Source organism: Bradyrhizobium sp. SZCCHNRI20481 (assembly GCF_032485055.1).
Taxonomy (GTDB): Bacteria; Pseudomonadota; Alphaproteobacteria; order Rhizobiales; family Xanthobacteraceae; genus Bradyrhizobium.
Genome location: NZ_JAUEUE010000009.1, coordinates 228,975 through 323,488, shown reverse-complemented (window position 1 = coordinate 323,488; position 94,514 = coordinate 228,975). Strand labels below are relative to the sequence as shown.

Below are 94,514 nucleotides of genomic sequence, written 5' to 3'. Positions count from 1 at the left end.
GGTTTGATGAGCGGGGAAGAGAAACGGGGCAGTTGCAAACGCTCAAGCCACCGCGCTCTTCCTCGACTCTACTCCTGATACTCCGATGCCGGTATCAAGCCTGCGCCGGCGCTGACAGCGCCGCGTGGGTGACGGTGACCAACAAGCCCGGCGCACCGGGGAGAACGCGAAGCAGCCGTGAAAACCACCGCGCAGGGAGGGCCGGATCGTTCCGGCTGGACCTGTGGTACCTGCCGCCTGCGTTTTTTGAGCAGGCGGGCCACGGGCCTCAGTCGAGGTCCGGCCTTCCCTGCACCCTCTCGTTTGAAGAGGGGGAGACCACTGTATCACTCGGACGCCTGGGCGCCGCGAGGCTAAGGACGCACATCCCCATATGTCGCTCAGAATTGTTGATCACGACGGCGCCACAGGCGCGGTGCCCACCCTTCCCTGGAGGGGGCCTGGAGGGGGGATGCAGGGGGAGCGCCTCGGCGTCCCCCGCATCCGGTCTCGAGTCTTACTTGTTCGCCGCGCGGGCGCGCGACTTGGCGGCCGCCTTGGCGCGGATCCGCGAGATCTGGCCGCGTGGCAGGGTGACGAAGATCTCGCCGATCCAGTCCAGCTTGACCCCCACGATCGGCTTGGCGTTGAAGCTCTTCAGATTGACCACGGACGGCGATTTGCCGCGTTCGATCGTCTTCAGGTAACGCTCGCCGGACTTGAGGCGTACCACCGCCTCCTCGCCGTAGAAGCTCGACAGCGGGTGGCGCTGCTCGCGGTAGACCACGATCACGTCGCCATTCTCATATTTCGGCAGCATCGAATCACCGGAGACCTCGAAGGCGATGGTCTCCTCGGAGATCGGGAAGGGCAGGGCGACCTCGCCGAGGCCCTCGACCGGCACCTGCTCGTAATCCGGCTCGATCACCGAGCCGGCGCCGACCCGTCCCATGACGGGGACCGAATTGAGCTCGAGATACTCCGTAATGAGCGGAATCTCGGCCGCCTTGATCAGGCGCTGGCCGCCGAGGATCTCGGAGACCGCGCCCGGCCGCACGCCCATGGCGCGGGCCAACCCTCCTTTCGTCTTTCCTGGCTTCTCGAGTGCACGCTCGATCATGGCGACGTCCAACATGGCTTTGACCTCTTTTGCGAATCTCGGAAGGGATTATATGTTTCGAATAATCAGAACTCAAGCTTGACTTTTTGTTCGGAATATCGGAAGATTTGGCCGTCGGGTGGAGCCGGCGGGTCCGGCGGCCCCGACCCAGAAGGAAGAGCGAGAATGCAATCCACCGATTGGCCAGACCAACACTCCAAAATGCTGTGCGAGCTTCATGCCCAGGGGCGGTCCTATGCCGAGATCGCGCGCGCCCTCAATGCGCAGTTCGGAACCGCCTATACGCGGAACGCGACGCTTGGCCGCGGCAAGCGGATCGGGCTGGTGGCGCCGTGCGGGCCGAAAGCCGCTCGATCCGAGCCCCGGCCGATGTCCGCGGCGACCCGAACCCGGCGGCGAAGCCCGGACGCGGCGGCGTGGCCGATGCCGTCCCCGCCGAAGCCTGCCGCGCCGGTCAGGCTGCGCTGCGTCGGCCTCAGCCCGCGCCTGCTGTCCCTCGATCAGCTCGAACGCAACGATTGCCGCTACCCCTATGGAGGCGACCGGGACGACGATCCCATCACTTTCTGCGGTCATCCGCGCCAGCCCGGCTCCTGCTACTGCACGCCGCATTACCATCTCACGCGGCTTCCGCCCGAGGAGACCGCCGTGCGCTCCGCCGGCCCTTTGATCCTGCGGCTGGTCGCCGCCGCGTAGAGCGCGGCAAACCCGACCCAAACTGACCCCATCCATTTTCCGGAGACGAGACATGGCGCGCCCCAGACGCAGCAAGCCCCATCGCATGTCCAAGACCCACGACCGGAGAGGTCACGACCTGCCGCGAAATGCAGACGTGATTCCCGTAGAGATCGACGATCCGCTGGCGCTTGAGCCCGGCGATAAGATCGTCGCATTGCGATCGGTCCGCAGCGACCCGCTCGGCCGGCTGCACGCGCACAAGCAGCTGGATGACGCCCAATACCGGGCCGGACGGGCGTTCCAGAATGATTGGGAGCGGGCCGAGCGGGGCCCGCAGGCGATCGATCCCTCGCGCGAGCACGTCGACGGCGCACGTGGGCGCGAGCCGGTCACCGAAAGCCAGAGGCAGGCGGTGCTGCGGCTCAACCGCGCCGAGCGCGAGCTCGGCGCCGACGGGGCGGCGATCACCCATGACGTCCTGGTGCACGGCCTGACCATGGAGCAGATCGGACGCAAGCGGGGGCTCGCCAGCCAGCGCTGGAATGATTATTTCGCCCGGCGCTTCAAGGAGTGCCTGGACCGGCTGGCCGTGGTCTACGGGTTTTCCACCGACAGGATCGCCAGGAAATGCGATGGGGCCGTGCGATCGGGCCGTCGGGGCGAGAGCTAACGGCCGGCACGACCGGCGCTCGTACCGTCGTCGACGGGTACGAGCGCCGGTCGGACAATCGTTTTCCCTCAGGGATGCGGCGTCACGACATAAGTGGTGCTGTAGGGCTCGACGCGCAGCGAGGCATGCGACAGCAAACCGATCTTGGCCGAAGGCGTCATCTGCAGCTCGCCGTTCGGGCCGCGATGAACGTTGTACTGCCAGGCCGCGAGGTCGCCTTTCTGCGCCAGTGCGCGCGCAACGGCGCTGGCATCGCTGCCGCCGATCGTCGCCAACTCGTCGCTATTGAGACCGATGACGATCTCGTCCTTGACGGTCACCACCTTGAACAGCGAGGTCGCGCTGTCGCCGGCCTTCGCCATCGAGGCAGCGAGCGACAGTGTGGCGAGGGTGATGAAGATCGGGCGTGTCAGTCTGGAAGGCATGAGGACTCCTGTTGCCGATGGCATGATGGACGGCGTCGGTGTGCAGCCATTGGTTCCCGACGGGCGGCCATCGGTTCGCAGAAATCGATGCGGCGGTGGGTTGAACCAGGGGGCGTGACGTCGCGCCTAAGCGCGATTGCGGGATGCGTACGTGCCGCCGGATGGCCGGGTTGGTCCTGAGTTGACACAGGTCAAGCTGCACGCCCGGGCATGTTGTATCTGGGAACGAGTGAAGTGAAGGGTGATGCCATGTTCAGCGGGAAATATCGATCTCCTTCGGCCGGTGGAAAAATCGCGATTGCGGCCGTCGCGGCCATCGCTGTGGTGGCGAGCGCGCCGGCGCCAGCCCATGCGCGGCCGGCGGGTCCGGCCAACAAGTCGGCGGTCGCGACGGCGACAGCCGGCGATTTGACCGATCTCAGCGCTCGCCGGCGCTATCGCCGCGTCTACAGGGGCAATCCAGCCGCCGGCTTGGCCATCATGGGTGCAATGATCGGCACCATCGGCGCAATCGCCGCGCATCAGCACGACGACTACTATTACTATGGGCCCGGCTATTATCCCGGACCCGGCTATTACGGGCCGCCGCGGGTGTACTACGCACCGCGGCCATATTATGTTCGCCCGTATTACGGCCCGCCCGGTTACTACTACAGTCCGTACTGACGTGACGCGGCGCTCCGTCGATGTTGCGCTGTCGGCTCAGAAGCCGCCGGCGCTGAAACGGAGCGGCTGCACGACGTCGTACGCCGCCTTGCTGATCGGGACCGCATAGTCGACCGTGAGCGGTCCGAATGGCGATGCCCAGGTCATGCCGACGCCGACCGAGGAGCGCAGCACGTTCCTGTTTGCCACCTGGACATTCTGGGTCGGGCCGCGATAGCCGAACACGGTTCCTGCGTCGACGAAGGCCGATGCACGCAGGCCGTATTCCTGCGGCAATCCAGGAATGTTGCCCTGCAGCTCCGCCGTGGTCGCCCAAAACAGGCTGCCGCCGACATTGTCCATCGTCGATCCCGGCGTCAGATCGCGCGGCCCAAAGCCGCCCGGCGCGAAGCCGCGCACCATGGTGGGACCGCCGAAGAAGCTGTTGAGCAGCGGCGCCTGCTGGCCGCCCCATCCGGTGATATAGCCGCCTTGCGCGCGCACCATGCCGGTCAGGTCGCTGTTGATGGACCGATAATAGCGGACGTCGCCCGTGGTCCGCAAAAAGCGAACGTCGCCGCCGAGACCGGCGAGATCCTGCGTCAACTGTGAACGAATGCCGCTGGTCGGCACCTTGTTGTTGTCGAGCGAGCTGTAGGTGACGGTATTGCCGAGCGAGGACACCGTCTGCCGTCCGGCTGCGACCGCCTGGCGGACCGGGAGGGACACCGCTGCCGGCGAGATCCCCGGCGCGAGCACCACCCTTTGGTCGTACAGCGAATAGCGCCACAGCATGGCGGTCTGCTCGCTGACCGGCATGCCCAGGGTGAGGGCACCGCCATAGGTGTTGCTGCCGAACGATTGGAATGTGCTGACCATGCTCTGTCGAGCGAACAGCTCCATGCCAAGTGTCGTTCGACCGAGGGCGTAGGGCGAGGTGAAGGACAGGCTGGCGCCGCGCGCGAACTGGCCGTAGGTGAAGGTGGCCTGCGCAGTGTTGCCGGTGCCGAGCACGTTGCGGTCGCCGATCTTCACCTCGGCGAGCAATCCGTCCGTGGACGAATAGCCGCCCGAGACGTTGAAGTCGCCGGTCGCCTGATCGACTGCCTCGACATCCAGCACCACGCGATCCCTGGCCGAGCCCGGCCGCGTCGAGATCTTGACGGTCTTGAAGTAGTTGAGGTTGCGCAGGCGACGTTCGGCGCGGTCGATCAGCGTCCTGTTGTAGGCATCGCCTTCGCTGACGTCGAACTCGCGCCGGATCACGTCGTCGTGCGTGCGCGTGTTGCCGTGGATCTCGATGCGCTCGACATAGCTGCGTCGTCCCTGCTCGATCTGGAAGTTGACGTCGGCCAGCCGATCCGGCGCATGCCGATTGATCCTGGGCTCGACCTGCGCAAACGGAGAGCCGAGCTTGCCAAGTTCAGCCGCCAGGAGTTCGGAGGTCTTGTCGATCTTGCTCTGGTCGAACGTGTCGCCCTGCTGCACCAGCAAGGATGTGCGCAGGCGGTCGCAGGCCAGCCCCTGCACGTTGCAGGAGACGTCGACTGCGGCGAATTTATAGAGTCCGCCTTCCTCGATCGCAAAGGTGAGGTTGTAGCCGCTATTTGCCGCGTCATAGTCGACGCTCACATTGGAAACCTCGGCATCGGCGTAGCCGTGGTTACGATAATATTGTCGCAGCAGCTCGCGGTCCTCGTTGACGCGATCTGCGTCGTAGACGTTGCCGCCGGTCACGAAGCTCAGCACGTTGGTGGCCGAGGTCTTGATCACCGCGTGCAATTGTCGGGCGCCATAGGCGCGATTGCCTGTGAAGTTGATCGCCCTGACCGGCGTCTTCTTGCCTTCGGTGATGGTGAAGACGAGATCGACGCGGTCGTTGCCGCGATCGATGATCTCCGGGACGACGCGGATGTCGTCGCGTCCAGCGCGATGGTACGCCTGGATGATGCGGGCGACGTCGCCCTGGACGGTTGCGCGCTGCAGGCCGGCTCGCGGCTTTGATAGCACCGCGCTCGTGAGCTCCGCATCCTTCACCTTCTTGTTACCTTCGAAGGCGACGCGATCGAGCACTTTTGCTTCGGAGACGCGGACCACCGTGCGTCCGTCGGCGCGGCTGATCTTCACGTCGTCGAACAGCCCGGTCGCAACCAGCGCCTTCAGGCCGGCGTCGAGCGCGGCGGCGTCGTAGCGCCCGTTGGCGTCAGTGTGGAAATAGGATCGCACGGTGTCGGCATCGACGCGCCGATTGCCCTGTACTGCAAGGGCTTCGGCCGCCACTGCCGGCGGCGCGGACGTCACCACCAACAGCGTCGCAACGATCAATGCGACATGTCGCGATCTGCTGTCTCGGGCGGTCAACATGCGCGCATCTGCCTGCTCGTCATGCCGGGATGCAAGAGCCGGTGGGCGGCCAAATCATGTCGAAGCCGTGGAGACTTGGCGGTCTGCGATCACGCCTGCGAAGGGTGACCGGCAGGGAATCGAGCGCGGCCGCAGAATTGACGCAGAGTCGATTCAAACGGCGTACAGCATCGTCCTCATCCGTACGCGCCAGCAGATGCTGATGCGGCGAACGTTTGTCGGGAGCTGACCATGCGCGCGATCGCCTTGGCCCTCATCGCTTGCACCTTCGTTCAATCAGCCCTTGCTGCTGCGGTCGTCCCAGAGATCGACCCGCGCGCGTCGCTCGGTGTCGTCCAGAACTGGATATACAACTATCGCACCAAACCTGACTACGCCCATGTGCCGGCGGCGGTGCGGGTGCTGTTCCACTCGCAGACGTTCAAGGAGCCGGAGAACGCGGGCATCTATCTCGGCTTCATCGCGGGGGCGATCGGCTCCAATCCCGCCAAGGCCGAACAACTCGTCAACAGCTTCTTTCCCGTGCCTCCCGAGGAGGAGTGGGTGGTCGTGCGTGCCATCGCTTATTCAGGTCTGCCGGATTGGCGCAATCTCATGCGCAGGGTCGCGCCGAAGATGCCGGGCCGCCGCGTGATGATCGACGGCTATCTCAGCGGCGCACAGCCGACCTTGATGGACGTCCCATTGGAGGAAACGAAGCCTGGCGTGATGGACAAGCTGCGTGCCGCATTGACGCAGAATCCGTTCAAGAAGGAGGAGCGCAAGCTCGACACGCGGCTCAGCTACGCGACCCACCAGGATCTGCTCGACATCCTCTGGGGTTATTACTTCGCGACCGGCTCGCGCGTGCCGATCCAGCGCATCGTGCAGATGCTGCCATGGTCGAAGAGCCGCGACACGGTCGACAAGCTGACCATCGGTAGCATGGCGCGCTATACGCTTGCCAGCTACTCGGTGCGCGATGCCAGCCTGCGCGACTATCTCCGGGAGGAGCTGGCGCGGCAGTCGGGACCGGTCAAGGAGCCGCTCAGGGAGGTGGTTGAGGCCGCCGATACGGTGCAGCTCGGCGCCGTCCGCAAGGATGCCGTCGCCGCGGTCGAGGAGCTGAAGACCAAGGGCTCTGACGCCCGGCGCAACATGGATTTCTGGGGACAGCTCGGCGTCGGTGCCCTTGCGCTCGGCTGCGTCTCGGCTGCGGCGCTGGGGCAGGTCGCCGTCGGCATCCCCTGCGTGATCGGCGGCTCGGCCTCGCAGGGCCTGCTCTCGTTCTGGGAGAAGCAGCAATAGGCCGTCGGTGACGCAGCGGTGGCGTTCGTTGGCGGCCGGGGGAAGGGGAGAGCCGGTCGAGCGGAGCGGCGGGGGCTGACACTCAGGGCGCTCTTGATGCCGAAGCGGCCTGATCGCGCGCCCAACATACACACTCAAGGGTTGTTCGGCTTTTCGTTTCCTCTACGAAAAGTAGAAAAAGTAGTCAACGCGCAGTCTCTGCTGGCACGCCTATGAAAAAATCAGGACAGGCTGGCCTTCACTGCAGCCGGATAAACCGGCTCACGGTGAACCTCCGCGCCAGATTCGTCGACGACGACGATGGACAGCCTGCGGTCGGTGATGCGCGGGTCGTGCCGGAGTCGCCGGGCCAAGTCCCGGCTGTGCTCGATCGCCCCCGCACTCGTCGCAAATTCCAGGCCGGTCCGGTCTCTGGTCGGAATGCCATCCTTCATATCGAAATAATAAGTGCGCATGGTCTTCCTGCAGCCGCTGTGTGGCGGGAGTGGGCGCGGAGCCCGAGCGGGATCCGCAACCCATTCTTCCCCCAAAGCAAACTATAGAAGACCTCTAATGTGGAGGACAAGCTTACCGCTGCCGTAATCCCCTCGCATTGTTCGGTGAACGACCGTTTCCACTGGTATCGTCAGCCAGAAACTGCCAGAAGACCCAAATTGTGACGCCGAAATCAACCCACCGGTCAGTTCGGCTTGCTGCGAGAGTTGTTCCCTGGCATACTTTCAACCTCATCGGGTTCCGCACGGTCGATTTCCAGGCGGGCCATCCTGAGGATCAGGGTCGCAGTCGTCAGACCGAGACTTTCAGCCTCGATTGCTGCAGTATCTACCTTGCGTGCAAGGCCTTCACGTTTGCTAAGGACTGGCATTACCGTTTCCTGCCAAAGGTGCGAGATGAAGAATTCAACATTCATCGCGGAGCTGCACACGAAGCTCGGAGCCCCATCGAGCGAAGCCGTGGAAAGCCTTCGTTTGCTGAAGGCGTTCCTGAAGCTGGCTCCGGGCCAGCGCATCGAGGTGATCGAGATAGTCGAGCGGTTGACCGCAGACGCCCTTTCGGAGACCGACCGCCCTCTGTCCTGACCTCATCCCTCCCGATTGCACGCAATGGTTGCTGGTGGTCGCGTGGCGATCGCGTAGATTGCATCATCCAGCGCTTCCGATTCGTGCAGCGTCCCGGCCGGCAACAGGATCTTGTCGCCGGCGGTACAGATGCGCTCGCCGCCTTCCCAACGAAACGTGAGCCGTCCCTTGATCACGACGAGGATTTCGTCGACGGGGTGGGTATGGAAGGCGTGAACCTTGCCGGCTGCATCGTGCTGCAGCTCGATGCAGCCCTGCGCCGGCAACAGCGCCAGGATGTCGGGATCGATCGCGAAGCTGGTCTTGGTTCCAGCGATGATCTGGGTCATGCAGCCTGCTCCTTGTCTGTAATGGACGATGGCTTGGTCTGCGCCAGCTTGTGGAAGGGACAGGCCGGCGGCGGCTGGTTGTCGTCGTAGAGGAAGTACTGTTTGAACTCCCGGCCCTCCGGATTGCCGTAGCGTCCGAGCTGGGGCGAAGGCGCCGTCGTGTCGAACGGGACCAGCCGTTTGCGCACCTCGCCGAAGGCCTTGGCCGCCGCCTCGTCCGTGCCGAGCATCCGTTCGAACACCCAGCGCGGCTGGAAGGTCAGCATGAATGCGCTCGATCGGCGGCTTTGCCGCATCACATGTGCGGGCGTGCTGCAGACGACGAAGATCGGCTCCCCGGCGAACGAGAACTCCCACATCGGATGATCGACGGTCTCGGGAATTTCGGCGGGCCACGGCTGGCTGTCGACGCGCGCCAGCTGATCGAGGATGTGCCAGAATTTCTTGTAGTAGGAGTCGATGGTCTGGACCGGGCGCGGGCGCGTGAACAGCACCAGCGAGGTGTTGGGCCCGTGCGAGCGGCTCTCCGAGACGAACAAGGCGAGCTGCTGGCCGAGCACGTCGATGTCGATGGGGTCGAGAAACAGATAACGAAGCTGATCGTGACGATAGCCCGCGACGCCGAATACGCACGGAAAGGGTCTTGCTTCGCTGCTCATCTGAGCCTCGAATTCCGAAAACAGGACGCTCTGCCAGGTGCCGGCCTGATGGCCGGATCGGACTTCGTCCCTTCTCAAATACAAACGCGACATACTGACCCTCTCTGTTCTTATGCTTAAGTACGAAGTATCAATTCGCGCCTCATCATCAGCGGCCCAAGGAGTCCAGGAAGCGACATCAGGAGAAGAATCTCGATCAGGGCTGCGTAGCCGGAATCGCTGGCGGCACTGCGCAGGCTTGATCCGATGTCGGGGTCGAGGCCGCTTGCAGTCACCATGGCAAAGGCGATCGCCGGTTGAGCCAGCCCGGCAAAAATGCCGGCGGCTGTCGTATTGATCGATGCGCCGACGCCGATGCGCTCCGCCGTATAGAGATGCTTGGTGCTTTTCAGGATCAGCGGCACGGTGCCCCCGGCCACCAGACCGAGCACGGCGAACACCGCGCCGACATAGAAGAAGCCGAAGCTGTGCGCCATTGCCGGCAACAGCATCACGACGAGCATCATGCGCAGCAGGGTGATGGAAATCAGGGCTGCATTGAGCGACTGCATCCGGTCGGCGGCATGGCCGAGAAAGATCGATCCGATGGCGTTGCCGACCATGAAGGCGAGCAGAGGGCCGCCGGCCGCTGACGGCGAGATGCCGAAATAATGCGCGACCATCGGGATGCCCCACACCCCCGCGAGCGTGGTCACGACCGCGAAATGCGCAGCGAAGCTCATGGCGCAGCCCCACGTCGCGGCCGATCCGAGCGCATGCCAGCTTGTGACCAGGACGCTCTTCAGCGTCCGGCTGGTGTAGTTCGCAGGTGCGGATTTCAAGGTCGCGGACGCGCAGGCAAAGTTTGCGACGCCGACGCAGGCGATGAAGAGAAAACAGGCGCGCCAGCCGAAGCCGCTGACCGCAGCGGCGAGCGGGGTCGTGGCGAGGACGCCGCCGACATAGCCCGACACCTGGGAGATGCCGGACATCAGGCCGAAACGCTGGTCGGAAAAGTTCTGCGCGACGAGCTTCAGCAGCGCCGTGAACACCAGCGCGTCGCCGCACGCCACGACCACGCGTGCGACGAAGACGTCGAACAGGGTAGGCGACAGCGCGAAGGCGGCGCTGCCGAGCGCCGACGCCGTCATGCTGCACAGGACGACGCGCTTCACACCGTAGCGGTCGACCAGAACGCCCGCGGGGATCTGCATCAAGGTGTAGCCCCAGAAGTAGCTGGAGGCGAGCATCGCGACGCCGGAGGCGTCGGTGCCGAAGTCGCGCATGAAGTCGAGGCCCACGGTCTGCGGCGACATCCGCTGCAGGAAGGCTACGGCGTAGGCAAACGCGACCGTTCCCCACGCAACATAGGCGCGATCGAAGAACCGGAGCGAAGAGGACGCGACCGCTTGTTGTCCGAGCGCCGCCATCACACCCTCGCATAGCCGACGGAGAACAGGGCGTCGGCGGAATCCGGGATGATCCGCGACATCGCGGTCTCGACCAGCGAGGCCCTGCCGTGATAGTCTTGCCTGATGTGCTGGATGTGTCCGTAGGCGCCGCGCATGATCATGCGGGGCACCTCGAGCGGCTTGCCCGGATAGATCGTCGCGCACATCTCGACGCAGGCGGCCTGCAACTCCGCATCCGCCGCCTCATCGAGCAGCGACGGCGCGACCCTCTCGCAGATCTTGGCGTTGGCAGCCCACACGATCGGGTTGCGCGTACGCCATCCGTAAAGAATTTCTTCGCCGGGCGTGGCCGACCCAGGATGCTTGAGGATCTGCGACGTAAAGAACCCATACAGGCCACGACCCTGATGTGCGGGTAGTACTTCGGTCCCACTGCGATAGATGGCCAGCCGCTGCGCGATGGTCATCACGCGATAGACTGAGAACGCGACCAGTCCGATGTGATCGTAGACTAGAACGAGGCCGTATTTGCTGTTGAACGGCGATGAGGCCGCGGTCCAATGGGGTTCGATTGCTTTCCAGTTAATGGCAATGATCGAATTCATCGCATCCATGATCGGCTGCCGATCAGGCAGCTCGATCTCCGACGCGTCGGAAAAGCTGTAGACGGTGTAGTCGTCCCATGGCGAGGCGATCGTCTTGTATCGGCCGTCCAGGTTGCGCGACATCACGTGAACTCCAGCACTGCAAGGTCGAGCTATACAGGCGGTCCTCCGATGGCTTAAAGGACAATATGCCCTCGAATCCTGCCAACTCTCCCCGGCGTGCTGCGGTGCGTCGAGATGGTGCCGAAAGGCGGCTCGCCATCTTTGCCTTTCCCGGAGTGACGCTGCTCGACGTTTCCGGCCCGGCGCAGGTGTTCGCCGAGCTCAGCGAGATCGAGCTGCCGGGGCCGGGCTATGCGCTCAGCTACGTGTCCAAGGAGGGCGGACTGGTGCCGACCGATGTCGGCCTGATGATCGACACCGCGCCGCTCTCGTCCGTGAAGCCGGAGGAGGTCGACACGCTGCTGATCCCTGGGGGGCCAGGCATCTGGAAGCTGCGGCAGGACGAGACGGTGATGCAGTGGATCGGCGAGGTGCTCCCGGGCGCCCGGCGGATCGCATCCGTCTGCCTCGGCGCCTTTGCGCTGGCCTGGGTCGGCGCGCTGGAGGGCAGGCGGGCCGCGACGCATTGGCGCTACTGCCCCCGCCTGCAGGACAGTTTTCCGAACGTGAAGGTCGAGCCCGACGCGATCTTCGTGCAGGACGGCCGGGTCTGGTCATCCGCAGGCGTGAGCGCCGGCATCGATCTGGCGCTGGCGATGATCGAGGAGGATTTCGGTCATACGATCGCGCTCGACGTGGCGCGCCGGCTCGTCGTCTTCCTGAAGCGTCCTGGCGGCCAGAGTCAGTTTTCGACCGTCCTGGCGGCGCAGGCGTCCGACGTCGAGGGTCGGTTCAGTGCGCTGCATGCCTGGATCATCGAGAACATCGCCAGCGACCTGCGCGTCGAGGCGCTGGCCGCGAGAGCCGGCATGACGCCGCGCACCTTTGCCCGCACCTATGTCAGCCGCACCGGGATGACCCCGGCACAGGGAGTCGAGGCGCTCAGGGTCGAGACGGCGCGCCTCCTACTCGAAAGCCGCCAGGTCGAAAACGTGGTCGAAGTCGCCAAACGGGCGGGCTTTGGCGACGACGAGCGCATGCGGCGGGCGTTCCTGCGGCATCTCGGCGTGTCGCCATCGGAGTATCGGCGCCGCTTCTCGGGTTGAGCGGCGCTTGCCGCAACCGGGGCTGACAAGATTCGCCGGGGTCGACGCCTTTTTCCTTTGCTTTCGGGTTAGTCTCGCCGTTCGCGTTGAGGCCAGAGCGGCCATGCCTTATGCGATCGCTCAAAGGCTTCCGTAAAAAGCCATGTGTATAACGCTGAAAATTTAATGCAGATCCGCCTCCGCGGACGGGAAAGGCCAATGACCAACATCGTTCCCTTTCGCACGAGGACACTCCTCAGGCCGCCTTTGCGACGGCCGAAGAGAAGGCCGCGGTTGTGGTGGCCGGTGCCGGCCACATGGACACCGTGTGAGCCGGTGCATTCGGCGCCAGGGAGGATGCGAGAAAAACTGTCCTCCTCCTCGATCTTGCCCTGCAGCATGCGCGAGAGCTCTCAGGCCTCGTTACGGACCGAGCGCGCGCGGCGGACCTATGATCGTCACCTCGCTTCGATCGAATACGCGCTGCAGATTACGCGCCAACGTATGGCCGCACTCTGACAGGCGCGCAGCTTTCTTCCGCATCTATTTGTACGGCGACGCAGGGAGTCGGATGTGGTAGTTGGATCTGTCGTGGAGGACGCAACGATGACCCAAACCAAACTGGAAGTGCCCGCTGAACTGCGGGACCTGGCCGAAAAGACCATCTCGCAGGCGGAAAAGGCGTTCGAGATGTTCTTCGACGCAGCCGGAAAATCGATCGGCACGGTTCCCGGACCTGCCGCCGACATGTCCAAGCAGGCGCTCACTCTCACCGAGCAGAACATCAAGACGGCTTTCGAACACGCTCGAAAGCTCGTTCACGCCACCGAGCTCGAGGAGGCGATGCGGATCCAGTCCGAGTTCCTGCGCAGCCAGTTCACCAACGCCGGTGAGCACATGAAGACGATCACGTCGAGCATCATGTCCGCCGCGAGCAAGGCTACCGAACCCAAGAGCTGAAGCGCGAGCCTCGCCGTCGCAGGAGCGACGGTCTGCATGGACGAACTCGGCGGCAGCGCTGCCGCCGAATGGACGCGGGCGGACGAGACGGGCGAAAGAGCCCAGCCCTATTTTCGCAGGCTGCCGATATAGGCGGCGATGTCGGCCGCCTCCAGCCGGTTGAGCGGAAAGCTTGGCATCTTCGGATGCGGGTCGAGCAGGAAAAACGCGACCTTCTCTGGCGTGAAATCCGTTTTCTGAGCAATCTGAGCGAAGGTGGGAACGTCCGCGCTCGCCTGCTTCTGCGTCCCTTCGATGAGGTGGCATGAGGCGCACCAGCGACGGGCCAGATCTCCGCCGTGATCCGGATCGGCGGCCCATGCCGGTGTCGACGCCGCAGCCGCGATCGCGATCGCCATAACTCTCATCACCGAGGCGTGCATCAAGGAACTCCTGATCATTGTCTGTTGAGTGGTGGCATACCTCGCCGGAGTGACGGCGGGTGGCTCACGAAGGAATGTTTCGCCCCTGGAGAGGAGCGATCTTGGCGGCTCCGCCTCGCAGGCACGCGCGGCGCGTCGATGAATCTCGACGTCAATTACAGCATGATTTGGGAAAATGGGACAGGTCGATCCGGCTGACGATTGCCTTCAGGAGCGCGCTGGCGCGGCGCAGCCAAGACATATCGGCCGAGCGAGACACATCGGTCGAGGCGGTGATCGTCAGCTCTTCCGCAACGTAGGACATGTCGAGCCCTCCCTGTCGCTCAGCATCTTTCCGCTCAGCCTGTTGACGAGGTGCGTACCGCCGCATGCTGGGCATGCGGCGGCCTCATAGGCATCGAACTGGTCGGCAAGAGCCGGTGCGGCCAAGCCGATCTGAACGTTCGATCCCGTCTGGGAGCAGCGAAAAATGAGAGTTTCCATCGCCTGAACATGACAAATGCCGGCATCGATGCCTTGATCTGTCTCAACAGGCGATGACCGGTCCGGCGCGCCGGACCGCCGGAGAGAGAGAAAGTCAGGTCAGGCCATGCGATGCGGCCTTCGCCATCTCGATCCGTTCGGCGACATTCACCGTGGACACGGAACCCGTTTGGGCCGCACGGAGCGCCGCATCGATCTTCGACTTCACGCGCCGGGCCGCGAGCGCGGCGAGTCTGGTCTGGGTGCGTCCGGTCTTGATCTGATCGCCGAACTCGTACCGCCATTCCCACATGTCCGGTTCAGCAGTCGCCACGACCGTATATTGGACACCTCGGTGGATCACGGAACCCCCCTGTCAACATTTCCACTGCAAGTCAACGTCTAAGCAATCTACAATCAATCCGGGCAAATACGGGACTGGAACAATTGCCAGTCCGGCGGTGGTGAGATGCTTAACACCACCATGCCGACAATGTTCCACAGGCACCCGGTTTCCGTGCACACTTTTCGAGTACGGATATCGGCCGTGCACAATCGGCTGAAATGACGGGGGGGCAGCCTGAAGACGCAGACGGGGGGCTGCGCTCAATGGCCAACCTCGAAATCTGCCGGAAGGATGGACGACGCGTGCGGCGGATTCGAGTTCCGATCGATGACCGGCAGGAGATATTAAGGCACAACATGCATGCCGGAGTCGATGTTGGTCGGCCATCCCGAGACGAGGTCCATCTTGTTTGCCGATGATCAAGAGCTGGCGAGGACGGATAGCGTGGCAGCCGGCAACGGCAACGGAGCTCGTGACCTCCGGGTCGACGCGTTCCGGGGGCTCGCCCTCTGGTTCATCTTCATCGATCATGTTCCGGACAATTCGCTGGCGTGGCTGACGCTGCGCAACTACGGCTTCAGCGACACCTCCGAGGTGTTCGTCTTCGTCTCCGGCTACACCTGCATGCTCGCCTATGGCGGAGCGCTGCCGAAGCAGGGCTGGGCGACCACGGTGGTGCGGGCGCTGCGGCGCGCCTGGGAGATCTATGCGGCGTTCCTGGTGCTGCTGCTCGCCTATGCGGCGCTGGTCTGGGTGATCGGCGGCGGCACGCGCTTCGTCGACGAGACCAACACCGGCTTCTTCTTTCGCGAGCCGGGGCCCACGCTGGTGCATGTGGCGCTGCTGCAATTCGCGCCCGTCAACACCGACATCCTGCTGACGTTTGCAATCCTGCACATCTGCTTTCCCGTCATCCTGTGGCTGATGATCACCAGCGCGACGTTGACGCTGGCGCTTTCATTCCTGCTCTACATGATGGTTCAGCTGTTCAGCTGGCAGGCGCCGGCGTGGCCGAGCGGCGAGCTGTATTTCAATCCGTTCGCCTGGCAGTTCCTGTTCGTGATCGGCGCCTGGTACGGCTGTGCCGGCGCCACACGCCTGCGTCCGCTCCTCGACTCGCGAACGCTGTTGATCGTGGCGATCGGCTATCTCGCGTTCAGCCTGTTGATGGCGCTCAGCTGGGAGTTCAAGAGTCTCGAGAACCTGATCCCGTCGGCCATCAGCGGCCTGATCTATCCGATCTACAAGAGCCACCTGGCGCCGGTGCGGTTGTTGCACTTCCTGGCGCTTGCCTTCGTGGTGTCGCGGCTGGCTCCGCGGGACTGGAAGGGGCCAATCCGTCCGCTGATGACGGCCATGATCAGGTGCGGCGAGAACTCGCTCCCGATCTATTGCCAGGGTGTGCTGCTGGCCTTCCTCGGCCAGGTCGTGCTGACCGACGTGGCGAGCGGGTTGGCGATGCAGCTGCTGATCAGTGTCGCCGGGATTGCGATCATGACCATCGCGGCCACGCTGCTGACATGGGAATCGCAGCTCGACCGGCGCGGACCGCGGCTGTTCTGACCGCCGTTCCTCAACGCCGGCGTGCGACGGTGACCCCGAGCAGGAAGGCGACGAACAGGCTCGTGAGCGGGGCCTCGCGGGTGATCGCGCTGATGGTCGACAGGGCGGTCCCGGGCCGCCGCGCGTCCCTTGCCGCTTCGCTCAGCCGGTCCACGGCCGCACTCAGGGTACCCACCACTTCGCCGAGTGCATGCGACATGTCCGTCGCGGTGTCGAGCGCGCGTTCGGCGACGCCCGGCTGCGGAGGTGTTTCGAACGTTTCGCTGCTCACTGTCGTTGCCTTCTTGCCGCGGCTCGTCGGATTGGCACCCTCGTGCCGACGCGATTCGGCCGAGGGGCGCATGTAACGCTCGTGGGAAATGCCGGCTGATGCGATTGGTTCCCTGGGACCGAGACGCATCGCCGGCGAAGCGCGCGGTGCAAAATCGCGCTACGCTGGGCGCCCGGCCGTCGATGAAAGGATTCCGTCTTGGCTTCTCCAGACCTTAAGGCGCCACATCGCATCGCCGTCCTTGGTGCTCCGATCGATCTCGGCGCGTCGGTCCGCGGCACGCTGATGGGGCCTGCTGCGCTGCGCACCGCGGGTCTCATCACCGTGCTGGAAAGCCTCGGGCTCGACGTCACCGACTACGGCGATGTCGGCATCGCCGACATGACGGAGCCCGGTGACGAGCCGCCGGTGAAGGCCAAGCACTATCGCCAGATCCAGCGCTGGTCGCGGGTGCTGGCGCGTCGCAGTCACGAGCTGGCGCAGACCGGCGCCATCCCGATGTTTCTCGGCGGCGACCATTCGCTGTCGATGGGGTCGGTGAACGGGATCGCGCGCCATTGCCGCGAGATCGGGCGGGAGCTGTTCGTGCTCTGGCTCGACGCACATGCCGACTACAACACGCCCGAAACCACCATCACAGCGAACATGCACGGCATGTCCGCCGCGTTCCTGTGTGGCGAGCCGGGTCTCGACGGCCTGCTCGGCGACGAGGCGCGCACGCCCATCACCCCAGATCAGTTGCAGCTGTTCGGCATCCGCTCGATCGACAGGGCGGAAAAGGAGCTGCTGCGTCTCCGTCGTATCAGCATCGCCGACATGCGCGCCATCGACGAGTTCGGCGTCGGCGTACTGACGCGCCGGATCCTCGACAAGGTTCGTGCGCGGAACGGCGTCCTGCATGTGAGCTTCGATGTCGACTTCCTCGATCCCGAGGTGGCCCCCGGCGTCGGCACGACCGTACCTGGCGGCGCGACCTATCGCGAGGCTCATCTCATCATGGAGATGCTGCACGATTCCGGGCTGGTGCGTTCGGTCGATATCGTCGAGCTCAACCCGTTCCTGGACGAGCGCGGCAAGACCGCGCGGGTCGCAGTCGAACTGATCGCCAGCCTGTTCGGCCAGCAGATTACCGATCGGCCAACGCCCACCAACGCGATCGTGCCGGACCAATAGGCGGATGCCTCCTCGCTCGCCGCTGGTGAGTCCGAGGCATCCGAGGGCGTCGAGCTCAGTAGCGGGCGTCGTACATCTTCGACTCGACGAAGCCGAGCAGATCGTTCGGCGCCGGCCCCGTGGCGAGCCCGTTCTGATAGGCAACGCCGGCCACCGCGGCGCCGATCTGGGCAGACACCTCGCGGATGCGCGGCAGCGCCGGGTACAGGCTGCCCTGCTCGAGATCGGCGCCGGTGACGCAGTTCGCCAGGGTGTGCGCGGCAGCCATGAACATCTCGTCCGTCACCAGCCGCGCGCCGCTGGCGATGACGCCAAGGCCGACACCGGGGAAGATGTAGGAGTTGTTGCCCTGGCGCGGCACGAAGGTCTTGCCGTCGAGCTTGACCGGATCGTAGGGGCTGCCGCAGGCGAACAGCGCGCGGCCCTGGGTGTAGCGATAGGCCGACTCCGCCGAGCATTCCGCCTTCGAGGTCGGATTTGAGAGCGCAAAGATGATGGGGCGCTCGTTCAGCTCGGCCATGGCCTGCAGCACTTCCGGCGTGAAGGCGCCGCCGACCGCTGCCACGCCGATGATCGCCGTCGGCTTGAGCGTCCTGATCGCGGTCAGGAAGTCTGCGATCGGGGCCTGGTCGTGCGCATAGCGCAGCTTGTGGCCGTGCAGGTTCTCTCGCCCCTTGATGACGAGGCCGCGCGAGTCCGTCAGCCAGTTGCGCCGCAGCGCCTCGGCTTCGGACAGGCCTTCGGCCATCATGGCGGAGACGACGAGATCCGCGATGCCGGTGGCCGCCTCGCCGGCGCCGAGGAACAGCACGGTCTGGTCGCGCAGCTTGCCGCCAGTGATACGCTGCGCCGAGAACAGGCCGGCGAGCGCCACGGCTGCGGTGCCCTGGATGTCGTCGTTGAAGACGCAGGTGTCGTCGCGATATTTGTGCAGCAGCTTGAACGCGGCGTGGTTGGCGAAATCCTCGAACTGGATCAGCACGCCCGGGAAGGCGGCGCGCGCGGCCTTCATGAACTCGTCGACGAACGTGTCATAAGCTTCGCCCGTAAGGCGCTTCTGGCGCAGCCCAATGTAGTAGGGGTCGGCCAGAAGCTCTTCGTTGTTGGTGCCGACATCGAGCATGACCGGCAGGCACTCCTCCGGATGAATGCCGGCGCACGCCGAGTACAGCGACAGCTTGCCGACCGGAATGCCCATGCCGTTGGCGCCGAGATCGCCGAGACCGAGAATGCGCTCACCGTCGGTGACGACGATCAGCTTGGCGCGATACGGCCAGTTGGCGAGGATCTCCGCGATCCGGCCGCGGTCATTGGCCGAGATGAACAGGCCGCGCGGACGCTGGAAGATCAGGCCGAATTTCTGGCAGGCGAGGCCGACGGTCGGCGTGTAGATCAGCGGCTGGATCTCGTCGATGTTGTCGCAGACCACCCGGAAGAACAGCGCTTCGTTGCGGTCGTGCAGTGCATTCAGTGCCACGTACTTCTCGAGGTCGCTGGACAGGCTGCGAAGATTGACCAGGATCCGCTCGGCCTGGGCCTGCATCGACATCACGCCGGCGGGCAGGAAGCCGCGCAGGCCGAGCGCATCGCGCTCCTGCTCGGTGAAGCCGGTGCCCTTGTTGAGCAGCGGATCGCGCAGCAGCGCGAGTCCGCGCGGGGAATAGGGGGATAGCGTCGGTGCGCTCATGCGTTGCGGTTGGGTCAAGGCAGTCTCCGAGGTCCTTTGTTCGAGCACCGCCATACCGGAGCGCGCCCAGCGTTGATCGGCATCAATCGCGGCGGGATGGCGGGAACGGACTGTTAACACAGTTTACGTCCCGCGTTGCACCAATGACATTGTGCAACTGCGTTGCAGCCGACGCAGAGGGAAACGCGATGGTCGCTAGGCGCGGCCCGTGACGAATGACCACAGCAGGGCCAGCACGGCGATGGCCATGATACCTGTCCCGATCCATCCCAGGGCGATCAGCCAGGACCGTCCGCGGAAGCGGCCCATCAGCCCGGCATTGGACACGATCACCATCATCATCGCCATGATCGGCACGGCGGCGATGCCGTTGAGCACGGCGCTCCACACCAGCATGTGGATCGGGTCGATGCCGGTGAAGCCGAGCCCGAAGCCGATGATCGTGGCGGCAGCAATGATGCTGTAGAAGCCGACCGCCTCGTCCGGCTTGGCCTCCAGGGTCGCGTGCCAGCCGAAGGTCTCGGCGACGGCGTATGCCGCCGAGCCCGCCAGCACCGGGATCGCCAGCATGCCGGTCCCGATGATGCCGAGCGCGAACAACAGGAAGGTGAGGTCGCCCGCGAGCGGGCGCAGGGCTTCGGCCGCCTGCGTCGCCGAGTCGATCCTGGTGATGCCATGCGCGTGCAGCACCGTGGCGGTCGTCACGATGATGAAGAACGCGATTGCGTTCGAGAAGATCATGCCGATCGTGGTGTCGATCCTGATCCGTCGGAGGTCGGGGTGGTCCTTCTTCGACAGCTCGCGCAAGGGACGGTCGACCTTGCCCTGGTTCATCTCCTCGACCTCCTGCGAGGCCTGCCAGAAGAACAGGTAAGGGCTGATGGTGGTGCCGAGGACGGCCACCACCGTCAGCAGATAGTCGGCCTCCGTCGAGGGGCTGGGCCATACCGCCGCGAGCAGCGCCGTGCTCCAGGGCACTTCGACCATCAAGGCGGTCGCGACGTAGGCGAACAGGCTGAGGGTCAGCACCTTGATGAAAGGTGCGTAGCGGCGATAGGGCAGGAATACCTGGAGCAGCGTCGACCCGGCGGCGAAGATCAGCGCGTGCTCATGGTTGAGACCGCCGATCACCAGCGACAGCGCCTCCGCCATCGCCGCGATGTCGGCTGCGATGTTGAAGGTGTTGGCGCCGACCAGGAGGGCGACGAGGCCGAAGACGATCCCGCGTGGCGCAAGCGCAGTGATGTTGGCCGCCAGCCCTTTGCCGGTGACACGGCCGATGCGCGCGCTCACCAGCTGGATCGCGATCATGAAAGGCGCGGTCAGAAAGACCGTCCACAACAGCCCGTAACCGAACTGCGCGCCAGCCTGGGAGTACGTCGCTATTCCCGACGGATCGTCGTCGGCGGCACCGGTCACGAGACCTGGACCCAAAACCCGGAATACGCTCCAGGGCGACCGTTTCGGTTTGTTCGGTTCGGATGCAACGGTCATGGCCATGGCAGTGCTCCCCCGGCGGTGTATGTCTCTCGAAGTCGCACGCCCTCTTTTCGTTCCCGGCTCCGGAACCGGAGGGGAGTACCAGCGTTCCAGATCACGTCGGATTTCGACCAAGGGGGACGCGTGCCGGACCAGCGGCAAACAGGGCATGATCAGGAGCTCGGCATGGCCGAGCGCGAGAGGCTTTTCGCCGGAGGCAGTGAGCTGGCCGGACTGATGTTGCGGTTCGATTGGGAGAGCACCTCGATCGGAACGCCGGAGCATTGGCCGCAGAGCCTGAAGACGGCCGTCAGGCTCATGCTGACATCCCAACAGCCGATCTGGATCGGTTGGGGAAGGGAGCTGATCTATCTCTACAATGATGCTTACAAGACCATCATCGGCGGTAAGCATCCCTGGGCTCTCGGTCGCCCGACGTCCGCGGTCTGGCACGAGATCTGGGAGGACATCGGTCCGCTGCTGGCAAAGGCCGGCGGCGGTGACCAGGGCACCTATGTCGAGGCGCAGCTCCTGATCATGGAGCGCAACGGCTTTCCCGAGGAGACCTACTACACGTTCTCCTACAGTCCCATACCGGACGACGATGGATCGCCCGGAGGAATCTTCTGCGCCAACACCGATGACACCCAGCGCGTGATCAGCGAGCGCCAGCTCTCGCTGCTGCGCGAGCTCGCAAATGCCGGGGCCGGGGCCCGCAGCATCGACCAGGCCTGCGCAAGCTGCGCGGACGCCTTGGCGCGGGAGTCGCGCGACCTTCCTTTCGCGATGATCTACATGACCGACCCGGACGGCGAGGCGGCGCGGCTGGAGGCCTTGACCGGCATCGACCGCGATCATCCCGCCGTTCAGCCGAGGCTGAGAATTCAGCCGGAAGGAACGTGGCCTCTGGCTGAAGCGCTGAGGCTGCAGGATGCGGTGCTGGTTCGCGATCTTCCGCGGCGGTTCGGCCTCAGCTTTCCGACCGGCGGATGGCGTCAGCCGCCACAGCACGCCGTTGTGCTTCCGCTGCCCGCGTCGGGGGAGGCCGGATGGGGCGGCTTCGTCATCGCAGGTCTCAATCCGTTCCGCCTCTACGACGAGAGCTATGCGCGCTTCCTGAACCTCGTCGCGGGGCAGATTGCAGCGGCCGTCAGCAATGGCGGGGCCTATCAGGCAGAGCGGCGCCGCGCGGAAGCGCTGGCCGAAATCGACCGCGCCAAGACGACGTTCTTTTCCAACATCAGCCACGAGTTTCGTACGCCGCTGACGCTGATGTTGAGCCCGCTGGAAGACCTGCTCGGCCGCGACGAGGCCCAACTCACCTCCGAAGCGCGATCCGTCCTCAGCCTGATCCACCGCAACGGCATTCGCCTGCTGAAGCTCGTGAACACGCTGCTCGACTTTTCGCGCATCGAGGCCGGCCGCATGACCGCGCACTTCGAGCCGATCGATCTTGCGGTCTTCACTGCCGAGCTCGTGTCCAACTTCCGCTCGGCGACGGATCCTGCCGGCCTGCGTCTCATCATCGACCCCAAGCCCCTGTCCGAGCCGGTGTATGTCGACCGCGACATGTGGGAGAAGATCGTTCTCAATCTGGTGTCGAACGCGTTCAAGTTCACCTTCGAAGGTGAAATCGCGGTGTCGATCGGCTTGTCCACCGACCGCAATCATGCCGAGCTCAAGGTTCGCGACACCGGCACCGGCATCCCGCCCAGTGAGCTGCCGCACCTGTTCGAACGGTTTCGTCGCATCGAAGGCGCGCGCGGCCGATCCTTCGAGGGCAGCGGCATCGGTCTCGCTCTCGTTCAGGAACTGGTGAGGCTTCACGGCGGGGAGATCGCTGTAGACAGCGCGCTCGGCCGCGGCTCGGTCTTCACCGTGCGAATTCCGCTTGGCTCGGCGCATCTGCCAGCGGGCCAGATCGGACCTTCCCATGTCCTGACCGTTACCAACGTGCGGGCCGAGGCCTACATCGAGGAGGCGCTCGGGTGGCTGAACGGCGGTGTGTCGTTCGAGCTTCCTCACCCGTCATCATCCGACGACCTCGGAGTCCGCTCCGCGACGGCATCGGCCCGTGATCGCGTGGTGCTCGCGGACGACAATCCCGACATGCGCGACTACGTCCGCCGTCTGCTCGGCGAGGATTATGACGTGGAGGCGGTCAGCGACGGCATGGCGGCCCTCGAGGCGGTCCGACGGCGCCGCCCCGATCTCGTGCTGACCGACGTCATGATGCCGGGGCTCGACGGCTTCGGCCTGCTGAAAGCGCTACGTAGCGATGCGCAGCTTCGCGACATTCCTGTGGTCATGCTGTCGGCGCGCGCCGGCGAGGAGGCCAAGGTCGAGGGGCTTGATGCCGGGGCGAGCGACTATCTCACCAAGCCGTTCAGCGCGCGCGAGCTGCTGGCGCGGGTGCGTGCCAATATCGATCTGTCGCGGGTGCGGCACGAGGCCGAGACCACGCTGCGTGAGCTGAACGAGCGCCTGGAGACGCAGGTCTCCGAGCGTACCGCGGAGCTGCAGGCCAAGGAGGCGCGGTTGCGGACGATCTTCGAGGCGAGCTACACGTTCCAAGCTCTGCTCTCGTCCGATGGGACGCTTCTGGATGCCAATGCGACCTCGCTCGAAGCGATCGCTGCGCCCCTGCACGAGGTCGCAGGGCTGCCATTCTGGGAGACGCCGTGGTTTGCGGGGACGCCCGGCACGCCCGAGCTGATCAGATCCCTGGTCGACGCCGTCGCTCGCGGCGACGGGGCCCGCCAGGAGTTGCAGCTCGAGCTGCCGGTCGGCGGCTCACGGTGGTTCGACTTCCAGATGCGGCCGGTGCGGGACGAGACCGGACAGGTGGTCGCCATCGTGCCCGAGGCGGTCGAGTTGACCGAACGGCGCAAGGCGGAGGAGGCGTTCCGCCAGGCCCAGAAGATGGAGGCGATCGGCCAGCTCACCGGCGGCGTCGCGCACGACTTCAACAATCTCCTGACCGTGATCCGGTCCTCGGCCGACCTGTTGCGCCGGCGCCAGCTGTCCCCGGAGCGCATGCGGCGCTACGTGGATGCGATCTCGGACACGGCGGATCGCGCCGCCAAGCTCACCGGACAGTTGCTCGCCTTCGCGCGGCGGACGCCGATGGAGCGCCGCGTCTTCGATGCCGCGGGGCATATCGAGCAGATCGAAGAGATGCTGCAGACCGTGCTCGGTGCGCCGGCCGCGATCGAGCTCGACCTGCAAGCGCGGCCGCTTCCGGTCGATGTCGACATCAACCAGTTCGACACGGCCCTCGTCAATCTCGTTGCCAATGCGCGGGACGCGATGGAAGGCCGGGGCGTCCTGACCATTCGCGGTCAGCTGCTGCCGCAGGACGGCCAGCCCGGGCGGCCGCAATTCGTCTCGATCGCCGTCAGCGACACTGGATGCGGCATTGCGCCCGATCAGATCGACCGCATCTTCGAGCCGTTCTTCACGACCAAGGGAGTCGGGCGCGGCACGGGTCTCGGCCTGTCCCAGGTCTACGGCTTCGTGCACCAGTCCGGCGGACGGGTGTTGGCGGAGAGCGAGGTCGGCAAGGGGACGACGCTGACCCTGCTGCTGCCGCGCACGCACAAGCCGTTGGAGCTGCGCGAGCGGACCGAGCACACTCCGGACATGGTCGTCGCGCGCTGGAACGTGCTGGTCGTCGAGGACAACCCGGAGATCGGCGAATTCTCGACCCAGCTGCTCGAAGATCTCGGCTATCGAACCGTGCTGGCGCGCAGCGCAAACGATGCGCTGCGCTTGATCGACGCGAATCCCGATGGCTTCGATCTCGTGCTCAGCGACGTCGTGATGCCCGGAATGGACGGAGTCACGCTCGGCCGGGAAATCCGTCGCCGGCTCCCGATGATTCCGATCGTGCTCAACAGCGGCTACAGCCACGCCCTCGCCGACGGCGACCGCCACGGTTTCAGTCTCATCCAGAAGCCCTACTCGGTCGATGAGCTCTCGCGCGTGCTGCGTCAGGTCATGGCCGCACGCGAGGAAGGCGCCAAGTCGGCGTCGTCCTGACGACGCGCGCCGCGGCTTTCCCCTGACGTCGGCATCGCGCTCGTGATCCGCACTTGAAGGATGGTGCCGGGCCGGCGTATTTTCGGGCGCTGGGGGAGGTCTCATGGCAGACGTGGAATCGTTGCCGCGCGGGCGTTGCGCGCCGCGGCGCTCATTTGCTCTGGCCGCGTGTGCGGCGCTGGTCGTCTGCAGCAGCGCGTTTGCCAAGGACGATGATGCGGACGAGCCCGCAACTGGTCTCGCTAATGTCTACATCGACTTTCGGACGAACTATGCCTACGTGCCGGGCGGCACGTTGTCGACCGGCCTGGGCGACACGTCCGTGTTCGGAACCCTGTCGCAGCTCGCGACCTTGCGCAAGCTGCTTGACCGGCCGGCTTTGCCCGGACGGCCGCAACTTTCGGCTCCGACCAACCAGGGCCTTGGCGTCGACGTTCCGCTCACCGTCGATCTCGGCGACGCCTTGTCGCTTTGGGCCGGGTTCACCGGAAGCACCTCCTACAACGGCCTGTCCGGCTGGGCCGACGTGGCCATCACCAGCTGGTTCCTCGGCTTCCAGGCCGACGTCTATCAGCAGAACGGCGGCACGCTTCCGACGCTGACCTTGCAGTCGACGCTGACACGGTCGGTGCCGGACTCGCCATTGGCGACCACCTCGTTCAACACCGTCGTCGAGGCCAAATACGCGCTCGATCCGGATGAGACGCGCGGCTGGCTCGCGGGCGTTCAATACACCCATGTCGAGGTCGATTCCGCGCTCGCGCATGTCGGGAGCACGACCGCCGGCTATATCGGCGGCTTCTACCAGTGGGAGAACAACTGGAAGGTCTCCGCGCGCGTCGGCATCCAGTCGTTCGGCGGCGCGCAGCTGCTCGCCATCACGCCGATCGCGTCCTACACGCAGCCGCTGGTCAGGCTCGATCTCGATCGCATGGATGACGATGACAACCGGCTGTTCGGCATCACCGCGCAAATCGCCTGGGCGCCGAAGCCGGTCTATCAGCTGACGGTGAGAACGCCACTCTATGCGATCAAGAACTGACGGGGTGATCGAAGCTGCGCGCCGGCTCGTCTCAGCGCATGCTCACGAACTTGGCCCAGAGGCCGGCGAGCAACGCGCCGGTCATCATGTAGTGCGGCTTGTCGCAGAACAGGCTGCCATATTGACAGACATCGGCGCCGACCGATCCCAGCTGGTGCTGACTCGCCGCGTAGAACAGGGCGGACAAGCCGGCCAGTACGACCGCAACGACATACATCGGAAGACCTCCTCCACCGGCCGCGCCCGACGGGCTGAAGTAGCATTGCCGATCGGCGCAACTATCTGCGCTTGACACGTCGGGCAAATCAGGCGCATTTTGACATCGTCGAAGAAACCATAAAGCCCGCGCCGCGAACTCGGCAGCGGGCTTTTTATTGGCTCGGCCCGGATTTGGAGCGGCGGTTATCGAAATCGCAAAGCCTGACCGCCGCATTTCGATCAAATTTGACATGTCGGGCAAATCACCGGCATAGTGTCATTATCGAATTTTCCGAACAAGATGATGATGCCGCGTTGTCCGCGGGCATTTGACTTGAGCAGCGCAGGCCGGCATCGGCTGTCGACCACGATCGTCGGCTATTCATCGCGCAGCGCGCAGACAACTTCGAACATCCGGATACTCGCCGGCCCGCGCGAACGGGCCGGTGCGTGGGCGTGGCGACCGTCGCTTCGCCCGCAGCGGTCCCTTGCTTGAGCCGAGGGATAGGGTTCGCGCCTGAAACGATCGCGCTTTCGGCTGCGATCTGCCGCGCTTTTCCTTCGCCCAGGAGAGAGGAAGATGACCGCCTACCTCATTGCGCTCGCCCTGATCGGCCTGGTGATGGTCGCAGCCGCCGATGCGATCTCGTGACGATCACCACCCTCGCATTCATCACCCATGATACCAGGGACGTGACCATGTCGAAGACGATCACCGAAATTCGCTCGATGGCCCGCAGCCACACCAAGACGGCGATCAACACGCTGGTTGGCGTGATGCGCTCACCGAAGGCGACACATGCCGCGCGTGTGTCCGCCGCCAACGCCATCCTCGACCGCGGTTGGGGGAAGGCGCCTCAGGCGCTGCAGAACGGCGAGGACGGCGCCCTCGAGCTGATCCACCGCATCGAACGTGTCATCGTGCATCCGGATGAGCACGATGGGGAGCAGGTGGATGAGTGATCCCGGTGGTGGGTGAGGCGTGAGCGCCTCGCAGGATCGGGAGATCGGCTTTCAATTGGCGTGGCAGCTTGGTGTTCTCTCCCCGGCTCCTGGGACGGTGGCGAAATCAGATCGAGACATGCCGGCCGGAGACAATGAGCCGAGACGGACTCAGCGCCCAAACAGCCGCAAAAAATCAGAGCCGGCGGACTTGACGTCGACGCTCGTTTGTTCGATCTTTGTTCTCGGTCTGAACGTCGTTCCGTGGGCAATCGCAATCTGGATATCTTCGGGTCATCAACATGATTGCATCAGCACGGTCACGGCCGGCGCGAGTCGTGAGTGTCTTGAAGCGGCTGCTTGCTCTCTGGCTGTTGCTCTTCGGATTATCGTGCCGCGCGGCTGTCGCAAGCGATGTCCTCATCAGCTATGCGGTTGAAGCCAAGGGAGAGACGGATAGCGGCAATCTCAACGATTGCGACGAGGTCGGCGTATGCCGCTTCCACGCTGCCGGTCTAGACGTTGAAGTCGTCCTCTATACAGAAGCAGGCGTTGCCATGCTGGAGATGATTGTCAAAGGACCGCCTGGCTGCTGTTATACCTTCGAGGCCAAAGAGCAATTTCGAGCGACCATTAAACCCGGCCTGACGCGGTTGGAGATCTACCAGCGCATGTGGTCACCGCACGATGATTTCGTCAGGACCCCGTTCTCCTGGAATCGACGGATTGGAACCATCTATCTCGCGTTCTCACAAAAGCGCTCCGCGAAGTAATCGGGCGCGTCATGATTAGGAAGGATTGGACATGGCCAGCGGACGAGATTTCGTAGAGCGGGCGCCACTGCCTCCGCCGGGGGCTCCGAAAATCGAGGAGGGTGACCGATCTCGTGTGTTCGGAGCAATTGGAAAACAGATCGACGACATCGTGAACGGACCCGGGTCCTATTATCCTGAGGGGCACAAGAAGAGCCCAGATGCGCTGCTGGAAGACCTGACCAATTTTTATGGTTCTGTTGAACGTCTGAGCAAACAGCTGGATGACCCCTCCAACATCATGGGTGACGTGCTGGACCAGATCAAGAAGTTCAATGACGCGTTTGCCCCGTCAGCAAGGTGGAGTACGCCGAGCTCCCAGAAAGACAAGGCCATCGAGCTGCCATTTAAGCTCGTTCCGGAGACGAGAGATCGTAACGTTATCGATGTACCGGATGACGGACCATATACGCCGCCCATGCCATGGAGAGCGCCGAGAAAGGATCGCAACGTGTTGTTGGGAGGACCGCAGCGCGTTGCCGGTGGCGTAGATCCGCGGGTCTCTCGGCGTCTCGCAACGCGGCTGGTCTATCCCTCCTGACCGTCCGTCGCATCCAGCCAAACGCAATTGCAGGCCGGGCTGCAAGTGCGCAGGCATCCGCATTCGGTCGTGTCTCCAAATAAGACGCTGAGCGAGGGGCATCATGAGGTTGAACAGGGGTGGGTTGATAGTCTGCGCAATCTATCTGATCTGGTTTGCGATATTGACTTGGCTCTCATGGGAAGCGAAGGATCCAAAGGGAGCTTATTTATTAGGTCAATTGTCAATCATGCCGGCGCAGGTTTTTTTGTGGACCTCCGGGGTCGGTGAGGTCTTGGAAGCTCACGTTGCCTCGGAGTCCCAAATCAACGGACCTCTGTTGACTGTGCCCCTGAGTTTCGCCGTGGTGTATTTGTTTGGCTGGGGAATGAGCGCATTTGGGAAAGTCTGGTCGCAGGCCACGCGCGACGCTGAGCGGGCCGACCGGGAGTAGGTCCGTCGCTTCTGTGTGTGCCTGATTGGATAATCGTGCGCTTACGCTGCTGAAGCGGCTCCAACCGAATGCAAGGCTCCGGCTGCATTTCGCGGCGTGTTGGGTCCGTCCTCCTTCGCCGCCGATCAAGTCGACGGAACACCTTTGGTCTGATCACTCACCTTGCCCCGCTGCTGGAGAAATCCGATGGCATCACGCTATTCTCAGCTGGCCGAGCCGTCGACTGGTACCCAAGATGGGTCAAGTCTCTGGGAACGCCTTAGATGGCCGGAGCATGGCCAAGGATTGCGCCTGCAGTAATAGTTCGAAAGCTCATCCGGAGGTAGACATGAGGCTGAATAGAGGTGGTCTTATCGCGTGCGCCGTCTACACGCTGTGCGCTGCCGGCCTTGTCGGCTCGGCATCCGTCACCGATGTTAAGACGAGCGTGATGCTGTCCTCTCTTGCGGTGTTTCCTGCCGGGATTTTCTGGTCCGTCTGGGCCGCGGTGTCCGGCTCGGAGCGTTTTCCTTTTTCCGTCGAGTCCTGGTTGAATAGTTTACTCGCCTATTACCTCGAGTCGCTCTTGCTCATCTACCTGATCGGTTGGGCTGCGAGTGCGCGGACAGCGGCAGGAGAGCGCCTCCGCAACAAGGAAGTCCGGTTGCCTGATCGTCCTGACGTCGATTGATCGGTTTCGCCTGGACGGCCGCAGCCATTGATCTGGCTCCAAGCGGAAAGCTGTAGTTCATTCGCACCATCTGGGCACGGGCGACACTCGTTGCGCGGGGGTAAGCCCGCGCGAAGGAGAAGCTCATACAAGGTCAACGCATATGGCATCTCGATACTCGCTGACCGTTCAAATCAATCCTGGTTTTCCGGGACATGCTGCAGTCGTCGTCAACGAGCCTGGGCGACAGACGTTTGCCGGGTTCGGACCCAGCACCCATGGGGTTCCGTTGAGCCACGGGAAATTTGACGTTCATACGCTCCGTCCGGGCGAAACTCCTCCGCCTGATTTCTCCAGCGTCGTCGACGATGGTCAGTACCGCTCGTTTACCGTTCCCATCACGCCAGAACAGGCGGCAAGCGCGCTGAACGAAATCGGTCGGATCCGAAACGCGGGCGAAACTTACAACGGTCTCAAAAGTTACAGCCCGAACGTTTGCACAACGATCGTGAATCGGATTATGGGGGCTGCCGGTCTGGGCGGGAACAGTCTCCCACGCGTGCTGCCGTCGCAAAGCGGCGAGTACCTCGCGAATATCGAGAGAGAGCTGTCCTCCAGCAGGAAAGCGAATGTGACCTTCGATGGCGGCGGTTTCGCCAATCGGATTCCCGACGCTCTTCGTGACATCCAGAGCGATTATGCATTTGTCGGTGGTGGCTACGATACACCGTCGGAGCGAACCGGCCGCCTCCCTAGGCAAGCGTCGAACCTGTACGAGACAGTGCCGCCACCCGACGATGCGGTGGGAATGGACCGCGGGTCCGGCCGATATCTGCGGAGTCGTCGGGCGGACTCGGCGACTGCAACGATGTTCGACAGCGGCACGAATCCCATACCGTACATCCCGCGAGTCCTGCTGGGACCACAGGCGACGTGGTCAGGAAGTATCTCTGGATCGCCGGACGAATCCGGGCCGGCCGAGCTGGGCTCTTCATATCGGCAGCTGTGGCCGCAGCCCGACGAAGGGGACACCACGCCGAGTGATTTCAACGATTGGTACACGCGCTGGGTCAAGCCGCTCCGGGAGCCATAGCTGGCAACCGAGACGGGGCCGCGGACGCGAGGTGAACGGCCGGTAAGAGCAGGTGATCATTGTCCACCCTCAAGATCCCCACCGCGAAAGTGTTTGAGCCGCTGCTCGCGCCCGCCCGCTACAAGGGCGCGTTCGGCGGGCGCGGCTCGGGCAAGTCGCACTTTTTTGGCGAGCTTCTGGTCGAGACCTGCCAAGCCGAGCGCGGCACGCTCGCCGTCTGCATTCGCGAGGCACAGCGCACGCTGGCGCAATCATCCAAGCGGCTGATCGAGGACAAGATCGCGGCGCTCGGCCTCGGCCAGGGCTTCCGGTCGTTCAGCGACCGCATCGCGGCTCCCGGCGACGGGCTCATCATCTTTCGGGGCATGCAGGATCACACCGCAGAGTCGATCAAGTCGCTGGAGGGATTTCGCATCGCCTGGATCGACGAGGCACAGACCTTGAGCGCGCGTTCGCTGTCGCTGCTGCGGCCCACCATCCGAGCGCCTCGCTCGGAGCTGTGGGCGAGTTGGAATCCGCGCCGCAAGTCGGATGCCGTGGACGATTTTCTGCGCAGTCGAAAACCGGAAGGCGCCGCCGTGGTCAAGGCGAGCTGGCGCGACAATCCGTGGTTTCCGGCGGTGCTGGAGGAAGAGCGGCAGCTCGACCTCGCGCTCTATCCGGACCGCTACGAGCATATCTGGGAGGGGGACTACGTGCGCGCGTTCGAAGGAGCCTATTTCGCCGACCTGCTGGCGCAGGCGAAACGCGAGGGACGGATCGGCAAGGTGTCCGCGGACCCGCTGTTGCCGTTGCGGGCGTTCGTCGACATCGGCGGCGCCGGCGCCACGGCGGACGCCTTCACGATCTGGATCGCGCAATGGGTCGGCAACGAGCTGAGAGCCGATTTCCAGCACCTGCGGCGCTGGCGCAAGAGCGTGGAGCAGGCCCAGAGCTATACGTTCAAGGCCGTCATCACGGTCATCGCGACCGGTCTGATCGGTGCGATCTGGCTCGGCATCAAAGTCGTGCTCGGAAGGTGATGCCGTGCCAGCCTGGATCTCGCGGCGAGGCCGCCGCTTCCGCATCAGAGAGGTCGACGCTTGCGAGCCTGACGTCCTCGACACCTTGAAGGAGCTCCATGCGCGCACATTCCTCGATTGCGCACCTCTGCCCGATTTCGAGAGCGGACAATGGTGGATATCGACCGAGCTCGGACGGCCCGTCGCCTTTGCCGGAATGATGCCGTCATCCCTCGGCAAGGGCATAGCCTATCTTTCGAGGGTTGGCGTTCTTCAAGAGCGGTGTGGTTACGGCCTGCAGCGACGGCTGATGCGTGTGATCGAGCAGCGCGCGCGTCGCTCGGGCCTGGATTGCATCGTTTCGGATACGACTTGCAACATCGTCTCCGCGAACAATTTCATTCGGTGCGGATATGTGCTGTTCCAACCGGTCCGGCCCTGGGCCTGGGTGAACTCGCTCTATTGGCGCAAGATGATCGGGTGGTGAGCTGTCGATCGATGCCTTATGCAGATTGCATTGCGCTGCAGCAGAATTGGGCCAGCTCGACAGCTCCGACCCGGGCTTTTTTTGCGGCTGCCGTTGAGCTAACCATGCATTGTCGGGCGTTGGAGACAATGCCACGCCGGGCAGTCAATGGAAGATCGCTTCAGACGATCAAAGCAGCGGGAAGGACTCTGGGATGCCGGCTGAGGTCACCCTGCCAGAGCGTGCGCCACGGCCGCCTGACGCGCCAACCGCGCTGGCTGGTATGTTGGTGATCGATTTCACGCGTGTCGTCGCAGGGCCGGCGTGCACACAGACGCTGGCCGATTTCGGCGCCGAGGTGATCAAGATCGAGCAGCCGCTCACGGGAGACGATACCCGCGCATACGAGCACGCCGAGCTCGGCGGAGAGAGCGCAGCGTTCCTCAGTCTCAATCGGAACAAGCGCGGCATGGTGTTGGATCTCACGATACCGCAGGCCAGAGACGTCGCGCGTGCGCTGATCGCCAAGGCCGACATCGTCGTGGAGAATTTCTCGTCGTCCGTCATGGAGAGGTTCGGGCTGGACTATCAGACACTGTCCAGCACCAATCCCGGGCTGATCTATTGCTCGATCTCGGCCTACGGACGCTCTGGTCCATTTGCGTGGCGATCAGGGTTCGATCCAATCACCCAGGCGGAAAGCGGGTTCATGTCCCTCAACGGTTTCGCCGATGGTCCGCCGGTGCGGACCGGTCCTCCGATCGTTGATCTGGCCACCGGCATGTCCGCCTGCAATGCCATCCTATTGGCACTCGCCGCCCGGCAGCGGCTCGGTCGCGGGCAGCACGTCGAGGTGGCGCTGTTTGACATCGCCTTGGCGATGACCGGCTTCTCCGGAATGGCGTATTTGATGAACGGCGTGAACCCCACGCGGACGGGCAATTCGCCGAACGACTCTCCGACGGTCGGCGTCTTTGAAGCGTCAGATGGTCCGCTCTACATCGCATGTGCCAACGATCGGCTCTACCGCCGGCTGGCTACGGAGGTGCTTGGTCGTCCGGATCTCCTGAGCGATCCCCGCTTCGCCACGCGAAGGGCGAGATGGGTCAACCGTACGCAACTGCGCGGCCTCATCGCCGACATCCTCGCCACGGAACGGATGGATGTCTGGACCTCTCGGATGAACCAGGCTGGAGTTCCGGTTGGACACGTTCGTACGGTCGAGCAGGCGTTCAACGCGGCCGAGGTCCGGATGCGCGGCCGCACCTGTCGTATTCCGCACCCCACCGCAGGCTCGATACCCAACATCGAGCCGGCAATCGCCATGAAGCTCACGCCGACCGTCGAGCCGACGGCGGCGCCGCGGCTCGGTGAGCACACGGCCGCGATCCTGCGCCACAGGCTTGGGCACACTGAGCAGGAGATCGAAGCCCTGCGTCGGGCGGGGGCGTTCGGACGCAACAATCCGGGAGCTTAAGGCATCGTCACTGGTGCCGGACACGAGGCAGGAAGAGCGGCAGCGTCCTCAGCAGCCATCAGCCGGCTTTGGCCATCTCGTCGTCTTCCGGTGAGTTCAGGTACATGCCCGACATGGTGTCAACCCAGCACAGATGATCATGCACCTTCTTGACACCAGAGATGTTCTCGGTGGCAACAATTGCCGCCTGCCGCGAGCGCTCTTCGGTAATGACGCCGCTCAGATGAACGATGCCGTCCTTGACGATGACGGACAATCCGAACGGGCACCAGTCGTTCTTCTCGAGAGCGTCGATCACACGGTTGCGGATGTGATCGTCATCCGCCGTCGGATCCGGGACCTGCCGCCCGAGCGCGGCGACCGCTTGCAGCAGGTTCGCCCGTGACACGATGCCGATGACCCGGTCTCCCTTGACCACGGGCAACCGCTTCACGTGGTTCTTTTCCATCAGTTCCACGATCTCCGCCAGCGCGGCGTCTTCGGTGATCGTCAGGGGAGACTTGGTCATTACCTCTGACACTTTGCGACCATGCTCGTGGACGAAGTCGGCGGCCGACTTCCCGGGCCCGAGAATGAAGCGCAGCCAACGGCCGCGCTTACGCCCTGTGCCGATCTCGGATCGGCGGATGAAATCGCCTTCCGAGACGACGCCCACGAGTTTTCCGTCGGAATCGACCACGGGAAGGCCGCTGACGTGCCGTTGAAGCATGATATTTGCCGCATCCACGATGGAAGTGTCAGGGGTGACGGTGATGACGGGACGGGTCATGATCTGGTGGGCGCGCATGGCGAACTCCAATGTCAAAGGCTAAGAAAACGTAATCCGCCGCCACGGTCTTGAATTGACGCAGGTCAAAGGAGGTGCCGCCGCGTCATTGACGCAGCTCAAGGTCCTGGCATTGAATTGCAGCTATAAGGCATCTTGATCTAGCGAGAGGAGAAGTGCCCATGTCCGAGTTCTCCGGGACCAAGGTCCTGGCCGACGAAACGGCCGAACTGTCCGAACGTGTCGCTCTCTCCAACAAGCACGCACTCGAGCTGCTCGTTGGTTCCCAGCAGATCGTCATGGAGGAGGTTCTGTTTGCCAGCAACGAAGTGCTGGATCGCGCGCGTACGGAGACGCATCTGCTGGCCGAGTTCGTGTCGAAGCTGGCTGGCGTGCATTCCGTGAAGGGAATCCAGGCGATGGTCCAGGAATGTGGACGGCATCAGATTGATTTCGTCAGGCGGGATTGCGATCGACTCTTCAAGCACGGGCAGCGCCTGATTGATGCTAGCGTGAATCTCATGGGGCAACGGTGGCGAAACTGAAGAGTGCGGGGGCGTCGCGTCCCGATCGACGGGAACGCGAGGGAACGACCGTTAACGACCGGAGCAGTGCCGTTGTCTCTGCAGAGACCTCTTTGAAGCCGGAGGGTGCGCTCGCCGCACCCGACGCAAAGTTGCTCTCCCGAGAAGCCGACGCGGCCTCCGGGGAGCTTCGACGCGAGGATCACGAGCTGGACAGGGCCTTCAGCGCGATGCTGGCTCGGCTCACCGGTGGAATTTCCCCGGCCGCTCTATCAATGGCGTATCTGGATTGGGCTTGTCATCTGGCCGCTGCACCTCAGCGTCAGATCGAAATCGTCCGAGATGCCTGGCACGGCGCTAAGCAGGTCGCGGAACGGTCATTGCGGTTTGCAGACCCGAATCGCAGTCCTTGGGACCTGATCAAGCCGCAGGCCAACGATCATCGCTTTTCCAAGCCGCAATGGGCGACGCACCCGTTCAACTTGTTCGCCCAGGCGTTCCTGCTCGGGGAAGATTGGTGGCACAAGGCGACGACCGGCATTCGTGGTGTCGACCCTGCCAACGAAGCCGTCGTCGACTTTTCAATTCGTCAACTGCTCGACATCTTCGCGCCATCGAACTTTGCAGCGACCAACCCGGAAGTGTTGGAGAAGACGTTTCAAAGCGGTGGCGAGAACCTGATCTTCGGCTGGCAGAACTGGCTCGCCGATCTCATGCAGGTGATGCAGCCGGGGAAGATACCGATCAATGGCGAGTTCGTCGTCGGCAAGACCGTCGCGGCCGCGCCGGGCAAGGTTGTGCTTCGCAATCAGTTGATTGAGCTGATTCAATACGCGCCGACGACCGAGAAGGTGAGACCAGAGCCGGTCCTGATCGTACCGGCTTGGATCATGAAATATTACATCCTGGATCTGTCGCCGCACAATTCGCTGGTCCGATACCTGACCGACCAGGGCTTTTCGGTTTTCATGATCTCCTGGCGAAACCCCAGAGCGGAAGACCGGGATCTTGCGTTTGACGACTACCGCTCGCTGGGCGTCATGGCTGCCCTGGACATGATCGGAAGGATCATTCCGAATACGCTGGTCCATGCCGCAGGCTATTGTCTCGGGGGAACGCTTCTTTCGATCACGGCGGCAGCCATGGCACGCGATGGCGACCAGCGCCTGAAGACAATCACGCTGTTTGCGGCCCAGACCGATTTCACGGAAGCGGGAGAGCTGACGCTCTTCATCAATGAAAGCCAGGTCGCCTTTCTGGAAGACATGATGTGGGAGCGTGGATATCTCGACACCACCCAGATGGCGGGCGCATTTCAATTGCTGCGCTCCAACGATCTGATCTGGTCTCGTGTCTCGCGCGACTATCTTCTCGGCGAGCGCGCAAATCCGAGCGACTTGATGGCATGGAACGCAGATGCGACGCGGCTGCCGTATCGGATGCACTCCGAATATCTGCGCAAGCTGTTCCTGAACAACGATCTCGCCGAGGGGCGGTATCAGGTCGAGGGGAAGCCTGTTTCGCTCTCGGATATCCACACGCCGATGTTCGTCGTCGGGACGCTGCGTGATCACGTTGCGCCTTGGAAATCGACGTACAAGGTCCATTACGAGGTTGATGCTGACGTCACTTTCGTGCTCGCGAGCGGCGGCCACAATGCCGGCATCGTATCGCCGCCGGGCGAGCAGGGGCGCTCCCATCAGATGCGGACCAAGGCTGCCGACGCTCCTTATCTCGGGCCGGACGAGTGGCAGGGCACATCGCCAAAGCTGGAGGGATCGTGGTGGCCGGCCTGGACAGCGTGGCTCGGACAGCAGTCGGGAGCGCCGGGTGTGCCGCCGCAACTCGGGACAGATCGTTCGAATGATCTCGGAGACGCGCCGGGCGACTACGTGCACACGTGATCGCCGCATGTTGCGGCCAAGGAGCACCATCCCGTCGGACTTAGGCGCTGGTCCGGAGCAATGAAAGGCTTCGGTCCAATGTCGTCTCAGCCGTGCCTGACGCATCGACCTGGAGCCAATCGAGACCGCCGATATCGTAGTGTTCCTGATCCTCGGCAACCCCGACCGTTGCATCGGACGCATCGGCGACTCGATGGTGAATTCGCTCCTGCCGGCTGCGCAAATCTGTGACGAGGAAGAGGCCGGCAAAGGGCGCCTTCAGCCGCTTCGCGAGATCATGGATCTCCTGTCGTTCATCCGGACGTGCAAACACGGCGTCGACGATCACCGTGAAACCTTGTGAGAGCACGCGGCCGGCCTGCGCCGTCAACTCTCGATAGACCCGAGAACTCGATTCCGGCGTATAGGCCGCAGCTGGGAGGCGTTCGGTTTCCTTCACGCCAGACAGTTGCTTGCGCAGCACGTCGCTGCGCAACACGATTGCTCCCGGTGGAGGCACCAAGAGAGGAGCGAGAGCCCGGGCGAGCGCAGATTTTCCCGTTCCCGACAGGCCTCCGACCGCGATCATCCTCGGCTCTGCCGGCCGGATCAGGCTGCGTGCAAGTTGAAAGTAGCTCTCTGCGGTCTCGATCGTTGCGGAGCGATCTGCGTCCGAGTGTTCGGCATCACCGCGGTCGCGCCTTGCAACAAAGACTTGTGCACGGATGGCGGCCCGGATCGCCATGAACAGAGGCAGAGCAGCCAATCCTCCGGTCTGGTCGGGCACTGCGGTCGAGAGGTAGCGGTTCAAGAGACGGTTGGCGGCGACCGGCTGCTCGAAGTGCAAGAGGTCCATCAGTGGAAAGGCGAGATCGTAGAGGACGTCGATCGTGGCGATCCGGTCGTCGAACTCGATGGCGTCGAACAGCACCGGCTTGTCGTCAATGAGGACGATGTTGGCCAGATGGAGGTCGCCATGGCAGCGTTTCACGTGCCCCTCATTTGCACGTTGCTCGAGCAGGGGGCGGAGACGTGCGAAGGCCGAGTGGCAAAGGACGCGGAGTTCTTCGACCTCCGTTTCGCCAAATCGCGAGACTGTCCGAAAGCTGGCGACGAATGCGTCGATCCAAATCGGAATGGACTCCGTCCACCCATTGGAGGAGCTCCGAACGGCGACTGCATGCGACGCTGCGATCGTCTCTGCCAGACGCTCGCCCAATCCGGCGTCCAGCTGCTGGCGGCGAGAAAGATGATCAAGCGTCTGGCTGTCATCGAAGCGACGCATCTCGACGGCATATTCGACCGGAGCGCCCGATCCATCGACATCGAATGATCCGTCAGGCGCCTTGGTGATGGCGACGACACGAAGATAGATGTCCGGAGCAAACGGGTGATTGATCTCGATTTCCTTTGCGCACGCGGCCTTGCGCTGATCGAGCGTCGAATAGTCCAAAAATGGCAGCCGAACGGCGCGCTTGATCTTCAGGGCGCGGTCACCGATCAGAAACACGGAAGCCGCGTGCGTGTCGATCCGGCGGACACCTGGATGTCGGGTGGTATTGCCCAAGAAGGAGAAGACCAGTTCCTGATCGGATGGTGATGCCATGGGCGGTGTTGCCACGTTCACTTCAAAAGTCCGGGATAAGCACCGCCGCGCCGACGACGTCACCCCGCCTCAGGCGGGCCAGAACGTCATTTGCGTCGGACAGCGGATAGGGCGTCGTATGGGTCCGTATTTGAGCCTGCTGCGCGACCCGCAGGAAATCGAGACCGTCTTGTCGCGTCAGGTTGGCGACGGACACCACCTGGCGTTCTCCCCAGAGGAGGGAATATGGGAACGTCGGAATGTCGCTCATATGAATACCTGCGCAGACCACCCGGCCACCCTTCCGAACAGCCCGCAGAGCGGCCGGAACAAGCTCGCCAGCCGGCGCGTAGATGATGGCCGCGTCCAGAGCAACATCCGGACGCTGGCCCGCCGCTCCGGCCCATGTGGCGCCAAGTTGGCGCGCGAAATCCCGCGCAGCTTGGTCGTGCTCGCGGGTGAACGCATAGATCTGGCGCCCCTGCCAGCGGGCCACCTGGGCAACGATGTGACCGGCCGCGCCGAATCCGTAGATGCCAAGCCTCTCGGCTTTCCCTGCCATGACCAGAGACCGCCAGCCGATCAGGCCGGCGCACAGCAACGGCGCGATGGCAATGTCATCCTCCAAACCGTCGAGCGGGAATGCGAAATTTGCGTCCACGACGGCGTGGGTTGCATAGCCGCCGTTGCGTGTGTAGCCGGTAAACGTGGGCTGGTCACAGAGATTTTCCATACCTCGTGCGCAGAACATGCAATGGCCGCACGTATGCCCCAGCCATGGAATTCCGACGCGCGCGCCGAGCTTGTGCGTCGTCACACCAGGACCAATCTGGTCGACATGACCGACGATCTCGTGTCCGGGGACGATCGGATACCGAATGTCGGGAAGCTCACCGTCGTACACATGCAGGTCAGTGCGACACACGCCGCATGCCCTGACCTTGACGCGGATCTCACCGGGACCAGGATCGGGGTCCGCGAGCGTCTCGGGCTGCAGCGGCGCTCCAGGCTTTCGCAGAACCATCGCTCGCATCGGAGAGCCTCCCGGACGAAGTTGCAGGGTAATAAGATAATCAGCCCGGCAATCGTTTGATGCTCATCAAGGACTTGGTACGAATACTGCGGCCTACCGAGCAGAGCCTGCAGGTGCAGTCAGGGAACGGAGCGGTATCGCCTCCGTGACTATGCTGGGATGATAAGTCGCGCTAGACCCGCTGCGGATTGAAACTAAGATCAATCCTCGGGATTCACCCGCCTTTCACCAACTGATGTTGGACGTGCAAATGTCGACCTACCGATTGCGGAACCTGCTTTTGCCACGCTCCATCGCTCTGATCGGAGGGAGTCCGCGACCGAACTCGGTAGGGAAGGCCATTCTCGACAATATCGTCAAGGCGCGGTTCGAGGGCAAGCTTGGCCTGGTCAATTCTCGCTATCGGGAGATATCCAATATCGCAGCCGTTGGCAGTCTCGCCGAACTGGCGTTCGTGCCGGAACTGGTGGTGATCACGACGCCACCCCCTTCGATCCCGGATCTCATCGATCGCGCAGGCGCGTTGGGGACGGCAGGAGCTCTGATCATTACCTCGGGTCTGGGACACGGAGAGGGGTCGCTTGCCGACCAGACCGAGAAGGCAGCGCAGAAATACGGCATGCGCCTCATTGGACCGAACTGTCTCGGCATCATGATGCCGACCATCAAGCTCAATGCGAGCTTTTCGGCGCACATGCCGGTTGTAGGCAGCCTGGCGCTCATTTCACAGTCCGGCGCTATCGCGGCGGGGATGGTAGATTGGGCTGCTCAGCGCGGTGTTGGGTTTTCCGGAATCGTCTCGATCGGCGACCAGTTGGACGTCGATCTCTCAGATCTTCTGGACCATTTCGCGTTGGACGGTGGGACCCGCGCGATCCTGCTCTACATCGAAGCCGTCAAGGACGCTCGAAAGTTCATGTCCGCGGCGCGAGCGGCGGCAAGGGTCAAGCCGGTTGTGGTCGTGAAATCGGGCCGCGGTGCCGTCGGTGCGCGAGCTGCGGCGACACATACGGGCGCGCTGGCGGGAGCGGATGCCGTCTACGATGCGGCTTTTCGCCGGGCCGGCGTTCTACGGGTCTCCGATCTGCGCGAGCTGTTCGACTGCGCCGAAACGCTGGGGCGGGTGGAGTCGCCCATGGGCAAGAGGCTCGCCATTCTCACGAATGGCGGCGGGATCGGCGTGCTCGCCGTGGATCGACTGGTCGAGCTCGGAGGCGTGCCTGCCGCACTTTCGCCGGTCGTCCACGACAAACTCGATGCCATCCTGCCGCCGACCTGGTCCGGATCCAACCCGGTCGACATCGTCGGCGATGCCGATGCCGCACGCTACACGCTCGCGCTCGAGGCGCTGCTCGCCGATCAAGCCAACGATGCAGTTCTCGTCATGAACGTTCAGACCGCGATTGCATCCGCGAGCGCCATTGCCACGGCTGTCACCGAGTTCGTCAGTACCTATCGAAAGCAGCACCAGCGCTGGGCAAAGCCGGTTCTGGCGGCATGGGTCGGTGCGGAGCAGCCGGTCATCGAAACCTTGAGCGGGGCAGGAATTCCGAACTACCCAACCGAGGATGATGCCGTTCGTGGCTTCATGCATCTCGTTCGTCATCGGGAGGTGGTCGAATCGCTTGCCGCTGTCCCGCCGGCCATGCCGAGCTCTTTTGCGCCCGACGTCGAGGCAGCCCGCAAAATTGTGGCGACGGCCCTCGCCGACGGGAGGACTTGGCTCGATCCGGTCGAGATCAGTCGCCTGCTGGAGGCCTACGATATTGCGATGGTGCCGACGTTCGCGGCGTCTTCGGTCGACGAGGCGGTCGGGTATGCGGAGCAGTTGTTCGCTCAGGGCACAACTGTCGTGCTCAAGATTTTGTCGAGAGACATCATTCACAAGTCCGACGTCGGCGGTGTCGTGCTCAATCTGACCACGGCCGAGGCCGTGCGTAACGCGGCGAACGAGATCATGGCCCGCGCGAGGGCCGTTCGGCCCGACGCACGGATTTCCGGCGTGATCGTGCAAGCCATGATCGTCCGCGCCAAGGCGCGGGAGCTGATCATGGGCATTGCCGACGATCCAACCTTCGGAACCGTGATCGTGTTCGGCAGGGGCGGTACCGCCGTCGAGATCATCAACGACAAAGCGCTCGGTCTGCCTCCGCTCGATCTCCATCTGGCGCGCAACCTCATCGAGCGGACGCGCGTCTCACGATTGCTGCACGCCTATCGTGATGTCCCGGCGGTCAAGCCCGATGCAGTCGCACTGGTGCTGGTCAAGCTTGCGCAGCTTGCAGCAGACGTTCCCGAGATTCGCGAGCTCGATATCAATCCGCTGCTCGCGGACGAGAGCGGCGTCATGGCCGTCGATGCGCGCGTCGCCGTCGGCAGGGTTCCGCCGAAATTCAAAGGCTCCGGTCCGTCGAATTTCGCCGTTCGGCCGTATCCGAGCCAATGGGAACGGCATCTCCAGGTCAAGGACGGCTGGCGAATCCTTGCGCGACCGATCCGACCCGAGGATGAGCCAACCATTCATGAGTTCCTCAAGCATGTCACCGCGGAAGACCTGCGTCTTCGATTCTTTGCCCCCATGAAGGAGTTCACGCACGAGTTCATCGCGCGCCTGACGCAGCTCGACTATGCGCGCGCGATGGCTTTTGTGGCTCTCGATGAAGCGACCAACGAGCTGGTCGGCGTCGTGAGGATTCACTCCGACTCGGTTTACGAGAGCGGGGAGTACGCGATCCTGTTGCGGTCGGATCTCAAGGGACGCGGACTCGGCTGGGCGTTGATGCAGCTGATCATCGAATACGCCAAGGCCGAAGGCCTGAAGATGATTTCCGGCGACGTGCTGCAGGAGAATGTCGTCATGCTGGAGATGTGCAGGAACCTCGGTTTCGAGGTCAAAACCGATCCGACCGAACGCGACCTCTGCAACGTAAAGCTCAGGCTTTGAGCTCAGGCTTCGATTGCCTCTCACCTGATTCAGCAGGATGGGTTCAAGTCGCACGGCGGTCGTTGGGCGGCGGGCTCGCCGCCTCGCCTTCGGAGCCGCCATGCGAGCGGAGAGTTCTGATGATCATCGTCGCAATGGGAACGATGAGCAGCGGAATGAGGCTGTTGAGCGGATGGTTGACCACGCTCGAGATCTGGGCCTGCAGAGCTCGTGCTTCCAATTGCAGCGAGTCCATGGACGAGGAGTGAATCTCGTTGGCTAGTTCGAGTTCCCTGCCGGACGGTGCACGGGATGCGATGATCAGCAGGATCGCCGCAATCGCGACATTGCAGGCTCCGAGTGCTGCGGCTGCCACCACCGCGGAGGTGATCTGGACCAATGCAAGATAGGCCGCCAGCTCGAACATCAGGAGGCCAAAGACGGCAATCAGCGCCGCAAAGGCCCGGAGGCCGAGCCCGACGAGCAGGTGCCGGAGCCTGATGTCGGCAATGACCCGGTCCGTCCGCCAGAGAAGGCGCAAATGTTTAACGACATTCTCGGTATCCACTTAAGTTCTCCGCAGTAGGAGGCCAACGGCAAGACCGAGGGCGAAGGCCGAAGCTGTCGCCACGATCGGACGGTCCCTGATCATCCGCTCCACCTGAACGTCTGTCTCACTTAGACGCATGTCCAGCGCCTCGATCGCTGCAGCGAGCATTCCGGCGGCTGGTTGCGCGTCCGGGTTGCCAAGCGGCGCCCCCGCGCCCCGCAGCAGCTGGCTTAGCTCACGCGTCAGGCTGTCCAACTCGGTCCTGAGCGTCGTCGGGTCGATAGCCATGTTTTGTCCTCGCACCAAAATCACTGTAGAACGCAGTCCGGCGGGATGCTTGATTTCGCTCAACCCGTTGCGCTGACGGCATTGACGCAGATCAAGCGAGGCAGATCGGCCGGATCTAGGAACGGGTGTGCCTCGGCGCGCCGACTGAGGGAGACATCCAATTGCGTGCTCATCCGGGACTGACGGCCGCGACGACGGAGGATGTGCTTGAGCTTCGTCCGAGCGGATCATGGGTGTCCCTCAACGTGGCGGAGCTCGAGAGTTTGACCAGCTCTGCCGGCACCAGGGTCAACAGTGCGAAAGCCGTGAAGCTTGATCTGGGTGCCGTGAGCGAGATCGATACCGTCGGTGCCTGGTTGCTCGAGAAGCTCAGCCGCCGTGCCGCCGCTGGCGGTCGTCGGGTCGAGATGACCGGGGTGGCAGAAAACTACATCGGCCTGGTCGAGGAGGTCCGGCAGGTCAATCGACGAGAGGTCGAGCCGGCACCGAGACTGAATCCGGTCCTCGCCAAACTCACGGACCTCGGTCGTTCGAGTCTGGGGGCAGCCCAGGACGTCAAAGTGTTCCTGGACATGTTGGCCGCGCTGTCCTTTGCTCTGCTGCGGACGCTACGTCGGCCGCGATCTCTGCGCGTGACCTCCCTCGTCTATCAGATGTACCGCATCGGATGGCAGGCTATTCCAATCGTGGCGTTGATCACTTTCCTGATCGGCGCCATCATCGCCCAGCAGGGGATTTTCCATTTTCGACGTTTTGGTGCCGAATCCTACGTGGTCGATATGGTGGGAATTCTGGTCCTGCGCGAGCTTGGCGTTCTGATCGTCGCGATCATGGTGGCAGGGCGATCGGGAAGCGCCTACACGGCGGAACTTGGATCGATGAAGATGCGCGAGGAGATCGATGCGCTGGTGACGATGGGGCTGGATCCCGTCGAGGTGCTGATCCTGCCCCGCATCGTTGCGTTGATCTTGACCTTGCCAATTCTCGCCTTCATCGGCTCGATGGCTGGCCTGTATGGGGGAGGGCTGGTGGCCCAGCTCTATGGTGGCATGGGACCGGCAATCTTCATCGCCCGGCTACACGATGCCATCTCGGTCACCCATTTCGAAGTGGGAATATTGAAGGCCCCGTTCATGGCCTTGGTGATCGGCATTGTTGCCTGCAGTGAAGGACTTCGTGTGAAAGGTAGTGCCGAATCGCTGGGGCAGCAAACCACGACATCCGTGGTGAAATCCATTTTCCTGGTCATCGTGCTCGATGGTCTATTCGCCGTGTTTTTTGCGTCCATTGGAATGTAGCAATGGATGATCTTGGAGTGTCCAGCGCGATCCGCGTGACCGATCTCGTCGTCGGGTTCGGCCGGCAGCTCGTTCTGAACGATCTTTCGCTCGACGTTCGTCGCGGTGAGATTCTCGGTTTGGTTGGCGCGTCAGGCGGCGGGAAGTCCGTCCTGATGCGGACGATCATCGGCCTCATTCCTCGGCGCAGCGGGACCATCGAGGTCATGGGGACACCCCTTGGTGGCGCCGAAGAGCGGACGACGCAGGCTGCGGCGAGGCGTTGGGGAATTCTGTTCCAGCAGGGAGCCCTGTTCTCGTCACTGACGGTCAAACAGAACGTTCAATTTCCGCTGCGCGAGAGCCTGCAGATGTCGCAGGGCTTGATGGATGAGATCGCGATAGCCAAGCTCGAAATGGTCGGCCTTCGCGCAGAGGACGGTGATAAATTCCCAGCCGAACTATCCGGCGGCATGACGAAGCGCGCCGCGCTGGCGCGGGCGCTCGCTCTCGATCCGGCGATCGTATTTCTTGACGAGCCGACCTCCGGCCTCGATCCGATTTCCGCCGGCGATTTCGACGCCCTGATCAAGACGCTCCAACTGACGTTGGGATTGACGGTGTTCATGGTGACGCACGATCTCGCCAGTCTGAACACGGTCTGCGACCGGGTCGCTGCTTTGGCCGACGGCAAGATCGTGGCAATTGGCCCTATGAGCGATCTCCTTCGATCAGAACACCCTTGGGTCAGAGCCTATTTTCACGGCAAGCGATCCCAGATGCTGCAACCAAAAGCGAGTTGAGAGATGGAAACCCGTGCGCCTTTCGCTGTCATCGGCGGCTTCGTGCTGGCGGCCATCGTCGCGATCTTTGGCTTCGTTTACTGGCTCAACAACACTGGAGGACTCGGGCCTCGCACGACCTATCACGTGCAGTTCGAGGGCTCAGTGCCCGGCCTGCTGGTCGGGGCTGCCGTTCTGTTCAACGGAATTCGGGTCGGCGAGGTGACTGAGCTGGGCCTGGCGCCGAACGATCCGCGTCGGGTCAACGCAACGATTTCCGTGGCGTCGACGACTCCCGTGCGCGCCGACACCAAGGTGGGTCTGGAATTCCAGGGGCTGACAGGAGTGCCGGTGATCGCGCTGGAGGGCGGCTCGTCGGCAGGAGCGGCGAGTGTCATATCGACACTGATTGCAGAACCGGGCGCCGGACAGAGCATGACGCAGGCCGCCCGGGACGCCCTGCGGCGCGTCGACGCAGTGCTTGCGGAGAATGCCGGGCCGCTCAAAGACACGATCGCCAACCTCAAGACATTCTCGGACGGCCTTGCGCGGAATACCGGCAAGCTCGATGGAATCGTCTCGGGTCTGGAAAAAATGACGGGAGGCGGCGCTCCAGCACAGAAGGTCACCTATGATCTGAGCGCGCCGCGAGAACTGGGGCCGGTCAACAAGACCATCAAGGGTCAGCTCGCGATTCCTGAGCCCACGGCCGTGGCGATGCTGCAGACTCAGCGCATGTTGTTCACGCCGACAAAGGACTACCCGGGGTTCGGTGATTTCCTCTGGGCTGACAGCATCCCCAAGTTATTGCAGTCACGTCTGATCGATGCCTTCGAGAATTACGATGTGGCCCACGCTCCGCTGCGGACATCCGATCTCGGCCAGCCCGATTTTCAGCTGCTGGTCGATGTCCGCCGTTTCCGGATCAATGGCGATACCGCCGCTGCGGAGATTGGTCTGTCGGCTCGCCTCGTCGACAAGAACGGCAAGGTCATCGCGTCACGGCTGTTTGACGAAAACCAGCCCGTTGCGCGGCTTGATCCCGCTGGTGCCGTGTCCGCCTTCAACGAGGCCTTCGGCCGGGTTGCCAAATCGATTCTGACCTGGACGATACAGGCGCTCTGAATCGACGGGGCTATTCCAAGCTCTTCAAATACGAGAGCAGATCGTGGATCTGCGGCGGCGCAAGCTGGAATTGGGGCATGGCCGGGTGACCAGTCACGATCCCCTCCGCGAGCGCTTCGCCCAATGATTCGATCGGGTAGCGGAGATGCAGGTTTCGGAACGGGGGTGCCGGTTCGAAGGGACTCTCTCCCGTTCGACCGATGGCATGACATCGTGCGCAGTGGGCCTTCGCGAAGGCCTGCCCACGTTGCTGCGACGTCGACGCCGCGTAGGAGGGTGTCACCAACGCTATCGCGGCGAGAAGGTGGCACAGAACAAGCCGCTGCATTCACAATGTCCGTTGGCGCTGGCAATGGCGGCCACGATAGGGCCCGGATTGTTGGTTCGTTTGATTTGAATCAATCGGAACTTCGAGCGTCCGTTAGAATGCAATCATTATATCCTTGCGCTTGGCCCAGCGGAGCCCCGTATGAAGACGTCTCTTGTTGCAGTCGATTTCCATGGGCAGGCCTGTGCCGATTGTGCCGTGCGGGGATTCAGTGTCTGTGCGTCGCTCGACCAGTTCGAAATGCGTGAATTCGAGCAGCTCAGCCGCCGGGCCCATTTTACGACCTGCGAGACGGTTTTCGCGCAAGAAGATACGTCGTCCTGCTTCTACAATTTATTGGATGGGGTCATGAGGCTCTACAAGCTTCTCCCCGACGGACGCAGGCAGATCGTCGGATTTGCGCTGCCTGGCGACTTCGTCGGCATGACGACGGAGGAACGGCATGGATTTTCGGCCGACGCAATCGGTCCCGTCACCGTCTGCCAGTTCGCAAAGGGACCGTTCGGACGCTTTGCCGAGGACAAGCCGAACCTGCTGCGGCGGATGAACGAACTGGCCGTGCAGGAGCTGAATCAGGCGCGTGATCACATGGTACTTCTCGGGCGCCGATCAGCCGAGGAGAAGGTTGCGACATTCCTCGTTGGCTGGAGGGACCGGCTGGTGGAGCTTCGGGGACCCTCTAACATGGTACCGTTGCCGATGAGTCGGCAGGATATCGCCGACTATCTCGGGCTCACCATCGAGACCGTCAGTCGAACGTTCACGAAGCTCGAACGGGAGGGCATCATCGCGATCCTGCCCGGGGGCGTCTCGCTTCGAGATTCGGCGCGAGCTGAAGCTATGGCTGCTGCCTGACGTCGCTGGCGAAACCCGCATTGCATTGATCTGGATCAAGGACTGTCGCGCAGCCGATAGGGAACTGTGTCTCAAACTCGAACAGGGGAGAGAGACATGCCGCTCGACGCTATGATGGTCAGCTTTGCAGTTGTGGGGGTTTTTGTCGGGTTCGCTGCGGTCCTGCTTTGGGCTGATTCACAGACAAGACATCGGGTGTGAGGTACAGGCTGCCCTTGGGCTGCGGCATCTTGCGCTCAGAAGAGTAGCGCTGCTGGTCCGACGGGCGGCTGGACGACTCTCACGCGCTGCACAATGTATGCCGGGCCCGCCTCTCGGGGGCGGAAACGCCTCCGGCGTCGATTGGCAGATGGCTTCGCCTTGAGCGTTCGCCGCATTTTCCTGGACAATCCGCCGATCTGCCGTATTCCGAAGTGCAATGAAATCGAGGATCGGTGGTCGCAAGTCCGAGGGATCGTCTTTGCTGGTGGCTGTAGGCGTGTCCATAGTCCCCTGACATCCGCGGGGGCCTTGGCCACCGGCTTTGGACAGCTCCCTTGGCGGCGGTATTCGGACGCCTGGGAGATGCGGTGTGACTGAGGAAAAGCGGGCGAGCGTCCGACCTACCAACAACGGCAAACTGTCGGTGCTGCGTCAGCATCCGATTTTTCGTGAACTCGAGGCCGATGCGGTCGATCAGCTCTGCCGCTACGCCAAGCCGACATCGCTCAAGCGCGGTTCAACCATCTTCTCAAAAGGCGATCCTGGCTCAAGCTTGTATGCCGTGATCAGTGGCACCGTCAAAATCAGTGTCTCATCGCCCGACGGCCGCAATGCCATCCTGAACCTGATCAGCGCGGGTGAGATATTCGGCGAAGTCGCCGTGCTCGACGGCCGAGAACGCACAGCCGACGCAACGGCCAATACGAACTGCGAGATCCTGGTCATCGATCGGCGCGAATTCCTGCCGTTCGTGAAGAGCCAGCCGGTGCTGGCAATGAAATTCATCGAGCTGCTTTGCGATCGGCTGCGCTGGACCAGCGACCAGGTCGAGCAGGTCATCCTTCAGGATCTCCCCCGCCGCCTTGCCAGTGCGCTGCTCGGCCTGACCGACAAGCGCAAGCTGGATACCGCAAGCCGCACCATCGCCATCACTCAGCAGGAGATCAGCGAAATGGTCGGCATGACGCGGGAGAGCATCAACAAGCAGTTGCGTGCATGGGCCGCGCGGGACTGGGTCCGCCTCGAGCACGGGGCGATCGTGCTTCTGAATCCCGAGCCGTTACGCGGATTGGCGGAGGCCGGTCAAGACGAAGACGAGTAGGGGCGGCGAGGCATTTTCCGACGTCCTGCTGCGCCGGTGATGGCCGCAGCCCGCCGGCGGCGAGCTGGATTTTCCGGGGGGCGGACATGAACAGTGCGCTGATCGAGATCGTCCCGCCGGCCGCGAGCGCGTGAAGGACGGCGTTATGGTTTGGTGGCACCAGCACAACAGGACGGCCATCGCTTCGGGTCAGGAAGCCGCGCTGTTCAGGACGTAGCGGGTGAAGACCGCCCAAGTGATGACGGCTGAGATCAGCGCGAGCGCCGTTACGCCCACGATGACGCAAGCGGGATACAGCGCATCCATCGCCCGGCGATAGAGTCCGGCCATCGTAAGCCTCTTGATCGTCCGAACCGAGCGTGCGGTCTATGCGATGTCCTGAATGCGCTTGATCATTTCTTGGTACTTCGGACCGTATTTGTCCCAGACCGGCTTCACGGCCTTCTGGAACGGCGCCTTGTTGGCGATTTCGACGATCTCGGAGCCACCGGCCTTGGCCTTCTCAATCGCTTCCCGCTCGTAGGCCTTCCAGAGTTCGCGCTCCTCCATCTGCGCTTCGCGCGCGAACTTCTTGATCAAGGTCTGGTCGTCGGTCGACAGGTTTGCCCAGGACCGCTTCGAAAACACGAGGATTTCCGGAATGACGAGATGCTGGGTGAGCGAATAGTACTTCGCGGCCGTGTAATGATTGCTGAAGACGTAGCTCGGCGGATTGTTTTCGGCCCCGTCGATCACGCCGGTCTGCAGCGCGCTGAAGACCTGATCGTAGCCCATCGCCACGCCGTTGCCGCCAAGCGCGTTCATCATGTCGATGAAGATGGGATTGCCGATCACACGGATCTTCAGCCCCTTGACGTCCTCGACCGTCCTGATGGGCTTCCTGGTGTTGTAGATGCTGCGCGCGCCCGAATTCATCCAGCAGAGTGCGACGAGATTTGCGCTGGCATTGGCGCTGACGCGGTCCAGAAGGTCCTGACCGATCGGACCGTCCATCATCTTTTCAGAATGTTCGATGCTCTTGAACAGGAAAGGCATGTTGACGACGTTGACGTCGTCGACGATCGGGCCGAGCGCGCCGGCGCTGACCCGCAGCATCTGGATCGCCCCGATCTGGGTCTGCTCGATGGTCTCCTTCTCGCCGCCGAGCTGAGCGGAGGGATACATCTGGATCGACAGCCTGCCGTTGGTTGCCGTTGCAAGCTTTTTGCCGAGGTTTTCTGTTGCTGCAACCGTCGGATAACCCGGCGGCTGAACGTCGGATGCCTTGAACACCGCCTTCGATTGCCCAAGGGCGGCCGAGATCGGCGGCAGCGTTGCAACGCCCGCAAAGCCCACGCTCAATCTGATGAAATCGCGTCTTTTCATGGCGTCTCTCCGACGGAATGATCGTGTCGCCGCAAGGTTCGATGCGATCATCTCGTTAGCTTGGTTGATCGAAATACTCTGGATTCTTGGTCTGAATTTCAGAGATGTCGTCGAGCAGGCGTTCCAGATGACTCGCCATGGCAGCCCGGGCACGATCCGGATCGCGCCGCTCGATGGCCTGAAGGATTGGTTCGTGCTCTGCGATCACTTCGGCCATCCGTCCGATCTGCGGCAGGGTCAGTCGACGATAGCGGTCGACGTGAACCTTGACCTGAACGATCAGTTTCCAGATCCCGGGATAGCCCGCGACCTCGGCGATGCCAGCGTGAAACATCTCGTCCGCCTGGTGGAAGGCTTCGCGATCCTTTGCGGCGCAGGCCTCGCGCTGACGTTCGAGGGTCGCATGCAGGTTGAGCAACTGGCTCGATGTCGCATGCTCGGCGGCCATCCGAGCGGTGGTCTCTTCGAGAGACTTTCGGATGATGATGGTCTCGGGGAGTGCTGCGACCGGAATGCGCGAGACTAAGATGCCGGACTGCGGAAAGATCTCGACCAACCCTTCATCCGAGAGTTTCAGAATGGCCTCGCGGACCGGCGTCCTGCTGACACCATAGGTCGTCGCAATCTGCGCTTCCGAGATAGGCTCCCCCGGCAGGCGCACGAGCGACACGAGTTCGGACCTGAGATCGGTGTAGATGCGTGACGCTGCTGTCGCGCCGCGGGGCCGACCATTGCGGCGCATGCGGGCAACCACAGGCCGTGGCGCTGGGGCCATTTTCCTCGGGGCTCGACTGGACATGTGCGTTTCCTCAACTGATATATTAATATATGAAGCTGGCTTTGCAATCGAAATTGCCGGTCAGCTGAGGGCTGGGCATGGTGCGCTGCGACGTAGATCGTTCGCAGGAGAGCGACCCCGAGCGCGCAACAGAAGCCTATCGTCTTTTGATGCAGTCTTCACCTTGCCCCTGGCGGCGGATCGGTTGTTGTCGATGGTGACTTGCCGCGTCTAGAAGCAGGCCCAACGTTTGCGGTGGAGCAGACACGCACGAATCTTGTTCATGCGAATGCCTCGCGAATGCTCTCGGCGGACGCATTCTTTGGTGCTACGAATCGGGCATGAACCAGCAAACTCGGGTCGACATCCGCCATTCCACCTGCCCGCACGATTGTCCGTCGGCCTGCGCGCTCGACGTCGAGGTGCTCGATCGAAAGACGATCGGCCGCGTTCGCGGCTCGAAACGGCAGACCTATACGGCTGGCGTGGTTTGCGCCAAGGTCGCGAGATATGCCGAGCGGATTCATCATCCTGAGAGGCTGATGCATCCGATGCGTCGCGTCGGCCCGAAAGGCTCAGGGCAATTTGCACGCATCTCCTGGGACGAGGCGTTGGACGTGATCGCCGAGCGGTTTCTCCAGGTGGAGCGCGACTTTGGCGCTCAGTCGGTCTGGCCGTATTATTACGCGGGCACGATGGGTCTCGTGATGCGCGATGGCCTCAACCGTCTCACCCATGTGAAGAAGTACTCGCGGTTCTACTCCACGATCTGCGCCAATGTCGCGCGCATCGGCTTTGCCATCGGCACCGGGAAGATTGCCGGCGTCGATCCGCGGGAGATGGCGCTCTCGGATCTGGTCGTGATCTGGGGCACGAACCCGGTGAACACGCAGGTCAATGTCATGACTCATGCGGCGCGCGCCCGGAAGGAACGAGGCGCCAAGATCGCGGCGATCGATGTCTACGACAATGAGACCATGAAGCAGGCCGACATCAAGGTCATCCTGCGACCTGGGACCGACGGCGCATTTGCCTGCGGCGTGATGCACGTGCTGTTTCGCGATGGCTATGCCGACCGCGCCTATATGGAGAAGTACACGGATTGTCCTGCCGAACTCGAAGCGCATCTGGAGACCCGGACGCCGCAATGGGCATCGCAAATCTCTGGCGTTCCCGTGGCCGAAATCGAGGCGTTCGCCCGTCTGGTCGGAGAGACGAAGCGGACCTTCTTCCGACTGGGTTATGGTTTCACCCGCAGCAGGAACGGCGCGACGCAGATGCATGCGGCATCGTGCATTCCCGCCGTGACCGGCGCCTGGCAGTATGAGGGAGGCGGAGCCTTCTTCAACAACGCGGCGCTGTGGCATTTCGATGAATCGATCATCGAGGGCCATGATGCCGTCGATCATTCCACCCGCTTTCTCGATCAGTCGCAGATTGGGCGTATCCTCACCGGGGATCGAGCAGCGTTGTGCGGCGGTCCGCCGGTCAAGGCGATGCTGATCCAGAACACCAATCCGATGACGGTGGCGCCCGAGCAGGAGCTGGTTCGCAACGGATTTGCGCGCGAGGATCTTTTCGTCGCGGTCCACGAGCAGTTCATGACCGAGACGGCGCAGATGGCGGACATCGTGCTGCCCGCCACGATGTTCATGGAGCATGACGATCTCTATTACGGCGGCGGCCATCAGCACATTTCAGTTGGACCGAAGCTGATCGACCCGCCCGGCGAGTGCCGGTCCAATCATGAGGTTCTGCAAGGCCTGGCGCGCCGGTTGCGGGCGGTGCATCGGGGCTTCGAGATGTCGCCGCGCGAGCTGATCGATGTGACGTTGAAGAAGAGTGGCCATGGCGATATCGCCGGGCTCGAGGCAGACGTCTGGCGCGATCTTCAGCCGGACTTCCGCACCTCGCACTATCTCGACGGCTTCGCGCACAGCGACGGGAAATTTCACTTCAAGGCCGACTGGGCTCATCCGCCATTCGGCCGCGTCATGGGCAATCCGGAGCGCATGCCGTCGCTGCCCGACCATTGGGCGGTGACCGAAGAGGTCGATCAACAGCATCCGTTTCGGCTTGCGACCAGCCCCGCGCGCTCGTTCCTCAACACCTCCTTCAACGAGACGCCATCGTCGCAGGCGCGGGAAGGGGGACCCTCCGTCATGATCCATCCGCTCGATGCAGCCCCGCTCGGCATTGTCGACGGCGAAATCGTCACGCTCGGCAATGAGCGTGGCCAGACCTCGCTTGCGGCCCGGCTGTTCGACGGAGTCCGGCGCGGGGTGCTGATCGCCGAATCCATCCATCCCAATCGCGCCCATGTCGGGGGGCGGGGCATCAACGTGCTCACTGCTGCCGACACCGTCGCGCCGATCGGGGGCGCGGCCTTTCACGACAACAAGGTCTGGCTGCGCAAATCGGCCGGGTGACGCCGACCTAGACGGGTCATCGAAAATATTTTTTAGAATCAATGGCTTGATGTCATACCTTAGTGTACTGGCCGCGGCCGGGAAGACTTCGTTTACCCAATCGCTCCGCATTATCGAATCTTCTTGAGCGTCGCTCATTTTCGCGATATCTATTTTGAGCATTGCTCAAAATAGAAGGAGTGATCCCATGCCGGCTCTCAGCTTTCGCGGTCCGCAGCTTTTTCCCGTCGTCGATCTCCAGCCGTTGCTGAACGGTTTGGCTCGGGCTGCGTCTCACCTTGTGGCGGCACGCGTTGAGCGCATCGCCAACGCCTGTGACGTTGCCGGCCTGCTGGCCGCGCGGCGCGCAAGGCGGGTGCCCGGAGACCGGCTTTTTCGCGCAGCTGCTCGCGAGGGACGCCGGCCTCGCCGCGGTGGCCTGTGCGGCTGCTTCCACTACCTGAGTGAGCTGAGTTGATCACGGCTCAAATCCCCGGCTCATACGCAAGGAAGCGGTCACCATGTTCTCGCGTCCCATAACCTCCGTCCAGCTGCCCTCGGTCTGGATAAGCCTTTTGCACACGACCTTCGGGCTACTCTTCGTGCTGGTCGGCGGCCAACAACAGAACGGCAGACCGCATGACCGCGTCTAACAGGGTGCATCACCGGCACCACCTCATTTCATCACCAACCTTCAAGACTCTTGCCATCCTTGCGGCCGAGCCGCCGCAGCACACCAGGAAACGACCATGATCAAGCAGTTGATGTCGTCGCGCCGTTTTGCCCCGCTGTTCTGGGCGCAATTCTCCTCGGCGCTGAACGACAACGTCCTGAAGAATGCGCTCGTCATCATGCTGCTCTATGGCGCCATGGCCGTGCATGGCGATGCGCTGGTGACCGTGGCCGGTGCGGTGTTCATCTTCCCATTCTTCATTCTTTCGGGACTCGGCGGCGAGTTGGCCGACAGGTACGTCAAGGGCATCGTCGCGCGCAGGCTGAAGTTCGCCGAGATATTCGCTGCCGGCTTCGCGGCGCTGGGTTTCTTCATGCATTCGATCCCGCTGCTGTTCGTCGCCCTCGGCATGTTCGGTGTCATCGCCGCGCTGTTCGGCCCCGTGAAATACGCCATGCTGCCGGACCAACTGACGGTCGGCGAGCTCGCCACCGGCAATGCGCTAGTGGAAGGTGCGACCTTCATGGCCATCCTGATTGGCACCATCGCCGGCGGCCAGCTTGTCTCCGGCTCCTCGCACATGGGCTGGGTCGCTCTCGCGGTGATCGGCCTTGCCGTCATCTCCTGGGCCTCCGCCTCGCGCATCCCGCACACGGTGCCGTCCGCGCCGGATCTGCGGATCACGGCCAACCCCTGGACCTCGACCTTGCACCTTCTGAAGTCGTTACATGCCGCGCCTCGGCTGTGGGATGGCATGGTGATCGTGTCCTGGTTCTGGCTTGTGGGTGCCGTCGTGCTGTCGCTGCTGCCGGCCCTGGTCAAGGACGTCGTCGGCGGTACCGAGGGCGTCGTCACCCTGTGCCTCGCCATCTTTGCGGTCGGCATCGCGATCGGCTCGCTGTTCGCCGCGCATCTCAGCCACGTCAGGCCGAACCTCGCGCTGGTGCCGATCGGCGCCATCATCATGGGCGTGCTCGGCCTCGACTTGTCCTGGGCGATCGGCACGACGGAGATCGCGAAGGGAATCACGCCGCTGGGATTCATCGGCTCCTGGTCAGGCTCGCGCATGCTGTTCGATTTCGCCTTGTTCGCCTTCGGCGGCGGCCTCTTCGTGGTTCCTGCGTTCGCCGCTGTGCAGGCGTGGTCGGAGCCCACCGAGCGCGCCCGGGTCATCGCCGCCGGCAACGTGCTGCAGGCCGCTTTCATGGTGGTCGGCTCGCTGGGCGTGGCTGGCCTGCAGGCTGCAGGCGTCTCGATCGCCTGGATCTTCTTCGGTCTGGCCTTGGCGAGCTTCGGCGCCGTCTGGTTCGTGCTCACCAAATGGGGCAGGGAGGGCGTGCGCGACTTCGGCGCGATGCTGTTCCGCGCCTTGTTCCGCACCGAGGTGCGCGGGCTGGAGAACCTGCCGCCGGCCGGCACTCGCATGCTGATCGCGCCGAACCATGTCAGCCTGATCGATGGCCCGCTGCTCCACGCGGTGCTGCCGATCGATGCGACCTTCGCCGTCGATACTGGAATCTCCAAGGCCTGGTGGGCGAAGATCTTCCTGAAACTGGTGAGCCACATCACGATCGACCCGACCAAGCCGCTCGGCGCGCGCGATCTGATCAAGCTGGTCGCCAGCCAGGAACCGGTGGTGATCTTCCCGGAGGGCCGCATCACGGTGTCGGGCTCGCTGATGAAGGTCTATGACGGCACCGCGATGATCGCCGACAAGGCCGACGCCGTCGTGGTGCCGGTCCGCATCGAGGGCGCGCAGCGCTCGCATCTCAGCTATCTCAAGGATGGCCAGATCAAGCGCTCGTGGTTTCCCAAGGTGACGGTGACGATCCTGCCGCCGGTGAAGCTCACCATCGATGCAGCTCTCAAGGGCAAGACCCGCCGCAACGCGGCTGGCGCTGCGCTGCAGGACGTGATGATCGAAGCCATGGTCAAGAACGCCATGCTGGATCGGACACTGTTCGAGGCGCTCGCCCATGCCCATCGCGACCACGACACCGGCAAGGTGATGATCGAGGATCCACTCGGCACCAAGCTGACCTATCGCAAGCTGCTGCTTGGCTCGCAGGTGCTCAGCCGTAAGCTCGAGCAGGGGACGATGGTGGGCGAGAACATCGGCCTGTTGCTGCCGAACTCCGCCGGCGTCGCCGTGGTGTTCATGGCACTGCAGTCGATCGGCCGCGTGCCGGCAATGCTGAACTTCTCCGCCGGCCCGGTGAACGTGCTGGCGGCGATGAAGGCGGCGCAGGTCACGACCGTTCTGACGTCGCGGGCCTTCATCGAGAAGGGCAAGCTCGACAAGCTGATCGCGGCGATCGAGGGGCAGGCCCGTCTGGTCTATCTCGAGGACGTCAAGGCCTCGGTCAGCCTGGCCGACAAGATCAAGGGGATGATCGACGGCACCAAGCCGCGCGTCGCCCGCAATGCCGACCACCCCGCCGTGATTCTGTTCACGTCCGGCTCCGAAGGCACGCCAAAGGGCGTCGTCCTGTCCCATCGCAACATTCTCGCGAACGCCGCCCAGGCATTGGCGAGGGTCGATGCCAACGCTAACGATCTTGTGTTCAATGTTTTGCCGGTGTTCCACTCCTTCGGCCTCACCGGCGGCATGATGATGCCCATGTTGGCGGGCATCCCCATCTATATGTACCCGTCGCCGCTGCACTACCGGATCGTGCCCGAACTGATCTACCAGACCGGCGCCACCATCTTGTTCGGCACCGACACCTTCCTGACTGGTTACGCGCGCTCCGCCCACGCCTATGATTTCCGCACCCTGCGGCTGGTCATCGCCGGCGCCGAGCCGGTCAAGGACCGGACACGGCAGATCTACATGGAGCGTTATGGCATCCGCGTTCTCGAAGGCTATGGCGTCACGGAGACCGCGCCGGTGCTGGCGATGAACACGCCGATGGCCAACCGTGTCGGCACCGTCGGCCGCCTGTCGCCGCTGATGGAGTACCGGCTCGACAAGGTGCCGGGCATCGAGGAGGGCGGACGCCTCTCGGTCCGTGGCCCCAACGTCATGCTCGGCTATGTCAGAGCCGAAAATCCGGGTGTGCTGGAGGCACTGCCGGAGGGCTGGCACGACACCGGCGACATCGTCACCATCGACGCGCAAGGCTTCATCACGATCAAGGGCCGCGCCAAGCGCTTTGCCAAGATCGCCGGCGAGATGGTGTCGCTGACGGTGGTTGAGCAGATTGCCGCGACGCTATGGCCGCAAGCGGCATCGGTCGCGGTCTCGATTCCCGACCAGCGCAAGGGCGAGCGCATCGTGCTGATCACGACGCACAAGGATGCCGAGCGCTCCGCGATGCAGCGCCAGGCCAAGGCGCAAGGCGCGCCGGAGCTGGCGGTGCCGGCCGTCGTGATGGTGGTCGACAATATCCCGCTGCTCGGTTCCGGCAAGACCGACTATGTCGGCGCCAAGGCGCTCGCCGAGGCGAGTGCGGCAACAGCCACGGTCGAGCGTGAGCCGGAAGAGCGGGAAGTCGCGTGATTGCATCGCTGCGCCGGCGTTCTCAGCACATTGGCCCCCGCGACGCGGGGGTCGTCCTGCTGCATGGTATCGCCGGCCGATCATTGATGCTGCGTCCGCTGGAAAAGCGGCTGCAGCGAGCTGGTTTTGCGACGTTGAACCTCGACTATGAAAGCCGCAAGAAGCCGCTCGAGTTTCTTGCCGAGGACATCCGCCCGGCCATCGCCGATTTTGCCGCCGGGATCGACGGCCCGATCCACTTCGTCACCCATTCGATGGGCGGGCTGCTGGCACGGGTCGCGATCGCGAAGCATCGTCCGGCACGGCTCGGCCGTGTCGTCATGCTGGGAACGCCCAATGGCGGCAGCGAGCTCGCCGACCGGCTGCAGAACGTCGGGCTCTATCGCGCCTATTTCGGCCCAGCCGGCCTGCAGCTGGTGACGACGAAAGACGTCACGCTCGCCTCTCTGCCGCCCGCCGATTACGAGATCGGCGTGATCGCCGGCAACCGTTTCCTTGATCCGATCGCCGGCCTGTTCCTGCTGCCGTGGCCGAATGACGGCCGCGTCTCGGTCGAGAGCTGCAAGCTCGCCGGGATGACGGACTACACAACGGTCAAGGCGTCGCATATGGGCCTGCTGGTGCATCCGACGTCGTTCCGGCAGACCATCGCCTTCCTGCACGCCGGACAGTTCGATCCAGCGCGTCCGCGGCTGCACGGTGTCATCGCCGAGATCGGCCGCCGCGCGGCCAGCTGACGCAAGTTTTCCTTGCCCGCGGCGGCTATCCCGCGACAATCTCGCATCCGACATCAAGCAACAGGCAAGGCGATGACCGACGACAGCGTGATTCTCGACAAGCGCGGCCAGGCCCTCTGGATCACCATCAATCGTCCGGAGAAGCGCAACGCCCTCAATGGCGACGTCATCGCGGGGATCTCGCGCGGCTATCGCCAAGCCCATGACGATCCGCAGGTGCGCGTGATCGTGCTGACCGGCGCGGGGGACAAGGCGTTCTGTGCGGGCGCCGACCTGCAGAACTCCGGCGCCGCCTTCGCGATGGATTTCTCCCGGCCCAATGTCGACTATGCCGATCTGCTGAGGCTGTCGCAGAATGCCACCAAGCCTGCGATCGCACGCGTCGGCGGCGTCTGCATGGCCGGCGGCATGGGTCTGTTGTGCATGACCGACATGGCGGTCGCGGCCGATCACGTCATCTTCGGCCTGCCGGAGGTCAAGGTCGGCGTGTTCCCGATGCAGGTGCTGAGCCTCTTGCAGAGCATCGCGCCGCCGCGTCTCGTCAACGAATGGGCGCTGACGGGCGAGCCGTTCGACGCCAAGGCTGCACAGGCTGCGGGGTTGCTCAACCATGTCGTTCCCGCCGCCGAGCTCGATGCCAAGATCGAGTGGCTGATCGGCCGCATCGTCGACAAGTCGCCGACCGCCATCCGCCGCGGCAAATACGCCATGCGCGCCATCGCGTCGATGTCGTTCGACGAGGCGATCGCCTATCTCGAAAGCCAGATCGCGCTCTTGGCGATGACCGAGGACGCCAAGGAAGGCCTGAAGGCGTTCGCCGAGAAGCGCAAGCCGGTGTGGCCGGGGAAGTAGCGCGCGGCAGGTGGATCGCTTGACGGCGGCTCTGTTGTTCCAGCTGTCATGCTCCGCGAAGGCGGAGCATCGCTCGTTCCTCGGCTAGCGCGCAGCTTTACGCGCGCCTCGGGGACCCAATTCCCGGCGCTCGTTCATGCACAGGCCAAGCGCTCTGAGCGGGATCCATCGGATCGTGGGTGACGAGATCAAGGATCTCGTTGTTGGCGAAGCCGATCGCCATTGGTCGTATCACGTCTGGCACCACGCCCAGATCGTAGAATTCGGCTACCGCCCCATCAATCCGAAACCAGTTTTCGCAGGCACCGGTGTCGAGATTGATCAATTGGATTCCGCACCACGGTTCAGAATCGGTTTCGGCCAACCTGCGATCCAGTGCGAGACCCTCGAAACGCTCATAGCGAGGTTTCGACAAGCCAACGAAGGCATAGTTGCCGAAAAACGCGAGCCCGCGCACGAAGCCGGGACAGAATGCCAGAACGTGGAACGTCGCGCCGGCTGCTGAACGCTCGATCCATCCGATCTCCCCCGTGCCCGAGTTGAGCACCCACAATCTCCCGCGATAGAGCCGGGGGGAATGAGGCATCGAGAGACCATCGATCACTATCTCATTGGAGTGCACGTCGATGACGATGCCGCCATCGGAACGACGGTCGCGCCAGCCGTCGACGGTGTCCGATCTGCTGATCGCCGTAACGTAGCGCGGGGCGCCGTCTTCGATGGCAAGTCCGTTCAGATGACATCGGTCCTCCTTGACGATCTTCGAAATGAAGGAAGGCTTCCACAGCGGCGTGAAGCTGTGCCGTTCCGATGTGGAGGCAAGACAATTGTAAAGCGTGTTGACGAAGACGATGCGGCCGTCGCTCAGCATCCCCACGTCATGAACATCGAGCTCGCCAGTGGTGAAGATCTGGCGCGGGACATAACAGGCATCGTGCAGATCGTTGATCCGCTGCCCGGGCGCAAGTACGTTCCTGAATCTCAAGATCTGGAACATCGTGGCGAGCAGGAGCGTATCGCTGTCCACGACGCAGATTCCCATGGCCTTGTGAAAGAGGCGCTCGTGGACCAAGAGCCCGCCGTCGGCATTCTGACCCAGGAAATAGAATTTGCCGGATTGATAGGACGAACCCGCGATGGCGATGCGCTGAGAACCAAGAAAGTCGGGCAGTCCGGGTGACATGGAATACCGAACCGCTTCACTGCCGGCCTGGCCAACCTGTTCCGCGGGAAGGCGTACGCAAGTTCGATCGGCTGGCAGAATTTCGTTTGATTCGAATGTCGGTACGTCGTCACGACGGCCCATGGATGCTTCTCCAAACGGCGGTGAACCCGACAAGAGGCAGGCCTCTTCAGCGCGGCCTAGGAGAGTGCCTCGAAAGACGGGAACGGCTTAAGACTTTTTGGTCGATGTGCGATCATCTTCTGGTTGTCCAATAACTTTTGACATATAAAGGTTGAGTTTCCCAGCCCAAAGGAGGAGGGCGGCGCTTGTCCGACAGGTTTCCATGCCGGCAGTTGGTGCTGTCGTCTTCGATGCTGGTGGGCGCAGTTTTCGGCTATAGCCGCCGGGTCTACGCTGCTTGCGCCAATGTGGGCGGTTCCAATTGGGAATGCTCGGCGGCCAGCACCGCCCAGACGATTTCGGGCGCCAACGCTCACGTGACTGCGCTATCGGGATTCCGCATTACGACCGTCTCCTCGAATGCTCTGACGATCACCGGCGCCGGCAACCTTTCATACACCGATACGAACTTCTCTCCGTTTACTGCGACCGCCGGCAACGGACTCAATATGACGACGACAGCCGGCGTTCCGGGCAGCATCACAGTGAATACCAACGGTGATATCACCGCCCTCAACTACGGCATTCGGGGCCGCAACCAGGGCACCGGCGCGCTCAGCATCACGACCAACGGCGATGTCGTAAGCACGGGCACAACCTCGGTATCGCGGGGAATCGTGGCGATCAATTTCGGCACTGATCTGACCGTGACAACCGGCGCAGGCTCCAACGTCCGCGGCGCGCGCTACGGAATTCTGAGCCGCAACTACGGCACTGGATCGACGACCGTGACGGTCAACGGTGACGTCACGGCCGCCGGCACGACCGGCAGCGATTTCGCTCTTCTCGCGAGAGGGAACGCAGATGTCACGGTGACCACAGCCGCCGGAACTACCGTGAGCGGCCAGGAGAGCGGCATCTTCGCGCGGAGCGATGGCAATGGCGCGGTAAAGATCGCCGTCGCTGGCGACGTCACAGGAACCAATACGACGGGCATATATGCGAGAAGCGGAACGAGCGGATCAATTGCGATTACGATCGGCGCCGGAAGCCACGTGACCTCGAATGGTACGGGAGCGGATGGTTTCGCCATTGATACATCGAGCTTCGTCGTCAGCCCTACCACTCTCACTGTGGCCGGTACGCTAGATGGCGGTGCGGGCGGCGCCGTTCGGTTTCATGGTTCGGCGAACCGGCTTGAGCTCTATCCAACCGCTGCGATCAACGGCAACGTTTTCGGCGGCGGCAGCGACACCCTTGCACTGGGCGGCACTGGTACAGCGAGCTTCAACGTCGCAACGATCGGTGCCGGCCTGCAATACCAGGGCTTCGGGACGTTTCTCAAGGAGGGCAGCAGCCACTGGACGCTTACTGGCACCACTCCGCTCATCTCCAGCTTTACCGTGAATGGCGGCCTGCTTGAGGTCGACGGAAACATGCCAAACACCTCAGTCACAGTGAATAGCGGCGCACTGCAACTCGGGAATGGCGGCAGCGCCGGCTCGATCGGCGGCAACGTCACTGACAACGGCATCTTTGCGATCAATCGTTCCGACAGCTACACGTTCGGCGGCATCATTTCGGGCACCGGGACATTCCAACAGCTTGGCTCCGGCACCACCATCTTCTCCGGTGCGAACACTTATACCGGCGGCACCATCGTCAGCGCGGGCACACTGCAACTCGGCAATGGCGGTACCAGCGGCTCGATCGTCGGCGACGTGATCGACAACGGAATCTTGGCCTTCAATCATTCCGACGGTTACACCTTCGGTGGAACGATCTCAGGCTCTGGTGCCCTCGAGCAAAACGGCAGTGGCACGCTCGTCCTGAGCGGGCACAGTAGCTACACAGGCCCGACGTTCATCAACAGCGGGATACTAGACGTCACAGGGGAGCTCGCATCGACCGTGTTCGTCAACTCCGGGGCCCGGCTCATGGGCAATGGCACGATCGGCGGCCTCGCTGTCGCGAGCAGGGGAGTCGTTTCTCCAGGCAATGCGATCGGGACGCTTAATGTCTCTGGCGACGTATCCTTTGCCTCTGGCTCCACCTACGAAGTCGAGACCAACGCGTCCGGGGCGGCAGACCGGATCGTGGCGACCGGCACGGCAAGACTCAATGGCAATGTCGTCGTCCTGCCGCAGAACGGTGCCTATGCCTTCCGTACCACCTACAATATCCTCAATGCCGCCGATGGCATTAGTGGTGCCTTCTCTGGGGTGAGCAGCAACTCTGCGTTCCTGTTTCCCAGCCTGAGTTATGATGCCAACAACGTGTTCCTCTCGTTGACCCAGTCGACGTTCTTTCCGAGCGTCGCGCGGACGGCAAACCAGCTGGCCGTAGCCACCGCTCTCCAGGAAAGCTCGCCGGATAGCCGGCTCTTCGGCAGCGTGATCTTCCAGACAGCGCCCGGCGCGCAACAGGCGTTCGACGCGCTGTCGGGCGAACTTCATGCCAGCGCACGGACGTCCCTCGTCGAAGACGGTCATTTCGCCCGGGACGCCGTCCTCGGACGCTTGCGTCAAACTTCCTTTGAGGACCGTTTTGGGCCGTTTGCGAGTTTCGGCTCCGGTGGTCCAGCCGTGATCTACGGCGATGTCGATCTATCCTCGCCGAAGCATCTGGCCTACGCCGCCGATACGGACAGGCGCATTCTCCGCACCGGCAGCATTCCGTCGTCGGCCAACGCGTCCACATCGCGGGATATTGGCTGGTGGGCTCAGGGAGTGGGGGCTTGGGGCACGGCTCATGGTGACGGCAATGCTGCTGGTATGAGCCGACGCCTGAGCGGTTTCTTCAGCGGAGTAGATGGGCGGCTGGGCGACAACTGGCGGGCAGGCGTCGCGGTCGGCTACACCAATTCGAGGACGAGCATCGATGCCCGTGCGAGCTCGGCCGATATCGATAGCGCATATCTAGCCGTCTATACTGGCTTTGACGTGGGTGCCTGGAACGTCCGCTCGGGGGCACTTCTGAGCTTCAGCACCATTGGGAGCGCTCGCTCGATCAGCTATCCGGGTTTTCTCGAACGGGCGACCGGGCGTTATGGCGCGTTCGGCTCACAAATATTTGGTGAGATTGGGTATGATCTGAACCTCGCGGATGCTCTTGTGGAGCCATTTGCAGGTTGGTCCTGGATCCATCTCCATACCAATGGCTTCGATGAGGCCGGTGACGTCGCCGCACTTTCCGGCTCATCGCGCGAGGAGGACGTAGGTTATACGGCGATCGGGGCGCGCGCATCGGCGCTGATTGCACTATCGGACGGAATGGCGCTCAAGCCGTCAGCATCGCTCGCTTGGCAACACGGTTTCGGCCAGCTCAAGCCGGAAGACCACCTGCTTTTCAGAAGCACCGGCGCTGCATTTGACATTGCAGGGCTGCCGCTCGCTCGGGATGCCGCCCTGGTGCAGACCGCCCTGGATCTGCGCACAAGCGCCAATACTGTCATGGGAGTGTCCTATCGCGGCAATCTTTCGAGGAGCAGCCAGGATCACTCGATCGAGGGGCACATCAAAGTTCAATTCTAGCTCTATCTGGGGAAAGATATCCGGACAGCGGATGCGCGAGGCGATCAGCGTCTCATCGAGACCTGCCTATCATTTGGCTGCGAATGCGCAGCGCACATTTGAGTGCCGCCTGGCTTGTCCTTGCAGCAGATGAACAGCGTGCTTGGACGATCATCATTCGAGACTGAAACCTCACAGCAGTATTGGCCGCGTAGGTTGCCCTGAGGTTCGCGCGGCGTCATGATTGACGGATGGTGCGGCATTCGGATCGAGGGGAACATGACACGACCCGCCGGACATCCCGACGCTGATGGCCTGCACATCCGGCCGATGCGGCCGGACGAGATCGGGCTCGCGATCGACTGGGCGGCAGCCGAGGGGTGGAATCCCGGGTTGTCCGATGCGACGTGCTTCGCAGAGGTCGACCCCGACGGCTTCCTCGTCGCCGAGCGCGACGGCGTGCCGGTCGCGACCGTGTCCTGCGTGAACTATGACGACCGGTTCGCCTTTCTCGGATTCTACATGGTGCGTTCCGAGCTGCGCGGGCGCGGCTACGGCTTGCGGCTCTGGCAGGCGGCGATGGCGCATGCGGGATCGCGCATTGTCGGACTCGATGGCGTGGTCGCGCAGCAGGACAACTATCGGAAATCCGGCTTCAGCTACGCGTATGCCAATATCCGCTACGGGGGACGATCCGCCGCCTTGCTGCAATCGGCGGATCGATCAGGTATCGTCGCTCTTGCCGATGTGCCGCTTTCCGACATCGAAGCGTCAGATGCGACCGTATTTCCCGCCCCGCGCCGGGCATTCCTGCGGGCCTGGATCGACACGCCCGGTCATGTCGGCCGGGCGCTGATCCGCGACGGTACGCTAGCCGCCTGGGGTGTGATCCGTCCGTGCCGTGCGGGCTACAAAATCGGTCCGCTGATTGCGGAAAAGCGTGCCGATGCCGAGGCTGTGGTGTCGGCGCTGCTGAGCGCAGCCGGCGACTGCGAGATGTTCCTCGACGTGCCCGCGATCAATCCGGAGGCGGTTACGCTCGCCGAGAGCCTCGGCCTGAAGCCGGTGTTCGAGACCGCGCGCATGTACACCGGGCCGATCCTGCCGCTCCGGATCGACCGGGTGTTCGGTGTCACTACCTTCGAACTCGGCTAACTCACCGTCCGAGCGGCCGCGCGAAGCTCAGTTCGTGGCCGTCGGGATCGGTGAGGTGGAAATAGCGCTCGCCCCATTCGGCATTGCAGGGCGTGGTCGAGGGGACAAAGCCAGCGGCCAGCGCCTTGGCGTAGACGGCGTCGACATCGGCGACGTGGAAGATGATGCGGCCCCACCAGCTCCATTGCTTCTCCCTGGACATGGCGATCAGGTTGAGGAAGCCGGAGCCCACACGGAAGCTCGTGAACGACGTGTGGGCGCCGCCATGGGCGATGTCGTCGAAGCCGAGCGCGCGATAGAACGCGACCGCGCGCGTCATGTCGTGGGTGGCAATCGTAATCGCGCTGATGCTCTCGATGGTCATGGAGGCGCTCCTCGCCGTGTGGAAGCCGCGCCATAGAGAAGCTCAGATCACAGTTGGCACGCAAGGGCGGCCGGGTCGTGACGAATTCAGCGCCAGCGCCGCCGGCTCATCACAGCGCCCAGCGCGAAGAACACCGCCGCGCCGAGCGCAATGGTCGCCGCGCGCGCGACATCCCCCGGCACGAGCATCGCCCGCTGCGCCGCGCCCTGGCTGAAGGAGCCGCGGGTGCGGTGCAGGCGCGTCACGGGACGGTCGAGATTGTCGGTGCGATCGGGCACCAGTGGTACGTCGGTCTGTTGCCCGGCGATTGCCTTGGCAGCGAGGTAGCGGTCGAGCAAAGCGGGCGCGACGGCGTTACCGAGGATCGTGAGCAGTGTCGGCCAGCCGATCCAATATTCGCGGAAGCCGCCGTCGGCGACGCGATAGACGGCGTCCGCGATCACCTCGGGCTCCACCGGCCGGCCCATTGGTCGTGGCGTATGCGCAAGGTGCGCGCGAGCCCAGTCGAATTGCGGTGTGTTCACCGCGGGCAGGTCGACGATGCTGAGCGTGATGCCTGAGCGCTCGTGCATCAGCTCGGCCCGCAGCGAGTCGGTGAAGCCCCGGATCGCATGTTTGGCGCCGCAATAGGCCGCCTGCAGCGGAATGCCGCGATAGGCGAGCGCCGAGCCGATTTGAATGATGCGGCCTTCGCCGTGCCGGCGCATCGAGCGCAGCGCCGCCATCGTGCCGTGCACGAAGCCGAGATAGGTGACCTCGGTGACGCGGCGGAACTCCTCCGGCGTGATGTCGGCCACGGTCGAGAACACCGTCTCCATGGCGTCATTGATCCAGATGTCGACCGGACCCAGGCGCTGCTCGAGCCGTTCGGCGGCCTCGAACAGCGCCTGCGCGTCGGCGACATCGACCGCCTCGTATTCGGCATGGGCAAACCGCGCCTGCAGCTCGCGCTGGACGTCGCGCAGCGCATCCTCGTCACGCGCGATCAGGCCGACGCGGTCGCCGGCCTCGCCGAAGCGTTTTGCGATGGCGCGGCCGACGCCGGCGGAGGCGCCCGTGATGATGATGGTGCGAGCTCGTCTGCGAGGCATGTCCGGTTCTCCACGCGCCCGTCGTACAAACGTGCGGCGGCCGGCAATGTTTCGGGCCGGTCAAGCCGGCCGAATGAATTCTCCGTCAGCCGTTATCGGAGCCGTGGACTTCGACGCGCGATCCATCAGGCTCCGAGAGGGCAGGCCAGCCCCCCGGAGATTGTGGGACAGAAAAGCTCGCTGAGCCTTGCCGGTGCGACCGGAGCTCAGCCCGGATTGGCCTTGAGGCCGGCGGCTTCGATGCCGGCGACGGCGCAGATCTCGTCATTGTCCGAAGTGTCGCCGGAGACGCCGACGGCGCCGACGAGCGTCGTGCCGTCCATGATCAGCACGCCGCCGGGCACCGGGACCATGCGGCCCTGGGCCAGCGTGTTCACGGCGTCGATGAAATAGGCCTGCTCCTGGGCGCGCTGGAACAGGGCGCGGGAGCCGAGGCCGAGCGCGAGTGCGCCGTAGGCCTTGCCGTGCGCGACCTCGGCCCGCATCAGGCTGGTGCCGTCCTGCGCGGCGGCGGCCTTCAGGCAGCCGCGCGCGTCGAGCACCATCACAGCGAGCGGCTTGAACTTCTTCTCGATGCCCTTCGCGAGCGTGGCGTCGAGGATCTTACGGGCGGTGTCGAGCGAGAGATCGGCCATGTCGGTGTCCTTGTGCTTTGTGATGCCAAGTTGGCTAGGTCATCCGTCATTGCGAGCGAAGCGAAGCAATCCAGGGTGAAAGAAAAGGTCTGGATTGCTTCGTCGCTTCGCTCCTCGCAATGACGAACATTGAGATCATGCTCCGCGGCGTTCCGACCTCGTGAATCAAGAACGCATCTGCGTCCGCTCCAGGCTCATCGCCAGGAGCTGCGCAGCGTGCACGGCGCCGCGACCGGCGCCGTCTTGGATCTGGTGGCGGCAGGAGGTGCCGTTGGCGACGATGAAGGTCGAAGCTTCTGCCTTGCGTACCGCAGGCAGCAGCGACGCCTCCGCCATCTGCAGCGAGACCTCGTAGGTCTCCGCGCCATAGCCGAACGCGCCGGCCATACCGCAGCAGGAGGATTCGATGGTCTCGACCGTGAGCTCCGGAATGAGTCGCAGCACCTGCTCGACAGGCTTGAAGGCGGCGAAGGATTTCTGATGGCAATGGCCGTGCAGCAGCGCCTTGCCGGGCAGGGGGGCGAGCGGCAGCGCGAGCCGTCCGGCCTCTGCCTCGCGCGCCAGAAACTCTTCCAGCAGCAGCGCGTGTGCGCTGATTGTTTTCGCGGTGGCGTCGTTGCGCAGCGACAGCAGCTCGTCGCGCAGCGTCAGCAGGCAGCTTGGCTCCAGGCCAATGATCGGCACGCCGCGCAAGGCGAACGGCGCGTAGGTCTCGACCAGGCGCTGCAGCTCGGACTTGGCTTCGTCGACCAGACCGGCGGACAGGAACGTCCGGCCGCAGCACAGCGCCCGGCCGCCATCGGCGGGCTTGGGAACGTAGACGCGGTAGCCGCCCGCGATCAGCACGCGCAGCGCGGCGTCGAGATTTTCGCGCTCATAGACGCGGTTGAAGGTGTCGCCGAACAGCACGACCTCACGGCCATCAGCCGGACCGAACGCGTCGGCCTCGACGCGGAAGGTGTCGGTGCGGAAGGCCGGCAGCTTGCGCTTGGCGCTGATGCCGGCGACGCGCTCCATCAGCACGCGCAGGGGCGCAACATGATTGCGCAGGTTCACGAGCGGCGCGACGCGGGCGACGAGATCGGCGTAGCGCGGCAGGTAGGCGACGAGCCGGTCACGCAGCGTAAGACCATGCGTCGTTGCCCGCGCTGCCAGCACCTCGATCTTCATCTTGGCCATGTCGACGCCGGTCGGACACTCGCGGCGACAGGCCTTGCAGGACACGCACAGCTTCAGCGTTTCCATCATCTCGTCAGACGACAGCGCGCCGGGACCGAGCTGGCCGGAGATCGCGAGCCGCAGCGTATTGGCGCGGCCGCGCGTGACATCCTTCTCGTCGCGGGTGGCGCGATAGGACGGGCACATCACGCCGCCGTCGAGCTTGCGGCAGGCGCCGTTGTTGTTGCACATCTCGACCGCGCCCTGGAAACCGCCGGCGGCGCCGGGATAGGCCGACCAGTCGAGCACGGTCTTGAGATCATCGATGCGATAGTCCGGCGGATAGCGGAACAGCGAGCGGTCGTCCATCTTGGGCGGATCGACGATGCGGCCGGGATTGAGCACATTGCCGGGGTCGAAGCGCTGCTTGACCTCCTTGAAGTCGGCGACGATGCGGCTGCCGAACATCTGTTCGTGGAATTCCGAGCGCACGATGCCGTCGCCGTGCTCGCCGGAATGCGATCCCTTGTACTCGCGCACCATGGCGAAGGCTTCCTCGGCGATGGCCCGCATCGCCTTGACGTCCTTCTCCAGCTTCAGGTTCAGCACCGGGCGAACGTGCAGACAGCCTTCGGAGGCGTGCGCATACATGGTGCCGCGCGTGCCGTGCTTCGCGAACACATCGTTAAGCCGCGCGGTGTAGTCAGCGAGATGCGGCAGCGGCACCGCGCAGTCCTCGACGAACGACACCGGCTTGCCGGCCTCCTTCATCGACATCATCACGTTGAGGCCGGCGGCGCGGAAGTCGGCGACCGCGGTCTGCAGGGCAGGGTCGGTGATCTCGACCACGCCGCCCCATTTGCGCGGCTCGTTGCTCCAGGCGAAGCCGAGGTCGCCCATCAACTCGGAGAGCTGCTTCAGCTTGGCGAGGTTCTCGTCCGTTGTCTCCTCGGCGAACTCCACCACCAGGATGGCGTCGGGGTCGCCGCGCACGGCGGCGGCGATCACTGGCTGGAACATCGCGATGTCGCGTCCAAGCCCGATCATGGTGCGGTCCACCAGTTCGACCGCGATCGGCTTCAGCTTCACAAGGTGCTGAGCCGCGTCCATGGCCGCGTAGAAGCTACCGAAATGGCAGATGCCGAGCACCTTGGTGCGGATCAGGGGCCACAGCTTGAGCTCGATGCGGGTGGAGAAGGCGAGGGTGCCTTCGGAGCCGACGAGCAGATGGGCCAGGTTGTTGGCGGCGTTGCGCGGCGTCAGCGCATCCAGATTGTAGCCGCCGACGCGGCGCTGCACCTTGGGAAACTTGTCGGCGATCTCCGCGGCCTCGCGCTCGCCCAGCGCAAGCATGTCGCGAAACAGCACGTGAGCGCTGTCCGGCGCGCTGACGTCACGAAGGTCTCGCGGCACCTCGCCAAAATGCGCCAGCGTGCCGTCGGCGAGCGCCGCGTCGATCGCGATGGTGTTGTCGCGCATCGTGCCGTAGCGCAGCGAGCGGCCGCCGCAGGAATTGTTGCCGGCCATGCCGCCGATCGTGGCACGCGACGCCGTCGAGACGTCGACGGGAAACCACAGGCCGTGCTGCTTGAGTTGGCGATTGAGGTCGTCGAGCACGATGCCCGGCTCGACCACGCAGGTCCGGGCCTCGACGTCGAGAGAGACGATGCGGTTCAGGTGCTTGGAGAAGTCGACGACGATCCCCTCGTTGACGGTCTGGCCGCATTGCGAGGTGCCGCCGCCGCGCGGGGTGACGATGCGGCCGTCGTCGCGGGCGAGGGCGAGCGTACGCAGTGCCTCGTCCATCGTGCGCGGCACGACCACGCCGGCCGGGATGACCTGGTAGAACGAGGCGTCGGTGGCGTAGCGGCCACGGCTGAAGCGGTCGAAGAAGACGCCGCCTGCAATCTCGGCGCGGAGCTTCTGTTCGAGCCTGGACGGACCGGCTTTGGCGTTCGGCATGGTGATCCCTGGTCGGGCCCGGCTGTCGTCTGGCGGGCCCTCTTGAGCCCCGTGTCATTCATTTCTGCAAATGCGTCAATCTGATTGCATGCAAATTTGCGCAATCCTGGGCGTCATTCGACCTTGTCCGGCTTACTTCCCGCCGTTGGCGGTTGACTCTCGCCGAAGTAGGCGATCGCGGCCGCGCCCTTGTTGCGCAGATGTTGAAACAGAATGTCGGACAGCTCGCTTCCGGCGCGCCGGCGCAGGGCGTCGAGGATCATCTCATGCTCGCGCATGGCCTCGCTCCAGCGTTCGCGCTTGCGGGCGAAATTGGCCGAGAAGCGCACCCGCCGGATGCGGCCCGCCAGGCTCTCATAGGTCGCATGAAGGGTGGCGTTGGCGGCGGCATCCACGATCGCGCGGTGGATGAGCTGGTTCATGCGGAAATAGCCCTGCATGTCCTGCCGCATGTAAAACCCGTACATATCATGATGAAACTGCTCGATTTTTTCGATCGCTTCATCCGAAATCTTCTCGCAGGCGAGGCGGCCGGCGAGCCCTTCCAGGCCTCCCATCAGGTCGAATAATTCGTGGATGTCGGCGGCGCTGAGCGGGCGCACCCGAGCGCCGCGATTGGGCAGCAGCTCGACCAGGCCTTCGGCCGCGAGCACCTTGAGCGCTTCGCGCAAGGGAGTGCGGGACACCCCCAGCATTTCGCAAAGCTGGCGCTCGGACAGGCGGCCGCCGTCGGCGACGTGGCCCTCGACGATGTAGTCGCGCAGCCGTGCCAGGATCTCGTCATGCAGCGAGGTCTCGTCCCGCGCAGGCGCAGGTCGACCACTTGGATCTGCCAATGGTGGCGTCTCGATATCGGGAATCGTGGAATTCATTTCACCCCATTGTAGCGATAGTTACAGATGTGGTCGACCTTGTGTGTGAATACGTTTAATCTCTTGCATGCTGAATAATTGAATGCAATCATTGGTGCCAGAATGCCGTCGTCGCCCGGAGCTCTGTCGTGACCCGTCCCCAAGGCCGTCATTTCTTGCATATTCCGGGCCCAAGTCCGGTGCCCGAGCGGGTGCTGCGGGCGATGGACATGCCGGTGATCGATCACCGCAGCGCCGAGTTCGCCGAACTCGGCAAGGCCGTGCTCGGTGGCTCGCAGGCGATCTTCAAGGCCACGAGCCCGGTAGTCATCTATCCGTCCTCGGGCACCGGCGCCTGGGAGGCCGCCATCGTCAACACGCTGTCGCCGGGCGACAAGGTGCTGATGGTCGAGACCGGCCACTTCGCCACGCTGTGGCGGCAGATGGCGGCGCGGTGGGGAATCGAGGTCGATTTCATTCCCGGCGACTGGCGCCGTGGCGTCGATCCTGCCGTCATCGAGGAGAAGCTGGTTGCCGACGCCGGTCATCGGCTCAAGGCGGTGATGGTCGTGCACAACGAAACCTCGACCGGCGCGACCAGCCGGATCGGCGAGGTGCGCGCCGCGATCGACCGCGCCAAGCATCCGGCGCTGCTGATGGTCGACACGATTTCTGGTCTCGCCTCGGCCGACTTCCGATTCGACGAGTGGAAGGTCGACGTCGCCGTGTCGTGCTCCCAGAAGGGCTTCATGCTGCCGCCGGGGCTCGGCTTCAATGCCATCTCGGACAAGGCGCGCCTTGTTGCCAAGGCCAACAAGATGCCGCGCTCGTTCTGGGACTGGGAAGACATGCTGAAGCTGAACGCGAACGGCTTCTTCCCCTACACGCCGGCGACGAACCTGCTCTACGGTCTGCGTGAAGCGATTGCGATGCTGCTCGAGGAGGGTCTCGATCAGGTGTTCGCGCGCCACCTCAGGCTTGCGGCCGCGACCCGCGCCGCCGTCGAGCATTGGGGCCTGGAGGTGCTGTGCCAGGAGCCGAAGGATTTCTCTCCGGTGCTGACCGCCGTGCTGATGCCGCCGGGCCATGACGCGGATCAGTTCCGTCAGGTCGTGCTCGACAACTACAACATGTCGCTCGGTTCGGGCCTGTCCAAGGTCGCGGGCAAGGTGTTCCGCATCGGCCATCTCGGCGAGTGCAACGCGCTGACCCTGATGGCTGCGCTGAGCGGTGTCGAGATGGGGCTGCGTGCGGCCGGCGTGCCGCATCGTGCCGGCGGCGTCGATGCCGCGATGGCGCTGCTTGAAGAGCCATTGGAGGGCAATGCGCCGCGCCATCTGGCTGCGGTGAAATGAGGCCAAATCGCGTGCAGCAAGCTGGGACGTCCCGCTATGCCGCACTGCACAGGAGAAGGGGATTCGTGTGCATCTGAGGGATGTCAGCCCGAAGCGATCGGTGCTTGCGTCTTCTTTGTTGACGCCAGCGGTCTGGCGGGAGAAAAGCGCGGCCAGCGCGTGGGATGCCACGCCCGCGCACCAACCAAATGACCGGGGACGGACGCCAATGACTGTGCACACAGGACGGCATTTTCTTCAGATTCCGGGGCCGACCAACGTGCCCGACCGCGTGCTGCGCGCGATGGATATGCCGACGCTGGACCATCGCGGTCCCGAGTTCGCCGAGCTCGGCTTCGCCGTGCTGACTGCATCGCAGCGAATCTTCCGCACCAAGCAGCCGGTGATCATCTATCCGTCGTCGGGCACCGGCGCGTGGGAAGCCGCGATCGTCAACACGCTCGCGCCTGGCGACAAGGTGCTGATGGCCGAGACCGGCCAGTTCGCGGTGCTGTGGCGTGGCATCGCCGACAAGTTCAAGCTCGACGTCGACTTCATCCCCGGCGACTGGCGCCATGGCGCCGACATTGCGGCGATCGAGCAGCGTCTGGTCGATGACAAGGCGCACAAGATCAAGGCCGTCTGCGTCGTGCACAACGAGACCTCGACCGGCTGCCTGACGCCGCCGCTCGAGGTGCGCAAGGCGCTCGACCGGGCCGGCCACCCGGCGCTCCTGATGGTCGACACCATCTCTGGCCTCGGCTCGATGGAGTATGAGCACGACGCGTGGGGCGTCGACGTCTCCGTCGCTGGCTCGCAGAAGGGCCTGATGCTGCCGCCGGGCCTCGGCTTCAACGCCGTCTCGGAGAAGGCGCTCGCCGCCGCCAAGGCCAATCCCGGCATGCGCTCCTATTGGGACTGGCAGGAGATCATCACCTTCAACAAGCTTGGTACCTTCCCCTATACGCCGGCGTGCAATCTGCTGATGGGCCTCAACGAGGCGCTGAAGATGCTGGAGGAGGAAGGCCACGACAACGTGTTTGCGCGTCATCGCCGCCACAGCCTTGCGACGCGGGCTGCTGTCAAGGCCTGGGGCCTGGATACGCAGTGTCAGGATCCGCAGGCGCATTCGCCGGCGCTGACCGGCGTGGTCATGCCCGAGGGCCATGACGCCGATCAGTTCCGCAAGACGGTGCTGGAAAACTTCGACATGTCGCTCGGCACCGGCCTCAACAAGATCAAGGGCAAGGTCTTCCGCATCGGTCATATCGGTCACTTCAACGACTTGATGCTGATGGGCACGCTTGCAGGCGTCGAGATGGGCCTTGCGCTCGCTGGCGTGCCGCATCGTGCAGGTGGCGTGCTCGCGGCGATGGATGTCCTGAAGGCGCGCGAGGCAGCGCCGATTCCGAAGGTGGCCTGATGAACGCACCTGTGACCGGCTCCGACGATCTGATCTATGCCGTCGACGACGGCATCGCCAAGATCACCTTCAACCGGCCGCAGGCGCGCAACGCGATGACGTTCGCAATGTACGACCGGATGGCCTCGATCTGCGAGGCCATCAACGCCGATCGGTCGATCAAGGCGCTGATCCTGACTGGCGCGGGCGACAAGGCCTTCGCCTCCGGCACCGACATCTCCCAGTTTCGTGCCTTCAAGACCGCGCAGGATGCGCTCGACTACGAGGCGCGGATCGACCGCGTGCTCGGCACGCTCGAACTGTGCCGTGTGCCGGTGATTGCGGCGATCGCGGGCGCCTGCACCGGCGGCGGTGCCGGCATTGCCGCCTGCTGCGACATTCGCATCGGCACCGAGACGACACGTATCGGTTTTCCGATCGCGCGCACGCTCGGCAACTGCCTGTCGATGTCGAACATCTCGCGCGTGGTCTCCCTGATCGGACCGGCGCGCACCAAGGACCTGATCTTCAAGGCCCGGCTGGTCGAGGCGCCGGAGGCGCTCGCGCTCGGTCTGCTCAACGAGATCGTGCCTGACGTCGAGACGCTGCAGACACGCGCGCTGGAGACCGCGAGGCTCGTCGCCTCGCACGCGCCGATCACCCTCGAGGTCACCAAGGAGGCCGTGCGCCGCATCCGCCGGACCCTGTCGCGGGACGAGGGCGAGGATTTGATCCTGCGCGCCTATATGAGCGAGGATTTCCGCGAAGGCATGGAGGCGTTCCTCAACAAGCGTACGCCGAACTGGAAAGGCAAGTAGTCCGATGCCGTGCTTGCGACCTTATGCCGAGGAACATGAGGTCGCATCATGCTTGTGTTCTTGAACTGACCACAATAAGCCAGCAGTATCCTGGTAGGATGCAAGCTGGGGCTTCGAACGGGGAAGAAAGCACGTGCGCAAACTCATCAAGATCGCGGCCGCGACGGCGGCCTTTTTCGCAACTGCGCCGGCCTTTGCCGGCTGGGAGCCGACCAAGCCGGTCGAGATCGTCGTCGCTGCGGGCGCCGGCGGTGCATCCGACCAGATGGCGCGGATGATGCAGGCTGCCATTCAGAAGAACAATCTGCTGAAGCAGCCGGTGGTCGTGTCGCTGAAGGGCGGCGCGTCCGGGGCCGAGGCGCTGATGTACATGAAGTCCAGCGACGGCGATCCGAACAAGGTCCTGATCGCCTATTCGCTGATCTACATGCTGCCGCTGTCGGCCAAGCTGCCGTTCGACTGGCGCGAACTGTCGCCGGTCGCGGTGATCGCACTCGATCAGTTCGTGCTGTGGGACAACGTCAACGGCCCGAAGACGGTGAAGGAGTTCATCGAAGCCGCCAAGGCGTCGAGTTCTCCGTTCAAGTTGGGCGGTACCGGTTCCAAGCGCGAAGATCACGTGCTCACGGTCTTCATGGAGAAGAAGACCGGCGCCAAGTTCTCCTATCTGCCCTACAAGTCGGGGGGCGAGGCCGCGACCCAACTGGTTGGCGGGCACACCGAAGCGAACGTCAACAATCCTTCCGAGAATCTCGAAGTCTGGCGCGCCGGCCAGGTGCGTCCGCTCTGCGTGTTCGACAAGGAGCGCATCTCCTACACGACCAAGGTCACGGAGACGCAGTCCTGGAACGACATTCCGACCTGCAAGGAGCAGGGGCTGGACGTGCAATACCTGATGCTGCGCGGCATGTTCCTGCCGGGCAAGGTGACCCAGGAGCAGCAGGAGTTCTACATCGACCTGTTCAGCAAGCTGGTGCAGACGCCGGAATACAAGGACTACATGGAGAAGCAGGCGCTGAAGCCGATCTTCCTCACCGGCAAGGACATGCTGCAGTTTCTCGAAGAGGATGGCTCGCTCAACAAGCAGCTGATGACGGAAGCCGGCTTCGTCGCCAAGTGAGGCTGGGGCGGGGCGAGGGGATGAGGAGGATCGATGTCCAACGCTGAGCTCGAGATCGCCGTCGACGATCCGACCGCGCCAGAGGAGGATTCTCCGGCCGTCACCTCCACCCGGACCGTCGACGTCGCGGTGTCGCTGCTGCTGCTCGCGCTCGCGGTCGTGCTCGCCTGGGACAATTGGCGGACCGGCGCGTCCTGGGACTCGACCGGTCCGGAGCCCGGCTACTTCCCGTTCTATCTGTCGGTGATCCTCGGCGGCGCCAGCCTTTACGGGATCGGCGCCGCCTTCGTGTCGAGAAAGGAAGCGGTCGAGACCTTCGTGACGCGCGCGCAACTGCGGCGCGTGATGGCGGTATTCGTGCCGACGCTGCTGTTCTGCATCGCGATGCAGTTTCTCGGCATCTACGTCGCGAGCTTCCTGCTGATCGCCGGGTTCATGCGCCTCGTCGGCAAGATCGCGATCTGGAAATCGCTGCTCACGGCGTTGCTGTTCAGCGCCGTGATGTTCGTGACTTTCGACGTCGTGTTCGACGTGATCATGCCGAAGGGCCCACTCGAAGCGGCGTTCGGGTACTGACACCGGTCTCTCCCCCGTCATTGCGAGGAGCAACGCGACGACGCAATCCAGGGCTGCGCACTCGACTCTGGATTGCTTTGCTGCGCTCGCAATGACGAGGAAACAGTTGGAATGAAATCATGGAAGCCTTGGGTCTGCTGCTGCACGGGTTCGCGGTCCTCCTGACCTGGAAGACGCTGCTGCTGATGATGGTTGGGCTCGTGCTCGGCGTCTTCGTCGGCGTGCTGCCCGGGCTGGGGGGGCCCAACGGCGTCGCCATCCTGCTGCCGCTGACCTTCTCAATGGACCCGACCTCGGCCATCGTGATGCTGTCCTGCATCTACTGGGGCGCGCTGTTCGGCGGCGCCATCACCTCGATCCTGTTCAACATTCCCGGCGAGGCGTGGTCGGTGGCGACCACTTTCGACGGCTATCCGATGGCGCAGCAGGGCAAGGCGGCGGAGGCGCTGACAGCCGCCTTCACCTCGTCGTTCATCGGCTCGCTGGTCGCGGTGATGCTGATCACCTTCCTGGCGCCCTGGATCTCGTCCTTCGCGCTGAGGTTCGGTCCGCCCGAGTTCTTCGCGGTCTATCTGCTGACCTTCTGCTCGTTCGTCGGGCTGGGGCGTGAGGACAAGCACAAGACTGTCATCGCGATGGCGCTCGGCCTGCTGCTCGCTGGCGTCGGCATGGACACCGTGTCCGGTCAGTTGCGGATGACCTTCGGCTCGACCGATCTGTTGCGCGGCATCAACTTCCTGGTCGCGGTCATCGGCCTGTTCGGCATCAGCGAGATCCTGCTGACGATGGAGGAGCGCCTGGCGCTGCGCGGCCACGCCGCCTCGATCTCGCTGCGCACCGTACTCGCGGTGTGGAAGGACCTGCCGAAATATTGGATGACCCTGCTGCGCTCCTCGGTGATCGGCTGCTGGCTCGGCATCACGCCGGGCGGCGCGATTGCCGCCTCCTTCATGGGCTACAACCTCGCCAAGCGCTTCTCGAAGGATCCGGACAGTTTTGGCAAGGGCCGCATCGAGGGCGTGTTCGCGCCTGAGACGGCGGCGCATGCCTCGGGCACCGCGGCGCTGCTGCCGATGCTGGCGCTCGGCATCCCGGGCTCCGGCACCGCGGCGATCCTGCTCGGCGGCCTGATGGTGTGGGGCCTCAATCCCGGCCCGCTGCTGTTCGTGGAGCACAAGGATTTCGTCTGGGGCCTGATCGCCTCGATGTATCTCGGCAATGTCGTCGGCCTCGTGCTCGTGCTTTCCACCGTGCCGATCTTCGCCTCGATCCTGCGCGTGCCGTTCGCGGCCGTGGCGCCGATGATCGTGGTGTCCTGCGCGATCGGCGCCTACGCGATCCAGAATGCGATGTTCGACGTCTGGCTGATGCTCGGCTTCGGTGTCGTCGGCTATGTCTTCAAGAAGATCAAGATCCCGCTGGCGCCGTTCACCTTGGCGCTGGTGCTCGGCAGCCGTGCCGAGGACGCGTTCCGGCAGTCGATGATCATCTCCGGCGGCAACATGAAGGTGTTCTGGGCGAACGGGCTGGTGGGCACCATAACGACGCTGGCGATCGTGCTGCTGTTCTGGCCGCTGATCGATCGTGTGATCGCGAGCTTCAGCAAGTCGGGAGCGCCGGCCGCGAAGGCCGAGGCTTAGTACGGTTTGTCGCTGATCACCCGTGCCCTGCCAGCTGGACGCCTGCGCTCGATCGGCTACGCCGCTCCTACCACGTGTAGCGCACGCTGCCCTTGCCGGCATAGGAACGGGTGACGCTCGAGAACTCGCCTTCGAACGTCGCCAAGGCGCTCCAGCCGTTCTGCCAGCTCATCTCGACCGAGGTCGTCGTCAGCGCGGAGTCGCGCGCCTGCGCGGCGCCGTTGACGACGAAGCTTGCGCCCGGCACCGTCTGGAACGTGGCGGTCACGGAACGATCCGGATCGAAGTCGTGCGCCCGGGCGAGGCGGCCGCGCAGGGTGAGGGCGCCGTCAGGCAGCGCATAGGATCTGTCGGTGCACTGGCCAGCTCGGCGCGCGTGTTGGTGACCGTTTTTCCCGCGTAGCTCAAGGCTGAGCGTCATCCGGCCGCTGCCGGTCTTGGTGAAGCCGCCAACGCCGTAACTCGACGCCATTGTCGCTGGGAATGTCCCGGCTCTCCGGCGCCGACGCCGCCTCGGCCGCCCAGGGCATGACCGCCGTTGTCCTTTCCACCATCGCCGCCGTTGACACCTGCACCGTCACCGCCGCCCTCGATGACAGGGACCCCAGCCCCCGATGCCGCCATCGGTCGTCGCGGAGCTGATGCCGCCATTGCTGTTCGTGCCGTCGTTGCGCCGGTCGAGGGCCAGGCCAGCAACGAGAGCATGCAGAACTGCGGGATAGGGGAATTGTGACTCTTTGGGTGCACTGGGCGTTGGCGCTGTTCGCAATCGGACTGTGGCACCGCAGCCACGTCCTCAGCGCTTCGATTGCATCGACGGACCGTTGTTCGAATCGTTTCCGCGCTTCTCCAGAGGTTGTGTCTTTGCGATGACAGCATTTTAGGCAGAGCGGTGATAGGCTTCATTCATGGGCAGTTCTGAACTGCTCACGCGCGGTGCCTGATCTCTGGTCATCGCGCCCTGATGTTTCCTCCCGAGACGATCCCTTGCCCGGCGCTTGCGTCGGGCTTTTTTTTGCGTTCGGTGGATCAGAGTTCGCAGCTCATCCCGGTTGCGCCCCGAAATGAAAAAGCCTCCGTCCGGCTTCTCGGAAGGAGGCTTTGGGCAAAGGCGATGTAGGAAAGAGAGCGTGTGAACCGGAGGAAGGTCAATTGGCCTTCTCGGCCACCGGCATGTGGTACCAGTCGGACTCGTTGTCGAGCATCGTCTCGTCGAACGGCAGAGCGCCGGGGTGATTCAGAGCGGCTCCGTTGACGTCGCGCACGATGTTCATCGCCGTCAGAAACTCGTTCAACTCGGATGCGCTCATGACCCGCTACTCCTCACACGCACGGGCCCCGAGGGGGTCCGCGATCAACTGATGCGAAGAGATTAACGCGATCTTGCCTTGGCCTCAATCCGGCCAAGTCTGAAGTTCCAACGTGGTGACATCTGGGCCACAGCGGCGGGGTGCCGCAGCTTGGACATATTGCACCTGCTCACACGACGCGATGCAGTCGGAGATCGGCGATCTCGCCGTCGGTGAAGCCGAACTCGGACAGGATCTCCTCGGTCTGCTCGCCGAATTCCGGCGGCCGCGCCGCCATCCGGCTGGGCGTGCGCGACAAGGTGAAGGGCTGCGCCACCAGCGTGATGTCGCGGCCGTCGTCGTTCGGCACCGGCTGCGCCATGCCGAGATGCTTGACCTGCGGGTCCTCGAACATCTGATCGATCGCGTAGATCGGCCCGCACGGCACGCCCGCGGCATTCAGCTCGGCGACCCATTGCTCGCTCGTCTTGGCGAGCGTGCGTGCGTTGATCTCGGCGTTGAGCGCGTCGCGGTTCTTCGAACGCGCCGGTGCCGTCGCGTAGTCCGGATTGTCGATCCATTGGGAGGCACCGAGCGTCTGGCACAGCCGCTCCCAGATTCGGCCGCCGGTCGCGGCGATATTGATGTAGCCGTCGGAGGTCTTGAACACGCCGGTCGGGATGCTGGTCGGATGATTGTTGCCGGCCTGCGGCGCGACCTCCTTCTCCATCAGCCAGCGGGCGGCCTGGAAGTCGAGCATGAAGATCTGCGCCTGCAGCAGCGAGGTCTGGACCCACTGGCCCTCGCCGGAGACCTCGCGCTCGAGCAGCGCCGTGAGGATACCCATCGCGCAAGAGAGCCCTGCCGAGAGATCTGCGATCGGGATGCCCGCGCGCATCGGACCCTCGCCAGGTGCCCCGGTGATCGACATCAGCCCGCCCATGCCCTGCGCGATCTGGTCGAAACCGGGCCGCTTGGCATAGGGACCATCCTGGCCGAAGCCGGAGATGCTGCCATAGACGATGCGCGGATTGACCTTGCGCACCGCCTCATAGTCGATGCCGAGCTTGGTCTTGACGTCGGGCCGGTAGTTCTCGATCACGACGTCGGCTTTTTCGGCGAGCCGCATGAACACGTCGACGCCCTTCGGATCCTTCAGATTGAGCGTCATCGCGCGCTTGTTGCGATGCAGGTTCTGGAAGTCGGCGCCGCGGCGCGGGCCGCCAAGCGCTTCGCCGCCATCCTCCATCATGGCGTCGATCTTGATGACGTTGGCGCCCCAATCGGCGAACTGCCGCGCGCAGGTCGGGCCGGCGCGCACCCGCGTCAAATCGAGCACCGTGAAGCGGGACAGGGCTTTGGACGCGCGCGGGAAGGCCATGCGGACGAACTCCGAGAGAGGCGACATGGCTGTATAGGAGAGCGCGCGCAGCGCGACAATTGCGCGGACAGCGGTGCGTGCCGCGCTGCTCATGCCGCTGGTGCAGGGCTTCTACTTGAGCGGAACTTGCGCGCGCTCACCGCTCGTCGGCGATCACTTTGCCATCGTTGGGCAGCGTGCCTGGCGCGACCAGCTCGACTTGGCCGCTGAGCTTGGTGACGCTGCGCAGGCTGGCGGCCAGCGCCTCTTGCAGGTCGGCTGCGGGCGCCGCGCACTCGGCCTTCAGCGTCATCGCATCGGTCTCGCCGGCGCGGCTGACGACCAGCCGGAGGCGGCCGAACTCCGGATGGCGCTTGCCGATCTCGGCCACCTGCTCGGGGCGCACGAACATGCCCTTGATCTTCGTGGTCTGGTCGGCGCGCCCCATCCAGCCCTTGATCCGCATGTTGGTGCGGCCACACGGACTGAGACCCGGGAGGCCGGCGGTGAGATCGCCGAGTGCCAGGCGAATCCAAGGATGGTGGGGATCGAGCGAGGTGACGACGATCTCGCCGACATCGCCCTCCTGGACCGGATCGCCGGTGCCGGGCCGGACGATCTCGAAGATCAGGTCCTCGTTGACCACCATGCCCTCGCGTGCAGCGGTCTCGTAGGCGATGATGCCGAGATCGGCGGTGCCGAACGCCTGATAGGCGTCGATGCCGCGGGCCTTGATCTCGGCCTGCAGTGATGGCGGGAACGCCGCGCCCGACACCAGCGCGCGCTTGAGCGAGGAGACGTCGCGACCGGCGCTGGCGGCAGCATCGAGCAGGATCTTCAGGAAGTCCGGCGTGCCGCTGTAGCCGATCGGCCGGTAGGCCTCGATCAGCTCGAACTGCGCCTCGGTGTTCCCTGGCCCCGCCGGGATCACGGCGCAGCCGAGCGCGCGCGCCGAGGCATCGAAGATGAAGCCGCCCGGCGTCAGATGATAGCTGAAGGTGTTGAGCACGACATCGCCACTGCGGAAGCCCGAGGCGAACAGCGCGCGGGCGCCGCGCCAGGGATCGTTGTGCGCGGCCTCCGGCTCGAAGATCGGGCCGGGTGAGGTGAACAGGCGCGAGAACGCACCGGGCGTCTGCGCGACGAAGCCGCCGAATGGCGGCGCCGCCTTGTGCAGCGCCGGCAGCTCGGACTTGCGCAGCACCGGCAACTGCGCCAGCGCGGCGCGCGTCGTGATGTCCTGGGGATCGATGCCCTGCAGCAGCGCGGCATAGGCCGGCGCCTTCATCGCCGCGTGCAGCACGTCGGGCAGGCGGCCGAACAGATCCTGCTCGCGGGCTGCGGGATCACGGGTTTCGAGGGCGTCGTAGTGGGTCATCGTACCCAGTCCTTGAATCTTGCGGTCGTCATGCCCGGGCTTGTCCCGCGCATCCACGTCGTTCGTCGTTGCGGCTCGCGCGTGGATGGCCGGGTCAAGCCCGGCCATGACGAGGAGAGAGTTCGGCTACAGCCACCGCTTCCGCCGCTTGAAGCTCTTCAGGTTCTTGAAGCTCTTGCGCTGGTCGCCGGCGCCGCCGAGGTAGAACTCCTTGACGTCCTCATTGTCGCGCAAGCTGTCGGCGGTGCCGTCGAGCACCACCTTGCCCTGTTCCATGATGTAGCCGTGGCTGGCGACCGACAGCGCCGCGCGCGCGTTCTGTTCGACCAGCAGGATGGTGACGCCGAGATCGCGGTTGATCTCCTTGATGATCGCGAACACCTCCTTGACCAGCAGCGGCGACAGGCCCATCGACGGTTCGTCCATCAGGATCATCTTCGGCCGTGCCATCAGCGCCCGTCCGATCGCCAGCATCTGCTGCTCGCCGCCGGAGAGATAGCCCGCGAGGCCGGTGCGCTCCTTCAGCCGCGGGAAATAGTTGAACACCATCTCGATGTCGCTGTTGACCTCGCGATCGCTGCGCGTGAAGGCGCCGAGCTTGAGGTTCTCCAGCGAGGTCATGTCGGAGACGATGCGGCGTCCTTCCATCACCTGGAAGATGCCGCGACGGACGATCTTCTCCGGATCGATGCCGTCGATGCGCGCGCCGTCGAACATGATCTCGCCGCGCGTGACCTCGCCGTCCTCGGTCTTCAGCAGGCCAGAGATCGCCTTCAAGGTCGTCGACTTGCCCGCGCCGTTGGCGCCGAGCAGCGCGACGATCGCCCCCTTGGGCACGTCGAGGCTGAGGCCGCGCAGCACCAGGATGACGTCGTCATAGACGACCTCGATGTTGCGGACGGAGAGCAGGGGGGCGGGTGCCCCAGCAGTTGCGGCCGTCCGCAGATTTTCCAGTGTATCGGTCATGGCGACACTCTATCCGTCGTCATGCCCGGGCTTGACCCGGGCATCCACGCCTATCAGCGTGTGAAGCAAGACGTGGATGGCCGGGAGATTGTGCAAAGACGCGCTTCGCGCTTCTGCCCGGCCATGGCGCTGGTGTAAGGAACTACCACCCAGCCCATTCGGCTTTGCGCGGCAGCTCGATGGTCTTCACCTTCTCGAGCTTGATCACGCCCTTGGCCATGAGCTCGTTGAGGTCGCCATCCGTCGGACCCGTCACGCGCGCGCGATAGAGGTCGACTTTCATGGTGCCGCGGTGGTCCTTCTCGGTCCAGGTCGAGGGGCTGCAGACGCCTTCCATCCCTGCGGGCACCCAGTCCTTCTTCTGGTAGAAGCCCTTGGCGACGTTCTCGCCGGTGGCGCCGCCGTTCTTCGCAGCCCACTCGATCGCCTCCTTCATGTAGAGCGACGAGCAGACTGCGGCGACGTAGTGCACCGGGCGGTAGACCTTGCCGGTCGGGTCGGACATCTTCGAGATTTCCTGCACCGTCTTCATGCCCGGCGCATCGCCGCCCCAGGCCACCGAGGTGCGCAGCGGAAAGACGACGCCGTTGGCGGCATCGCCCGCGGTCTTGGCGGCGTTCTCGTCCATGCCCCAGACGTTGGACAGGAACTGCACCTCGACGCCGGCATTCTTGCAGGCCTTCATCACCGAGATGTCGGAGGCCGCGGTGTTGCCCAGATAGGCGTAGTTGGCGCCGGAGCTCTTCAGGCTCAGGCACTGCGCGCTGTAGTCGCCGGGCGCCAGCGCGAACACCAGCGGCGGCAGCACCTCGAAGCCGAGCTCGGTGGCGAGCGCTTCGCCCGCGGCCTTCGGCGCGTTGGGATAGGGGTGGTTGGCGCCCATGTGGACGAACTTCGGCTTGCCCGGCTTGCCCTTGGTCTTCCAGTCCTCGGCCGCCCAGGTCAGCTCGGCGCGCAGCGCATCCGAGTAGCTCGGGCCGTAGAAGAAATTGTACGGCGCCGGCTTCGCCTTGCCGCTGGTGCCCTCGGGATCGGTCAGCGCGGCGGCGTAGGAGCCCGACATGTCCGGGATCTTGTCGTTGGCGAGGAAGCCGGTCAGCGCCTCGGTGTCGGCGGTGCCCCAGCCCATGATCGCCGCGACCTTGTTGTCCGGCGCCGACCACTTCTTGTACAGCGCGATCGCGCGCGGCACCTGGTAGCCATAGTCGTTGCTATCGACCGCGAGCTGCTTGCCGCCGATGCCGCCATTCTTGTTGACCCAGGCGAAGGTGTCGACGACGGCCTGGCCATAGGGTGTACCGACGTCGGACGTGCCGCCCGACAGATCCTGCAGATGGCCGATCGCGATCTGCTGCGCCTGCGCCGTTGAAGCGAAGGCGCCTGCGAGCAGCGCGAGAGCCGCCGAGCCCAGCAATGATTTCATCGTCATAGTGCTTCCTCCTGTGGTGCGTTCGGGCCGGATTGTCGCCGGTCCCTGTTGGTTGAGTTCAATGTGAGAACGGATAGAGCTTCCAGTATGTCTTGATCTGTCGCCAGCGATGCGCCAGCCCGTCCGGCTCGAACATCAGGAAGGCGATGATGATCAGGCCGATTGCGATCTCGCGCAAAAAAGTGATGTTGTTGTTGAGCGCGAGCGCCTTGTCGATGGCACTGCCCTTCAGATTGTGGCTGAGCCACTCCATCGATTCCGGCAGCAGCACGACGAACGCGGTCCCCATCAATGTGCCCATGACCGATCCGGTGCCGCCGATGATGATCATGGCCAGGAAGAGGATCGAGCGCTCGATGCCGAAACCCTCCTGCGAGATCACGAGCTGGTAATGCGCGTAGAGCGCGCCCGCGATGCCGGCGAAGAAGGCGGCGAGGCCGAACGAGAGCGTGCGATATTTGGTCAGGTTGATGCCCATGATCTCGGCGGAGAGATAATGGTCGCGGATCGCGATCAGTGCGCGGCCGTCGCGGGTGCGCATCAGGTTGGTGACCAGGAGGTAGCAGACCACGACATAGGCCAGTACGACATAGAAATATTGCCGGTCGCCACGCAGCGTGTAGCCTAGAATCGAGAACGGATTGGCCGAGGCCGGCACCGAGCCGCCGGAGAACCACTCGGCGCGCGAGAAGAAGTCGAGCAGGATGTATTGCGCGGCGAGGGTGGCGATGACGAGATAGAGCCCCTTCAGCCGCGCCGCCGGTAGGCCGAAAATCAGCCCGACGAGGGCCGTGATCACGCCCGCGAGCGGGATCGCGAAGAACACCGGGATGGCATAGGTGTTGTTGATGTAGGCCGAGGTGAAGGCACCGAGCAGGAAGAAGCCTGCCTGGCCGATCGAGATCTGGCCGGTGAAGCCGACCAGAATATTGAGGCCGAGGGCCGCGATCGCAAAGATGCCGATCTGGATCGAGACCGACAGCCAGTATTCGGAGAACACCTGCGGCGCGAAGCACAACAGGATCACGCCCGCAATCGCGAAATTGCGGCTGGTTCTGGTCGGGAAGATCGTGGTGTCGGCCGCGTAGGAGGTGCGGAAGTCACCGGCGGGGATGGTGGAACGTGCGACCATGGCGGGCTCTATCTCGCCTGAGGCTTGAATTGCGTCATGGGCTCGCCCTTCTTTTTTGTTTGAGCATGATCGTTACCGAAAACCGGCCTCCACTTTTCGGCGATCATGCTCATATCCGCTCGATGTCTTTGGTGCCGAACAGGCCATAGGGCTTGATCATCAGGATGATGATCAGGACGTAGAACGGCGCGATCTCGTAGAGATTGCCCCAGTGCAGATACTGGCTGTCGACATATTGCGCGATGTTCTCCAAGAGGCCGATGATGATGCCGCCGAGCACGGCGCCGCCGACGGAGTCGAGGCCGCCAAGGATCGCCGCCGGAAACACCTTGATGCCGTAGGCCGACAGGCCGGAGGAGACGCCGTTGACCACGGCGACGACGACGCCGGCCACGGCGGAGACAGTCGCCGAGATCGCCCAGGCCATCGCGAACACGTTCTTCACGGAGATGCCGAGCGACTGCGCGACCTGCTGGTTGAAGGCGGTGGCCCGCATCGCAAGGCCGTATTTGGAAGCCTTGAAGAACCACGCCATGCCAAGCATCATCAGGACCGACACCACGAGGCTCATGACGTAGACCGTTTGGATTTGCAGTCCGAACAGGTCGACGGACGTGCTGGCGAACACCGGCGGGAACGGCTGCGGGTTGACGCCGAACATCCATTTCAGCGCCGCCTGGAATACGGTCGACAGACCGATCGTGACCATGATGACGGAGATGATGGGCTCGCCGATCATCGGCCGGAGGATCACGACCTGGATCGCGATGCCGAACGCGAACATGAAGACCAGCGTGAGCGGCATGCCCACCCAGAACGGCACTTGATATTTCGTCAGCAATGCCCAGCACACCCAGGCGCCGATCAGGAGCAGCTCGCCTTGCGCGAAATTGACGACCTGCGTCGCCTTGTAGATCAGCACAAACGACATCGCGACCACGCCGTAGAGCGTGCCGACCACGAGGCCGTTGACGAGGAGTTGGAGGAGGAAGGCGGTGTTCATGATCGGTCTCACTCGTCATCGCCGGGCTTGACCCGGCGATCCATCGCATCAGAGATCTTCCCAATAGGATGGATGCGCGGGTCGAGCCCGCGCATGACGATCTCATGTGACGGAAGACTCATCACTCCGCGGCCTCCGCCATGGGTCCATGGCCGCCGAGGTCGACGACCTTCAGCGTGGTGCGGATGCGCTGGGTGGTGCCGTCCTGGAAGCGGATGATGGTGTCCACCGGGATGTCCGGCTTGCCGCCATAGATTCCGTCGATGATGCCGGCGTATTTCTCGTTGATGACGCTGCGGCGGACTTTGCGGGTGCGGGTCAGCTCGCCGTCGTCGGCGTCGAGCTCCTTGTAGAGCAGGAGGAAGCGGGCGATGCGCTGCGCCGGGGGCAAGGTCGCGTTGACCGTTTCCACTTCCCGCTGCAGCAGCGCATAGACCTCGTTGCGCGAGGCGAGATCGGAGTAGGTGGTGAACGCGATGCGGTTCTTCTCCGCCCATTTCGAGATGATCGAGTAGCGGATGCAGATCATCGCCGCCAGATGCTCGCGGCCGGCACCGAGCACGACGGCTTCCGCAATGTAGGGCGAGAATTTCAGCTTGTTCTCGATATATTGCGGCGAGAAGCGTTCGCCGCGTGCGGTCTCGGCGAGATCCTTGATGCGGTCGATGACGACGAGCTGCTTCTCTCGGTTGAAATAGCCGGCATCGCCCGAGTGCATCCAACCGTCCTTGACGTCGGCGGTCGAGGCCTCCGGGTTCTTGTAGTAGCCCAAGAACATGTTCGGGTGGCGCACCAGGATCTCGCCGATGCCCTGGCTGTCGGGCTGGTCGATCTTGATCTCGATGTCCTGGGACATCGGCACGCCGGTCGTGTCGGGATCGACCTTGTCGTCGGGGTGCAGCGTGTAGGCCCCGAGCAGCTCGGTCTGGCCGTAGAGCGTGCGCAGGGGCACGCCCATGGCGCGGAAGAACTTGAACGTGTCGGGCCCGAGCGCGGCGCCGCCGGTGGCGGCCGAGCGTAGCCGGGTGAAGCCGAGCCGGTCGCGCAGCGCACGGAACAGCAGCAGATCGGCAAAGCTCGAATGCTGACCCTTCTCCAGCGCGGCGAGGCCGGTCGACATGCCCAGATGATAGAGCCGCTGCTTCAGCGGCGAGGCGTCCATGACGGCGGCACGAACGTCGGCCGCGATCTGCTCCCACACCCTTGGTGCGAACAGCACGAAGGTCGGCGCGATCTCGCGGAAGTCGTTCATCATCGTATCCGGCTCTTCGACGAAGTTGACCTTCATCCGGCAGAGCAGACCTTTGCCGAGCACATAGACCTGTTCCATGATCCAGGGCAGCGGCAGCACCGAGACGTATTCATCGTTGGGGCCCTTGGGATCGAAGCTGAGATAGGTGGCGCAGTGTTTCAGCACGCGCGCCGCCGAGAGCATCGCGAGCTTGGGATGCGATGTCGTGCCCGAGGTGGTGCAGAGGATCGCGACGTCATCGCCATTTGTCGCATCGACCATGTGGTCGTAGAGGCCGGGCTCGCGCGCCGCTCTGTTGCGGCCGAGCTCGGCGAGCTTGTCGGCCGGCAGCAGCCGGGGATCGTCATATTTGCGCATGCCGCGCGGATCGGAATAGACGATGTGCTTGAGCACCGGCACGCGGTCGGCGAGGTTCAAGAGCTTGTCGACCTGCTCCTCGTCCTCGGCGAAGACCAGCCGCGCCTCGCCATAGTTCAAGAGATAGGCCGCCTCGTCATCGAGCACGTCGCGATAGAGGCCCAGGCTCAAGGCCCGGATCGCGTGGGTCGCGATTTCGGCCGCGACCCAGTCCGGCCGGTTGTCGCCGATGATTCCGATCACATCGTCCTTGCCGAGCCCGAGCTCGACCATGCCGAGCGCGAAGTCGCGCACCCGCGCCTGGTAGTCGACCCAGGTGAAGGTCCTCCACAGCCCGAGATTCTTCTCGCGCAGCGCAATCTCCTTGCCGTGCTCGCTTGCATTGAGGCGCAGCAGCTTCGGATAGGTGTCGGCCTGCCGGACGCGCCCTGCATAGTCCATCATGCCGCGTCCTCCGCGATGGACGGCGCCTCGTCGGGATCGACCAGCAGCTCGTCCTCCTCGCCGAGATAGGCGCGCTTGACGTGGGGATCGGCGAGCACGGCGGCCGGGTCGCCTTCGGCGATCTTGCGGCCGAAATCGAGCACCATGACGCGATGGGAGATGTCCATGACCACGCCCATGTCGTGCTCGATCATCACGACCGTCATGCCGAATTCCTCGTTGAGGTCGACGATGTAGCGCGCCATGTCCTCCTTCTCCTCGAAGTTCATGCCGGCCATCGGCTCGTCGAGAAGGATGAGATGTGGCTCGAGCGCCATCGCGCGCGCCAGCTCGACGCGCTTGCGCAAACCGTAGGAGAGGGTGCCGGCCGGCGCCTTGCGCACCGACTGCAGGTCGAGGAAGTCGATGATCTGCTCGACCTTCTCCCGATGCTTCAACTCCTCCCGCCGTGCGCCGGTGAGCCAGTAGAGCGAGCCGGTGAGGAAGTTGTTCTTCAAGAGGTGATGCCGCCCGACCATGATGTTGTCGAGCACGCTCATGTGGTGGAACAGCGCGAGGTTCTGGAAGGTGCGGCCGATGCCGATGTTGGCGCGCGCGCTCGGCGGCAGGCCGGTGATGTCGCGGCCGCGATGGAACAGGCGGCCTTCGGTCGGCTTGTAGCGGCCGGAGATGCAGTTGACGATCGAGGTCTTGCCGGCGCCGTTGGGGCCGATGATCGAGAACAGCTCGCCTTCGCGCACGCCGAAGCTGACGTCGGTCAGGGCTCTCACCCCACCGAAACGCAGCGAGACTCCGCGCGCTTCCAACGTATAGTCCAAGTCGTCCTCCCGAACTGTCTTCGGCGCTTGGTGCGCTCTTCAGGCATTGTGTCGTGCGACGTTGAGTTCGTCGCATCGGTTGCAATCCTATCCCGGGCATCGGTTCCGCGCCATCCGACGAATGACGGGCCACCCGAGCGGGTGCATTTTGCCGCATCTCAGGCGCGCGTCATCCCGTCCCAGGATGCGCGAGTCGAAGGCGGTGGTCCTCGATAGGGGAAAGCGCTATCAGGAACTGTCTTGCGCCTGACATTTCCCAGGCAAATTTCACCGCAGGATTGTTGCGATGCAATATGATCGCCGCGAGCTTCGACGAGACGAGATGACGGCTTGATCTCTTCCGATACCCTTCTGCGCATCGCGCCATGGTCCTGCCATTTGAAGCCCGAGGAAATCGACACCGCCTCGTCCGGCATCGTCGAGCGTTCCTATGCGGCCAACGAGCACATCTTCGTTCGCGGCGACCCGTTCGAATACTGGACCGGCATCGTCACCGGTTTGGCACGCATGAGCACGGTGTCGCGCGGCGGCAAGGCCACGACCTTCGCCGGCATGTCGGCAGGCGCCTGGTTCGGCGAGGGCAGCGTGCTGAAGAACGAGCCGCGCCGCTATGACGTCGTGGCACTGCGCGATACGCGCGTCGCGCTGATGGAGCGGCCGACCTTCATGTGGCTGTTCGAGAACAGCGTCGGCTTCAACCGATTCCTCGTCACCCAGCTCAACGAGCGGCTCGGCCAGTTCATCGGCCTGGTCGAGGTCGGCCGCACGCTGGATGCGACGGCGCGGCTCGCCCGCAGCATCGCTTCGCTGTTCAACCCGATCCTCTACCCGAATACGACCCGTCACCTGGAGATCACCCAGGAGGAGATCGGAGCGCTCTCGGGCCTGTCGCGGCAGAATGCCAATCAATGCCTGAAGACGCTGGAGCGCGAAGGCCTGCTGCGCGTGGAATATGGCGGAGTGACGGTCATCGATCTCGACAGCCTGCGCTGTTACGGGGATTAGATTCCGCTTTTCGCAGGCCCCTTCAGGGTCTATCCGGCGCTGGTTCGTCGTTGAGCTTGACCCGCGGCCTCGGCTGTGGACTGCTCACCGGGAACTCCGGCCTTGAAGGGCCGAGACGGTGTTGGAGTGAGTATGGCGGGGCAGGATTGCAGCGGTCGCGTGGCGCTGATTACGGGCGTCACCGGCCAGGATGGCGCTTATTTGGCCGAATATCTGCTCGGCCTCGGCTACACCGTGCACGGCATCAAGCGGCGGTCGTCATCCTTCAATACCGCGCGGGTCGATCATCTTTACCAGGATCCGCACGAAGGCAACGTGCCGTTCCTGCTGCATTACGGCGACATGACCGATTCCACCAACCTGATCCGGCTGGTGCAGCAGATCCGCCCCGACGAGATCTACAATCTCGCCGCCCAGAGCCATGTCGGCGTCAGCTTCGAGAGCCCGGAATACACGGCCAATGCCGATGCGCTCGGGGTTCTGCGCTTGTTGGAAGCCATTCGCATTCTCGGCATGGAGAAGCAGACGCGCTTCTACCAGGCCTCGACCTCGGAGCTGTACGGTCTGGTGCAGGAGATCCCGCAGCGGGAGACCACGCCGTTCTATCCGCGCTCGCCCTACGGCTGCGCCAAGCTCTATGGCTACTGGATCACCGTGAACTATCGCGAGGCCTATGGGATGTTCGCCTGCAACGGCATCCTGTTCAACCATGAGAGCCCGATCCGTGGCGAAACCTTCGTGACCCGCAAGATCACCCGCGGCGTCGCCCGCATCGAGATCGGCCTGGAGGAGACGATCTATCTCGGCAATCTCGAGGCCAAGCGCGACTGGGGCCATGCCCGCGACTATGTCGAGGGCATGCATCGTATCCTGCAGGCCGATACGCCCGACGATTTTGTGCTGGCGACCGGTGAGACCCATTCGGTGCGCGAGCTGGTCGAGCTCGCCTTCGCCGAGGTCGATCGCCGCATCGAATGGCGCGGCGAGGGCGTCGAGGAGACCGGGATCGACGCTAAGTCCGGCAAGGCGGTGGTGCGGATCGACCCGACCTATTTCCGCCCGACCGAGGTCGACCTCTTGATCGGCGATTGCAGCAAGGCGCGCGACAAGCTCGGATGGAAACCGAGGACGAGCTTCGCCGAGCTGGTCAAGGAAATGGTCGCCAGCGATCTATGCGCCGCGCGGCGGGAGGCGAGCATTGGCAACGCCGTTTGATCTCGGCGGCAAGCGTGTCTTCGTCGCGGGCCATCGCGGCATGGTCGGCAGCGCGCTGGTGCGGCGGCTGGCGAGCGAAGGCGTCGAGCTGCTGACGGTGCCGCGCAGCGAGGTCGATCTGCGCGACCAGGCGGCGGTGTTCGCATGGTTCGCGCGCGCCAGGCCGCAGGTCGTGTTCCTCGCTGCGGCGAAGGTCGGCGGCATCGTCGCCAACAACACGCTGCGCGCCGAGTTCATTTACGACAACATCGCGATTGCTGCCAATGTCATCCACGCCGCGCACCTGAACGGCGCCGAGAAGCTGATGTTTCTCGGCTCGTCCTGCATCTATCCCAAGCTCGCCCCGCAGCCGTTGCGCGAGGACGCCATGCTGACCGGGCCGCTGGAGCCGACCAATGAGCCCTATGCGATCGCCAAGATCGCCGGCATCAAGATGGTCGAGGCCTATCGCAGCCAGTACGGGGCCGACTTCATCAACGTGATGCCGACCAATCTCTATGGTCCCGGCGACAACTACCATCCTGAATACAGCCACGTCGTCGCGGCGCTGATCCGCCGCTTCCACGAGGCCAGGCTTGCGGGTGCCGGCGAGGTCGTGGTCTGGGGCACCGGCACGCCGCGCCGCGAATTCCTTTATGTCGACGACATGGCGGATGCCTGCGTGCATCTGATGAAGACCTATTCGGATTCGGAGCTGGTCAACATCGGCACCGGCGAGGACATCACGATCGCCGATTTCGCACGCGTCGTTGCAGCGGCCGTCGGCTACACAGGAGCCATCGGCTTCGATACCTCGAGGCCCGACGGCACGCCGCGCAAGTTGCTCGACGTGTCGCGGCTCGCGAAGCTCGGCTGGCGCGCCACGACCTCGCTTCATGACGGCATCGCGCGCGCGTATCAGTCGTTCCTCACGGAGACGGGGCACGGCGCAGCGTAACGTCCGTCCTTGCGAAGCCGTCCAGAATCGAACGCGAGACGCTGACTTGCTCCGCCGCAAACCCTGTCATTCGGCCGCGCGTCCCTCGGCGGCTCCTTGCACAGCCCCTATCTTGCTGCGCACCGCCTTGATCTCGCGCACCGGCGACGAGCCGAACATCCGGCCGTATTCGCGCGTGAACTGCGGCACACTCTCATAGCCGACGGCAAAGGCCGCGCTGCCTGCGGTCATGCCCTCCGCCAGCATAAGCCGTCGCGCCTCGATCAACCGAAGCTGCTTCTGGAACTGGAGCGGCGACAGTGAGGTGAGGCTGCGGAAGTGCTGGTGGAATGACGACGGGCTCATGCCCGCGACGGCCGCCAATTGCTCGACCCGCAAGGGCCGTGCAAACTCGGTGCGCAGCACGGCCACTGCGCGTGCGATACGCTGCGCGTGGCCATCCGGCCAGCCGAGACGACGGATCGCCGTTCCATGCCGGCCGGTCAACAGCCAGTAGTGCATCTCGCGCAACAACTGTCCCCGCAGCACCGGTATCGATTCCGGACGATCGAGCAAGCGCATCAGACGTAGTGCAGCGTCGGCCACCTCGCGATCGGTCGGGTCGACTCGGACCGGCGCCTGGTCGTCTCCGCCGGCGTCATCCATCTGTGCCGAGAGATCGGTGAGAATCGCCGGGTCGAGCTCGAGCACGAGCGAGAGATAGGGCGCCGCGATGCTTGCGCGCGTGATCTGGCTGACGGTCGGCACGTCGGCCGTGATCAACAGCGAATCCCCAGCGGAAAAGCCGAAGCCCTGGCCGCCCATCGTGACATGCTTGCTCCCCTGCACGACGAGGCAGACCAGCGGCCGCGAGATCGCGTAGAGGAGGCCGCTGGGCGCGGTCGCCCGTACGGTCATCAGGCCCGGGATTGGTGTTTGGCCAATACCGGCACCGTCGGCATGGGCTTCGGCGTGGCGGCCCACGGCGTGAAGGAGCGTGCTCATCATGGTCCGAGCCTAATCGGTCGACGCCGGCGATGCACCGCATTTTGGAGGATTAGGCAAGAAGCGGCGAGCTTCCGGCAACAAAGGCGCGCGCGCCTGGTCGATATCGGGGTGGTCAAGACCGCAGGAGTTCAGACCATGACCAAGATTGCTCTCGTGACCGGTTCGAGCCGAGGCCTCGGCCGCAACGCCGCGCTCAACATCGCCCGCCGCGGTGGCGACGTCGTCCTCACCTACCAGTCCAGAGTGGACGACGCTCACGCGGTCATGGCGGAGATCGCTGCGCTGGGCCGCAAGGCTGTCGCCTTGCAACTGGACACCGGTGACGTCGCAGGTTTCATGTCGTTTGCCGAGCGGCTGCGGACCGCGTTGCGCGAGACCTGGGGCCGAGAGACGTTTGACCATCTCGTCAACAATGCCGGCCATGGCGACTATGCCTTGATCGGCCAGACCACTGAGGCGCAATTCGATCGCCTGGTCGACGTCCATTTCAAGGGCGTCTATTTCCTGACGCAGACATTGCTGCCATTGCTCGCCGATGGCGGCCGCATCGTCAACCTGTCCTCCGGCCTGACCCGTACGTCGTTTCCCGGTTACGCCGCCTATGCGGCGGTCAAAGGCGCGGTCGAGGTGCTGACCCGTTACATGGCGAAGGAATTGGGGGGCCGCGGGATCGCGGTCAACACGGTGGCGCCCGGCGCGATCGAGACCGATTTCGGCGGCGGGGTGGTTCGCGACAATCCCGAGATCAACAAGGTGTTTGCGGACATCACCGCGCTCGGCCGCGCCGGCCTGCCCGACGACATCGGGCCGATGATCGCGAGCCTGCTGTCGGAGGACAATCGCTGGGTCAACGCGCAGCGGATCGAAGTCTCGGGTGGACAAGGCATCTGAGACGAGCAAATCCGGGAGATCTCCCATGTCAGTTTCAGCAGGACCCGCCGGCACCATCGATCGGCTCTACGTGCTGGATGCCGGGCTCGCGGTCGCGCCAGATCGATCGGTCTATACGCCAGGACAGTGGGAGGG

The 94,514-nt window shown here is 63.7% G+C and carries 85 protein-coding genes and 1 pseudogene (1 of these 86 only partly in view); 44 read left to right on the top strand and 42 right to left on the bottom strand.

Going from position 1 to position 94,514, the window contains the following annotated elements; all coding sequences use genetic code 11:
* Positions 1-496: 496 nt before the first annotated feature.
* Positions 497-1,114, bottom strand: a complete 618-nt coding sequence (locus tag QX132_RS17290; RefSeq protein WP_315739119.1) for a helix-turn-helix transcriptional regulator — start codon at positions 1,112-1,114, stop codon at positions 497-499.
* 150 nt (positions 1,115-1,264) lie between these two features.
* Between QX132_RS17290 and QX132_RS17285 the strand changes: the two genes are divergently transcribed.
* Together QX132_RS17285 and QX132_RS17280 are read left to right on the top strand one after the other, a co-directional pair.
* Positions 1,265-1,795, top strand: coding sequence for a GcrA family cell cycle regulator (locus QX132_RS17285; RefSeq protein ID WP_316162093.1), 531 nt, complete (start codon positions 1,265-1,267; stop codon positions 1,793-1,795).
* A gap of 52 nt (positions 1,796-1,847) precedes the next feature.
* Positions 1,848-2,447 carry a DUF6456 domain-containing protein gene (locus QX132_RS17280; protein WP_316162091.1) on the top strand — a complete coding sequence of 200 codons (600 nt, stop codon included), beginning with the start codon at positions 1,848-1,850 and terminating at the stop codon, positions 2,445-2,447.
* Positions 2,448-2,515: 68 nt separating this feature from the next.
* Here QX132_RS17280 and QX132_RS17275 read toward each other — a convergent pair whose 3' ends face one another.
* Entirely contained in the window at positions 2,516-2,872 is a 357-nt protein-coding gene (locus QX132_RS17275; RefSeq protein ID WP_315796519.1) for a hypothetical protein, read from the bottom strand.
* A gap of 249 nt (positions 2,873-3,121) precedes the next feature.
* Between QX132_RS17275 and QX132_RS17270 the strand changes: the two genes are divergently transcribed.
* Complete coding sequence (locus tag QX132_RS17270) at positions 3,122-3,538, top strand: hypothetical protein (RefSeq protein ID WP_315796520.1); 417 nt, start codon at positions 3,122-3,124, stop codon at positions 3,536-3,538.
* Positions 3,539-3,574: 36 nt separating this feature from the next.
* On the opposite strand, the gene bamA is transcribed toward QX132_RS17270, so the two are convergent.
* On the bottom strand, positions 3,575-5,881 hold the full coding sequence (gene bamA / locus QX132_RS17265) for an outer membrane protein assembly factor BamA (protein ID WP_316162089.1): 2,307 nt from the start codon (positions 5,879-5,881) through the stop codon (positions 3,575-3,577).
* Between the two features lie 231 nt (positions 5,882-6,112).
* Between bamA and QX132_RS17260 the strand changes: the two genes are divergently transcribed.
* Positions 6,113-7,168 carry a hypothetical protein gene (locus QX132_RS17260; RefSeq protein WP_315796522.1) on the top strand — a complete coding sequence of 352 codons (1,056 nt, stop codon included), beginning with the start codon at positions 6,113-6,115 and terminating at the stop codon, positions 7,166-7,168.
* 221 nt (positions 7,169-7,389) lie between these two features.
* Here QX132_RS17260 and QX132_RS17255 read toward each other — a convergent pair whose 3' ends face one another.
* Together QX132_RS17255 and QX132_RS17250 are read right to left on the bottom strand one after the other, a co-directional pair.
* Positions 7,390-7,623, bottom strand: a complete 234-nt coding sequence (locus QX132_RS17255) for a DUF6894 family protein (protein WP_315712992.1) — start codon at positions 7,621-7,623, stop codon at positions 7,390-7,392.
* A 224-nt stretch (positions 7,624-7,847) separates the two neighbouring features.
* Positions 7,848-8,078 carry a hypothetical protein gene (locus QX132_RS17250; RefSeq protein WP_315739109.1) on the bottom strand — a complete coding sequence of 77 codons (231 nt, stop codon included), beginning with the start codon at positions 8,076-8,078 and terminating at the stop codon, positions 7,848-7,850.
* Here QX132_RS17250 and QX132_RS17245 point away from each other — a divergent pair.
* The gene (locus tag QX132_RS17245; protein ID WP_315782872.1) at positions 8,059-8,247 is read left to right on the top strand and encodes a hypothetical protein; all 189 of its coding nucleotides are present in this window, start codon (positions 8,059-8,061) and stop codon (positions 8,245-8,247) included. The two genes, QX132_RS17250 and QX132_RS17245, sit on opposite strands and share 20 nt — an antisense overlap.
* Positions 8,248-8,249: 2 nt before the next feature.
* Here the strand turns inward: QX132_RS17245 and QX132_RS17240 are convergent, their stop codons facing one another.
* From QX132_RS17240 to QX132_RS17225, 4 genes are all read right to left on the bottom strand, one after another.
* Entirely contained in the window at positions 8,250-8,576 is a 327-nt protein-coding gene (locus QX132_RS17240; protein ID WP_315739106.1) for a cupin domain-containing protein, read from the bottom strand.
* On the bottom strand, positions 8,573-9,235 hold the full coding sequence (locus QX132_RS17235) for a YqcI/YcgG family protein (protein WP_315782868.1): 663 nt from the start codon (positions 9,233-9,235) through the stop codon (positions 8,573-8,575). Before QX132_RS17235 ends, QX132_RS17240 begins: the two co-directional genes overlap by 4 nt.
* 116 nt (positions 9,236-9,351) lie before the next feature.
* On the bottom strand, positions 9,352-10,644 hold the full coding sequence (locus QX132_RS17230; protein WP_316162086.1) for an MFS transporter: 1,293 nt from the start codon (positions 10,642-10,644) through the stop codon (positions 9,352-9,354).
* The gene (locus QX132_RS17225; RefSeq protein WP_315739103.1) at positions 10,644-11,354 is read right to left on the bottom strand and encodes a hypothetical protein; all 711 of its coding nucleotides are present in this window, start codon (positions 11,352-11,354) and stop codon (positions 10,644-10,646) included. Before QX132_RS17225 ends, QX132_RS17230 begins: the two co-directional genes overlap by 1 nt.
* 65 nt (positions 11,355-11,419) lie before the next feature.
* On the opposite strand from QX132_RS17225, the gene QX132_RS17220 reads away from it, so the two are divergent.
* Both QX132_RS17220 and QX132_RS17215 read left to right on the top strand, forming a co-directional pair.
* Positions 11,420-12,439 carry a GlxA family transcriptional regulator gene (locus QX132_RS17220; RefSeq protein ID WP_316162084.1) on the top strand — a complete coding sequence of 340 codons (1,020 nt, stop codon included), beginning with the start codon at positions 11,420-11,422 and terminating at the stop codon, positions 12,437-12,439.
* Positions 12,440-13,024: 585 nt separating this feature from the next.
* Positions 13,025-13,378, top strand: a complete 354-nt coding sequence (locus QX132_RS17215) for a phasin (protein WP_315739142.1) — start codon at positions 13,025-13,027, stop codon at positions 13,376-13,378.
* Positions 13,379-13,485: 107 nt separating this feature from the next.
* Here QX132_RS17215 and QX132_RS17210 read toward each other — a convergent pair whose 3' ends face one another.
* The 3 genes from QX132_RS17210 to QX132_RS17200 all read right to left on the bottom strand — a co-directional run bounded on the left by QX132_RS17210 (position 13,486) and on the right by QX132_RS17200 (position 14,626).
* Positions 13,486-13,800, bottom strand: coding sequence for a c-type cytochrome (locus QX132_RS17210; protein WP_315739101.1), 315 nt, complete (start codon positions 13,798-13,800; stop codon positions 13,486-13,488).
* Between the two features lie 151 nt (positions 13,801-13,951).
* On the bottom strand, positions 13,952-14,104 hold the full coding sequence (locus tag QX132_RS17205; protein ID WP_315771509.1) for a hypothetical protein: 153 nt from the start codon (positions 14,102-14,104) through the stop codon (positions 13,952-13,954).
* Positions 14,105-14,377: 273 nt separating this feature from the next.
* On the bottom strand, positions 14,378-14,626 hold the full coding sequence (locus tag QX132_RS17200; RefSeq protein ID WP_315739099.1) for a hypothetical protein: 249 nt from the start codon (positions 14,624-14,626) through the stop codon (positions 14,378-14,380).
* A 387-nt stretch (positions 14,627-15,013) separates the two neighbouring features.
* Between QX132_RS17200 and QX132_RS17195 the strand changes: the two genes are divergently transcribed.
* Positions 15,014-16,171: an OpgC domain-containing protein gene (locus QX132_RS17195; RefSeq protein ID WP_316162082.1), complete on the top strand. Its 1,158-nt coding sequence runs from the start codon at positions 15,014-15,016 to the stop codon at positions 16,169-16,171.
* Positions 16,172-16,181: 10 nt separating this feature from the next.
* Here the strand turns inward: QX132_RS17195 and QX132_RS17190 are convergent, their stop codons facing one another.
* Positions 16,182-16,442, bottom strand: coding sequence for a hypothetical protein (locus tag QX132_RS17190; RefSeq protein WP_315782901.1), 261 nt, complete (start codon positions 16,440-16,442; stop codon positions 16,182-16,184).
* 198 nt (positions 16,443-16,640) lie between these two features.
* Here QX132_RS17190 and rocF point away from each other — a divergent pair, with 198 nt between their 5' ends.
* Positions 16,641-17,615, top strand: coding sequence for an arginase (gene rocF, locus QX132_RS17185; protein WP_315756160.1), 975 nt, complete (start codon positions 16,641-16,643; stop codon positions 17,613-17,615).
* Positions 17,616-17,670: 55 nt separating this feature from the next.
* Here rocF and QX132_RS17180 read toward each other — a convergent pair whose 3' ends face one another.
* Together QX132_RS17180 and QX132_RS17175 are read right to left on the bottom strand one after the other, a co-directional pair.
* Positions 17,671-19,302, bottom strand: coding sequence for an NAD-dependent malic enzyme (locus QX132_RS17180; protein WP_316162107.1), 1,632 nt, complete (start codon positions 19,300-19,302; stop codon positions 17,671-17,673).
* A gap of 195 nt (positions 19,303-19,497) precedes the next feature.
* A complete protein-coding gene (locus QX132_RS17175; RefSeq protein ID WP_315739096.1) occupies positions 19,498-20,802 on the bottom strand; it encodes a divalent metal cation transporter in 1,305 nt (434 codons plus the stop codon).
* Positions 20,803-20,967: 165 nt separating this feature from the next.
* On the opposite strand from QX132_RS17175, the gene QX132_RS17170 reads away from it, so the two are divergent.
* Positions 20,968-24,822, top strand: coding sequence for an ATP-binding protein (locus tag QX132_RS17170; RefSeq protein ID WP_316162081.1), 3,855 nt, complete (start codon positions 20,968-20,970; stop codon positions 24,820-24,822).
* 103 nt (positions 24,823-24,925) lie between these two features.
* Complete coding sequence (locus QX132_RS17165; RefSeq protein WP_316162079.1) at positions 24,926-25,864, top strand: hypothetical protein; 939 nt, start codon at positions 24,926-24,928, stop codon at positions 25,862-25,864.
* A gap of 31 nt (positions 25,865-25,895) precedes the next feature.
* On the opposite strand, the gene QX132_RS17160 is transcribed toward QX132_RS17165, so the two are convergent.
* Positions 25,896-26,081, bottom strand: a complete 186-nt coding sequence (locus QX132_RS17160; protein ID WP_315756157.1) for a hypothetical protein — start codon at positions 26,079-26,081, stop codon at positions 25,896-25,898.
* 680 nt (positions 26,082-26,761) lie between these two features.
* Between QX132_RS17160 and QX132_RS17155 the strand changes: the two genes are divergently transcribed.
* From QX132_RS17155 to QX132_RS17120, 8 genes and pseudogenes are all read left to right on the top strand, one after another.
* The gene (locus QX132_RS17155; RefSeq protein ID WP_316162105.1) at positions 26,762-27,025 is read left to right on the top strand and encodes a hypothetical protein; all 264 of its coding nucleotides are present in this window, start codon (positions 26,762-26,764) and stop codon (positions 27,023-27,025) included.
* 326 nt (positions 27,026-27,351) lie between these two features.
* Complete coding sequence (locus QX132_RS17150; RefSeq protein WP_315739090.1) at positions 27,352-27,777, top strand: hypothetical protein; 426 nt, start codon at positions 27,352-27,354, stop codon at positions 27,775-27,777.
* 31 nt (positions 27,778-27,808) lie between these two features.
* Positions 27,809-28,357: a hypothetical protein gene (locus tag QX132_RS17145; protein WP_316162077.1), complete on the top strand. Its 549-nt coding sequence runs from the start codon at positions 27,809-27,811 to the stop codon at positions 28,355-28,357.
* A 761-nt stretch (positions 28,358-29,118) separates the two neighbouring features.
* Positions 29,119-29,460 carry a hypothetical protein gene (locus tag QX132_RS17140; RefSeq protein WP_316162075.1) on the top strand — a complete coding sequence of 114 codons (342 nt, stop codon included), beginning with the start codon at positions 29,119-29,121 and terminating at the stop codon, positions 29,458-29,460.
* A 142-nt stretch (positions 29,461-29,602) separates the two neighbouring features.
* Entirely contained in the window at positions 29,603-30,532 is a 930-nt protein-coding gene (locus QX132_RS17135; RefSeq protein WP_316162074.1) for a hypothetical protein, read from the top strand.
* Between the two features lie 89 nt (positions 30,533-30,621).
* Positions 30,622-31,155: pseudogene (locus tag QX132_RS17130) on the top strand (phage terminase large subunit); the annotation flags it as partial.
* Between the two features lie 403 nt (positions 31,156-31,558).
* Positions 31,559-32,020 (top strand): GNAT family N-acetyltransferase, encoded by a 462-nt coding sequence (locus QX132_RS17125; protein WP_315739046.1) that lies wholly within the window; start codon positions 31,559-31,561, stop codon positions 32,018-32,020.
* Positions 32,021-32,213: 193 nt separating this feature from the next.
* Positions 32,214-33,476: a CoA transferase gene (locus QX132_RS17120; protein WP_315739045.1), complete on the top strand. Its 1,263-nt coding sequence runs from the start codon at positions 32,214-32,216 to the stop codon at positions 33,474-33,476.
* A 58-nt stretch (positions 33,477-33,534) separates the two neighbouring features.
* Here QX132_RS17120 and QX132_RS17115 read toward each other — a convergent pair whose 3' ends face one another.
* Entirely contained in the window at positions 33,535-34,263 is a 729-nt protein-coding gene (locus QX132_RS17115; RefSeq protein ID WP_315739044.1) for a CBS domain-containing protein, read from the bottom strand.
* Positions 34,264-34,424: 161 nt separating this feature from the next.
* Here QX132_RS17115 and QX132_RS17110 point away from each other — a divergent pair, with 161 nt between their 5' ends.
* Both QX132_RS17110 and QX132_RS17105 read left to right on the top strand, forming a co-directional pair.
* Positions 34,425-34,787: a hypothetical protein gene (locus QX132_RS17110; protein WP_315739043.1), complete on the top strand. Its 363-nt coding sequence runs from the start codon at positions 34,425-34,427 to the stop codon at positions 34,785-34,787.
* Positions 34,788-34,996: 209 nt separating this feature from the next.
* Positions 34,997-36,670 carry a PHA/PHB synthase family protein gene (locus QX132_RS17105; protein WP_409998855.1) on the top strand — a complete coding sequence of 558 codons (1,674 nt, stop codon included), beginning with the start codon at positions 34,997-34,999 and terminating at the stop codon, positions 36,668-36,670.
* A gap of 40 nt (positions 36,671-36,710) precedes the next feature.
* Here QX132_RS17105 and QX132_RS17100 read toward each other — a convergent pair whose 3' ends face one another.
* Positions 36,711-38,255: an AAA family ATPase gene (locus tag QX132_RS17100; RefSeq protein WP_315739042.1), complete on the bottom strand. Its 1,545-nt coding sequence runs from the start codon at positions 38,253-38,255 to the stop codon at positions 36,711-36,713.
* A gap of 22 nt (positions 38,256-38,277) precedes the next feature.
* Positions 38,278-39,267 (bottom strand): zinc-dependent alcohol dehydrogenase family protein, encoded by a 990-nt coding sequence (locus QX132_RS17095; protein WP_316162073.1) that lies wholly within the window; start codon positions 39,265-39,267, stop codon positions 38,278-38,280.
* A 250-nt stretch (positions 39,268-39,517) separates the two neighbouring features.
* Between QX132_RS17095 and QX132_RS17090 the strand changes: the two genes are divergently transcribed.
* The gene (locus QX132_RS17090; protein ID WP_315739040.1) at positions 39,518-42,211 is read left to right on the top strand and encodes a bifunctional acetate--CoA ligase family protein/GNAT family N-acetyltransferase; all 2,694 of its coding nucleotides are present in this window, start codon (positions 39,518-39,520) and stop codon (positions 42,209-42,211) included.
* 43 nt (positions 42,212-42,254) lie between these two features.
* On the opposite strand, the gene QX132_RS17085 is transcribed toward QX132_RS17090, so the two are convergent.
* Both QX132_RS17085 and QX132_RS17080 read right to left on the bottom strand, forming a co-directional pair.
* Entirely contained in the window at positions 42,255-42,758 is a 504-nt protein-coding gene (locus QX132_RS17085; protein ID WP_315739039.1) for a phage holin family protein, read from the bottom strand.
* Positions 42,759-43,028: a hypothetical protein gene (locus QX132_RS17080; RefSeq protein WP_316162071.1), complete on the bottom strand. Its 270-nt coding sequence runs from the start codon at positions 43,026-43,028 to the stop codon at positions 42,759-42,761.
* A gap of 161 nt (positions 43,029-43,189) precedes the next feature.
* On the opposite strand from QX132_RS17080, the gene QX132_RS17075 reads away from it, so the two are divergent.
* The 3 genes from QX132_RS17075 to QX132_RS17065 are packed head-to-tail and all read left to right on the top strand — an operon-like array spanning position 43,190 to position 46,212.
* Entirely contained in the window at positions 43,190-44,326 is a 1,137-nt protein-coding gene (locus tag QX132_RS17075) for an ABC transporter permease (protein ID WP_316162070.1), read from the top strand.
* 2 nt (positions 44,327-44,328) lie between these two features.
* On the top strand, positions 44,329-45,108 hold the full coding sequence (locus QX132_RS17070) for an ABC transporter ATP-binding protein (protein WP_315739035.1): 780 nt from the start codon (positions 44,329-44,331) through the stop codon (positions 45,106-45,108).
* Between the two features lie 3 nt (positions 45,109-45,111).
* Complete coding sequence (locus QX132_RS17065) at positions 45,112-46,212, top strand: ABC-type transport auxiliary lipoprotein family protein (protein ID WP_316162068.1); 1,101 nt, start codon at positions 45,112-45,114, stop codon at positions 46,210-46,212.
* 10 nt (positions 46,213-46,222) lie between these two features.
* Here QX132_RS17065 and QX132_RS17060 read toward each other — a convergent pair whose 3' ends face one another.
* Entirely contained in the window at positions 46,223-46,540 is a 318-nt protein-coding gene (locus QX132_RS17060; RefSeq protein ID WP_315756127.1) for a cytochrome c, read from the bottom strand.
* A 141-nt stretch (positions 46,541-46,681) separates the two neighbouring features.
* Here QX132_RS17060 and QX132_RS17055 point away from each other — a divergent pair, with 141 nt between their 5' ends.
* Together QX132_RS17055 and QX132_RS17050 are read left to right on the top strand one after the other, a co-directional pair.
* On the top strand, positions 46,682-47,395 hold the full coding sequence (locus QX132_RS17055; RefSeq protein WP_315782844.1) for a helix-turn-helix domain-containing protein: 714 nt from the start codon (positions 46,682-46,684) through the stop codon (positions 47,393-47,395).
* Between the two features lie 571 nt (positions 47,396-47,966).
* On the top strand, positions 47,967-48,698 hold the full coding sequence (locus QX132_RS17050) for a Crp/Fnr family transcriptional regulator (protein ID WP_315739031.1): 732 nt from the start codon (positions 47,967-47,969) through the stop codon (positions 48,696-48,698).
* A 189-nt stretch (positions 48,699-48,887) separates the two neighbouring features.
* On the opposite strand, the gene QX132_RS17045 is transcribed toward QX132_RS17050, so the two are convergent.
* Genes QX132_RS17045 through QX132_RS17035 form a run of 3 tightly spaced genes read right to left on the bottom strand, consistent with a single transcriptional unit; the run spans position 48,888 to position 50,805 of the window.
* The gene (locus QX132_RS17045; RefSeq protein ID WP_316162066.1) at positions 48,888-49,028 is read right to left on the bottom strand and encodes a hypothetical protein; all 141 of its coding nucleotides are present in this window, start codon (positions 49,026-49,028) and stop codon (positions 48,888-48,890) included.
* Between the two features lie 36 nt (positions 49,029-49,064).
* A complete protein-coding gene (locus QX132_RS17040; protein ID WP_315812969.1) occupies positions 49,065-50,063 on the bottom strand; it encodes a TRAP transporter substrate-binding protein in 999 nt (332 codons plus the stop codon).
* A gap of 55 nt (positions 50,064-50,118) precedes the next feature.
* The gene (locus QX132_RS17035; protein ID WP_316162064.1) at positions 50,119-50,805 is read right to left on the bottom strand and encodes a GntR family transcriptional regulator; all 687 of its coding nucleotides are present in this window, start codon (positions 50,803-50,805) and stop codon (positions 50,119-50,121) included.
* 377 nt (positions 50,806-51,182) lie between these two features.
* Here QX132_RS17035 and QX132_RS17030 point away from each other — a divergent pair, with 377 nt between their 5' ends.
* From QX132_RS17030 to QX132_RS17015, 4 genes are all read left to right on the top strand, one after another.
* Entirely contained in the window at positions 51,183-53,270 is a 2,088-nt protein-coding gene (locus tag QX132_RS17030; RefSeq protein WP_316162061.1) for a molybdopterin oxidoreductase family protein, read from the top strand.
* Between the two features lie 728 nt (positions 53,271-53,998).
* On the top strand, positions 53,999-57,424 hold the full coding sequence (locus QX132_RS17025) for an acyl-[ACP]--phospholipid O-acyltransferase (protein ID WP_316162059.1): 3,426 nt from the start codon (positions 53,999-54,001) through the stop codon (positions 57,422-57,424).
* Positions 57,424-58,161, top strand: coding sequence for an esterase/lipase family protein (locus QX132_RS17020; protein ID WP_316162102.1), 738 nt, complete (start codon positions 57,424-57,426; stop codon positions 58,159-58,161). The genes QX132_RS17025 and QX132_RS17020 overlap by 1 nt, the downstream gene beginning before the upstream one ends.
* A gap of 72 nt (positions 58,162-58,233) precedes the next feature.
* The gene (locus tag QX132_RS17015; protein WP_316162057.1) at positions 58,234-59,013 is read left to right on the top strand and encodes an enoyl-CoA hydratase/isomerase family protein; all 780 of its coding nucleotides are present in this window, start codon (positions 58,234-58,236) and stop codon (positions 59,011-59,013) included.
* 97 nt (positions 59,014-59,110) lie between these two features.
* Here QX132_RS17015 and QX132_RS17010 read toward each other — a convergent pair whose 3' ends face one another.
* Positions 59,111-60,319, bottom strand: coding sequence for a TIGR03032 family protein (locus tag QX132_RS17010; protein WP_316162055.1), 1,209 nt, complete (start codon positions 60,317-60,319; stop codon positions 59,111-59,113).
* 185 nt (positions 60,320-60,504) lie between these two features.
* On the opposite strand from QX132_RS17010, the gene QX132_RS17005 reads away from it, so the two are divergent.
* Positions 60,505-63,831, top strand: coding sequence for an autotransporter domain-containing protein (locus tag QX132_RS17005; protein WP_316162053.1), 3,327 nt, complete (start codon positions 60,505-60,507; stop codon positions 63,829-63,831).
* 258 nt (positions 63,832-64,089) lie between these two features.
* Complete coding sequence (locus QX132_RS17000) at positions 64,090-64,965, top strand: GNAT family N-acetyltransferase (RefSeq protein ID WP_316162050.1); 876 nt, start codon at positions 64,090-64,092, stop codon at positions 64,963-64,965.
* 1 nt (position 64,966) lies between these two features.
* Here QX132_RS17000 and QX132_RS16995 read toward each other — a convergent pair whose 3' ends face one another.
* From QX132_RS16995 to QX132_RS16975, 5 genes are all read right to left on the bottom strand, one after another.
* The gene (locus tag QX132_RS16995) at positions 64,967-65,329 is read right to left on the bottom strand and encodes a VOC family protein (protein WP_316162049.1); all 363 of its coding nucleotides are present in this window, start codon (positions 65,327-65,329) and stop codon (positions 64,967-64,969) included.
* 86 nt (positions 65,330-65,415) lie between these two features.
* Positions 65,416-66,420, bottom strand: coding sequence for an SDR family oxidoreductase (locus QX132_RS16990; protein WP_316162047.1), 1,005 nt, complete (start codon positions 66,418-66,420; stop codon positions 65,416-65,418).
* 206 nt (positions 66,421-66,626) lie between these two features.
* A complete protein-coding gene (locus tag QX132_RS16985; RefSeq protein WP_315777060.1) occupies positions 66,627-67,055 on the bottom strand; it encodes a GlcG/HbpS family heme-binding protein in 429 nt (142 codons plus the stop codon).
* A 165-nt stretch (positions 67,056-67,220) separates the two neighbouring features.
* Complete coding sequence (locus QX132_RS16980) at positions 67,221-70,175, bottom strand: FAD-binding and (Fe-S)-binding domain-containing protein (RefSeq protein ID WP_316162045.1); 2,955 nt, start codon at positions 70,173-70,175, stop codon at positions 67,221-67,223.
* 113 nt (positions 70,176-70,288) lie between these two features.
* Positions 70,289-71,047, bottom strand: coding sequence for a GntR family transcriptional regulator (locus tag QX132_RS16975; RefSeq protein WP_315739015.1), 759 nt, complete (start codon positions 71,045-71,047; stop codon positions 70,289-70,291).
* 128 nt (positions 71,048-71,175) lie between these two features.
* Between QX132_RS16975 and QX132_RS16970 the strand changes: the two genes are divergently transcribed.
* The 6 genes from QX132_RS16970 to QX132_RS16945 all read left to right on the top strand — a co-directional run bounded on the left by QX132_RS16970 (position 71,176) and on the right by QX132_RS16945 (position 77,916).
* Positions 71,176-72,381 (top strand): alanine--glyoxylate aminotransferase family protein, encoded by a 1,206-nt coding sequence (locus QX132_RS16970; protein WP_315756111.1) that lies wholly within the window; start codon positions 71,176-71,178, stop codon positions 72,379-72,381.
* 208 nt (positions 72,382-72,589) lie between these two features.
* Positions 72,590-73,783, top strand: a complete 1,194-nt coding sequence (locus QX132_RS16965; protein ID WP_315739013.1) for a pyridoxal-phosphate-dependent aminotransferase family protein — start codon at positions 72,590-72,592, stop codon at positions 73,781-73,783.
* Positions 73,783-74,580, top strand: coding sequence for an enoyl-CoA hydratase/isomerase family protein (locus tag QX132_RS16960; RefSeq protein ID WP_315739012.1), 798 nt, complete (start codon positions 73,783-73,785; stop codon positions 74,578-74,580). Before QX132_RS16965 ends, QX132_RS16960 begins: the two co-directional genes overlap by 1 nt.
* Positions 74,581-74,713: 133 nt before the next feature.
* Entirely contained in the window at positions 74,714-75,700 is a 987-nt protein-coding gene (locus QX132_RS16955) for a tripartite tricarboxylate transporter substrate binding protein (protein ID WP_315739011.1), read from the top strand.
* 33 nt (positions 75,701-75,733) lie between these two features.
* A complete protein-coding gene (locus QX132_RS16950) occupies positions 75,734-76,276 on the top strand; it encodes a tripartite tricarboxylate transporter TctB family protein (RefSeq protein ID WP_315739010.1) in 543 nt (180 codons plus the stop codon).
* Between the two features lie 119 nt (positions 76,277-76,395).
* Positions 76,396-77,916, top strand: a complete 1,521-nt coding sequence (locus QX132_RS16945) for a tripartite tricarboxylate transporter permease (protein WP_315739008.1) — start codon at positions 76,396-76,398, stop codon at positions 77,914-77,916.
* 67 nt (positions 77,917-77,983) lie between these two features.
* On the opposite strand, the gene QX132_RS16940 is transcribed toward QX132_RS16945, so the two are convergent.
* The 10 genes from QX132_RS16940 to QX132_RS16895 all read right to left on the bottom strand — a co-directional run bounded on the left by QX132_RS16940 (position 77,984) and on the right by QX132_RS16895 (position 89,344).
* Complete coding sequence (locus tag QX132_RS16940) at positions 77,984-78,337, bottom strand: autotransporter outer membrane beta-barrel domain-containing protein (RefSeq protein WP_316162100.1); 354 nt, start codon at positions 78,335-78,337, stop codon at positions 77,984-77,986.
* 727 nt (positions 78,338-79,064) lie between these two features.
* Positions 79,065-79,226, bottom strand: coding sequence for a hypothetical protein (locus tag QX132_RS16935; RefSeq protein WP_315739007.1), 162 nt, complete (start codon positions 79,224-79,226; stop codon positions 79,065-79,067).
* A 169-nt stretch (positions 79,227-79,395) separates the two neighbouring features.
* Entirely contained in the window at positions 79,396-80,586 is a 1,191-nt protein-coding gene (locus QX132_RS16930) for a CoA transferase (RefSeq protein WP_315739006.1), read from the bottom strand.
* Positions 80,587-80,722: 136 nt separating this feature from the next.
* Positions 80,723-81,943, bottom strand: a complete 1,221-nt coding sequence (locus QX132_RS16925) for a phenylacetate--CoA ligase family protein (RefSeq protein ID WP_316162043.1) — start codon at positions 81,941-81,943, stop codon at positions 80,723-80,725.
* Between the two features lie 126 nt (positions 81,944-82,069).
* Complete coding sequence (locus tag QX132_RS16920) at positions 82,070-82,909, bottom strand: ABC transporter ATP-binding protein (protein ID WP_315739004.1); 840 nt, start codon at positions 82,907-82,909, stop codon at positions 82,070-82,072.
* 142 nt (positions 82,910-83,051) lie between these two features.
* Positions 83,052-84,338 (bottom strand): ABC transporter substrate-binding protein, encoded by a 1,287-nt coding sequence (locus tag QX132_RS16915; RefSeq protein ID WP_316162042.1) that lies wholly within the window; start codon positions 84,336-84,338, stop codon positions 83,052-83,054.
* A gap of 58 nt (positions 84,339-84,396) precedes the next feature.
* Positions 84,397-85,470, bottom strand: coding sequence for a branched-chain amino acid ABC transporter permease (locus QX132_RS16910; RefSeq protein WP_315759163.1), 1,074 nt, complete (start codon positions 85,468-85,470; stop codon positions 84,397-84,399).
* Positions 85,471-85,579: 109 nt separating this feature from the next.
* Positions 85,580-86,473 (bottom strand): branched-chain amino acid ABC transporter permease, encoded by an 894-nt coding sequence (locus tag QX132_RS16905; RefSeq protein ID WP_315777068.1) that lies wholly within the window; start codon positions 86,471-86,473, stop codon positions 85,580-85,582.
* Positions 86,474-86,594: 121 nt separating this feature from the next.
* Complete coding sequence (locus QX132_RS16900; RefSeq protein ID WP_315796577.1) at positions 86,595-88,526, bottom strand: long-chain fatty acid--CoA ligase; 1,932 nt, start codon at positions 88,524-88,526, stop codon at positions 86,595-86,597.
* Positions 88,523-89,344 (bottom strand): ABC transporter ATP-binding protein, encoded by an 822-nt coding sequence (locus tag QX132_RS16895; RefSeq protein WP_315712912.1) that lies wholly within the window; start codon positions 89,342-89,344, stop codon positions 88,523-88,525. The genes QX132_RS16900 and QX132_RS16895 overlap by 4 nt, the downstream gene beginning before the upstream one ends.
* 330 nt (positions 89,345-89,674) lie before the next feature.
* Between QX132_RS16895 and QX132_RS16890 the strand changes: the two genes are divergently transcribed.
* The 3 genes from QX132_RS16890 to QX132_RS16880 all read left to right on the top strand — a co-directional run bounded on the left by QX132_RS16890 (position 89,675) and on the right by QX132_RS16880 (position 92,501).
* Complete coding sequence (locus QX132_RS16890; protein WP_315738997.1) at positions 89,675-90,349, top strand: Crp/Fnr family transcriptional regulator; 675 nt, start codon at positions 89,675-89,677, stop codon at positions 90,347-90,349.
* Between the two features lie 132 nt (positions 90,350-90,481).
* Positions 90,482-91,564, top strand: coding sequence for a GDP-mannose 4,6-dehydratase (gmd, locus tag QX132_RS16885; protein WP_316162039.1), 1,083 nt, complete (start codon positions 90,482-90,484; stop codon positions 91,562-91,564).
* A complete protein-coding gene (locus QX132_RS16880) occupies positions 91,548-92,501 on the top strand; it encodes a GDP-L-fucose synthase (RefSeq protein WP_316162038.1) in 954 nt (317 codons plus the stop codon). The genes gmd and QX132_RS16880 overlap by 17 nt, the downstream gene beginning before the upstream one ends.
* A gap of 66 nt (positions 92,502-92,567) precedes the next feature.
* Here QX132_RS16880 and QX132_RS16875 read toward each other — a convergent pair whose 3' ends face one another.
* Positions 92,568-93,485: an AraC family transcriptional regulator gene (locus QX132_RS16875; protein WP_315739135.1), complete on the bottom strand. Its 918-nt coding sequence runs from the start codon at positions 93,483-93,485 to the stop codon at positions 92,568-92,570.
* Between the two features lie 138 nt (positions 93,486-93,623).
* Here QX132_RS16875 and QX132_RS16870 point away from each other — a divergent pair, with 138 nt between their 5' ends.
* Positions 93,624-94,379, top strand: coding sequence for an SDR family NAD(P)-dependent oxidoreductase (locus QX132_RS16870; RefSeq protein WP_315738993.1), 756 nt, complete (start codon positions 93,624-93,626; stop codon positions 94,377-94,379).
* Positions 94,380-94,404: 25 nt separating this feature from the next.
* A protein-coding gene (locus QX132_RS16865; protein WP_316162036.1) for an N-acyl homoserine lactonase family protein crosses the window boundary here: on the top strand, positions 94,405-94,514 show its 5' portion. The gene runs 685 nt beyond the window's last position; only the first 110 of its 795 coding nucleotides appear in the window; its start codon is at positions 94,405-94,407; the stop codon falls past the right edge of the window.

What these genes read in the sequence shown, in the direction of transcription:
- QX132_RS17290 (WP_315739119.1), bottom strand. Translation starts at nt 1,114, where the DNA reads ATGTTGGACGTCGCCATGATCGAGCGTGCACTCGAGAAGCCAGGAAAG.
- QX132_RS17285 (WP_316162093.1), top strand. Translation starts at nt 1,265, where the DNA reads ATGCAATCCACCGATTGGCCAGACCAACACTCCAAAATGCTGTGCGAG.
- QX132_RS17280 (WP_316162091.1), top strand. Translation starts at nt 1,848, where the DNA reads ATGGCGCGCCCCAGACGCAGCAAGCCCCATCGCATGTCCAAGACCCAC.
- QX132_RS17275 (WP_315796519.1), bottom strand. Translation starts at nt 2,872, where the DNA reads ATGCCTTCCAGACTGACACGCCCGATCTTCATCACCCTCGCCACACTG.
- QX132_RS17270 (WP_315796520.1), top strand. Translation starts at nt 3,122, where the DNA reads ATGTTCAGCGGGAAATATCGATCTCCTTCGGCCGGTGGAAAAATCGCG.
- bamA (WP_316162089.1), bottom strand. Translation starts at nt 5,881, where the DNA reads ATGTTGACCGCCCGAGACAGCAGATCGCGACATGTCGCATTGATCGTT.
- QX132_RS17260 (WP_315796522.1), top strand. Translation starts at nt 6,113, where the DNA reads ATGCGCGCGATCGCCTTGGCCCTCATCGCTTGCACCTTCGTTCAATCA.
- QX132_RS17255 (WP_315712992.1), bottom strand. Translation starts at nt 7,623, where the DNA reads ATGCGCACTTATTATTTCGATATGAAGGATGGCATTCCGACCAGAGAC.
- QX132_RS17245 (WP_315782872.1), top strand. Translation starts at nt 8,059, where the DNA reads ATGAAGAATTCAACATTCATCGCGGAGCTGCACACGAAGCTCGGAGCC.
- QX132_RS17250 (WP_315739109.1), bottom strand. Translation starts at nt 8,078, where the DNA reads ATGAATGTTGAATTCTTCATCTCGCACCTTTGGCAGGAAACGGTAATG.
- QX132_RS17240 (WP_315739106.1), bottom strand. Translation starts at nt 8,576, where the DNA reads ATGACCCAGATCATCGCTGGAACCAAGACCAGCTTCGCGATCGATCCC.
- QX132_RS17235 (WP_315782868.1), bottom strand. Translation starts at nt 9,235, where the DNA reads ATGAGCAGCGAAGCAAGACCCTTTCCGTGCGTATTCGGCGTCGCGGGC.
- QX132_RS17230 (WP_316162086.1), bottom strand. Translation starts at nt 10,644, where the DNA reads ATGGCGGCGCTCGGACAACAAGCGGTCGCGTCCTCTTCGCTCCGGTTC.
- QX132_RS17225 (WP_315739103.1), bottom strand. Translation starts at nt 11,354, where the DNA reads ATGTCGCGCAACCTGGACGGCCGATACAAGACGATCGCCTCGCCATGG.
- QX132_RS17220 (WP_316162084.1), top strand. Translation starts at nt 11,420, where the DNA reads ATGCCCTCGAATCCTGCCAACTCTCCCCGGCGTGCTGCGGTGCGTCGA.
- QX132_RS17215 (WP_315739142.1), top strand. Translation starts at nt 13,025, where the DNA reads ATGACCCAAACCAAACTGGAAGTGCCCGCTGAACTGCGGGACCTGGCC.
- QX132_RS17210 (WP_315739101.1), bottom strand. Translation starts at nt 13,800, where the DNA reads ATGCACGCCTCGGTGATGAGAGTTATGGCGATCGCGATCGCGGCTGCG.
- QX132_RS17205 (WP_315771509.1), bottom strand. Translation starts at nt 14,104, where the DNA reads ATGTCCTACGTTGCGGAAGAGCTGACGATCACCGCCTCGACCGATGTG.
- QX132_RS17180 (WP_316162107.1), bottom strand. Translation starts at nt 19,302, where the DNA reads ATGAGCGCACCGACGCTATCCCCCTATTCCCCGCGCGGACTCGCGCTG.
- QX132_RS17175 (WP_315739096.1), bottom strand. Translation starts at nt 20,802, where the DNA reads ATGGCCATGACCGTTGCATCCGAACCGAACAAACCGAAACGGTCGCCC.
- QX132_RS17170 (WP_316162081.1), top strand. Translation starts at nt 20,968, where the DNA reads ATGGCCGAGCGCGAGAGGCTTTTCGCCGGAGGCAGTGAGCTGGCCGGA.
- QX132_RS17165 (WP_316162079.1), top strand. Translation starts at nt 24,926, where the DNA reads ATGGCAGACGTGGAATCGTTGCCGCGCGGGCGTTGCGCGCCGCGGCGC.
- QX132_RS17160 (WP_315756157.1), bottom strand. Translation starts at nt 26,081, where the DNA reads ATGTATGTCGTTGCGGTCGTACTGGCCGGCTTGTCCGCCCTGTTCTAC.
- QX132_RS17155 (WP_316162105.1), top strand. Translation starts at nt 26,762, where the DNA reads ATGTCGAAGACGATCACCGAAATTCGCTCGATGGCCCGCAGCCACACC.
- QX132_RS17145 (WP_316162077.1), top strand. Translation starts at nt 27,809, where the DNA reads ATGGCCAGCGGACGAGATTTCGTAGAGCGGGCGCCACTGCCTCCGCCG.
- QX132_RS17140 (WP_316162075.1), top strand. Translation starts at nt 29,119, where the DNA reads ATGAGGCTGAATAGAGGTGGTCTTATCGCGTGCGCCGTCTACACGCTG.
- QX132_RS17135 (WP_316162074.1), top strand. Translation starts at nt 29,603, where the DNA reads ATGGCATCTCGATACTCGCTGACCGTTCAAATCAATCCTGGTTTTCCG.
- QX132_RS17120 (WP_315739045.1), top strand. Translation starts at nt 32,214, where the DNA reads ATGCCGGCTGAGGTCACCCTGCCAGAGCGTGCGCCACGGCCGCCTGAC.
- QX132_RS17115 (WP_315739044.1), bottom strand. Translation starts at nt 34,263, where the DNA reads ATGCGCGCCCACCAGATCATGACCCGTCCCGTCATCACCGTCACCCCT.
- QX132_RS17110 (WP_315739043.1), top strand. Translation starts at nt 34,425, where the DNA reads ATGTCCGAGTTCTCCGGGACCAAGGTCCTGGCCGACGAAACGGCCGAA.
- QX132_RS17105 (WP_409998855.1), top strand. Translation starts at nt 34,997, where the DNA reads ATGCTGGCTCGGCTCACCGGTGGAATTTCCCCGGCCGCTCTATCAATG.
- QX132_RS17100 (WP_315739042.1), bottom strand. Translation starts at nt 38,255, where the DNA reads ATGGCATCACCATCCGATCAGGAACTGGTCTTCTCCTTCTTGGGCAAT.
- QX132_RS17095 (WP_316162073.1), bottom strand. Translation starts at nt 39,267, where the DNA reads ATGCGAGCGATGGTTCTGCGAAAGCCTGGAGCGCCGCTGCAGCCCGAG.
- QX132_RS17090 (WP_315739040.1), top strand. Translation starts at nt 39,518, where the DNA reads ATGTCGACCTACCGATTGCGGAACCTGCTTTTGCCACGCTCCATCGCT.
- QX132_RS17080 (WP_316162071.1), bottom strand. Translation starts at nt 43,028, where the DNA reads ATGGCTATCGACCCGACGACGCTCAGGACCGAGTTGGACAGCCTGACG.
- QX132_RS17070 (WP_315739035.1), top strand. Translation starts at nt 44,329, where the DNA reads ATGGATGATCTTGGAGTGTCCAGCGCGATCCGCGTGACCGATCTCGTC.
- QX132_RS17065 (WP_316162068.1), top strand. Translation starts at nt 45,112, where the DNA reads ATGGAAACCCGTGCGCCTTTCGCTGTCATCGGCGGCTTCGTGCTGGCG.
- QX132_RS17060 (WP_315756127.1), bottom strand. Translation starts at nt 46,540, where the DNA reads ATGCAGCGGCTTGTTCTGTGCCACCTTCTCGCCGCGATAGCGTTGGTG.
- QX132_RS17055 (WP_315782844.1), top strand. Translation starts at nt 46,682, where the DNA reads ATGAAGACGTCTCTTGTTGCAGTCGATTTCCATGGGCAGGCCTGTGCC.
- QX132_RS17045 (WP_316162066.1), bottom strand. Translation starts at nt 49,028, where the DNA reads ATGGCCGGACTCTATCGCCGGGCGATGGATGCGCTGTATCCCGCTTGC.
- QX132_RS17040 (WP_315812969.1), bottom strand. Translation starts at nt 50,063, where the DNA reads ATGAAAAGACGCGATTTCATCAGATTGAGCGTGGGCTTTGCGGGCGTT.
- QX132_RS17035 (WP_316162064.1), bottom strand. Translation starts at nt 50,805, where the DNA reads ATGCGCCGCAATGGTCGGCCCCGCGGCGCGACAGCAGCGTCACGCATC.
- QX132_RS17030 (WP_316162061.1), top strand. Translation starts at nt 51,183, where the DNA reads ATGAACCAGCAAACTCGGGTCGACATCCGCCATTCCACCTGCCCGCAC.
- QX132_RS17025 (WP_316162059.1), top strand. Translation starts at nt 53,999, where the DNA reads ATGATCAAGCAGTTGATGTCGTCGCGCCGTTTTGCCCCGCTGTTCTGG.
- QX132_RS17015 (WP_316162057.1), top strand. Translation starts at nt 58,234, where the DNA reads ATGACCGACGACAGCGTGATTCTCGACAAGCGCGGCCAGGCCCTCTGG.
- QX132_RS17010 (WP_316162055.1), bottom strand. Translation starts at nt 60,319, where the DNA reads ATGGGCCGTCGTGACGACGTACCGACATTCGAATCAAACGAAATTCTG.
- QX132_RS17000 (WP_316162050.1), top strand. Translation starts at nt 64,090, where the DNA reads ATGACACGACCCGCCGGACATCCCGACGCTGATGGCCTGCACATCCGG.
- QX132_RS16995 (WP_316162049.1), bottom strand. Translation starts at nt 65,329, where the DNA reads ATGACCATCGAGAGCATCAGCGCGATTACGATTGCCACCCACGACATG.
- QX132_RS16990 (WP_316162047.1), bottom strand. Translation starts at nt 66,420, where the DNA reads ATGCCTCGCAGACGAGCTCGCACCATCATCATCACGGGCGCCTCCGCC.
- QX132_RS16985 (WP_315777060.1), bottom strand. Translation starts at nt 67,055, where the DNA reads ATGGCCGATCTCTCGCTCGACACCGCCCGTAAGATCCTCGACGCCACG.
- QX132_RS16980 (WP_316162045.1), bottom strand. Translation starts at nt 70,175, where the DNA reads ATGCCGAACGCCAAAGCCGGTCCGTCCAGGCTCGAACAGAAGCTCCGC.
- QX132_RS16975 (WP_315739015.1), bottom strand. Translation starts at nt 71,047, where the DNA reads ATGAATTCCACGATTCCCGATATCGAGACGCCACCATTGGCAGATCCA.
- QX132_RS16965 (WP_315739013.1), top strand. Translation starts at nt 72,590, where the DNA reads ATGACTGTGCACACAGGACGGCATTTTCTTCAGATTCCGGGGCCGACC.
- QX132_RS16960 (WP_315739012.1), top strand. Translation starts at nt 73,783, where the DNA reads ATGAACGCACCTGTGACCGGCTCCGACGATCTGATCTATGCCGTCGAC.
- QX132_RS16950 (WP_315739010.1), top strand. Translation starts at nt 75,734, where the DNA reads ATGTCCAACGCTGAGCTCGAGATCGCCGTCGACGATCCGACCGCGCCA.
- QX132_RS16945 (WP_315739008.1), top strand. Translation starts at nt 76,396, where the DNA reads ATGGAAGCCTTGGGTCTGCTGCTGCACGGGTTCGCGGTCCTCCTGACC.
- QX132_RS16940 (WP_316162100.1), bottom strand. Translation starts at nt 78,337, where the DNA reads ATGACGCTCAGCCTTGAGCTACGCGGGAAAAACGGTCACCAACACGCG.
- QX132_RS16935 (WP_315739007.1), bottom strand. Translation starts at nt 79,226, where the DNA reads ATGAGCGCATCCGAGTTGAACGAGTTTCTGACGGCGATGAACATCGTG.
- QX132_RS16930 (WP_315739006.1), bottom strand. Translation starts at nt 80,586, where the DNA reads ATGGCCTTCCCGCGCGCGTCCAAAGCCCTGTCCCGCTTCACGGTGCTC.
- QX132_RS16925 (WP_316162043.1), bottom strand. Translation starts at nt 81,943, where the DNA reads ATGACCCACTACGACGCCCTCGAAACCCGTGATCCCGCAGCCCGCGAG.
- QX132_RS16920 (WP_315739004.1), bottom strand. Translation starts at nt 82,909, where the DNA reads ATGACCGATACACTGGAAAATCTGCGGACGGCCGCAACTGCTGGGGCA.
- QX132_RS16915 (WP_316162042.1), bottom strand. Translation starts at nt 84,338, where the DNA reads ATGACGATGAAATCATTGCTGGGCTCGGCGGCTCTCGCGCTGCTCGCA.
- QX132_RS16910 (WP_315759163.1), bottom strand. Translation starts at nt 85,470, where the DNA reads ATGGTCGCACGTTCCACCATCCCCGCCGGTGACTTCCGCACCTCCTAC.
- QX132_RS16905 (WP_315777068.1), bottom strand. Translation starts at nt 86,473, where the DNA reads ATGAACACCGCCTTCCTCCTCCAACTCCTCGTCAACGGCCTCGTGGTC.
- QX132_RS16900 (WP_315796577.1), bottom strand. Translation starts at nt 88,526, where the DNA reads ATGATGGACTATGCAGGGCGCGTCCGGCAGGCCGACACCTATCCGAAG.
- gmd (WP_316162039.1), top strand. Translation starts at nt 90,482, where the DNA reads ATGGCGGGGCAGGATTGCAGCGGTCGCGTGGCGCTGATTACGGGCGTC.
- QX132_RS16875 (WP_315739135.1), bottom strand. Translation starts at nt 93,485, where the DNA reads ATGAGCACGCTCCTTCACGCCGTGGGCCGCCACGCCGAAGCCCATGCC.
- QX132_RS16870 (WP_315738993.1), top strand. Translation starts at nt 93,624, where the DNA reads ATGACCAAGATTGCTCTCGTGACCGGTTCGAGCCGAGGCCTCGGCCGC.